Source organism: Rhodothermus profundi, assembly GCF_900142415.1.
In the GTDB taxonomy this organism is placed as follows: domain Bacteria; phylum Bacteroidota; class Rhodothermia; order Rhodothermales; family Rhodothermaceae; genus Rhodothermus; species Rhodothermus profundi.
The window spans coordinates 1-115343 of record NZ_FRAU01000003.1; the positions used below are offsets into that span (position 1 = coordinate 1).

At 59.0% G+C, this 115343-nt stretch carries 93 protein-coding genes and 2 tRNA genes (1 of these 95 running past the window's edge); 67 read left to right on the forward strand and 28 right to left on the reverse strand.

All coding sequences use genetic code 11. The features are described 5' to 3' along the window. Window positions 1-1055 (reverse strand): hypothetical protein (locus BUA15_RS13590; protein WP_143149570.1); only part of this gene is annotated, 1055 nt, incomplete at its 3' end. A 426-nt stretch (window positions 1056-1481) separates the two neighbouring features. Here BUA15_RS13590 and BUA15_RS05150 point away from each other — a divergent pair. The 9 genes from BUA15_RS05150 (at window position 1482) to BUA15_RS05190 (ending at window position 10663) form a co-directional block, all read left to right on the forward strand. After that, window positions 1482-2987, forward strand: coding sequence for an asparagine--tRNA ligase (locus tag BUA15_RS05150; protein ID WP_072714922.1), 1506 nt, complete (start codon window positions 1482-1484; stop codon window positions 2985-2987). A gap of 91 nt (window positions 2988-3078) precedes the next feature. Further along, window positions 3079-3816, forward strand: a complete 738-nt coding sequence (locus tag BUA15_RS05155; RefSeq protein ID WP_245771926.1) for an SIMPL domain-containing protein — start codon at window positions 3079-3081, stop codon at window positions 3814-3816. Window positions 3817-4102: 286 nt separating this feature from the next. Beyond that, complete coding sequence (locus BUA15_RS05160; protein WP_072714923.1) at window positions 4103-4651, forward strand: hypothetical protein; 549 nt, start codon at window positions 4103-4105, stop codon at window positions 4649-4651. Between the two features lie 104 nt (window positions 4652-4755). Then, complete coding sequence (gene secD, locus BUA15_RS05165; protein WP_072714924.1) at window positions 4756-6609, forward strand: protein translocase subunit SecD; 1854 nt, start codon at window positions 4756-4758, stop codon at window positions 6607-6609. Between the two features lie 25 nt (window positions 6610-6634). Continuing rightward, a complete protein-coding gene (secF, locus tag BUA15_RS05170; RefSeq protein WP_072714925.1) occupies window positions 6635-7558 on the forward strand; it encodes a protein translocase subunit SecF in 924 nt (307 codons plus the stop codon). Window positions 7559-7576: 18 nt separating this feature from the next. After that, complete coding sequence (locus BUA15_RS05175) at window positions 7577-7948, forward strand: STAS domain-containing protein (RefSeq protein ID WP_072714926.1); 372 nt, start codon at window positions 7577-7579, stop codon at window positions 7946-7948. 94 nt (window positions 7949-8042) lie between these two features. Then, window positions 8043-9344, forward strand: a complete 1302-nt coding sequence (locus BUA15_RS05180; protein ID WP_072714927.1) for an adenylosuccinate synthase — start codon at window positions 8043-8045, stop codon at window positions 9342-9344. 38 nt (window positions 9345-9382) lie between these two features. Continuing rightward, window positions 9383-10072 carry a class I SAM-dependent methyltransferase gene (locus tag BUA15_RS05185; RefSeq protein WP_072714928.1) on the forward strand — a complete coding sequence of 230 codons (690 nt, stop codon included), beginning with the start codon at window positions 9383-9385 and terminating at the stop codon, window positions 10070-10072. Window positions 10073-10075: 3 nt separating this feature from the next. Further along, the gene (locus tag BUA15_RS05190; protein WP_072714929.1) at window positions 10076-10663 is read left to right on the forward strand and encodes a hypothetical protein; all 588 of its coding nucleotides are present in this window, start codon (window positions 10076-10078) and stop codon (window positions 10661-10663) included. Here the strand turns inward: BUA15_RS05190 and BUA15_RS05195 are convergent. Further along, the gene (locus tag BUA15_RS05195; protein ID WP_072714930.1) at window positions 10640-11134 is read right to left on the reverse strand and encodes a hypothetical protein; all 495 of its coding nucleotides are present in this window, start codon (window positions 11132-11134) and stop codon (window positions 10640-10642) included. The two genes, BUA15_RS05190 and BUA15_RS05195, sit on opposite strands and share 24 nt — an antisense overlap. 159 nt (window positions 11135-11293) lie before the next feature. Further along, a complete protein-coding gene (ppdK, locus tag BUA15_RS05200; RefSeq protein ID WP_072714931.1) occupies window positions 11294-13978 on the reverse strand; it encodes a pyruvate, phosphate dikinase in 2685 nt (894 codons plus the stop codon). A 248-nt stretch (window positions 13979-14226) separates the two neighbouring features. Between ppdK and BUA15_RS05205 the strand changes: the two genes are divergently transcribed. After that, complete coding sequence (locus BUA15_RS05205) at window positions 14227-14778, forward strand: ferritin-like domain-containing protein (protein WP_072714932.1); 552 nt, start codon at window positions 14227-14229, stop codon at window positions 14776-14778. An 8-nt stretch (window positions 14779-14786) separates the two neighbouring features. After that, window positions 14787-16103, forward strand: a complete 1317-nt coding sequence (locus BUA15_RS05210) for a glycerate kinase type-2 family protein (RefSeq protein ID WP_072715165.1) — start codon at window positions 14787-14789, stop codon at window positions 16101-16103. A gap of 145 nt (window positions 16104-16248) precedes the next feature. On the opposite strand, the gene BUA15_RS13705 is transcribed toward BUA15_RS05210, so the two are convergent. From BUA15_RS13705 to uvrC, 4 genes are all read right to left on the reverse strand, one after another. Beyond that, window positions 16249-16419: a hypothetical protein gene (locus tag BUA15_RS13705; protein ID WP_178139384.1), complete on the reverse strand. Its 171-nt coding sequence runs from the start codon at window positions 16417-16419 to the stop codon at window positions 16249-16251. 126 nt (window positions 16420-16545) lie between these two features. Next, window positions 16546-17091 carry a spore maturation protein gene (locus BUA15_RS05215; protein ID WP_072714933.1) on the reverse strand — a complete coding sequence of 182 codons (546 nt, stop codon included), beginning with the start codon at window positions 17089-17091 and terminating at the stop codon, window positions 16546-16548. A 5-nt stretch (window positions 17092-17096) separates the two neighbouring features. Beyond that, window positions 17097-18101 carry a nucleoside recognition domain-containing protein gene (locus BUA15_RS05220; RefSeq protein ID WP_072714934.1) on the reverse strand — a complete coding sequence of 335 codons (1005 nt, stop codon included), beginning with the start codon at window positions 18099-18101 and terminating at the stop codon, window positions 17097-17099. A gap of 71 nt (window positions 18102-18172) precedes the next feature. Beyond that, window positions 18173-20011 carry an excinuclease ABC subunit UvrC gene (uvrC, locus tag BUA15_RS05225; RefSeq protein ID WP_072715166.1) on the reverse strand — a complete coding sequence of 613 codons (1839 nt, stop codon included), beginning with the start codon at window positions 20009-20011 and terminating at the stop codon, window positions 18173-18175. A gap of 436 nt (window positions 20012-20447) precedes the next feature. On the opposite strand from uvrC, the gene BUA15_RS05230 reads away from it, so the two are divergent. Then, window positions 20448-21398 (forward strand): cation diffusion facilitator family transporter, encoded by a 951-nt coding sequence (locus tag BUA15_RS05230; RefSeq protein WP_245771928.1) that lies wholly within the window; start codon window positions 20448-20450, stop codon window positions 21396-21398. A 68-nt stretch (window positions 21399-21466) separates the two neighbouring features. Next, the gene (locus BUA15_RS05235) at window positions 21467-24526 is read left to right on the forward strand and encodes an AAA family ATPase (protein WP_072714935.1); all 3060 of its coding nucleotides are present in this window, start codon (window positions 21467-21469) and stop codon (window positions 24524-24526) included. Between the two features lie 10 nt (window positions 24527-24536). On the opposite strand, the gene BUA15_RS05240 is transcribed toward BUA15_RS05235, so the two are convergent. Further along, window positions 24537-25457, reverse strand: coding sequence for a DMT family transporter (locus BUA15_RS05240; RefSeq protein ID WP_072714936.1), 921 nt, complete (start codon window positions 25455-25457; stop codon window positions 24537-24539). A gap of 110 nt (window positions 25458-25567) precedes the next feature. Here BUA15_RS05240 and BUA15_RS05245 point away from each other — a divergent pair, with 110 nt between their 5' ends. The 16 genes from BUA15_RS05245 to BUA15_RS05320 all read left to right on the forward strand — a co-directional run bounded on the left by BUA15_RS05245 (window position 25568) and on the right by BUA15_RS05320 (window position 49097). After that, window positions 25568-25933, forward strand: a complete 366-nt coding sequence (locus BUA15_RS05245; protein ID WP_072715168.1) for a MerR family transcriptional regulator — start codon at window positions 25568-25570, stop codon at window positions 25931-25933. A gap of 59 nt (window positions 25934-25992) precedes the next feature. Beyond that, a tRNA-Pro gene (locus tag BUA15_RS05250) sits at window positions 25993-26066 on the forward strand. Between the two features lie 682 nt (window positions 26067-26748). Beyond that, window positions 26749-31278 carry a glutamate synthase large subunit gene (gltB, locus tag BUA15_RS05255; protein ID WP_072714937.1) on the forward strand — a complete coding sequence of 1510 codons (4530 nt, stop codon included), beginning with the start codon at window positions 26749-26751 and terminating at the stop codon, window positions 31276-31278. 30 nt (window positions 31279-31308) lie between these two features. Next, entirely contained in the window at window positions 31309-32787 is a 1479-nt protein-coding gene (locus tag BUA15_RS05260) for a glutamate synthase subunit beta (protein WP_072714938.1), read from the forward strand. An 80-nt stretch (window positions 32788-32867) separates the two neighbouring features. Beyond that, entirely contained in the window at window positions 32868-33791 is a 924-nt protein-coding gene (locus BUA15_RS05265) for a homoserine kinase (protein ID WP_245771929.1), read from the forward strand. 4 nt (window positions 33792-33795) lie between these two features. Next, complete coding sequence (gene thrC / locus BUA15_RS05270) at window positions 33796-35106, forward strand: threonine synthase (RefSeq protein WP_072714940.1); 1311 nt, start codon at window positions 33796-33798, stop codon at window positions 35104-35106. Then, window positions 35087-35815: a hypothetical protein gene (locus BUA15_RS05275; protein ID WP_072714941.1), complete on the forward strand. Its 729-nt coding sequence runs from the start codon at window positions 35087-35089 to the stop codon at window positions 35813-35815. The genes thrC and BUA15_RS05275 overlap by 20 nt, the downstream gene beginning before the upstream one ends. Before the next feature lie 252 nt (window positions 35816-36067). Then, complete coding sequence (locus tag BUA15_RS05280) at window positions 36068-36856, forward strand: enoyl-CoA hydratase/isomerase family protein (protein ID WP_072714942.1); 789 nt, start codon at window positions 36068-36070, stop codon at window positions 36854-36856. 3 nt (window positions 36857-36859) lie between these two features. After that, complete coding sequence (locus tag BUA15_RS05285) at window positions 36860-37672, forward strand: phytoene/squalene synthase family protein (protein ID WP_072714943.1); 813 nt, start codon at window positions 36860-36862, stop codon at window positions 37670-37672. Window positions 37673-37775: 103 nt separating this feature from the next. Further along, window positions 37776-40907 (forward strand): VPS10 domain-containing protein, encoded by a 3132-nt coding sequence (locus BUA15_RS13955; protein ID WP_072714944.1) that lies wholly within the window; start codon window positions 37776-37778, stop codon window positions 40905-40907. A gap of 165 nt (window positions 40908-41072) precedes the next feature. Further along, window positions 41073-42074: a phosphoribosylformylglycinamidine cyclo-ligase gene (purM, locus tag BUA15_RS05295; RefSeq protein ID WP_072714945.1), complete on the forward strand. Its 1002-nt coding sequence runs from the start codon at window positions 41073-41075 to the stop codon at window positions 42072-42074. A 107-nt stretch (window positions 42075-42181) separates the two neighbouring features. Continuing rightward, window positions 42182-42877: a glycerol-3-phosphate 1-O-acyltransferase PlsY gene (plsY, locus tag BUA15_RS05300; protein WP_072714946.1), complete on the forward strand. Its 696-nt coding sequence runs from the start codon at window positions 42182-42184 to the stop codon at window positions 42875-42877. A gap of 28 nt (window positions 42878-42905) precedes the next feature. Beyond that, on the forward strand, window positions 42906-44012 hold the full coding sequence (locus tag BUA15_RS05305) for an NAD(P)H-dependent glycerol-3-phosphate dehydrogenase (protein ID WP_072714947.1): 1107 nt from the start codon (window positions 42906-42908) through the stop codon (window positions 44010-44012). A 17-nt stretch (window positions 44013-44029) separates the two neighbouring features. Next, window positions 44030-44686, forward strand: a complete 657-nt coding sequence (locus BUA15_RS05310) for an AlbA family DNA-binding domain-containing protein (RefSeq protein WP_072714948.1) — start codon at window positions 44030-44032, stop codon at window positions 44684-44686. A 112-nt stretch (window positions 44687-44798) separates the two neighbouring features. Further along, the gene (locus BUA15_RS05315; protein ID WP_072714949.1) at window positions 44799-47138 is read left to right on the forward strand and encodes a DNA gyrase/topoisomerase IV subunit A; all 2340 of its coding nucleotides are present in this window, start codon (window positions 44799-44801) and stop codon (window positions 47136-47138) included. Window positions 47139-47150: 12 nt separating this feature from the next. Beyond that, entirely contained in the window at window positions 47151-49097 is a 1947-nt protein-coding gene (locus tag BUA15_RS05320; RefSeq protein WP_072714950.1) for a DNA gyrase/topoisomerase IV subunit B, read from the forward strand. 2 nt (window positions 49098-49099) lie between these two features. On the opposite strand, the gene BUA15_RS05325 is transcribed toward BUA15_RS05320, so the two are convergent. Beyond that, window positions 49100-49978: a DMT family transporter gene (locus tag BUA15_RS05325; RefSeq protein WP_245771930.1), complete on the reverse strand. Its 879-nt coding sequence runs from the start codon at window positions 49976-49978 to the stop codon at window positions 49100-49102. An 857-nt stretch (window positions 49979-50835) separates the two neighbouring features. Between BUA15_RS05325 and BUA15_RS05330 the strand changes: the two genes are divergently transcribed. Next, a complete protein-coding gene (locus BUA15_RS05330; protein ID WP_143149571.1) occupies window positions 50836-52191 on the forward strand; it encodes a hypothetical protein in 1356 nt (451 codons plus the stop codon). A 30-nt stretch (window positions 52192-52221) separates the two neighbouring features. Here BUA15_RS05330 and BUA15_RS05335 read toward each other — a convergent pair whose 3' ends face one another. After that, window positions 52222-53238 carry a methyltransferase gene (locus BUA15_RS05335; protein WP_072714952.1) on the reverse strand — a complete coding sequence of 339 codons (1017 nt, stop codon included), beginning with the start codon at window positions 53236-53238 and terminating at the stop codon, window positions 52222-52224. Window positions 53239-53488: 250 nt separating this feature from the next. Here BUA15_RS05335 and BUA15_RS05340 point away from each other — a divergent pair, with 250 nt between their 5' ends. Together BUA15_RS05340 and BUA15_RS05345 are read left to right on the forward strand one after the other, a co-directional pair. After that, window positions 53489-55810 (forward strand): serine hydrolase, encoded by a 2322-nt coding sequence (locus BUA15_RS05340; RefSeq protein WP_072714953.1) that lies wholly within the window; start codon window positions 53489-53491, stop codon window positions 55808-55810. A gap of 111 nt (window positions 55811-55921) precedes the next feature. Further along, window positions 55922-55994: transfer RNA gene (locus BUA15_RS05345), tRNA-Lys, on the forward strand. Between the two features lie 144 nt (window positions 55995-56138). Here the strand turns inward: BUA15_RS05345 and BUA15_RS05350 are convergent. From BUA15_RS05350 to BUA15_RS05375, 6 genes are all read right to left on the reverse strand, one after another. Further along, window positions 56139-57257 carry a metal ABC transporter permease gene (locus tag BUA15_RS05350; RefSeq protein ID WP_072714954.1) on the reverse strand — a complete coding sequence of 373 codons (1119 nt, stop codon included), beginning with the start codon at window positions 57255-57257 and terminating at the stop codon, window positions 56139-56141. Next, window positions 57254-58321, reverse strand: a complete 1068-nt coding sequence (locus BUA15_RS05355; protein WP_072714955.1) for a metal ABC transporter permease — start codon at window positions 58319-58321, stop codon at window positions 57254-57256. The genes BUA15_RS05350 and BUA15_RS05355 overlap by 4 nt, the downstream gene beginning before the upstream one ends. 2 nt (window positions 58322-58323) lie before the next feature. Continuing rightward, on the reverse strand, window positions 58324-59067 hold the full coding sequence (locus BUA15_RS05360; RefSeq protein WP_072714956.1) for a metal ABC transporter ATP-binding protein: 744 nt from the start codon (window positions 59065-59067) through the stop codon (window positions 58324-58326). Beyond that, entirely contained in the window at window positions 59064-60008 is a 945-nt protein-coding gene (locus BUA15_RS05365; RefSeq protein ID WP_072714957.1) for a metal ABC transporter solute-binding protein, Zn/Mn family, read from the reverse strand. Before BUA15_RS05365 ends, BUA15_RS05360 begins: the two co-directional genes overlap by 4 nt. Next, window positions 59981-60637 (reverse strand): metal-dependent transcriptional regulator, encoded by a 657-nt coding sequence (locus tag BUA15_RS05370; RefSeq protein WP_072714958.1) that lies wholly within the window; start codon window positions 60635-60637, stop codon window positions 59981-59983. Before BUA15_RS05370 ends, BUA15_RS05365 begins: the two co-directional genes overlap by 28 nt. Before the next feature lie 201 nt (window positions 60638-60838). Continuing rightward, window positions 60839-62278: a CHRD domain-containing protein gene (locus BUA15_RS05375; RefSeq protein ID WP_072714959.1), complete on the reverse strand. Its 1440-nt coding sequence runs from the start codon at window positions 62276-62278 to the stop codon at window positions 60839-60841. A gap of 826 nt (window positions 62279-63104) precedes the next feature. Here BUA15_RS05375 and BUA15_RS05380 point away from each other — a divergent pair. Next, on the forward strand, window positions 63105-64823 hold the full coding sequence (locus tag BUA15_RS05380) for a M12 family metallo-peptidase (protein ID WP_072714960.1): 1719 nt from the start codon (window positions 63105-63107) through the stop codon (window positions 64821-64823). Window positions 64824-65035: 212 nt separating this feature from the next. Next, the gene (locus BUA15_RS05385) at window positions 65036-65671 is read left to right on the forward strand and encodes a thioredoxin family protein (protein ID WP_245771932.1); all 636 of its coding nucleotides are present in this window, start codon (window positions 65036-65038) and stop codon (window positions 65669-65671) included. Here BUA15_RS05385 and BUA15_RS05390 read toward each other — a convergent pair. From BUA15_RS05390 to BUA15_RS05415, 6 genes are all read right to left on the reverse strand, one after another. After that, entirely contained in the window at window positions 65653-66147 is a 495-nt protein-coding gene (locus BUA15_RS05390; protein ID WP_072714961.1) for an FxsA family protein, read from the reverse strand. The two genes, BUA15_RS05385 and BUA15_RS05390, sit on opposite strands and share 19 nt — an antisense overlap. Window positions 66148-66586: 439 nt before the next feature. Next, entirely contained in the window at window positions 66587-67483 is an 897-nt protein-coding gene (locus BUA15_RS05395) for a ferredoxin--NADP reductase (RefSeq protein WP_072715171.1), read from the reverse strand. A gap of 99 nt (window positions 67484-67582) precedes the next feature. Then, window positions 67583-68587 (reverse strand): AAA family ATPase, encoded by a 1005-nt coding sequence (locus BUA15_RS05400; protein ID WP_072715172.1) that lies wholly within the window; start codon window positions 68585-68587, stop codon window positions 67583-67585. Window positions 68588-68601: 14 nt separating this feature from the next. Continuing rightward, complete coding sequence (locus tag BUA15_RS05405; RefSeq protein ID WP_072714962.1) at window positions 68602-69981, reverse strand: peptidylprolyl isomerase; 1380 nt, start codon at window positions 69979-69981, stop codon at window positions 68602-68604. A 44-nt stretch (window positions 69982-70025) separates the two neighbouring features. Further along, window positions 70026-70892 carry a peptidylprolyl isomerase gene (locus tag BUA15_RS05410; RefSeq protein WP_072714963.1) on the reverse strand — a complete coding sequence of 289 codons (867 nt, stop codon included), beginning with the start codon at window positions 70890-70892 and terminating at the stop codon, window positions 70026-70028. After that, window positions 70889-72943: a peptidylprolyl isomerase gene (locus BUA15_RS05415; RefSeq protein ID WP_072714964.1), complete on the reverse strand. Its 2055-nt coding sequence runs from the start codon at window positions 72941-72943 to the stop codon at window positions 70889-70891. The genes BUA15_RS05410 and BUA15_RS05415 overlap by 4 nt, the downstream gene beginning before the upstream one ends. A gap of 206 nt (window positions 72944-73149) precedes the next feature. On the opposite strand from BUA15_RS05415, the gene gltX reads away from it, so the two are divergent. Beyond that, window positions 73150-74646, forward strand: coding sequence for a glutamate--tRNA ligase (gltX, locus tag BUA15_RS05420; RefSeq protein WP_072714965.1), 1497 nt, complete (start codon window positions 73150-73152; stop codon window positions 74644-74646). On the opposite strand, the gene BUA15_RS05425 is transcribed toward gltX, so the two are convergent. Beyond that, window positions 74588-75190 (reverse strand): RNA methyltransferase, encoded by a 603-nt coding sequence (locus BUA15_RS05425; protein ID WP_072714966.1) that lies wholly within the window; start codon window positions 75188-75190, stop codon window positions 74588-74590. The two genes, gltX and BUA15_RS05425, sit on opposite strands and share 59 nt — an antisense overlap. Before the next feature lie 53 nt (window positions 75191-75243). Between BUA15_RS05425 and cmk the strand changes: the two genes are divergently transcribed. The 4 genes from cmk (at window position 75244) to BUA15_RS05445 (ending at window position 80251) form a co-directional block, all read left to right on the forward strand. Beyond that, window positions 75244-75930 (forward strand): (d)CMP kinase, encoded by a 687-nt coding sequence (gene cmk, locus BUA15_RS05430; protein ID WP_072714967.1) that lies wholly within the window; start codon window positions 75244-75246, stop codon window positions 75928-75930. A gap of 206 nt (window positions 75931-76136) precedes the next feature. After that, on the forward strand, window positions 76137-78317 hold the full coding sequence (locus BUA15_RS05435; RefSeq protein ID WP_084660526.1) for a 30S ribosomal protein S1: 2181 nt from the start codon (window positions 76137-76139) through the stop codon (window positions 78315-78317). Window positions 78318-78412: 95 nt separating this feature from the next. Further along, window positions 78413-79336 (forward strand): phosphohydrolase, encoded by a 924-nt coding sequence (locus BUA15_RS05440; RefSeq protein ID WP_072714968.1) that lies wholly within the window; start codon window positions 78413-78415, stop codon window positions 79334-79336. A 138-nt stretch (window positions 79337-79474) separates the two neighbouring features. Then, complete coding sequence (locus tag BUA15_RS05445) at window positions 79475-80251, forward strand: ZIP family metal transporter (RefSeq protein ID WP_072714969.1); 777 nt, start codon at window positions 79475-79477, stop codon at window positions 80249-80251. A gap of 56 nt (window positions 80252-80307) precedes the next feature. Here BUA15_RS05445 and BUA15_RS05450 read toward each other — a convergent pair whose 3' ends face one another. Continuing rightward, the gene (locus BUA15_RS05450) at window positions 80308-80736 is read right to left on the reverse strand and encodes an Hsp20/alpha crystallin family protein (protein WP_072714970.1); all 429 of its coding nucleotides are present in this window, start codon (window positions 80734-80736) and stop codon (window positions 80308-80310) included. A 231-nt stretch (window positions 80737-80967) separates the two neighbouring features. On the opposite strand from BUA15_RS05450, the gene BUA15_RS05455 reads away from it, so the two are divergent. The 4 genes from BUA15_RS05455 to BUA15_RS05470 all read left to right on the forward strand — a co-directional run bounded on the left by BUA15_RS05455 (window position 80968) and on the right by BUA15_RS05470 (window position 83428). Next, the gene (locus BUA15_RS05455) at window positions 80968-81324 is read left to right on the forward strand and encodes a DUF5335 family protein (RefSeq protein WP_072714971.1); all 357 of its coding nucleotides are present in this window, start codon (window positions 80968-80970) and stop codon (window positions 81322-81324) included. A gap of 84 nt (window positions 81325-81408) precedes the next feature. Further along, window positions 81409-81861 (forward strand): DUF1931 family protein, encoded by a 453-nt coding sequence (locus tag BUA15_RS05460; RefSeq protein WP_072714972.1) that lies wholly within the window; start codon window positions 81409-81411, stop codon window positions 81859-81861. A gap of 17 nt (window positions 81862-81878) precedes the next feature. Further along, window positions 81879-82712, forward strand: a complete 834-nt coding sequence (locus BUA15_RS05465; protein WP_072714973.1) for an SDH family Clp fold serine proteinase — start codon at window positions 81879-81881, stop codon at window positions 82710-82712. Further along, window positions 82709-83428: a rhomboid family intramembrane serine protease gene (locus BUA15_RS05470; RefSeq protein ID WP_072714974.1), complete on the forward strand. Its 720-nt coding sequence runs from the start codon at window positions 82709-82711 to the stop codon at window positions 83426-83428. The genes BUA15_RS05465 and BUA15_RS05470 overlap by 4 nt, the downstream gene beginning before the upstream one ends. On the opposite strand, the gene BUA15_RS05475 is transcribed toward BUA15_RS05470, so the two are convergent. Then, window positions 83413-85491, reverse strand: a complete 2079-nt coding sequence (locus tag BUA15_RS05475; protein WP_072714975.1) for a monovalent cation:proton antiporter family protein — start codon at window positions 85489-85491, stop codon at window positions 83413-83415. The two genes, BUA15_RS05470 and BUA15_RS05475, sit on opposite strands and share 16 nt — an antisense overlap. 108 nt (window positions 85492-85599) lie before the next feature. Here BUA15_RS05475 and BUA15_RS05480 point away from each other — a divergent pair, with 108 nt between their 5' ends. Further along, complete coding sequence (locus tag BUA15_RS05480) at window positions 85600-86856, forward strand: zinc metalloprotease (protein ID WP_072714976.1); 1257 nt, start codon at window positions 85600-85602, stop codon at window positions 86854-86856. A 1-nt stretch (window position 86857) separates the two neighbouring features. Here the strand turns inward: BUA15_RS05480 and BUA15_RS05485 are convergent, their stop codons facing one another. Continuing rightward, entirely contained in the window at window positions 86858-88348 is a 1491-nt protein-coding gene (locus BUA15_RS05485; protein ID WP_072714977.1) for an aldehyde dehydrogenase family protein, read from the reverse strand. Between the two features lie 162 nt (window positions 88349-88510). On the opposite strand from BUA15_RS05485, the gene BUA15_RS05490 reads away from it, so the two are divergent. From BUA15_RS05490 to BUA15_RS05585, 20 genes are all read left to right on the forward strand, one after another. Then, window positions 88511-89734 (forward strand): aminotransferase class I/II-fold pyridoxal phosphate-dependent enzyme, encoded by a 1224-nt coding sequence (locus BUA15_RS05490; protein WP_072714978.1) that lies wholly within the window; start codon window positions 88511-88513, stop codon window positions 89732-89734. Window positions 89735-89806: 72 nt separating this feature from the next. After that, window positions 89807-90923, forward strand: a protein-coding gene (gene prfB, locus BUA15_RS05495) for a peptide chain release factor 2 (RefSeq protein WP_245771934.1) whose coding sequence is annotated in 2 segments (ribosomal slippage) — window positions 89807-89863 and window positions 89865-90923 — 1116 coding nt in all. Because the reading frame shifts where the segments join, the coding sequence is not laid out codon by codon here. Between the two features lies 1 nt (window position 90924). After that, the gene (gene nadB, locus BUA15_RS05500; protein ID WP_072714979.1) at window positions 90925-92526 is read left to right on the forward strand and encodes an L-aspartate oxidase; all 1602 of its coding nucleotides are present in this window, start codon (window positions 90925-90927) and stop codon (window positions 92524-92526) included. A 185-nt stretch (window positions 92527-92711) separates the two neighbouring features. Continuing rightward, a complete protein-coding gene (locus BUA15_RS05505; RefSeq protein ID WP_072714980.1) occupies window positions 92712-93194 on the forward strand; it encodes a ribosome maturation factor RimP in 483 nt (160 codons plus the stop codon). Between the two features lie 30 nt (window positions 93195-93224). Further along, on the forward strand, window positions 93225-94487 hold the full coding sequence (gene nusA, locus BUA15_RS05510; protein ID WP_072714981.1) for a transcription termination factor NusA: 1263 nt from the start codon (window positions 93225-93227) through the stop codon (window positions 94485-94487). A gap of 32 nt (window positions 94488-94519) precedes the next feature. Then, window positions 94520-97363, forward strand: a complete 2844-nt coding sequence (gene infB, locus BUA15_RS05515; protein ID WP_072714982.1) for a translation initiation factor IF-2 — start codon at window positions 94520-94522, stop codon at window positions 97361-97363. Further along, window positions 97363-97743, forward strand: a complete 381-nt coding sequence (gene rbfA, locus BUA15_RS05520; protein WP_072714983.1) for a 30S ribosome-binding factor RbfA — start codon at window positions 97363-97365, stop codon at window positions 97741-97743. The genes infB and rbfA overlap by 1 nt, the downstream gene beginning before the upstream one ends. Window positions 97744-97746: 3 nt before the next feature. Then, window positions 97747-98493, forward strand: a complete 747-nt coding sequence (truB, locus tag BUA15_RS05525; RefSeq protein ID WP_072714984.1) for a tRNA pseudouridine(55) synthase TruB — start codon at window positions 97747-97749, stop codon at window positions 98491-98493. Between the two features lie 3 nt (window positions 98494-98496). Further along, window positions 98497-99435, forward strand: coding sequence for a bifunctional riboflavin kinase/FAD synthetase (locus BUA15_RS05530; RefSeq protein WP_072714985.1), 939 nt, complete (start codon window positions 98497-98499; stop codon window positions 99433-99435). An 89-nt stretch (window positions 99436-99524) separates the two neighbouring features. Further along, window positions 99525-99788 carry a 30S ribosomal protein S15 gene (gene rpsO, locus BUA15_RS05535; RefSeq protein WP_272482042.1) on the forward strand — a complete coding sequence of 88 codons (264 nt, stop codon included), beginning with the start codon at window positions 99525-99527 and terminating at the stop codon, window positions 99786-99788. A 76-nt stretch (window positions 99789-99864) separates the two neighbouring features. Continuing rightward, entirely contained in the window at window positions 99865-102180 is a 2316-nt protein-coding gene (pnp, locus tag BUA15_RS05540; protein WP_072714987.1) for a polyribonucleotide nucleotidyltransferase, read from the forward strand. A 90-nt stretch (window positions 102181-102270) separates the two neighbouring features. Continuing rightward, on the forward strand, window positions 102271-103530 hold the full coding sequence (locus BUA15_RS05545) for a M16 family metallopeptidase (RefSeq protein WP_245771935.1): 1260 nt from the start codon (window positions 102271-102273) through the stop codon (window positions 103528-103530). Between the two features lie 78 nt (window positions 103531-103608). Continuing rightward, window positions 103609-104541, forward strand: a complete 933-nt coding sequence (locus tag BUA15_RS05550; protein ID WP_072714988.1) for an SDR family oxidoreductase — start codon at window positions 103609-103611, stop codon at window positions 104539-104541. Between the two features lie 6 nt (window positions 104542-104547). After that, complete coding sequence (locus BUA15_RS05555; RefSeq protein WP_072714989.1) at window positions 104548-105300, forward strand: segregation and condensation protein A; 753 nt, start codon at window positions 104548-104550, stop codon at window positions 105298-105300. Next, entirely contained in the window at window positions 105287-105916 is a 630-nt protein-coding gene (scpB, locus tag BUA15_RS05560) for an SMC-Scp complex subunit ScpB (RefSeq protein ID WP_072714990.1), read from the forward strand. Before BUA15_RS05555 ends, scpB begins: the two co-directional genes overlap by 14 nt. Before the next feature lie 106 nt (window positions 105917-106022). Next, window positions 106023-106823, forward strand: coding sequence for a pseudouridine synthase (locus BUA15_RS05565; protein ID WP_245771936.1), 801 nt, complete (start codon window positions 106023-106025; stop codon window positions 106821-106823). Next, window positions 106795-108309, forward strand: coding sequence for an IMP dehydrogenase (gene guaB / locus BUA15_RS05570; protein ID WP_072714992.1), 1515 nt, complete (start codon window positions 106795-106797; stop codon window positions 108307-108309). Before BUA15_RS05565 ends, guaB begins: the two co-directional genes overlap by 29 nt. Before the next feature lie 3 nt (window positions 108310-108312). Further along, on the forward strand, window positions 108313-109383 hold the full coding sequence (locus BUA15_RS05575) for a M24 family metallopeptidase (protein WP_072714993.1): 1071 nt from the start codon (window positions 108313-108315) through the stop codon (window positions 109381-109383). A gap of 2 nt (window positions 109384-109385) precedes the next feature. Beyond that, the gene (locus BUA15_RS05580) at window positions 109386-110681 is read left to right on the forward strand and encodes a glycosyltransferase family 4 protein (RefSeq protein ID WP_072714994.1); all 1296 of its coding nucleotides are present in this window, start codon (window positions 109386-109388) and stop codon (window positions 110679-110681) included. Then, entirely contained in the window at window positions 110666-111115 is a 450-nt protein-coding gene (locus BUA15_RS05585) for an ATP-binding protein (RefSeq protein WP_072714995.1), read from the forward strand. The genes BUA15_RS05580 and BUA15_RS05585 overlap by 16 nt, the downstream gene beginning before the upstream one ends. On the opposite strand, the gene miaA is transcribed toward BUA15_RS05585, so the two are convergent. Beyond that, on the reverse strand, window positions 111069-111983 hold the full coding sequence (gene miaA, locus BUA15_RS05590) for a tRNA (adenosine(37)-N6)-dimethylallyltransferase MiaA (RefSeq protein ID WP_245771937.1): 915 nt from the start codon (window positions 111981-111983) through the stop codon (window positions 111069-111071). The two genes, BUA15_RS05585 and miaA, sit on opposite strands and share 47 nt — an antisense overlap. Before the next feature lie 126 nt (window positions 111984-112109). Here miaA and BUA15_RS05595 point away from each other — a divergent pair, with 126 nt between their 5' ends. Further along, complete coding sequence (locus tag BUA15_RS05595; RefSeq protein WP_072714996.1) at window positions 112110-112355, forward strand: hypothetical protein; 246 nt, start codon at window positions 112110-112112, stop codon at window positions 112353-112355. A 20-nt stretch (window positions 112356-112375) separates the two neighbouring features. On the opposite strand, the gene BUA15_RS05600 is transcribed toward BUA15_RS05595, so the two are convergent. Beyond that, a complete protein-coding gene (locus BUA15_RS05600) occupies window positions 112376-113305 on the reverse strand; it encodes a tyrosine-type recombinase/integrase (protein ID WP_072714997.1) in 930 nt (309 codons plus the stop codon). Between the two features lie 327 nt (window positions 113306-113632). Here BUA15_RS05600 and BUA15_RS05605 point away from each other — a divergent pair, with 327 nt between their 5' ends. Then, the gene (locus tag BUA15_RS05605) at window positions 113633-114520 is read left to right on the forward strand and encodes a CRISPR-associated ring nuclease (RefSeq protein ID WP_084660529.1); all 888 of its coding nucleotides are present in this window, start codon (window positions 113633-113635) and stop codon (window positions 114518-114520) included. A gap of 104 nt (window positions 114521-114624) precedes the next feature. Beyond that, window positions 114625-115343, forward strand: partial view of a type III-A CRISPR-associated protein Cas10/Csm1 gene (gene cas10, locus BUA15_RS05610; RefSeq protein WP_072714999.1) — the beginning only. 1489 nt of this gene lie beyond the right edge of the window; 719 of the gene's 2208 nt are visible here — the first part of the coding sequence; its start codon is at window positions 114625-114627; the stop codon falls past the right edge of the window.

The following is a 115343-nucleotide window of genomic DNA, read 5'->3' on the forward strand; positions in this document are numbered from 1 at the left end:
TGCCAGGTTAGCACGACCGAGCCGTCGCCTGGAACGGCGGCAATCTCCTGCGGAATGGCGGCCGTCAACGGCCAGAAAAAGCACAACGCCCCCTCGGGAACAGCAAGACACACCTCCGGCGGCTGACCAAGCGCCAGCGCAAACTGCAAGCGGAAAGGCTGACGCTGCGGCGCAGGCCTCAGCGTGTCGGCCGCAATGGTTTTGCCCAGCAGGTCCAGGCGGCGCAAGACGTAACGGGCACTGTCGAGGCGCTGCAGATGAAAGCGAACGGCTTCGCCGCGCTGGTGCCCAGGAAACTTGCGGGCCGCCAGAAAGACGGCAAAGGAGAGGCCTTGCTGGAGTTGCTCAAGCGAGAGGGGGTCCAGACCCGGGGTCAGGGCAGCGGCCAGGACCACGTTGTCCGAGGAGGCAACCACAAGGCGGCTGCTGTCCAGGGGACTGCCCAGTTGGCGGAGTTCCTGGAGGGCTTCGAGCAGGGCGGTCTGGAGGATGCCTTCAAGGGGGTCAACTTCGGAGGCGGGTTGGGGGGAGGAAGCCCAGGGAATGTGGAAGCGGAGCTGTTGGTAGGGGGAGAGGCGGACCCAGAAGGTCAGGCCATTGGGGGAGGCGGCGATGCCGACCTGGAGGGCGGCGTCGTCGGGGCTGGGGGGAGGGACGGCTTCGAGGGTGGCGGGGAAGGAGGCCTGGTGGCCGGTGGTGTTTTCGAGGCGGACGGTGAAGGAGCTGTCGGGTTGGGGTTGCAGGAGGAGTCGGTACCAGCCGGGGGGAAGTTGGTCGTGGGGCCAGAGGAGGTTACCTTGCGCGTCATGTCGGGCCAGGTAGACCAGTCCCAGTCGGGTGTTTTGGGTGGGGTTGAGGGTGCGTTGTTGGAGGAGGGCGATCAGGGCGGTGTGGGTGGGGCTGAAGTGGAGGGCGAAGGAGTTGGTGTCAATGTCGGCCTGGAGTTGGGGGGGCGCTTTTTGGAAGAGCTGGGCGCTCTGGGCGTGGGTGGTTGTGGGCAAGAGGCTGCTGGCAAGGCTTATCAGGAGAAAAATCCCCAGGCGTAAACGCTGCATGGCTATCCTCCCGTAAAGGCCAGAGAAAACCGAAGGATGTTTCTGGTGGGGTACGTTTGCTAGAGGAGGTAAGAATGGCCAGAAGCAGACAAGGGCTATAGGCGCGCCGCTTACGGCATTTAGGAAAGAGAAAGCTATCCGGCGTCCTGTCCGCTGCCTCTGTGCTTACTCCCCCCGCATTGTTGTTGTGATGCGTTGCCGCAGGCAGCTCTTCAAGGGCGCGTCAACGCTCTATAGAAATTAAACCCCTTGTTGGAGGATAAGCTGTTAATATATGGAACGTTATGCCATGAGTTTTTGGCGCAGCATGGCGCATGGCTAGCGTTGAAGGAGTGCCTGGTAGGTTGAGAGGAGGAAAGTCAGCAGGGCTTACGCGTATAAGCGCGGACCCTGCCGGATGCTTTATGACACCAGTAGATGAAAGCAATGGAACTGCCGTTTCAGTATATCGCCGATCTCCCCCGGTACGTGGGAAAAACGGTTACGCTTAAAGGATGGCTTTACAACAAGCGTAGCTCAAAGGGATTACACTTTTTGATTCTGCGGGATGGTACCGGGTTGGTGCAGTGCGTGGTGGCCCAGGAGAAAGTAGATGCGGCCTCCTGGGAGGCGGCTGAAGAGGCGACCCAGGAATGCGCTTTAGAAGTAGTGGGTACGGTGGTGCGCGACGAGCGTCAGATCGGAGGGCATGAAATTCAGGTGGCGCGTGTGCAGCGCATCAGCCCGTCCGAAAACTACCCGATTACGCCCAAGCCGCACGGCATTGAGTTTTTGATGGATCATCGGCATCTGTGGTTGCGAAGCCGCCGGCCCTGGGCCATTATGCGGATTCGTAACCGGGTAATTCGGGCAATCCATGAATTCTTCCAGGAGCGAGGCTTCTTGCAGCTTGATGCGCCGATCCTGACGGGAAACGCCGTTGAGGGGACCACGACGCTGTTTGAAATCGACTATTTTGGGGACCGGGCCTACTTGAGCCAGAGTGGCCAGCTTTATGCCGAGGCGTTGGCAATGGCCTTCGGAAAAGTGTACACGTTTGGGCCCACGTTCCGCGCCGAAAAGTCCAAAACACGCCGGCATTTGACGGAATTCTGGATGATTGAGCCGGAGATGGCTTTTTATGATCTGGAGATGAGCATGGCGCTGGCTGAGGAGCTGGTCGTGCATATTGTGCAGGAAGTGCTGCGTCATTGCCGGATGGAGCTGGAGGTGCTGGGGCGGGACATCACGGCCCTGGAGCGCGTGCAGCCGCCTTTTCCACGCCTGACCTACTCGGAGGCCGTGGAGCTGCTCCGAAGCGACAAAACGGCGCAGATGATTGAGGCGCGTATAGAAGTGCTGAAAGCGGAGCAGCAAAGACTGGAAGCGGAGCGGACGGAAAACAGGCGTCGCTACGGGCAGGCTAAAAAAGCCGAAAAGCGGCGCATCGACGCTCGTGAGATTGAAATCAATCAGCGGTTGGATGAAATCGAAAAAGAGCTGGAAAACCTGCCTCAGTGGAAGGAATCAGCTCGCAACTTTCAGTGGGGCAATGACTTCGGTAACAGTGATGAGACGGTGCTGACCTGGCACTTTGACCGGCCCATCATTGTGCATCGCTTTCCGGCGGCTATCAAGGCGTTTTACATGAAGCGAGACCCAGAAAACGAGCAGCTGGCGCTCGGTATGGATGTGCTTGCTCCAGAAGGATATGGGGAAATTATCGGGGGAGGGCAACGGGCCGATGACCTGGCCTTTCTGGAAGCGCAGCTTGAAGCGCATCGTTTGCCGCGCGAGGCATTTGAGTGGTACTTGGATCTGCGCCGGTATGGCTCGGTGCCGCACAGTGGGTTTGGACTCGGACTCGAACGAACGCTGGCCTGGATCTGTGGCGTGCACCATGTGCGGGAAGTGATTCCCTTCCCGCGTTTGCTGGGACGCCTGACGCCCTGACCAGACAGAGACAAAATTGGTATTGGAAGACATGCGAAACGGGCAGGATGTCCCGTTATTCCAGAGACGTACCTATCAGAAGGAGTGTGGCATGATGCGCTGCTTTTATAGTATTGTTGCGCTGGTCATAGGAGCGTTGCCGTCGCTGGCTGCGCTGGGACAGGTTGTGCGGGTGGGGACCGAAACGCCCGCTGTGCCCACGATTACGGTTCAGGGAGAAGGTGTCGTGCGCGTACAACCGGATCGCGCTACCCTCCGTTTTGCTATTGTTACCCGAGATCTGGATCCGGAACGCGCGCGCCAGCGCAATGCGGAAGCGGCGCGCCGCGCGCTGAATGCGATACGCACCCTGGGTATTGAACCGCGCTATCTCCATCTGGAGACGCTTACGCTGCATCCTGTGCGGGAATACAATCCAAGCAGGCGACAGTGGGAAGAAAAGGGCTATGAGGTTCGACGTGTGTTGCGCGTGGAGTTGACCGATCTGGACCGGTTGCCGGCCGTAGTAGCCCTGGCGGTGCAGCGTGGTGCCAATCGGCTCCAGGGCATTCAGTACGATGTGTCGAACCGCGAAGAAATCCGAATAGCTGCCTTGCAGGCGGCCGTCCAGAACGCCCGGGAAAAGGCCCGCCAGATGTTAACGGTGCTAAACCGAGAGGTAGGCAATCCGATTCGAGTTACCGAGCAAGCGTTAGAGTTTCCTCGACCCGTCTGGCGTGCCGATCTGGCGGCGCTGCGCACGACCGAAGCGTCGCCTGAACCGGAAGCCTATGCGGTAGGCGACATAGAAGTGCGCGCGCGTGTGGAGATTACGTTTTCGATCCGCTGAAGCGCTTTTTGAGGAGATCCCGCCGCAATGGGGACCGTGGTATGTCGAGACGAGGCTTGATCACAGGTAGCCTGCAGGCGTTTGAGCACACCAGGCAGCAGCTCAGCAATATGATAGAGGCGGCCCTTCATACGATGCAACGCAGGTTGATTCCTGATGCTTTAAAGATGCGACCTGTAGGGTGACAACTATATGTCACCCCTTGTTTTTGCCAAACGCTCAAGGGTAGGCGTTGACCCCTGCCGTAGTGGACCGTAAATTAGCCGGCGGTTAAAGGAGGCCGAGCATGAGGCGATTGCGGCATATTGGCGTGTTGCGTGGCATCAGCCTGGGGCTTGTGCTGATTCTGCTGGCAGAATTGGCGCGTCCGCTCTGGCCGATGCCCGGTGCGTCGTATGCTACCTGGCTGCGGTCCCAATTGCAAGGCGTGCTGGCTGAGACCATCCTGGAGGCGGGTGTGCGGGAGGCGCTGGCGGCTCGGCCTTTTTCGCTGGACGCATTCGTTCGGGCTTTTCTGGAGGCTTGTGCGCGTCAGGATGGAGGAGCGGCGGTGCGGGCAGCTCTAGGGCTGCCTCCTGATATCGCAGACGATGCCGTACTGGCTCGACTGCTAGAACTGGTTCCTCAACTGGTCGCTGCCCCCATGCTGACGCCGCGCTGGCAGGCCAGCAGTGGAACGTTCTGGGCCAGCCCGCGCACAGTCGCGGTTGCGTTTTTCCGCAGTGCGGAACGCTGGGGATGCCTGCTGGCCGACCTCCTGCCCAAGACGTTTGCGGTAGTAGTCCTGTCGCCTCGCGCTCTTCTGTTCGGTGCCGTGCTTCCGATGGGCCCCTAGGAGTTGAAGAGGCCCCGATCAGTCGGGATTGGATAACTGTTGAGGGGCCTGCTTTTTTCGAGGTGTGCTGCTGTATGCCATCACCAGCCTGAACAAACAACGGTATGAAACGCAACGGTTTCAAAATAGGCATTACATTAGCGCTGCTGCTCCTCTGTGGATACTACCTGTATCCAACGGTTCGGTATGCCCTGCTGCAGCGCAAGCTCAATCGCATGTCCGAAGAGGAGCGCGCTGCCTTTATGGAAGCGAACTATGGAACCATCCAGAGCTTGCGTGAAAAAGCGCTGAAGCTGGGACTTGATCTACAGGGGGGGATGCATGTAACGCTGGAGGTGCGGGTCGATGCGTTGATTCGAGAGCTGGCCACGGATGTGGACGAGACGTTCGAGGAGGTACTGGCGGCGGCTCGGGAGCGGGCGCGTTTTGGGGGCGTGTCGTTGATCGATGCCTTTGTAGAGGAGTTTGAGCGGCGCGACCCGAATGCACGTTTATCGCGTTACTTCCGCAACCCGGATGCTGGTATTACGCGGCGTTCGTCCAACGAAGAAGTTGCCGCCTATCTGCGGCAGCAGGTTGAGGAGGCGGTTGACCGAGCTATAGAGATCATCCGGGATCGGGTGGACCGTTATGGCGTGACCGAGCCGTCTATCCAGAAGCAGGGGACGCGACGGATTGTGGTCGAGTTGCCGGGCGTGGATGACCCTGAGCGCGTGCGGCGTCTGCTGCGCGGCACAGCTCGCCTGGAGTTTCGCTTGATGGCGGAGCCCCAGCTACTCCAGGCCGCGCTCCAGGAAATCATCGCATACTATGAACCAGACACGACGGCTCAGGCAGATACGCTGGCCGCTGCGGACACCTCGCTGGCTGCGCTGCTGGGGGAGCAGTCGGTGCCGGAACGTCCGCACAATCCGCTGCTGGCGGTTATGCAGCCCGTGGGACAGGGCGTGATTTTTGGCATTGTAGCTGGCCCGGATACCGCAAAGGTAAATCGGCTGCTGCGAGACCCGGAGGTGCGATCGCTCCTTCCACCAGGTATTGAGCTGCTCTATACCGCCAACCCCATAGGCACCGACGAACAGGGACGGCCGCTGTATTACCTGCTGGGCGTGCGGAAGGAAGTTGAACTGACCGGTGAGGTGATCACAGACGCCCGCGTAGAGTTCGATGAACTGAATCGGCCCCAGGTCTCGATGACCATGAACTCGGAAGGAGCGCGCATCTGGGCGCGGCTGACCGGGGCAAATGTGGGCAAGCATATTGCGATTGTGCTGGACAATGTGGTGTATTCGTATCCTGTTGTTAATGAGCGCATTCCCAGCGGGCGCTCTTCGATTACCGGACTGGATTCGCGGGAGGAGGCCCAGGACATCGTAACCGTGCTGAAGTCCGGCGCGCTGCCCGCACCTGTAGAAATCATTGAAGAGCGCACCGTGGGCCCCAGCCTGGGAGAAGCTTCGATTCGGGCCGGGCTACGTTCTGTGCTGACCGGGCTGCTCCTCGTCGCGCTGTTTATGATCTTCTATTACCGCACGGGGGGCATGATCGCTGACCTGGCGCTGGTGCTCAACATCATTTTTATCCTGGGTATTCTGGCAGCGTTCAAGGCGACGCTGACGCTGCCTGGCATTGCCGGTATCGTGCTGACCATTGGTATGGCCGTCGATGCCAATGTGCTCATTTTTGAGCGCATTCGCGAAGAACAGGCTACCGGCAAGACGCTCCGGGCTGCCATTGATCTGGGCTACTCAAAAGCCTTCAGTGCGATTTTTGATGCCAATATCACCACATTCTTCACCGGAGCAATCCTGTACTCGTTTGGCGTGGGCCCCATTCAGGGGTTTGCGGTAACGCTCATGGCCGGTATTGCGGCATCGCTCTTTAGCGCCATTGTCATTACGCGCATCATCTTTGACTATCTGGTGCTGGAGCGGAAGCTGATGGTCAGTGTAGGCTAACGCAAGGCAAACCGAAAAAAAAACCATGCGGATATTTGAAAACGCCAATTACGCCTTCCTTCGGCATCGAAAGAAAGCATACGTTTTTTCGGGCCTGCTCATGCTGCTGAGTCTGGTGTCGCTGGTGACGCGCGGACTGGAACTGGGCATTGATTTTAAGGGGGGGATGGAATTCATCGTAAGTGGGGCAACAGCCCCCGGGGCGACCGCTATTCGAGAAGCGCTTACGCCCGTATTGGGATCCGAGCCCGAGGTCAAAACCTACGGGGCAGAGGATATCCTGATTCGCGTTGCTGCGGAAGGCGATATCAATGAGGTGCAGCAACAGATCGTTGAAACTATTCGCCAGCGCTTTCCAGAAACCCAGCCCGAAGTCGTGCAGACTAACATCGTAGGGCCGCGTTTCGCAGAAGACCTGAAACGAGGGGCCATCTACTCAATTCTGGGAGCGCTGCTCGTTATTTTCGTTTACATTCTCATTCGTTTCGAGTGGCGCTTCAGCTTAGGCGCAGTTGCTGCGCTGTTTCATGACGTGCTGATCACGCTCGGGCTGTTTTCCTTCCTGCACGGCTGGCTGCCGTTTTCCTTAGAAATTGATCAGACGATCATTGCGGCGTTTCTGACCATCGTAGGGTACTCGCTCAACGATACGGTGGTGGTCTTCGACCGCATTCGCGAGTACATGAACCTCTTCAAGACAAAGCCGTTTGAGGAGGTGGTGAATTTGTCCATCAATAGAACGCTGAGCCGAACGGTTATTACCTCGGGCACGACCTTGCTGGTTGTCGTGATCCTCTTTATATTCGGAGGGGAAGTGCTGCGGGGATTTTCATTTGCGTTGATTGTAGGTATAGTTATTGGTACGTATTCATCGATTTTTGTAGCCTCGCCTGTAGTGGTTGAATTGCGGGAACGGGCAGCAGCCCAACGTCTGGTAACGGCGCGCTAACCCAAACCGGTATGTATCATGAACTTCTCTGTTGAAGAACGTTATAATGCGGTGGTCATCTCGCTGAAGGGAAATGTAATGGGAGGACCCGACGGGGTCAGACTACATGAAAAAATTCATGAGCTGATTCGAGAGGGGAAAAAGAATGTTGTGGTGGATCTGTCGAAGGTGAAGTTTATGAACTCCAGCGGGTTGGGCTTGCTGATCAGCGCACTGACCTCGTTGCGTAACGCAGGAGGGGATTTGCGATTGGCCAATGTAGCAGACCGAATCCAGTCGCTGTTGGTGATCACAAAGCTGATCACGGTGTTCAAGCACTATGATTCGGTGGAGGAGGCTGTGAAAAGTTTTGAGACCGATCCACCTGTTCCGGTAGAGCAAGCAACCTGAACGCGTGGTGAACCTCCCTTGCGGTTCAAAGGCGACGGTCTGGGGCCGTCGCCTTTGCCATGTTCTTGCTCAGAATCAAACGTCCTGATCAACCATGCCGGTAACGGTTGTCATCGGAAGCCAGTGGGGCGACGAAGGAAAAGGCAAGATTGTCGACCTGCTCAGTCAGGAAGTGGATATTGTCGCCCGCTATCAGGGTGGGGCCAACGCCGGTCATACGATCTGCTGGGGAGATAAAACGTTTGTGTTGCACCTGGTGCCCAGTGGCATTTTTCATGAGGGCGTTACCTGCGTGATTGGCAATGGGGTCGTGCTCGACCCGGTGGCATTGCTCGAAGAGATTCGCATGATCCGCTCCCTGGGATATGAGGTGGAAGGACGCCTGCTCATCTCGCATAACGCCCACCTCATTATGCCCTATCACCGCAAATTAGAAGAAGCGCGCGAGCGCTTCCGCGATGCCGACGCCATCGGTACAACCAGACGAGGCATCGGTCCGGCCTACATGGACAAGTTCGCCCGCACCGGCATTCGGGTTGTGGACTTGCTCGACCGCGACGTGCTGCGTAAAAAGCTCAAGCAGGCCATCGAAGAAAAAAATGCGATCCTGCGGGAAGTCTATAAGGCCGAAGCACTGGATGTCGATGCGATCATTGAAGAATATGTCGAGTTCGATAAGCTCATCGATCCCTACGTCACTGATACAGCCGAGTATCTGAACCAGGCGCTGCGAGAGGGTAAACACATTCTGGCAGAAGGAGCCCAGGGATCGCTGCTTGATGTGGACTTTGGAACGTACCCGTACGTAACCTCCAGCCATCCGACCGTGGGAGGTTGCTGCACAGGGTTAGGTATTCCTCCAACCGCCATTACGCGCATCATCGGTATTGTGAAAGCATACTGCACCCGGGTAGGAAACGGGCCCTTTCCTACAGAACAGCCCAACGAAGTGGGAAACCGGCTCCGCGAAATAGGGCATGAGTACGGCGCTACAACTGGACGACCCCGACGCTGCGGCTGGCTCGATCTGGTGGCACTTCGCTATTCGTCTATGATTAACGGATTTACGGAGCTGGCTATCACCAAGCTGGACGTGCTAACAGGATTTGAAACGCTCCCGGTTTGCACCCGCTACCGGTACGACGGCAAAATCAGCCAGCGTTTCCCCAGTGAAGCGCACACGCTGGAAAAAGTTGAACCTCTCTATGAAGTGCTGCCCGGATGGCAGGAGGATATTCAAGGAGCCAGTCGCCTGGAAGACCTGCCCGAGGCCGCCCGACAATACCTGGAGTTTATCGCGCGCTTTACAGGCGTAGATATCAGCCTGATCTCCACGGGCCCCAAACGAGAACAGACCATCTGGAATGGGCGCGCCGTTATCTCTGCCTCGGTCTGAATCGACTGATAAGCCGAAAGGTAAATGCAATCATCCATATGTTGGCGAGATATATTCTAATTCTCAAGAAAGTTCTGGGAAGTAAGCTGCCCGCCCGGCAGGAATTGCTGCTACGGATGCCCCAGGGATCCGTTTGCGCTGAAATAGGGGTATATAAAGGAGATTTTTCAGAAATGATCTTAGAAATTACAAAACCTAAGAAGTTACACCTCATTGATCCGTGGAAGTATCAATCAGAAGCGACGTATAGGCAAGCACTATATGGTGGGATCAGTAGAGGACAAGCTGAGATGGATGCTATTTATGATTATGTTTGTAGGAGATTTAGTAAAGCATTGAACGATGGGACAATAGTGATTCATAGAATGCCTTCAGAAGCGGCGGTTGATTGCTTCCCTGATAGTTACTTTGACTGGATCTATATAGACGGAAATCATTTATACGAATACGTAAAGAAGGATCTTGAGTTATATTTTCCAAAAATCAAAGCCGGAGGTTTTATTACTGGTGATGACTATGGAGTAAAAGGATGGTGGAATAATGGAGTACAACAGGCTGTCGATGAGTTTGTTAAGTATCGGAGATTGAAGCTAGAAGTCTTGGGAAGCCAGTTTATCATATATAAGCCTGAAGCAACAGAGAGAGGAGGGTTAGGGGATTCTGAAAATATAAAGTCGCAACCGATAGCAGGCGTATCACTACATAGGAAAAGCGTCTGGCGACATTGATCCATGACTTTGCTGGAGATTCTATTGTTGCTCATCATTGCGTATGGACTGCTAGCCAACGCGCGGCGAAAACAGCCGGCTAAACCGCAACCAGAGCGTACAACGCCCTCAAAACGAAACCAGGCGCTCGACGAAGCGCTGCGAGAAATTGGGGAGGCAGAAAGACATATAACTGACCAGTTATATAGTGAGCTCGACGAAGCGTTGCGCGAAATTCGCGAAGCGCTGGGCATGCGCTGGCCTGAGCCGGAACAGCGGCAGGCGCCGCTACCAGAGAAGACCGAAACAGAGTTCCGCAGTCTGGAGCAACCCCCGGGGCCGGAGTTTTATTCCCTGGAAGACACACCGCCCGATACGCGTGCGCAGAAGCAGGCAACACTGCACGACCATACAACCGCACTGGATCGGCCGCTGGGCAACGAAGCCGAACAACAGGCCATGCCAACCAGGCAGGCGCAGCTATGGCTTCGGCGGCTTCGGCACCGCAAAGGCGTCCAGGAGGCAATGGTACTGGCTGAACTGCTGGGACCACCCCGGGCGCGCAGCCCCTGGCAGCCACGCCTCAGCTCAAATGAAATCCGACGCAGTTGAGTCGTCCTGGTAGGCCGACCCCTTCTTGAAAACAGCAGCACCGAGGACACCACCTATCAATCCAAGCACCGCATACACTGTTACAATGAGCAGATAGCCCAGGATCTGGAACAGGCTATGCTGCGCAACAGCGGGGATGTCACGATCCATGCGCACCGATGAAAGATCTGGGAGCAAGCCAGCCAGGCTTAAAAGATGAGATAGACCACTGCCCACGAGGGTTGCTACAGCTCCTGCCCAAAAGCCCATCATGGCTCCCTGACCCCCTGAGATCGTCGTCTGGTACGTGCTTGTGTAGTGCCAGACGGCCAGCAGGCCAGCGCCCGTGCTTACCAGACATCCCACGTAGCTGAGTGGCACGGCCATAAACGATCGCTGGAGTACAAAGTGCATGACAAGAGCTCCTAGAAGCGTATTGGCAACAGCTATAACCGCACCACCCAGGAGAATGGAGGGAAGCTGTTTAGGCATGAGGCAAGCCTGTTTTAACGCAACGCTGATAAGATAAAAGATCTACCCTTCAAGTCCCCATCATCCTGGCCTGCGCCTACGCCAAACGAGCTGTTTCTGGAACGGCAGGAAGGGCCGCCGACAGATGTCGGCGGCCCTTACCTGGAGTCGGGGAATCAACTAGGAGCTAGCTGCTTCTGCTGCAACGGCTTCCCTGGCTTTACGTGCTTCTGCCCGCAGATGCGCCTGGGCCGCTGCCAGTCGCGCAATCGGCACCCGGAAAGGCGAGCACGAGACGTAATCCAGCCCGACTTCGTAGCAGAAAGCTACCGAGGCCGGATCCCCGCCATGTTCACCGCAGATGCCCACCTTCAGCGAAGGCCGCGCAGCCCGGCCACGCTCAGTTCCCAGGCGGACCAGTTGCCCGACGCCTTCCTGGTCGAGCGTCTGGAACGGATCGTCCTTCAGAATCTTGTGCTCAATGTAATAAGGCAGGAATTTGCCCGCATCATCCCGGCTGTAGCCGAAAGTAAGCTGCGTCAGATCGTTCGTTCCAAACGAGAAGAATTCTGCCACCTCAGCAATCTGGTCGGCCACCAGCGCGGCCCGTGGTACTTCGATCATAGTACCTACCAGGTACTCGACCCGCTCCCCCTTTTCCTGGAAGACCTGTTCGGCGGTTTCTTCAATGACCCGACGCTGGTGCTCCAGTTCTTCACGGGTGCCTACCAGCGGCACCATGATCTCGGGATACACTTCGACCCCTTCCTGCTTGAGCTCAACAGCCGCTTCTAAGATGGCCCGCGTCTGCATTTCGGTAATTTCCGGATAGGTGATGCCCAGGCGGCAACCGCGATGGCCCAGCATCGGATTGAATTCCTTCAAAGCCTCGACCTTGGCCCGGACGGTTTCGACCGGAATGCCCAGCGCTTCGGCCAGCTCCTGCTGTTCTTTTTCGTCGTGGGGCAAGAATTCGTGCAACGGCGGGTCCAGCAGACGGATTGTCACGGGTTTGCCAGCCATCGCACGAAAGATGCCCCGGAAGTCTTCCTTCTGATAGGGCAGGAGCTTGGCCAGGGCCGCCTTGCGTTCTTCCAGCGTCGAAGCCAGAATCATCTCCCGCATCGCCAGGATGCGGTCGCCCTCGAAGAACATATGTTCGGTGCGGCACAGGCCGATGCCTTCGGCTCCGAACTCTACCGCCTTGCGGGCATCCTGCGGCGTGTCGGCGTTTGTGCGCACGCCCAGGGTGCGGAACGCATCGACCCACTCCATGAACCGTGCAAAATCACCCGAAAGCGAGGGGGCCTCCAATTCCTCTTTGCCCAGGATGACTTCGCCGGTTGATCCGTTAATTGAAATCCAGTCGCCCTCCTTGACGACCACGTCGCCTGCGCGAAACGTCTTTGTCTGATAGTCAATCACAATGTCACCGCAACCTGCTACGCAGGGCTTCCCCCAACCACGGGCTACCACGGCCGCGTGCGAGGTCATGCCGCCGCGCGAGGTCAGGATTCCTTCGGCGGCGTGCATGCCTCCGACGTCTTCTGGACTGGTCTCCACCCGCACCAGAATTACCTGCTTGCCCTGCTCCTTCCAGGCCTCAGCGTCTTCGGCTGTAAAAACAACCTGCCCGACAGCAGCACCGGGAGAAGCCGGCAATCCACGTCCAATCACACGGTCCTTATAGGCCTGCTCGTTCTTAAAGCGCGGATGCAGAAGCTGGTCCAGATGCTCGGGATCTACCAGGTCCCGCACGGCCGTCTTTTTGTCAACCAGCCCCTCATCGACCATATCAACCGCAATCTTAATGGCCGCCACGCCCGTCCGCTTGCCGTTACGCGTCTGTAGAATAAACAGCCGCCCCTCCTGCACCGTAAACTCGATATCCTGCATATTTTTGTAATGCCGCTCAAGCAGACGAGCCAGCCGCAACAGCTCATCATAAACTTCCGGCATCAATTGCTTCAGTTCGGCAATGCTTCTGGGCGTGCGGATGCCGGCCACCACATCCTCTCCCTGAGCATTGATCAGAAACTCACCGTAGAGTTCGTTTTCTCCAGTGGCCGGATTACGGGTAAAGCACACGCCCGTCCCACTCCGCTCGCCCATGTTTCCGAAGACCATCGCCTGCACATTGACGGCCGTGCCCAGCAGGCCCCGAATTTTGTGGATCTGGCGATATTTAACGGCCCGTTCGCTATTCCATGACGCAAAGACGGCATTGATAGCTTTGTAGAGCTGCTCGTATGGATCCTCAGGGAAGAGCGAACCGGTGTGCTGGCGATAGACCTCTTTGTAGCGCCGGACCAGCTCCTTCAGCGCGTCGGCGTCCAGCTCGGTATCTTCCTGAACCCCCTTTTCCTTTTTCAGGGCATCAAGGACCTCTTCAAAATAATCATGCTTGACGCCCATCACCACGTCTCCGAACATGTCAATGAAGCGGCGATAGGCGTCGTAAGCAAAACGCTCGTTGTTGGTGCGCCGGGCAAGCCCTTCAACGACCTGGTCGTTGATGCCCAGGTTCAATACCGTATCCATCATGCCCGGCATAGAAATGGCCGCGCCACTGCGCACCGAAACCAGCAAGGGATTCGCTGGATCCCCAAAGCGCGCGTTCATGAGCTGTTCAATGTGCCGGACGCCTTCGCGCACCTGTGCCTCTAAGCCCTCCGGCCACTTGCCTGCATGCGCGTGATAGTAAGCGCAGGCTTCGGTCGTGATCGTAAAACCCGGTGGGACCGGCAGGCCAATGGCGCTCATCTCCGCAAGGTTTGCGCCCTTGCCTCCCAGCAGATCGCGCATGTCTTTGTTACCTTCTGCCTGCCCACCGCCAAAGCGGTACACGTATTTTTTTGTGTCCATGGGACCCCCTCGTGAAAGCGTTGGGTGTTCCAGAATTTAAAAACGGTTTCGCCCAGGCAACTTTTCGCCATAAGATAGACTTCTAACGCCTGTTGTCAACGGGGGCCTGGGCCATCAACCAGAATGCCTCCTATAGAGAAAGGGCTTATAACATGTTGTTTTTGCAAGACAAAGTGAATTGGATGAGTCGGGAAGGCGCTGAAGTAACATGTTAAAACCATTAAATTCTCACAAACACAAGGGGGCTCATGCAAGGTGTTGAAAAATTGCCGCAGGTTTTTAAAGAGCCTGAGCGGCCACGTACGGCGGTGTATCCCAATGCCATAGGTCTGCCCCGGCCGGTCGTTGAGCAACTGCTACCGCATCTGGATGCGTTCCTGGCCTCGCTCTGGATACTCTATCATCAGTACCACAAGCACGCCTGGCTGACTACAGGAACGACCTATGCATCACTGGCGCCTTTCTTTCAGACCTGCTATGAACAGGTGCACGAAAGTCTGGACCGGGTTGCAGCGCGCGTGACATTGCTGGGCGGGGTGCCTACCTGTCATCCAGAAGAACTGGTGAAACGGTCGTTCCTGACCCATGAGCCTGAAGGCGCCTATGCTGTGGTGACAATGCTGCAACACGACCTGCGTGCTGAGCGGGAGCTGTGCATCCAGCTTCGCGGCAGCATTGCGCTTGCATGGGAATTGAACGAACACGGCACGCGCCGATTGCTGGAGGAGGTGTTGCTGGGCGCCGAAACGCGAGCAATGCAGCTAGCACGCTTTCTGAAAGACGAGGCACTAACCGAATGAATCGAACCATGCCCTATCAGGACGGCGTGGCCGATGCGCAGGCCATTTTTCGAGCGGCCGTGCGGGGCGCGCAGGCCGACGTGCTGCTGACGCAGACGCCGTGGACGACCTGGACGCCGCAGAGGCTGGACCGCTACCGACGCATCGTGGTGGTCGGGATGGGCAAAGCCGCAATGGCGATGGCCGGTATGGTCGAACAACAACTAACCGAACGCATCGGCGAAGGCCTCGTGGTGGTTCCACACGGCTATGCGCAGGCGCCGCTCCCGCATGGTCCCGCTCCACAGCGCATTCCGGTAATGGAAGCCGGGCACCCCGTACCCGACAAGCACAGCGTGCAGGCAGCCCGGCGCATTCTGGAACTGGCCGCAGGCTGCACCGAAGACGATCTCTTGCTGGTGCTTATCTCGGGCGGTGGCTCGGCACTCTGCACGGATTTTGAACCGCCCGTGACGCTTGCCGACGCGCAGCATACGTTCCGGCTGCTGCTTGAAAGCGGAGCGGATATCTACCAGATGAACACGGTGCGGAAGCACCTGTCCCGCATCGGAGGCGGACGGCTGGCGCAGGCTGCTGCACCGGCCGACGTGCTGGCCCTGGTGATTTCGGACGTGGTCGGCGATGATCTGTCGGTCATTGCCAGTGGACCGACCGTGCCGGATCCCACCACGTTTGCCGAAGCCATTGCCGTGCTGCGCCGTTTCGGGCTCTGGCATCGGGTGCCGGCATCGGTGCGCACGCGTCTGGAAGCTGGTGTTACGGATCCATCCCTGGAGACGCCCAAGCCGGCCGATCCACGCTTTGCCCGGGTCGTAACCCGTCTGATCGGTACCAACCGCCGGGCGCTGGAGGCAGCTGCCGACGAGGCGCGACAGCGCGGCTACTCGGTACGGATTGTCACCGACCGCCTGACCGGCGAAGCCCGTGAGGTGGCACCGCAGCTGGTAGCAGCGCTCCGGGACGTGCGCGAAAATCGACCTGTATGCTTGCTCTGGGGTGGGGAGACAACCGTCACTGTGCGGGGCCGGGGCAGGGGCGGACGCAATCAGGAGCTAGCACTGGCCGCTGCCCTGGCTATGGAAGGCTGGGAGGCGTCGGCCGTGCTGCTCAGCGGAGGCACCGACGGACGAGACGGCCCTACCGATGCAGCAGGCGCCTGGACAACACCAGACACAGCGTCCCGTGCCCGCTCGTGCGGCCTGGATCCCCAGGCCTACCTGGAGGACAATAATGCGTACGCCTTTTTCGAAGCGCTCGAGCAGCTCCTCTTCACAGGGCCTACGCATACAAACGTCATGGATGTGCAGGTCGGGCTGCGACGCTAACGAGACGTAAGAGAAGCGTAGCGTGTCTGGTGCACATACCAGCGCGCCGAACCGCCAGAGACAACCTAAGTGTGCCCGTTATCCCCACCCGACGCACCAGCGCCCGGTTGCGCCTCAGCAACGCATCGATCGACATCTTCCATTCCTACAGACACCGCGCCATTGTCTCTTGCTTCCCCACCGGCCGATCATCGCGCAGGCGTTCGAGATCCAGCCGCTGCGCTTCCCGCAACCGCCGATGTGTCATTTCGAACCAGCCCTGCTGCGCCGCCCAGAGGGCTATGCGGGCTGCCCCCGACGAATAAAAGGCGCCCAAAGGGTAGAACCAGCGGCGTGGTTCGCCCTACTGGAAAGGCGGCCAGAGCGTGTTGGACAGGGGCCGGTGGCCCTGCCAGGGGTTGGGGCAGGCTGGAGGCTACGAGCCGGTAGCAGCCAGCGGCATTTATCCGGCAAACAGCCATTGTACCAGATAAATGGCCATAAGCATGGCGGTAACGTCGGCAATGAGTCCAGCCGGGACGGCGTGGCGCGTCCGTGAAATCCCCACGGCGCCGAAGTACACGACCAGTACGTAAAACGTGGTCTCGGTCGAGCCAAACATCACGGCAGCAATCTTGACAATGATCGAATCTTCCCCGTACTGGCGAATCAGATCAAGCACTACCGCGGCCGAGCCAGAGCCGGTCAGCGGACGAAGGATGGCCATGGGCAGCACTTCGGGTGGAATGCGCAGGGGACTCAGCACGGGACGAAGTAGCTCGATCATGAAGTCCATGGCGCCCGAAGCCCGAAACATGCCAATGGCAAACAGGATCGCTACCAGGTAGGGAATGATGCGCACGGCCACATCAAACCCTTCGCGGGCGCCTTCGACAAAGGCCTCGTAAACCGGCACACGTCGGAGCAGGCCATAAAGTGGGAAGCCGACAATCAGCAACGGTAGCACCAGCAGCGACAGCGTCTCGATCAGGGTGCGGAAGGTCTCCATTGGATTCAGGCGTTGGTTTCCGGTTGGTCGTGCTGATTGTTCGCCTCGGTGTGCAGGGGATCGGTGCGGCGGTAGGCAGGCAGCCGGCCCAGCAGTTTGGCCGCTACGATCGCCACGATAAGCGAGGCCAGCGTAACCAGAATGATGGGGAGGATCAGTTCATTGATCGCAGCGCCCATAATGGCCATAAGCAGGACGGGAGGCACGAGCTGCACGCTGGCGGTATTCATCGCCAGGAGCATAACCATGGCGTTCGTGGCGGTGTCAGGGCGAGGATTGAGTTTTTGCAGCTCTTCCATGGCTTTAATGCCCAGAGGCGTGGCTGCATTGCCCAGTCCCAGCATGTTGGCTGTCAGATTGAGCGTGATCAGGGCGAAGGCGGGGTGATCGCGCGGTACGTCTGGGAAAAGCGGACGCAGGAGCGGGCGAGTCCATCGGGCCAGATGTCGGACCAGACCGGCTACTTCGGCAATGCGCAGCAGGCCGAGCCATAGGGCCAGCAGGCCAATGAGTCCCAGGGCCAGCGTAACAGCCGTCCGGGCAAACTCAAAGGCCGCGTCGGTGATGGCCTGCAGGCGCACAAACCGAACGGGCGCAAACAGCACCGCAGCCGTGGCCAGCGAGTCGGAGACGAACGTCAGCGTCTGCAGCGTGCCCCGCAGGTCGTTTTCCCGGGGAGAAGTAATGCGGCGAATGGTGGCCAGCGGTTCGGGCACGTCTACGTCCCGCGCAAAGCGCAGCTCGCGGCCAGTGCGAAACTGCACCAGTTCGCCGGTATAGGATGCATCCGGGGCCTTTTCGGTGCGATAGAAGGCCCGGTAGGTCGCCGGATCGATGCGAACCTGAACGGGTTGACGCCGAGCCTCTGACTGATAACCTTCTGGAAAGAAAAGGATAACGGGCAGCGGGTCGCCGTTACGATACGTGTCGCGCGTCAGGTCCCGCACGTCCGACACCACGGCAAACACCAGACTGAAGATGATCAGGCCAGCCCAGATATAGTTCAGCATGGCACCTGTAGGCTATGTGCAGGCAGATGTTTGCCGCAAACATAGGACGGGGCGAGCGAAATTGCCAGTGCTCAGGTGGTGGTATCGAAGTGATGACGGATGCGCTGGGCACGGACGCGTCCAATGACGGCCGCCAGCGCTTCCAGGTCGGCTTCGCGGACGCGTTGCGCCGAACCGAAATGCTTGAGCAGCTTTTCGACGGTACGTGGACCGATACCGGGAATGTCGAGCAACTCAGAGCGCAGCGCGCGCCGGCGCTGGCGGCGCTGCAGGGCGACCGCAAACCGGTGGGCTTCGTTGCGGATACGCTGCAACAATTGAAGCGCCGGACTGGTCTTGGGGAGCTGATAGGGATCCGGATCGCCTGGACGATAAATTTCTTCCAGCCGTTTGGCCAGGCCAATCACTGGAAACCGACCACGTAGCTCCAGGGCCTCAAGAGCTTCCAGCGCGCTGGAAAGCTGCCCTTTGCCGCCATCGATCACGACCAGATCAGGCCAGGGGCCGCCTTCGTCGCGGAGCCGCCGATAGCGCCGATGAACGGCCTCGCGCATGGCCTGGTAGTCGTCGGGCTTGCCGGGCGCGACGCTGCGGATTTTAAACGTCCGGTAGTCGCGCTTGCTGGGGCGACCGTCCTCGAAGACCACGCAGGAAGCTACGGTACCGGTGCCGCCCAGGTGCGAAACGTCGAAGCATTCGATGCGACGCGGCAGGCGTGGCAGATGCAGAACTTCCTGCAGGGCACGCACCGCCTCTGGAATGCGCGCTTCACCCCGTTTTTTCTGAGCCAGCCGCCATTCTTCAAGCAACAGCCGCGCATTGGCTTCTGCCAGGTGGACCAGCCCTGCCTTGTCGCCACGTCTGGGAACGCGAAGGGGAACTTTTTTGCCCCGTCGCTCGCGAAGTAGCGCTTCCAGGGCGTCCGGTTCGTCCAGTTCGTGCGAAAGGAGCACCTCGTCCGGAAAGAAGACCGCTTCGGCATAGTAGTTTTCAACGAAAGCCTGCAGGAGCGCACGGTCGCTCTGTCCTTCGATGCGGCGCAGGTAGCGATGGCGGCGGCCAATTACTTTGCCTTCGCGCACCTGAAACACAACACCACAGGCTACGCCTTCGGTGCGGTCGATGGCCAGCGCAAACACGTCGCGGTCGGCAAAGTCCTGGCTGACAATTTTCTGGCGTTCGGTATGCTGTTCGAGGAGCCGGATCTGGTCGCGCAGCTCGGCAGCCCGCTCAAAGTCCAGTGCGGCCGCCCGGGCTTTCATCTCTTCCCGAAGCTGAGCAATGAGCGCCTGCGTTTTGCCGTTCAGCAACTGCTCGATCTGGCGAATCGTCGCGTTGTAGTTTGCCTCAGATTGGAGGCCAATGCAGGGAGCAGCGCATTTCTGAATGTGATACTCCAGGCAGGGCTGATATTTGCCGGCTGCAATGGCTTCGGGGGAGAGGTTCAGGTTACAGGTGCGCAGCTTGAACAGTGAGCGGATCAGTCGCAGCAGCCGGTGCATCTGTCCGACGTCGGTGTACGGGCCAAAATATTTCGAGCCGTCCTTGCGGACGCGTCGCGTGGGAAAAACACGGGGAAACCGTTCGTTGGCAATGCAGATGTAGGGGTACGTCTTGTCATCGCGCAGGTTGATGTTGTAGCGGGGCTTCAGCTTTTTGATCAGGTTGTTCTCCAGGATGAGCGCTTCGGCTTCCGTATCGGTAACGATCACTTCGACATCGGCTATCTTGCGAACAAGCGCTTCAAGCCGACCATCTCGGGGACGACTTTCCTGAAAGTACGAGCGAACGCGCTGCCGAAGATTCTTCGCCTTTCCTACATAGAGTACCTGGCCCGCGGCGTCTCGGTGGATGTAGACGCCCGGACGGGTAGGCAGATGCGCCAGCTTTTCCTGAAGCGCGGCCTGCATGGCGTCCATACCTTCGCCTGAAACCAGTCAGGGTTCCCTGAGCGGTCTGGATAGGCCAACTTGCGCCGTTAACGGTGGTTCGCTGGTCCGTGGCGCATGCCAGACCAAAGGGCGTTTTTGCGGTCTAGCAACTGGAGCTACGGGGCTTCGCGAACATGCCAACTGGTACACCCCCGGGCTCCGCTGATAGAGAGGCTAGCACCCGGCCCGGTCCAATACGGAACTGCGAATCTTGAAAGGCAGTGCATTGAGCGGTACGTGCAGGAAGGTGCACCATTTCGAGGCATGCCTGGCGCAGCGCACAAAGCACTTGCAGCGTGCTCCCCTGCCAGACCGGGAAGTGAATCTGGAAACCTGTTTCGGGGATGCTGAGCGGGCACGAAGCAGCCGCGCAGGCGTTCTGTAGGCGCTTGCTTAGAGGACCTTCCAGATTCCCATGCCGTGGCCTGATTTGCACGATCCGCGCCACCGGGCGATGGCAACGAGCCTGGCGGTGTCGGTGCTGATGCTCATTGGAAAGTTTACGGCCTATCTCCTCACAGGGAGCGCTGCAATTTTTTCGGATGCGGCAGAGTCGCTGGTGCATATTCTGGCCACAGCCTTTGTCGCTTTTAGCCTGTGGTATGCCTTGCAACCGCCTGACGCCGATCATCCGTACGGCCATGGCAAGATTGCCTACTTTTCGGCGGGGTTTGAAGGCGCCATGATTTTGTTGGCTGCCGTCGGTATTCTCTACACAGCGGTGCAGGACCTGCTGCACGGGCCAGCGCTGCGTCGGTTGGGGCTGGGCGTGCTCCTGACTGCCCTGTTCAGTCTGATTAATCTGATTCTGGGGCTTTATCTGATCCGGGTGGGACGGCGCCATCACAGTCTCGTGTTGGAGGCCAACGGACGCCACGTGCTTACGGATATGTGGACCAGCCTGGGGGTGGTAGCAGGCGTGGCGCTGGTCGCCTGGACCGACATGGTCTGGCTGGATCCACTCATTGCGATGGTGGTGGCGCTTAACATTCTACGCACGGCTTTCCAGCTTCTGCGCCAGGCTATTGCCGGACTGATGGAGCGCGTAGATGAAGAAGACACGCGTCGTCTGCTGGCGGTGCTCGACCAGGCGGTGCAACAGGGCCTGATTTCCAACTATCACCAGCTTCGCCATCGCCGCATCGGAGACCAGCTCTGGGTAGAATACCACCTGATGATGCCCGGCACGTGCTCGCTCGACGAAGCGCATGCCCGGGCGCATCGCGTGGAAGCAGCCCTCCAGGCAAGTTTTCCCGGACGACGGGTCTATGTGACGGCTCACCTGGAGCCAGAACATCATGAAACGGCGCATCCGGCCGGTCATCAGGAACCAGTCGATCCATTCAAAGCCCCCATAAAACCGTAGCGGCACGGGCGTATCTGACAGAAGCGCGCGTTATTTTTTAGCCAGATTCATCGAAGGGAGGAGTTGCTATGGTACCGGTTGCGCTGCGGCTCAAGAACTTTATGAGCTACGGAGAAGAGGCGCCCGTGCTGGATTTTCAGCCGTTTCGGGTGGCCTGCCTGTCGGGCAACAATGGGCAGGGCAAATCGGCCTTGCTGGACGCGATTACCTGGGCGCTCTGGGGAGAAGCCCGCAAGACGAGCGATAGTCGCAAGCCCGACGAGCACCTGTTGCGCGTAGGGGCCAGGCAGATGGAAGTCGAGTTTACGTTCGATCTGGAGGGGCAACGATACCGGGTGCTGCGGCGCTATACCCGGTCAACCTCTGGAAAAACCAGCAAGTCGGAGTTAGAGCTTCAGGTATACGAGCCGGAGACCGGAACCTATCGGCCACTCACAGGAGCTTCGGTAACCGAAACGCAGCAACGGCTAAATCAACTGTTAGGGATTGACTATCAGACCTTCATCAATGCTTCGTTTCTCTTGCAGGGACGCGCGGATGAGTTTACTCGCAAAAAGCCTGGCGAGCGCAAAGAGATTCTGGCTCGTATTCTGAACCTGGAGCGTTACGAGCGGCTGGCCGAACTGGCACGAGAAGAAATGCGTGCAGCCCGGGCCCGCGCTGAACAGATCGAGCAGCAGCTGGATCAGATCCAGGCATCCCTGCAAGAAGAGCCCTCCCTGAAGGCAACCCACGAGCAACTGCTGGAGCAGCAACGTAAGCTGGAAGCGGACCGAGAGGCCCGACAGCAGCAGCTGCAGGCGCTGCACGCGCAACGGGTGCGCCTGGAAGAAAGCCGCCGGCGCCTGGAAGAACTCCAGGAACAGGAGCGGCAGCAGGCCGCTCGCCTGCAGGAGGAACGGGAGCGGCTGGCACGGCTGGAAGCAGAGCTTCAGGACCTGGAGCAACTCCTGGCGCGACGTGAAGAAATTGAACGGGCGCATCAGCGTTTTCAGGTGCTGCAAGCAGAACGCCGGCAACTTGAAGAGAAGCGCGATCAGTACTGGGGCATCCAGAAGCAATTGGATCAGGTAAAGCATGAGCTGGAACGCCATCGGGCAACGCTGGAGAAGAAGCTGGAGCTGGCGCGCAAGGAGCAGGAGCACGTGCAGCGACGGCTTCAGGAATTGAAGGCACGGTTGCAGGAACGCCCTGCGCTGGAAAAACGGCTGCAGGCGGCCGAGCAGGCTCAGCGCGAAATGGCACGTCTTGAACAGGTGCGGCAGCAACGCAAAGCCCTTGAGGAAGAAATCCGCAGCGTTTCGGAGGCGTTGCTGGCTGAGCAGAAGCAACTGGAAGGCCAACTGGCTTCTCTGGAGCGGCAGCAAGAGCAGGAAGCCGAGGTACCAGAAAGGCTGGCTGCGCTAGAGGCAACCTGCCAGGAGCTGGAACAGGCGGCTGCGCGCTATCGCGCGCTCCGTGACGAACTGGAACGCCTGAAAGAGGCGGGCACGCAGCAGCGCCAGGAAATTGAAGGGTTGCAGGCGCGTTTGCAGGAGCTGGAACGCCAACAGGCAGAGCTCAAAAGACGATACGAAACGTTTCTGCAGGCGGAAGCGAACGTATGTCCGGTGTGCGGCAGCACGCTGGATCCAGCGCATCAGGAAGAGGTGGCGCATCACTATCAGGAACAGCTTGAGGCCCTGGCCCATGCGCTGGCCGAAGGCCGCCGGCAACTGGCTGAACGACAACAGCAACTGGAAGCGCTCCGCCAGCAGTATAAGCAGCGACGCGAAGAGATTAAGCAGTGGGAAACCGCCCCTGAGCAACTGGCTCAGACAAAGGCCCGGTTGGAGGAGCTGCAGCGACGCAATGCCCGCCTGGAGGCGCTAACCCGCCAGATCACCACGCTTCGAGCACAACTTGAACAGCGGACTTTCGGGCAAGCGCATCGGCAGCGGCTGAGCGCCTTGCACCAGCAGCTCGAAGCTCTTCCATTCGACGAGCAGACCTTTGAAGCATTGCGCCAGCAGGTAGCCGAGGCCGTTTCTCTACGCAAGCAGTTGCAGGAGCTTGAGACGTTGCAGGGACAGCAGGAGAGCCTGGAAAACGAGCTGCGTCGTCTGGCCAAGCAGGAACAACAATATCGGCAGGAACTGGCGCAGGGACCGACAATCCTGGCGCTCTTGCAGCGCAGCCGAGCCCTTCAGGAAAAGCTTCAACAGGTAGGATTTGATCCAGAACGACTGCAGCGGGTCCAACAGGAGCTGGAGGCGCTGGGGGACGTCGGTGCGCAGTTGCACCGGTTGCTGCATGCACAGGAGCACCTGGAGAAAGGGCGGCAGGAACGGGAGGTGCTGCAGCGCCGCATCCATCAGGAAGTGGAGGCGATGGAGCGGTTGCAAACGCATCTGCAGCAACTCCGGCAGGAGCTGAAAGCCTGGTCCAGCATCCAGGCGGCCTGTGAGGAAGCGCAGCAGCGGCTTGAGACGGTAGAGGCAGCATTGCGTGCGGTGCAGCAACAGCTTGGAGAAAGCCAGGCTCGCCTGGAGCATCTGCAAACGCTACGCGCGCAGCACAAGCAGTTGCAGCAGGAGCTAGAAGCCACGCGGCATCGCGAGCGGCTGCACCGGCATCTGCAGCAGGCGTTTGGCAGGCATGGAATCCCCTCCCTGATCATTGAGCAGACGCTTCCGGAATTGGAAGCGCGCGCTAATGAATTGTTGGAGCGGTTGACCGACGGGCGCATGCGCGTCTATCTGCGCACGCAACGGACCAAAAAATCGGGGGGGACAAAAGAAACCCTGGACATTATCATTACGGATGAAAACGGAGCGGCTCGGCCTTACGAAACGTTCTCGGGGGGCGAAGCCTTTCGTGTTGATTTTGCGTTGCGGCTGGCACTGGCGCAGTTGCTGGCCGATCGAAGCGGGGTGCGCGTGCGTACGCTGGTTATCGACGAAGGCTTTGGGACGCAAGATCCTCAGGGATTGCAGCATCTGGTTGAGGCCATTCAGGCCGTGCAATCCGATTTTGATAAGATTCTCGTGATCACGCACCTGAACGAGCTGAAGCAGATGTTTCCGGTGCGCATTGAAGTGGAGAAAGATCCGGTTGAAGGATCACGTTTTGAAGTCATTGGCGTGTGAGCTACGTCCCTCAAGAAGGGAGCGGCAGTCGGCGGGCCCGACGCATCAGAAACAGGCCACCGATAATGCCAGCGCCTCCCAGCAGTTGCACCAGGGTGATGGGTTCCCCGAGCATCAAATAGCCGGTGATCAGGGCGACGACGGGAACCAGATTTCCGAAGGCAGCCGTATGGGAGGGGCCTACATGTCGGATGGCGTAGTTCCAGAAGGCAAGGGTCAGGCCCGTTGAAAGCGCACCTGAAAAGATTAAGGCGGCCCAGATGATAGCGTCTACTTCGGTCCACGTGACGGTGTCCAGGTAAGATAGTCCCAGGAGCGCCAGAATCGGGTAGGCCAGTAGCAGCCCGAAAAAGGTCAGGCTGGCTGGATCCATGCGATGCACAAAAGGCTGGCTGAGCGCTGTGTAGGCGCCCCAGGCCACGGCTGCCCCGGTCATCAGCAGGTTGCCCAGCAGGGTTTCGCCTGAAAAATTCAGGCTGCCGGGCCCATAGATCACGACGAGGGCAGTGCCTAGCAGCGAAAGCAGCAGACCGAACCATCCCAGCCGATTGAGGCGGTCGTAACCGCGGATCTGGCTGAGCATAGCCGTCCAGAGCGGTGCGCTGGCCATGATGAGGGCTGCGCTGCCCGAGGTGGTTAGATCAACCCCCACGATGAAGGCCAACTGGTAGACCACATAGCCCAGCAGGCCGAGCAGGAGAATGGCGCGGCCGTGGGTCCGAAGCGGTTCAAAGAAAGGGGTGCGGTTGCGCCAGTGCGTCCACGCATGCAGGGCACCCAGCACGAGCAATGAAAAGATGAACCGAAAAAGATTGACCACAAACGGGTGCATGGTAGCCAGGGCTACTTTGAGGATTGGAAAGTTGACGCCCCAGACCAGTACGTCAAACAGCAGGGCCAGCTCATACTTGAGGCGGGGATGGTGCGACATAGTCGCTTGGCGAATTCCGGCGTTCCTGGAAAGTCCCAAATATCCGGAAAGCGCCTTTTAGTTTTGATAGCTTCCCGTTAAATTTGCAAAAGCAGATGCGTGCAGGAACCATGCAGGATTCAGTGAAGGGATACAGCATTGGGGAGGTAGCCCGGCAGACGGGGTTGGCACCCCACGTGCTGCGATACTGGGAGACCGAGTTTGAAATGCTGCGGCCTCGAAAGGATGCCGCGGGTCGCCGGCGCTACTCGGAAGAGGATCTGGCGCTGGTCCGTGAGATTCAGTATCTGCTGCACGTGGAGCGTTATACGATTGAAGGTGCGCGGCGCGTGCTGGCGCGTCGGAGACGGCCGGAGCAGGCGGCAATGCGGGCCCAACTACTGGCACTGCGGGCGTTTTTAGTCGATTTGCTGCGTTATCTAGAAGGGCAGGATTCCTGTGAAGAGCCGGCAAAAGGGAACTCGGGGACCGATTGAGGCATTTGCAGCCCTTGCCTGACGGGAAAAGGTTGTGGTAGTTTGTAAGAGTTTCAGGTCGGGACGTAGCGCAGCCCGGTAGCGCACTAGCATGGGGTGCTAGGGGTCGTGGGTTCAAATCCCACCGTCCCGACGAGGCCCTACCCGGGAGCAGGGTAGGGCTTTTTCTGTTTGTGGGCGGCTTCTCTTTATACCGTTACGGCTTGTCCATCTGTGCGGCAATTTCCAGGAGTGGCTTCAAAGGTTCAAAGTGCTTGCGGGAGCAGGGAGTTTTGCTGTTTGGATGGTTAAAAGAGTAACAAAAAGTGTGAATAATGTATAAACAAAAAAGAAGAACTGTGTATAGTTGTCAATAAAATTAAAGAATAGTGATTGTTATCCCTAATAAATGAAAACAAAAAGGGCTTCCATTCCATTAAGTTTTAATGGAAGCGCTACCGACCTCCTTGTTTTTAATGGATTTGATGCTTGACGGGAGGGACTCTAAATGCGTTATTGCTCATCAACAGAACGCAATCAGCACGCTTCCAATTGACAGGAGGGCGTATGAATCACCTTGCTTCTCGTCGGTCTGACAGGTGGTGGGTTCCCGAAGACAACGGGAAGCAGGGTGGTGTGTGTCGGGCGTGCGCCAGGCGGTTTCGTGCTGTACGACCTTGGAGGGTGCCGGAGCTCCTTATCACGGCCCCTACGGGCCGCGTAGCAACGATTACTGCCTGAATCCTCCAACCTGGCGACCCCGGCTGCCTTTCCTCCTCTTTTGATACCATCCTACGATAGCAGCGCAGACCGGGGCGCCACAACCCCGGGTTGCGATGCGCCTGCAGAACCAGCGTTTCGAACAGCAGTCGCTGATCGACAGACAGACACATGACGCCTGTGGCGTCGGGTTTATCTGCACGTTGACAGAGGCTCCTTCCCACCGGATCGTACAGGAAGGCCTGCAGATCCTGGTGCGCTTAAGCCATCGCGGCGCCTGCGGCTGCGACGAGCGCACAGGAGACGGAGCGGGCATCCTGGTTCAGTTGCCTGATCGGTTTTTGCGGGAAGTGGCGCAGGCAGCCGGCATTCAGCTACCCGAGCCCGGTGCCTACGCCGTGGGTATGCTGTTTCTGCCCAGCGATCCAGAGCCACAGCAGGCCTGCCGGGATGCCTTTGAACGGTTGGTGCAGGCGGAAGGACAGCAGGTGCTGGGTTGGCGTCGCGTGCCTACCCATTCCGAGGTGCTGGGCGTGTCGGCGGCAGCCGCAGAGCCTGCCATCTGGCAGGTGTTTGTGCAAGCAGCTTCCGGGCTTGATGGAGAAGCTTTCGAAAGGAAACTGTTTGTTATCAAGCGCCGGGCCCGACACGTCATCTCCCATTCGGATTTTTACGTGGTCAGCCTGTCGGCTCGCACGCTGGTCTACAAGGGCATGCTGACGCCCGAGCAATTAAGCCAGTACTATCCGGATCTGACCGATCCACGCTTTGCGAGCCGGCTGGCTCTGGTGCATTCTCGTTTTAGCACGAATACATGGCCCCGCTGGCCGCTGGCGCAGCCCTTCCATCTGCTGGCGCATAACGGCGAAATCAACACGCTCCGCGGTAACATCAACGCGTTGCGCGCGCGAGAAGCCCTCCTGCGCTCAGAGCTGCTGGGAGATGATCTGGCCCGAGTGCTGCCGCTGCTGGATGAGACCGGCAGTGATTCGCAGATGCTGGACGCCATGATCGAATTGCTGTACCGGGCCGGGCGCTCGCTGCCGCACGCGCTGCTGATGACTATCCCCGAGGCCTGGGCGCACGACGACTACATGGACGATGCGCGGCGCGCTTTCTACGAATACCATGCATGTCTGATGGAGCCCTGGGACGGCCCCGCCGCCGTCTGCTTTACCGATGGACGCTACATAGGAGCTGTGCTCGACCGCAACGGCCTGCGGCCGGCGCGCTACACCATCACGCGCGACGGGCTCGTCGTGCTGGCTTCTGAAGTAGGCGTGCTCGACCTGGAGCCAGAACGGGTGGTCGAAAAAGGGCGGCTGCAACCCGGACGCATGTTTCTGGTGGACCTAGATGAAGGACGGGTTGTACGCGACGAAGAAATCAAGGCCTCGTTGAGCCGGCGCCGGCCGTACCGCCTCTGGCTGCAGACGCATCTCCGGACAGAAGCGCACCTGCCCGCAGCTCAGGTGCTGCCCCGCGCGTCTAATCCGGAGACGCTGCGCCAGCAGCAACGTCTGTTTGGCTACTCGCTGGAAGAGCTACGGCTCATCCTGGCGCCTATGGCCCAGAAAAAAGAGGATCCGGTAGGCTCCATGGGCGATGACACGCCCCTGGCCGTTCTCTCAGACTTCCCACGGCTGATTTATGACTACTTCAAGCAACTCTTTGCGCAGGTAACCAACCCGCCCATTGATGCAATTCGCGAAGTGCTAGTCACTTCGCTGCATACCTATCTGGGAGGGGAAGCTAACTTGCTGGACGAAACCCCCGAGCAGGCCCACCGGCTTCGTCTGGACCATCCCGTATTGACGCCAGAGCAACTGGCCCGCATCCGGGCCCTAGATGAGGAAAACTTGCGGGCTATTACGCTCCGCGCAACGTTCGACATTGCAGCAGGAGGGAAAGGACTGGTGGCTGCGCTGGAGGCCCTGTGCCAGCAAGCGGTTGAAGCCGTTCAGCAAGGAGGTACCATTCTGGTGCTTTCTGACCGGGAAGCAGGCTCAGGACAGGCGCCCATTCCTGCTGCGCTGGCGGTAGGGGCGGTGCACCACCACCTGATTCGCACCGGGCTGCGGGCGCGCTGTAGCCTGGTGGTCGATAGCGGTGAGCCCCGCCAGGTCCATCACCTGTGCGTCCTGGTCGGCTACGGAGCGGACGCTGTCTGCCCCTACCTGGCGCTGGAGACCGTGGCCGATCTGGTGCGCATGGGAGAAATTACCGGGTTGCACGTGCGCGAAGCCCAGCAGCACTACATCAAAGCGCTCTGCAAGGGGCTGCTCAAGGTGATGTCCAAAATGGGCATCTCGGTGTTTCAAAGCTATCGAGGCGCCCAGATTTTCGAGATTGTAGGGCTAAGCGCCGAGGTGGTCGACCGCTGCTTTGCAGGTACCGTGTCTCGTCTGGGAGGGGTGGGCTTCGACGTGCTGGCTGAAGAGGTGCGCCGCCGCTACGAGCAGGCCTATCCAGCCACTCCGGTGGTCCAGGTACCTGCAGATGAACTGGATCGGGGCGGCCTGTACCAGTGGCGGCGCGGCGGGGAGCACCACCGGTATCATCCGCTGACGGTAGCCAAGCTCCAGCACGCTGTTCAGAAGCGGGATCCAGAGGACTACGAAGCCTTTGCGCGGTTGGTCAATGACGAAAGTCGCCAGTTGTGTAAGCTGCGGGGGTTACTGGACTTCATCCCGGCAGCGCGGCCGATTCCACTGGAAGAGGTTGAGCCCTGGACGTCCATTGTGCGTCGCTTCAAGACCGGGGCGATGTCCTTTGGCTCGATCAGCAAAGAGGCCCACGAGGTGCTGGCAGAAGCAATGAACCGGATCGGGGGCAAGAGTAATACGGGCGAGGGCGGGGAAGACCCGGAGCGGTATGCTCCCGATCATCCGCGTCGCAGCGCGATCAAGCAGGTTGCCTCCGGGCGCTTTGGGGTTACCATTGGCTATCTGGCAAGCGCCGATGAGATTCAGATTAAGATGGCCCAGGGTGCCAAGCCAGGCGAAGGAGGCCAACTGCCAGGCGAAAAGGTTTATCCCTGGATCGCTCGCGTGCGCCACTCTACCCCATGGGTAGGGCTGATCTCACCCCCTCCCCATCACGACATTTATTCCATTGAAGATCTGGCGCAGCTCATTTACGACCTCAAGCAGGCCAATCCCACCGCTCGCATCAGTGTGAAGCTGGTGGCCGAAGCAGGGGTGGGCACGATAGCGGCCGGGGTCGCCAAAGGGGGAGCTGATGTAATCCTGATCAGCGGACACGACGGAGGCACCGGAGCCTCGCCAATCACCTCCATCCTGCACGCAGGACTGCCCTGGGAGCTGGGCCTGAGTGAGACGCACCAGGCACTGGTAGCCAACGGATTGCGCGAACGCGTCATCGTGGAGGTGGACGGACAACTCCAGACAGGGCGCGACGTGGCGATTGCGGCGTTGCTGGGGGCGCAGGAGTTTGGTTTTGCCACCGCGCCGCTGGTGGCTATGGGATGCATTCGCATGCGCAAGTGCCACCTGAATACCTGTCCAGTTGGTATTGCCACGCAGGATCCTGTGCTGCGCAAGAAATTTACCGGACAACCGGAGCACGTTATCAACTATTTCTACTTCGTAGCCGAGGAGCTGCGTCGGATTATGGCGCAGCTTGGCTTCCGGACCGTCGAGGAAATGGTCGGCCGGGTGGATCGGCTGCGCATTCGATCGACCAACCACTGGAAGGCTCGCTACCTGGACCTGCGGCCGCTTGTTCAAAAAGTCGAAACGCCCGAAATACTGCGGCCCTTCACGCAAAAGCTACCTGCGTCCCGCAACACATCCACGCTCGACGAGCGTCTCCTGCCGCGTCTTAAGCCAGCACTGGAACGCCAGGAGCCGGTTCGACTGCACGTGGCTATTCGCAACACGGACCGAACTGTCGGGGCACGCATCAGCTACGAAGTCGCTACGCGCTACGGGGAAAGCGGACTGCCCGAAGATACGATCTGGCTGGATTGTGAAGGATCGGCTGGCCAGAGCTTGGGGGCCTTTCTGGCACCCGGGGTGACGCTGCGCGTCATCGGGGAAGCCAACGATTACTTCGGAAAAGGGCTCTCCGGCGGCAAACTCATTATTCACCCGCCAGAAAATGCTGCCTATCCGGCCGAGACCAACATCATCATCGGCAACGTAGCCCTCTACGGCGCCACCTCCGGGGAAGCGTATATCCGGGGACGTGCTGGCGAACGCTTTGCCGTGCGCAACAGTGGAGCCCGTGCCGTTGTGGAAGGCGTGGGCGACCACGGCTGCGAATACATGACGGGCGGACGCGTGGTCGTGCTCGGACCTACCGGCCGCAACTTTGCCGCCGGCATGAGTGGGGGCATTGCCTATGTGCTGGACGTGGATGGTCTGTTTGCCGAACGCCACTGCAACCTGGAGATGGTTGAGCTCATGCCGGTAGTCGAAGAGGCAGATATCGCAGAGTTACGCGAAATGATAGAGCGCCATTACGCTTACACAGGCAGTCCAATAGCCCGCTGGGTGCTGGAGGATTGGCCGGATATTCTGGGCCGGTTTGTCAAAGTCTTTCCCATTGACTACCGGAAAGCACTCGAACGTCTGGCCCGAGAGCAGGAAGCCGCGGCTGTGCAACAACATCTGGCTGCCTGAACAATACCCTGTCGTTAAGCCAAACAGCATATGGGATCCCTGCGAGGTTTTATTGAAATTCCCCGCGAAAACCCTGAAAAACGACCGGTCGAAGAGCGGGTTCGGGACTTCCGCGAAGTTTACCGGCTACTGCCGGACGAGCGCGTGCAACGGCAGGCCGCCCGCTGCATGGATTGTGGCATTCCGTTCTGCCACGCCGGCTGTCCGCTGGGCAACGTAATCCCCGAGTTCAACGACCTGGTGTACCGCAATCGCTGGCGGGAGGCCTATGAGCGGCTGCGTGCTACAAATAACTTCCCAGAATTTACAGGACGCGTATGCCCGGCACCCTGCGAATCGGCCTGTGTGCTGGGGCTGATCGAACCACCGGTTACGATTGAGCAAATCGAATGGGCCATTATCGAACGGGCTTTTCGGGAAGGATGGGTGAAGCCCGAACCCCCAGCGCAGCGCACCGGCAAGCGAGTGGCCGTCATTGGATCAGGACCGGCCGGGTTGGCCTGCGCGGACCAGCTTAACCGGGCCGGCCACTGGGTTACCGTCTTTGAACGGGATGATCGCATCGGCGGCCTGCTACGCTACGGAGTGCCTGACTTCAAAATGGAAAAGTGGGTAATCGACCGGCGGGTCGCCATCCTGGAAGCGGAAGGCATTACTTTCCGCACCGGTGTACATGTAGGCCTGGACTATCCCGTCGATCAACTCCGACGCGATTTTGATGCGATTGTCATCTGCACAGGGGCTACGCAACCGCGTGATGTCAGGGTGCCCGGACGCGAGCTGGCCGGCATTCACTTCGCATGGGAATACCTGTGGCAGGCAACCAAACGGGTGGCCCACGATGACCTTGAAGCAGCCGGAATCCCCATCATTGACGCGGCCGGCAAAAATGTAATTGTCATTGGGGGAGGCGACACGGCCAGCGACTGTATCGGTGTAGCCAACCGCCAGGGAGCTCGTTCGATCACAAACTTTCACATCTGGCCAGCCCCTCCCAAGGAGCGAACGCCTGAAATGCCCTGGCCCTTTCATCCGCACCTGCTGCAGGTAACCTCCTCCCACGAAGAGGGATGCGAACGCGTATGGAGCGTGCAGACCGTTGCCTTTGAAGGGCGCCATGGCCACGTCGAGCGCGTCATTACCGTGGACGTCGAGCCTGGACCACCAGGCCCGGACGGACGGCGCACGCGCCGGGAAGTGCCCAATTCGCGCCGCGAATGGCCAGCTGACCTGGTGCTCATTGCTATCGGGTATGAAGGCCCTGAGCGGAGTCCCTTGCTGGAGGCCCTGGGGGTGGCACTGGACGAGCGAGGACGCGTCAAAGCGGACGCGCATTTTCAGACCAACGTCCCAGGCGTGTTCGTAGCGGGCGATGTCCATCGCGGCGCCTCCCTGGTGGTCTGGGCCATCTCAGAGGGACGAGAGGCCGCCCGGGGCGTTGATCAGTACCTGAGAGGGTATACTACCCTGCCTACAAAAGGCGAGGGAGATCTGCCCTTGCTCCGCTAAGCCAATCGCGCTATCTTGACTCCGGTATGGAAGCAGTAGCGTCGTCAATTTCTGTGGATTCTGATTGTCAGGGCAAGCGTGTGCGGGTCTGGGGCCCGGGTTCCCTGTCGAATCTTGGGCCTGGTTTCGACGCGCTGGGCCTTTGCATTCAGCATCTGGGCGACCGGGTCGAAGCCTGGCGCATCGAAACGCCGGGTGTGAGGCTGGTGGAAACCAATGGCCCGCCGGGATCCACCATCCCCTCCGATCCGGCTACGAATACAGCAGCGGTGGCCGCAGCCGCCGTGCTGCGCCAGGCAGGCGCCTCATACGGACTGGCCTTGCGCCTGCACAAAGGGTTGCCATCAGGTTCGGGACTCGGGGGATCAGCCGCCAGCGCCGTGGCCGGTGCCTGGGCTGCCAACTTACTGCTGGATCAGCCGTTGCCCAAGGAGGCGCTGGTCGAGGCCGTGCTTGAAGGAGAAGCGGTTGCCTCAGGCAGCCGCCATGGCGACAACGTGCTGCCTGCCCTGTTTGGCGGCCTCGTGCTTGTGTCGGCCAGTGATCCCACATGCTACCGGCGCATTCCGCTGCCCGCTCCACCTGCCATTGCCCTGATACTGCCCCGCGTGGAGATTCTGACGCGTTCAGCGCGTGACATGCTGCCCCGACGGGTGTCTCTGCGAGACGCCGTGCACAACGCGTCAGCCCTGGCCTTCCTGATCGATGCCTTTCGAGCAGGCGACTGGGAGACCGTGGGGCGCTGGATGATGGCGGACCGCCTGGTAGAGCCCGTGCGGGCTGCCCTGGTGCCCTGCTACGAAGCAGTCCGGCAGGCAGCCCTCGCTATCGGCGCGTTTGGGTGTGCGCTGACAGGATCAGGACCGGCCATGTTTGCGCTGGCCCGTGACGCAACGCATGCCCAACAGGTGCTGGCAGCCATGTGCGAAGCCTGCCAGGAGAGTGGAGTAGCAGTGAAGGGGTACGTTACCGCTGTTGATCTAGAGGGAGTGCGTCAGCTCTAAAGCCATGGCAACCGCAGAAGTTGTTCATTTTGTCAGCACCCGTGGAGAGGCCCCCGCGCTGACGTTCGACGCAGCATTGTTGCAAGGACTGGCGCCCGACGGCGGACTCTATATCCCCGAACGCATTCCCCAGTTGCCGCCTACCGTCTGGCAGCAGAAGCGGTCGTTTTCGGAGATGGCTGCCGACGTGCTCGCACGCTGGTTGCAAGGGGTCTTCTCTGAGGAGACAGTAGCACGGGTAACGGCCGAAGCCCTGTCCTTTCCCGTACCACTGGTGCCCCTGGGCGATGATCTGTACGTATTGGAGCTTTTCCATGGACCAACGCTTTCGTTTAAGGACGTGGGTGCCCGTACGATGGCGCGTCTGGCCCGCGAGCTACTGCGCCAGCGAGACGAACAACTGCTTGTGCTGGTGGCCACGTCGGGCGATACCGGGAGCGCGGTGGCCGATGGCTTTGCCGGCGTGGAGCGGGTGCGGGTAGGCCTGCTATATCCCTACGGCCAGGTGAGTCCGGTCCAGGAACGGCAACTGATTGTGCGGCGGCCCGGGGTGCAGGCCTTTGCAGTGCGCGGCACATTTGACGACTGCCAGCGGCTGGTCAAAGCCGCGTTTGCTGATCCCGACTTTGCGCGCGTGCGGCTTTCGTCGGCCAATTCTATTAACATTGGGCGGTTGTTGCCGCAGATGCTTTACTATATCTGGGCCGTGGCGACAGGAAACTTTGAGGAGGTGGTCTTTTGCGTGCCCAGTGGCAATCTGGGCAATCTGACGGGAGGCGTGCTGGCTGCGCTGAGCGGATTGCCGGTCCGACGCTTTATTGCCGCACACAACGCAAATGACTTCTTCCCTCGCTTTCTGGCAGGCGAGCAGGCGGCTTTTGGTCCCTCGCGCCGCACGCTCTCGAATGCGATGGACGTCGGCGCACCGAGCAATTTTGAGCGATTGCAGGCGCTGCTGGGAACGTCGATGCCGGCGCGCATCTGGGGCACCAGCGTCTCCGACGAGGCGACGCTGGCTACTATTCGACACATCTATGAAACGACCGGCTATCTGCCCGACCCCCACACGGCCGTAGGACTGGAAGCCGCCCGCCGCTACCGAGCGGCAACAGGGGATCGGACGCCGCTTGTGGTGCTGGCTACGGCGCATCCCGCCAAGTTCCCTGAGGTCATGCAGCAGGCGCTGGGGTTCAAGCCAGAGGCGCCGGAGACCCTGGCTCGGCTCTGGAAGCAGGACGTGTCGGTGGTGCATGTCAATGCCGAACTGGAAGCCCTGAAAGCATATCTTCTGTCTGATGTGGCTGCCGGGGCATGATCCAGCCAATGTGGCACCAGAAGCGCTGGTGCAGGCCGAACCTCTGGTGCTGACATTTGAAGGCTTCAGGCCGGAAGCGTTTGCAGCGCTTGCTCGATTGAAAGCGCATCCGCACATTGAACAGTACCGCCGGGAAAAGCCGCTGCTTCGGCGGTACGTGCAGGAGCCCTTTAAAAGGCTGCGTGACGATCTGGTGGCGAACTGGGTGCTGCCCAGTGCACTGGCGCTGGAAACAGAGCGCAACGTGTTCAGTCGCTTTCTGAAAAACGATTTCGGGGCAGGCGGTTGTTATGCCCACTACTGGATGGCATTTTACCGGAGAGGACGTCGGCGGCTGGCTGATGTGCAGCTCATTGTGAGCTTGCATGCCGATGGGATACGAGTAGGGGTTTATGCTGGAGAGCCAGCGCGCGCCGTGTGGCGGGCGGTGCGGGCGCGTTTGCCGGAGGCAGGCGAGGAGGTCTGGCGGTCGATTATTCCGTTATTGCAATTCAAGATCTATCCAAGAAAGGGAGAGGTGCGATGGGTGCGCGTGCAGGAGGACTTCCGCTGTTTATCGAAGCTATTAAAGGGAGCTGAAGGGATCTGGGCAGGGCGGGCGCTGTCACGGGCAGAAGTGTTGCACCAGGGACCCGAAATGGTCCACTGGATCTTGGAAACCTGGCGGATCGCCTGGCCCCTGTATCGTTTCTGCTGTGCCGTCAGTTGAGATGGCCATGGGATTCATGAGGTGGTGAGATGCTTGAAGCGGTATCAGGTTGTGAGCTTATCGACCTTTGGTGTCTGGACGTATAGCAAGTTGATCTCATCAGATCTGAGGGCGCAGGTAGCACTGGCGTTTCAGGTAGGCAGAGGAATTCGATGAGGGCAGAAGGGGACACTTCTAAAGGGGCCGTTATTGCATCATAAAAATCGGTGGAGTATCATAGAGCAATGGGTTCAGGCATATGGAGATTAACTCATGGAGTTGGTACACGTGCAGATTGAAGGGCCAGTGGCCACGCTGACGCTGAACCGTCCCGAGAAACGCAATGCGTTAAGCGGAGCCCTGGTTACAGCGTTGCGCCAGAAGCTGACGGCTGTGGCCGATCACGCGGAGGTGCGCGTAGTGGTATTGACGGGGGCGGGCAAAGTTTTCTCAGCCGGAGCGGATCTGGCGGAGCTGGCTCGACTGCAGACGGCAACGACCGAAGAGAATCTGGCCGACTCAGAGCGGCTGGCTGCGCTATTTCGGCAACTGGCGTACTATCCGAAGCCGGTGATTGCCCGATTGAACGGCCATGCTATTGCTGGTGGATGCGGACTGGCCGTCGCCTGCGACTTTGCCATAGCAGCAGCCGGTAGCAAACTTGGCTTTACCGAGGTGCGCATAGGCTTTGTGCCGGCTATTGTAGCGACGTTTGTGCTGCGCCGGGTAGGGGAGACGGTTGCTCGCGATCTGCTCCTGCGCGGACGACTCATAGAAGCCGAGGAAGCCGTTCGGCTGGGACTTATCCACCAGGTAGTGCCGGGCGAAGCGCTGGACGCTACCGTACAGGCCCTTGCCCGGGAGCTGGCCACGGAAACCAGTCCGTCGGCGGTGGCAATGACGCGCCGGTTGCTGGCAGACCTGCCTGGCTTAAGCCTGGATGCTGCGCTGGCTTATGCCACGCGGGTCAATGCACTGGCGCGCGGGACGGCCGACTGCAAGGCGGGCATTCGTGCGTTTCTGGAAAAACAGGATCCACCCTGGCGTAAACCGGGCGACTGAGCCATGGCGCTGATCCGTCCGTTCTACGATAAACCCTGGCCTGGTGCGTTGCGTCCGGCCGCCCAAGCCCTCTGGCACTGGCATCTGGCGCTTCGCAGACCGAACATGCCGGTCGGGACGGTCGAAGAGCTCCAGGCGTTTCTGGAGATTGAGGCGCGGCGAATGCAGGAAGGAAAAGCGGTTCGGATCGTTCCGGAAGAGATATGGCAGGCCGCCTGGAAGACAGCGGAGCAACACCAGCTTCCTGTTGCGCTGCTGGCTGCGCAGGTGCGCTGGGCGTGGGTATGGAGGGGACCAGCGCGTTTCTCGGAAGCTGCCGTACTGGAGACTTTTCTACACGACTTTGCTGGTGCACATGGACGATTGCTGGCGCGGCTGGCCGGGGTGGGCACGCGTTTCCATGATCCCCAGATTGATGCGCTGGCAGCCGGATTTTTTCTGACAGATCGGCTGACGCGGCTGCCGCGCGATCTGGCCGCCGATCGCCTGTTCATTCCGCTGGATGATCTAGAGCGGGCTGGCGTATCGGTGGAGCTGTTGCAGCGCGGAGCGGACAATCCAGCTGTTCGGCGGTTGCTCTGGAAACAGGTGGTGCGTGCGCGAGAAGCGCTGGCGCGCGGACGCGCCCTGGTACACGAGCTGCCGCGGCGTTACGCTCGGGCACTTCGGCATGAGTGGATGCTGGCTCTGGAAGTGCTGCGCACTATTGAGCGGCGCAACTACGACGTCTGGCGCGGCCCTGTTCATCTCTCCCGCTGGCAGCGCTTGCAGGTGGCCTACCAGGCACGCTTCTCTCGAGTAGCCTTTCGCACATGACCCCAGCCATCTTACAAGTAACGGAAGCCCTTCCTTTTTCGATGGATTTTGGTAAATTGGCAGCGCTTCCTGCCTTCCTTTAGCCAACCAACCCGCTGCAGCCATGCGCAAACTAACCGCCGTGCTTCTTGGATGGCTCATCGTTCCCCTTGCCTGGGCCCAGATTGACACCGCGCGGGTTCATGGCTTAACAGCCCGGCAGATTGGTCCGGCCGGGATGAGTGGCCGCGTGGTTGCGCTGGCCGTGGAGCCGGGCAATCCGGACGTGATCTACGTGGGCGCTGCCAGTGGTGGACTCTGGCGCAGCGAAGATGGGGGGGTGACATGGACGCCACTTTTTGACAAACAGCCCGTCCCTTCCATCGGCGCTATTGCTATCGACCCCAACAATCCGGATGTGATCTGGGTGGGCACCGGTGAAGGGACGCCGCGCAACAGTGCCTCGGTGGGTAACGGCGTCTACAAAAGCGTAGATCGAGGGCGAACCTGGATGCATCTTGGACTGGAAGAGAGCGAGCGCATTCAGACCATTGTCATTGATCCGCGCAACTCCGATGTCGTCTACGTAGCCGCCCTGGGACCGGCCTGGCGCGATGGAGGACAGCGCGGACTCTACAAAACTACGGACGGGGGCAAGACGTGGACAAAGATTCTGGGCGACAATGAGCGCACTGGCGCCGACAAGATTCTGATGGATCCCCGCAATCCAGACAAGTTGATCGTCAGTCTCTGGGAATACCGACGCTGGCCCTGGTTCTTCAAGTCAGGCGGGCCGGGTTCCGGGCTCTACATCACCTATGATGGCGGCCAGACCTGGAAGCGCATCACAGCAAAAGAAGGACTGCCTGAGGGAGAACTGGGCCGGATGGGGCTGGCGCTGGCCCCCTCAAATCCAGATGTGGTGTACGCCCTGATTGAAGCCAAGCGGAGCGGACTGTACCGCTCGGACGATGGCGGACACACCTGGCGCAAAGTGAACGATGAGCTCAACTTACACTATCGCCCCTTCTATTTCTCGTTGCTTCAGGTTGATCCGACCAATGAAAACCGGCTTTACTACGGCCAGTACGACCTCCGCGTGAGCGAAGACGGCGGCAAGACGTTTCGCCCCCTGGCTCCGGCCAGTCTCGTGCATCCTGACCATCACGCGCTCATCGTGCATCCGGATGATCCCCGGTACCTGATCGATGGCAACGACGGCGGTGTGTACATCTCTCGAGATCGCGGGCGCACCTGGCGTTTTGTTGAAAACCTGCCGCTTGGCCAGTATTACCATATTGATTTCGACATGGACATGCCGTACAACATTTACGGCGGCATGCAAGACAACGGCTCCTGGCGCGGCCCTGCCTACGTGTGGCAGCGCGGAGGCATTCGCAACCACCTCTTTCAGGAAGTAGGGTTTGGCGATGGGTTTCACACGACCTGGGACCGGAGCAACCCGCGTTACGGCTACAGCATGTCGCAACGGGGATTTCTGATGCGGTACGATCTGGTTACCGGCGAACGCAAAGACATCCGGCCTGCTCCGCCTGCTGATACCGTGGAGTTGCGCTTCAACTGGAATGCCGGCTTTGCCGTAGATCCGTTTGATCCAGAGACCATTTACCTGGGCAGCCAGTTCGTTCACAGAAGCACAGATCGCGGAGAAACCTGGGAAATTATCAGCCCGGACCTGACTACCAACAACCCCGAGTGGCAGCAGCAGCTCAAAAGCGGAGGATTGACCTACGACGTAACCGGTGCCGAAAACTTTACCACCATCACGGTCATTGCGCCCAGTCCGGTCGAACGCGGCGTGATCTGGGTGGGGACAGACGATGGGCAGGTCCATCTCACGCGAGACGGAGGAAAAACCTGGGTCAACCTTTCCCGACGCATTAAAGGGGTGCCCGAATTTACCTGGGTGCCCCATATCGAACCCTCGCCGTTCAATGCGGCAGAGGCATATGTGGTGTTCGATAACCACCGCCGCGGCGACTGGACGCCCTACATTTTCAAGACAACCGACTACGGACGCACCTGGACAGCGCTTTCTACCGAAGGTATTCAGGGGTATTGCCACGTCATTCGCCAGGATCCAGTGGAGCCCCGGCTGCTTTACCTGGGCACCGAATTCGGATTGTATATCAGCACCGATGGGGGGGACCATTGGACCAAGTGGCATGAAGGCATCCCAACCGTTCCGGTGCGTGACATTCGCGTGCATCCCCGAGAGCATGACCTGATTGTAGGAACGCACGGGCGCAGCGCCTACGTGATTGATGACATTCGGGCCCTGCGGCTATTGGCGCGGGAAGGTAACCAGGTACTGGAAGATTCGCTGCGCATCCTGACCGTTCGGGATGGCATCGCAGTTACCCTGAAATATGCAGACGGGTCGCGCTTCCCGGCTCATGGAATTTTCCGCGGGGAAAACCGTCCGCTGGGCGCGTTGATCACCTATCAGGTGCTTCCGAAAGGCGATCCAGACAGCGTGCGGGTTACGGTAGAAATTGTTGATGCCGAGGGCACGGTGATCCGGAAGCTTCAGGGACCGGCAAAGCCCGGCATCAACCGGGTCGTGTGGGATCTGCGTCGGAAAGGTCCGGAGTTCCCTTCCCTGGAGGCCCCCCGTCGTCGGCCAGACAGGGAGCGGCCCGGGGTTACGGTGCTGCCGGGCACTTATAAGGTGCGGCTGAAGCTGGAAGGTCGGGCTGACTCCGCAGAAGTGCAGGTGTTGCCAGATCCGCGACTGCCGGTCACGGAAGCAGAGCGCCGGGCAAAGTTTGCTGCGCTGATGCGCGTAGAGCGCAACATTGAGACAGCGGCCGAAGCCATGAAACGGCTACGCAAGACCCGGCAGGCGTTGCAACACCTACTGGAAAAGATTCGGGAACGGAAGGACACGCTGGCCCGGGAAGTCCGGCAAGAGGCGCGTCGACTTCAGCAGCGGCTGGACTCGTTGCGCTATCAGATCGTGCAAAAAGAGGTGCAGGGATTGTTGCGGGATCCCCGGGTGCTTGCGGCACAACTGGGATATGTGTACCGCTCGTTGCAGTCGTCCTGGGATGCCCCCACTCCGGCGCAGTTGAAATATCTGGAGATTGCCGAAAAGCGGATGCAGGAAATTCTGGATCAGATTAACCGCTTCTATGCAGAGGAGCTGCCGCCTTTCCGGGCGAAGGTTGAAGCGTTAGCGCTGGAATGGATTCCGGCATTTGAAAAGCCCCTGGCCATGCCGGCGCGTCAGTAAACAGGTAGGCCTTTAACCAAACAGGTAGTGCCAGCGGGCCGGTTCTCTTGCCGAACCGGCCCGCTTTTCTAATAGGGTCACTTTGAACGGTTTTTCACATCACCCCGCCTTATATTGTAAAGACGACTGCACAGCAAAAACGCATGGGCAACGCAGCACGAAACTATGACGACGTATCGGGAGGCCGGGGTAGATATTGAGGCGGGTGAGGAGTTGGTGCGCCGCATCAAACCGCTGGTGCGTGCGACGTTTACGCCCGGGGTGCTGACCGACATAGGTGCTTTTGGGGCTTTCTTTGAGCCAAATTTTTCAGCCTATCGACGGCCGGTGCTGGTTTCCTCAGTAGACGGTGTGGGAACGAAGCTGAAGGTAGCCTTTCTAATGAATCGGCATGATACGGTAGGGCAGGACCTGGTCAATCACTGCGTGAACGACATTGCAGTCTGTGGGGCGCGCCCTCTGTTTTTCCTGGACTATCTCGCCACAGGGCGACTGAAGCCAGAAGTGGCTGAGCAGATTATTCAAGGATTTGCCAGGGCCTGCCGAGCGAATGGCTGTGCGCTGATTGGGGGCGAAACGGCAGAGATGCCCGACTTTTACGCACCCGAGGAGTATGACTTGGCCGGAATGATTGTGGGCATTGTGGACCGTGAGGCGATTCTGGACGGCCGTCGGGTGCAGGCAGGCGATCTGCTGATTGGGCTACCTTCGACGGGCTTGCACACAAACGGCTACTCGCTGGCCCGCAAAGTATTACTGGAGCGGTTCTCGGTGCATGACCGGCCGTCTGAACTGGGGGGGCAGTCCGTAGGTGAGGCCCTGCTGGCTGTGCATCGGTCGTACCTGCGCCCTATTCGGGCGTTGATTGAAGCCGATTGTGTGCATGCGCTGGTGCATGTAACGGGTGGGGGCATTCCGGGTAATACCCGGCGGGTAGTGCCTGAAGGGCTGCGTTTTGAGGTTGACTACGAGGCGTGGGAGCGGCCTGCCATTTTTCGGCTGATTCAAGAGCTGGGTGAGGTGCCGGAGGACGACATGCGGCGCACGTTCAATTTAGGAATCGGCCTGATTGCTATTGTGCCAGCCGACCGTAAGGCAGAGGCAATCCAAGCGCTTGAGGCGCTCGGTGAGCAACCGGTAGAGATCGGGCGGATTGTACAGGCCTGAAGGACGAGGCCTCTTTTCCTGAGCGGAGAACCTGTTGCGAGAAAACCGGTTATCTCGGAAATTCCGTTTACCTCATAAAACCGTATCTGTCGTCAGAAAAAGTTGCCATGTTGTCGCTGGTCGTTATTCTGATCTTGAGCTATCTGGTAGGCTCCATCCCGGGAAGTGTATGGGTGGGGCAATTAATGTATGGTATTGACGTGCGTCGATATGGCAGTGGCAATGCCGGCGCTACGAATGTTTTTCGCGTGCTGGGTTGGAAAGCAGGGATTCTGGCCACTGTGGTGGATCTGGGGAAAGGCTTGCTGGCTGCCGGTGTGATTGCCACGCTGCGGATTGACGATCTACCTTCTGGTTTTGCATACTGGCATATCGAAACGGTGGTGCGGTTGATGGCCGGCATTGCGGCCGTGCTGGGCCACATGTTTCCTGTCTGGGCTGGCTTTCGAGGAGGAAAGGGGGTTAATACATCGGCGGGTGTGTTGCTGGCCCTGACGCCGGTTACAACGCTCATTACGGCGGCTGTATTTGTGGTAGTGCTTTTGATTTCACGGTATGTCTCGCTGGCGTCCATTGTGGCCGCGATAGCTTTTCCTTCGACGGTAGCGATTCGTAAGTACGTGTTTGGCATCGAATCACTGGATGCCAGCCTGTTGGTGTTTGGTGTTGTATTGGCCGTTATTGTGATCTGGGCGCACCGCTCTAATATCCGGCGGTTGCTCAGCGGGACGGAGAATCGCGTGCGCACATTCCGGCCGGCCCGCGGGATGCTAGGACGCGGTGAACTGAAGCCGAGATACTAAGCGACTTTGATAACAACGAGGCGGAGCCATGAAGGCGCACGCCAGCCAGGCCCACCAGCCGGCCGGGCGCAAAGTGACGGTTTTCGGAGCGGGGAGCTGGGGGACGGCACTGGCTCTGCTGCTGGCGTCAAATGGGCATGCGGTAACGCTCTGGGCCCGGCGTGCTCAGGTGGCCGAGCACATCCGTCGCACGCGGCACAATCCGACCTATCTGCCCGAAGTTGAACTGCCTGCTTCTATTCAGGTAACGGCTGAGCTCCGAGAAGCGGCGGTGGCGCGTGAAGTCTGGATTGTCGCCACACCTGCGCAGGCAGTGCGCGCGCTGGCTGAGCAGCTTCGGCCCTGGGCGCATCCGGCACTGATTATCGTATCGGTGGCTAAGGGATTGGAGATTGCCACGCTGAAAACGACAACGCAGGTGCTGGCTGAGGTACTGCCCATAGTGCCTCGGGAACGAATCGGGGTGCTCTACGGTCCCAGCCATGCAGAAGAAGTGGCGGCCGGTATGCCGACTACGGTGGTGGCATCGGCGCCCTCCTGTGCGGTAGCAGAAGAGATTCAGGAGCTGTTTATGGCGCCTACCTTTCGGGTGTATGTCAACCCGGACCTGATCGGGGTCGAGATCGCCGGATCGGTTAAAAACGTGCTGGCACTGGCCGCCGGGATGAGTGATGGGGTAGGATTTGGCGACAACGCGAAGGCCGCGCTGATTACCCGTGGATTGGCCGAGATCCAGCGGCTGGGCGTGCGTCTGGGAGCCGACCCGTCTACCTTTGCCGGTCTGGCCGGCATTGGCGATCTGGTGGTCACCTGCATGAGCCGTCACAGCCGTAACCGCTACGTGGGGGAGCAGATTGGCCGGGGACGCACGCTTGAGGAGGTGCAGCAAGAAATGCAGATGGTGGCAGAGGGCGTGCCAACGACTGCCGCGGTTTACCGGCTGGCGCGTGAGCTGGGCGTTGAGATGCCGATCACGGAAGCCGTTTATCAGATCCTGTTTGAGGGGAAAAAGCCGCGAGAAGCTGTTCGGGAACTGATGGCGCGCGAAGCCAAGTACGAAGACTGGCTGCCCCGCTCCACGGATACAGCCCCCCCCAATGGAGTGGCTGCCTCGGAAACGACTTCTTCTCGATAGCCCGATGCGGTCCCGCCATGACGCTTCAGGAATTGAACCAGCTAGTAGCCCTGGGCGAAGGGCTTACGCTGGAGTTCAAACGGCGCGTTCCGCGCCCCGAACGTATCGCTAAGGAAGTCATTGCCTTTGCTAATACGCGGGGCGGGCGCCTTTTGCTGGGCGTGGACGACAGCGGCACTATTGTGGGAGTGCGTGACCCTGATGAAGAAGTCTTTGCGTTGCGTCAGGCGTTGCGTCGGTGTGCCACACCGCCTATTCCTTTCACGATGGAACGCATTCCGGTGGAGCATCGACGAGAGGTGATTGTCGTGACGATTGAAGAGAGTGCACGTAAGCCGCATTTTTTGCGGAATGGTCGCTATCGGCAAGCTTATATCCGCGTAGAGGACCGGAGCATCGAAGCCAGTCCAGAAGTGCTGGCCCTGATGCGAGCAGAGCGACATCCGCGCAACGTTGTCTTCACTTTTGGCGAAAAAGAGCTGCTACTGATGCGATACCTGGAGCACTACGGCCGCATCACTGTGCAGCAGTTCGCCCAGTTGGCCAATCTGTCGCGTCGGCAGGCGTCGCGGACTCTGGTACTTCTGACAGAAGCCAACGTGCTGCGGCTGCACCCTGACGAGCCGCATGATTATTTCACGTTGGCCTACAGCCCTTCGTCTTCGACTGCTTGATGCTGGTGACACACTCCTGGCACACCAGCGGTGTAGACTGGATACAAAATCCGGTCAGAATCCGTATCTTTTACCAGGCGCTCACTGATAAATCTGTTATTGCAACATAGACATGCCAGTTGTAGATGTCATTCCCCTGCACGAGACAACGCGCGAACGTTATCTGAATTTTGCGTTGTCCGTTATTACAAGCCGTGCCCTGCCAGACATTCGGGACGGCCTCAAGCCCGTCCAGCGACGCATCCTCTACGCTATGTTCCAGCATCTGCGCCTATATCCGGACGCGCGATACCGCAAAAGCGCGACCATCGTCGGCGAAGTGATGGGGAAATATCACCCGCACGGCGATGCAGCCATCTATGAGGCGATGGTGCGCATGGCGCAGGACTTCTCGCTGCGGTATCCGCTGGTGGACGGGCACGGCAATTTTGGTTCGCTTGATGGCGATGCAGCGGCCGCCATGCGCTACACCGAAGCCCGACTGCGGCCGCTGGCCATGCAACTCCTGGAAGAACTCCGGCGCCAGACCGTCCCTCTGCGTCCTAACTTCGACGGGACGCTTTTCGAACCGGTGGTCCTGCCGGCCCGCTTTCCGAACCTGATCGTCAACGGCGCCAGCGGGATTGCCGTCGGCATGGCGACCAATATTCCACCCCATAATCTCGGGGAAGTGATTGACGCGCTCATCTATCTGATTGACGTGCCCAATGCGCCGCTGGAGACTATTCTGGAGCGGTTCATTCAGGGACCCGACTTCCCAACCGGGGGGCGGGTACTAAACACACGGGAGGAGCTGTTGGAAATTTACCGCACAGGCGAGGGACCTATTGAGCTGCGGGGGGAATACAAATTAGAGGGGAAGACGCGGCTCGTTATTACGTCCATTCCGTACGGCGTCGCTAAAGCCGATCTGGTTGAAAAAATCGCCGAGCATATTGCGGCAGGTAAAGTGCCGCAACTGGCCGATGTGCGGGATGAATCGACCGACGAAGTGCGCATTGTGCTGGAATTGCGCCGCGGTGCCGATCCGGAGGCTGCTATGGCCTATCTGTTCCGGCATACGCCGCTCCAGACGCGCTTCCATGTGAACCTGACCTGTCTGGTCCCCACCGCCCATCCAGAAGTAGCAGCGCCCCGTAAGGTTGATCTGATGACCCTGCTGCGTGCATTTCTCGAATTCCGCATGGAAGTGGTGGTGCGGCGATTGCGCTACGATCTGGAGCAGCTTGAACGCCGCATTCACATCCTGCGCGGGTTTGAAAAGATCTTCGGAGCGCTGGACGAGGCGCTGCGGATTATCCGCTCCTCACGCAATAAGGCCGATGCGGCCCAGCGTCTGATGCACCGCTTCCAGCTCGACGAGACGCAGGCCGATGCCATTCTGGAAACAAAGCTGTACAAACTTTCGCGGATGGAAATAGAGGCTATCCGTCGCGAGCTGGAGGAAAAAGAGCAGCAGGCCGCCGAGCTCCGAACGCTCCTGGCCGACGAAGCGGCCCGCTGGCGACTCATTCGCGAAGAGCTAAAAGCGATCAAAAAGCAATTTGCCGATGCGCGCCGCACCGTCATTGCCGGACCCGACGAAGGCTTTGCCTATAACCAGGAAGCCTACATCGTGGACGAGGATGTATACGTCATCGTTACGCGGGACGGCTGGGTCAAGCGCCAGCGCTCCTACACCGACGTGCAGAGCATCCGCGTCCGCGAAGGAGATGCGGTAGGCTGGGTACTGCCCGGGTCGACGCGGGCCACTGTCGGCTTTTTTACCAACTTTGGTCGCTGCTACACCACGCGGATCGACGCACTGCCCAGCACCACAGGCTACGGCAACCCTGTGCAGAAACTGTTTGACTTTTCCGACCGTGAACGGGTCGTCGGCGTGGTCGTGTTTGATGAGCGGGCGCTGCCCCGGCCGGTTCCGGAGCCTCCCGCCGAGCCGGCCCTGTTTGAGAATGGGGCCGAAGCGCCGCCCTGCGTGCATGTGGTGGCCGTGACGCGCAAGGGCCAGACGCTGCGCATCCCCATTGAAGGGTTCCGTGAACCCTCTACCCGAAACGGGCGGCTTTTTATGCGACTGGCCAGCGGGGATGAGGTGCTGGGCGTGGAGGTTGCCGCGGGCGACGAAAACGTCTGCCTGGCTTCCCGCAACGGGTATGTGCTCATTTTCCCGGTGCGGCAGATTCCGCCGGTCAAGTCCGCGGCCAAGGGGGTGATTGCCATGCGGCTGGGCAAAGGAGATGAGGTGCTGGGCTTTACGTTAGCTTCAGCCGCCCGCCAGGGACTGGAAGTGGAAACCAGCCGGGGCCGACGCGAGATCGTGCGCACTACCAAGTTTGAGGTGTCGCGCCGCGGCAATCGCGGCCGTCAGATCATCCGGCGGGGACATCTGGTGCGGGTCGTCCCGGCGCCCGTCGAAATTCGCTTCGAGCCCAGACGTAACGGACAGGGATAAGCACGCAGACCAATGGCAGAGGTGACCACAACCTATACCGGCAAGGATATTCAGGTCCTGGAGGGGTTGGAGCCCGTGCGTAAACGACCGGGCATGTATATCGGGGGCACGGGTAAGCCCGGGCTCCATCATCTGCTCTGGGAGATTGTGGATAATGCCGTGGATGAGGCGGTCAATGGCTTCGCCTCGCTGATTGAGGTGACATTGCATGCCGACGGATGCAGCGTCACCGTAACGGACAATGGCCGGGGAATTCCCGTCGATCCTCATCCGGTCAAAAAAATCCCCACGCTGGAGCTGATTCTGACCACGCTGCACGCCGGGGGAAAATTTGATCGCAAGAATTACATCACCTCGGGGGGATTGCACGGCGTGGGGGCCTCGGTGGTGAACGCGCTCTCGGAGGAACTGGTCGCCACCGTGCGGCGCGATGGCAGGACGTATCAGCAGCGCTTCGCGCGTGGCAGGCCGAAGACGAAGCTAAAAGTGATTGCCCGCAACACGCGAGGCACGGGCACCAGCATCTATTTTCGCCCCGATCCAGAAATTTTCGAGACCACAAAGTTTGATCCCGCCTGGATCCGGGAGCATCTGGAGATCAAGACCTACCTGAACCGGAACCTGAAGATTGTTTTCAAGGATGAGACCTGCGGGGAACGGTACGAATTTCAACACGAGGGCGGGATTGTCGAGTACCTGGCCCGTCTGGTGCAGGAACAGGGCGCCCGGGTGGTGCATCCAGAACCGTTTGTGCTGATTCAGGAAGCCCTGCGCGACGGAGCCCGGCTGGAGGTGGCCCTGCAGTGGACCGAAGCGCCGCGTGAGCTGATCAAGTCGTTTGTCAACGGCATTCCCACGACCGAAGGGGGCACGCATGAGCAGGGCTTTAAGGAAGCGGTGCGGAGCGCTGTGCGCGCCTATATGGAAACGCACGACCTGCTTCCGCGCAATCTGGAGGTCACAGCCGATGACATCCGCGAAGGGCTGGTGGCCGTGGTCAACCTGTTCATGGTAGAGCCTCAGTTTCAGGGGCAGACCAAAGAGAAACTGAACAATCCGGAAGCCCGCTCGCTGGTGATGGGAGCGGTGCGGCTGGATCTAGAGCAGTTTCTGAATGCCCATCCGACCATGGCCGAGGCCATTGTGGCCCGTATTATTCAGGCGGCTAAAGCCCGGCTGGCCAGTCGGGCCGCCGCCCGTTCGGTACGACGCCAGACTTCGGTCAGCCATCGGCTGAATCTGCCTGGCAAGCTGGCCGACTGCACCTCGACGAATCCGGAAGTGTGCGAGCTGTTTATTGTGGAGGGCGACTCGGCCGGCGGCAGCGCCAAGCAAGCCCGCGATCGGCGCTTCCAGGCAGTGCTGCCGCTGCGGGGGAAGGTGCTGAACGCCGAACAGGCCTCGCTGCGCAAAGTCGAGGCAAACAAAGAGCTGGCCAATATCGTGCAGGCGCTGGGGTGTGGCCTTGGCGACAAACTGGATCTGTCGCGCCTGCGCTATCACAAAGTCATCCTGCTGATGGATGCCGACTCGGACGGCCATCACATCACGACGCTGCTGCTGACGTTCTTCTACCGCTACATGCGCCCGCTCATCGAAAACGGGCACGTGTATATTGCTCAGCCTCCGCTATACCGCATCGACGCCGGCAAGGAGACCTACTGGGCCCTGGACGACGCCGACCGCGATCGCATCCTGCAAGCGTTGCGCAAGCAGCGCAAGAACCTTCAGGTAGAAATCCAGCGCTTCAAAGGACTGGGGGAAATGATGCCCGAAACGCTTCGGGAGACCACGCTGGATCCCCAGAAGCGCCGCCTGCTCCGCGTGGAAATTCCGGAAGAGGCCCGGCTGCTGACGGAGCAGACCATCACGGAGCTGATGGGACGGGACGTGTCGGCCCGGTTCCGGTTCATCATGGAAAATGCGGCGCAGGTCGACGCCGAAGCGCTCGACGTGTAGCCTCAGGTGCGGGCCCGTGCCACCAGCCAGGTGCCCAGAAAGATCAGGCCCATGCCCAGCAGGCTGAGCGGTGCAGGCATTTCGCGGAAGAAGAGCAGTCCCCAGAGGACGCCAAAGACCACCTGCAGATAGTTCATCGCAACGGCGCGGCCCGCCTGCTCTTCGGCCAGGCCACGGGTCATCCAGACTTGCGCAATCTGCGCGCTCAGGCCCACGCCGCCCACCACAACCAGCCAGTCGAGCGGGGAGGGCCAGACGGCGGAAGGGAGGGCGAAGGGGAGTGAGCCCAGCGTAGAAACCAGGGGAAAGTAGAATACGATGGTCAGGGGATGCTCGGTGCGTCGCAGCTCACGCACGAGCACGTAAGCGCCCGCGCTGAAAATGGCAGCGCCCAGGGCTGCTCCGACCCCCAGGGGATCCAGCCCGGCTGCATGCGACCCGAACAGAAAGCCAGGGCGGGCTACCAGCACGACGCCGCCAAGGCTCAGGAGAATGCCGGTCAGCTCTCGGCGACCGATCGGCTCCTGGAGTAGCAGGGCAGCCAGGAGGGTAGTAAAGACTGGACTGGTGTGTTGCAGGACCAGCGTATCGGCCAGGGGGAGACGGGTCAGCGCAAAATAGAGGCAGCTCAAGGATAGAAAGCCCACAACCCCTCGTAGCAGCAGCAAGCCAGTGCGCTGTCCGCGCCAGGAGACCCGTGTCCATCGAAGTAGCAGATAGCTGTAAAACAGCGTGACCACGCTGCGGATCAGCACAATTTCCTGGCTGGGCAGGTGGCGCCCGGCCACCTTCACGAACAGCCCCATCAGGCTGAACATGAAGGCCGAGCCGATCATGTAGCGTAGTCCCCGGGAGAGGCCGAGCGTAGCCGGTGCTGCCACGTGTTTGCGTCAGGGTCTGGAGCCGAGGAACGCCGCAAAAACGCCCGGCCTGGCGTTTTGTGGCTTGAATTTCTGCGGAAGGGGGCTTATTAGATATAACCTGGTTGAGCGGGTCCGCTCTGGACGCATGGCGGCATTGGGGTAATGGAAAAGCAGGAAGCCGGGCTTCGGGGACTTCCTCAGAGGATGCCTCAGATAGCTGGCTTTGCCAGTGGAGCCGGTCGCAGATATGCTGATGCGCTTCTGCAGCCAACGCCAGCAGATGCCTCTGTAGGAGCAGAGGCGGTCCGATCAGCGGCAGGAGCTATTCGCCTGTGCAGGTGAGAATCCGGTGCAAAAAGTGGCGGGTTGGAAACGAAAGGGAGGCGGTGTGTTAACATTACCTCTGAAAACCGACAGGTCCATAGCTCAACGGGTAGCGCAGCGGACTCTTAATCGAGGAGTTCTACAAGATGCCCGGTCCGGACGAGGGAGCTCAACGGGTAGCGCAGCGGACTCTTAATCCCCAGGGTGAGAGTTCAAGTCCCCCCGGACCTACAAAGTTGACGCTGTAGTATCACGCGTTAACTTTTTCCGGTCGGGGGACTGAAGTCGCCTCGGAAAACCATTACGCATCTAAAAATGGGAAGGAGGTGGAAGATGAGCGCGTCGCTTCAAAGCTAAGGGCTGTCTTTCGAATTGGATCGTATTGCACAAATACCTGATTTATTGTAAATTAATGCAGAATCCTTCCCACTGCGTGCGGACTTGATAAGGCCTGTCTGAGGCGTTGGGAGGGAGCGTTGTTCACGGGCATTATCGGAGTGATCCGCACCTCTCCTTCGCGTTTCCCTGAGGACCAGATAAAAGAAGGAATCATGTTGAAAGCCTTTGTCCTTTGCCTGTTTTGCGGAGTGGTGTTAGTGGAAAAGCTGCAGGGACAGTCCATTATCTGGTTGGGAGTATTACCGGGTGGTGCAGAAAGTCATGGCTACGACGTCTCGGATAACGGTGTGGTCGTGGGAAGCGTTACATTCCCACCCATGGGAGATACGCGGGCTTTCCGCTGGACCGCCCAACAGGGCATGCATGAATTCTTATCCGATACGCCCGTTAGTGAGGCTATGGCGATTTCCCGGGATGGGCTGATTATAGTCGGAGGGGGTAACTTGAAGCAGCTTCCGGAGCCCCACGCTTTTCGGTGGGTAGAGGGCCAGGGTGCAGAAGATCTTGGCACATTAGGAGGCACCATCAGCTATGCCTATGGAATTTCACCTCAGGGCATGGTCGTAGTGGGCAAGGCCGCCAATGTGCAGGGGCAGGGACGGGCAGTGCTCTGGGATTTGAATGCAGCGCCTCTGGCGCCTCGTGATCTAGGCACGCTGGGTGGTGGATGGAGTGAAGCGCAGGCCGTCGTTGTGTTAACCAATCCGGCAGATATGGTCGTGGTGGGATGGGCTGAAACGGCTTCGGGAGATTACCATGCTTTCCGATGGACCAGCTCTTCTGGAATGCAGGATTTAGGCACGCTGGGGGGAGACTGGAGTGAGGCGCGAAGCCTTTCGGATGATGGCCAGGTAGTCGTGGGGTTTGCCCGAAATGCCAGCAATCGAATTCGGGCATTTATCTGGACGCCCCAGGGAGGCATGCAGGACCTTGGCGTTTTACCTGGCTATGACGTAAGCAGCATGGCCCAGGATGTTACAGCCGATGGGAGCGTAGTTGTAGGCTCGTCGCGGGCCCTTCTGCAGAGTCGTGCCTTTCGGTGGACGGCCACAGGAGGAATGGAGGATCTAAACGTAACCTATGCTGCACTGTTGCAACAGAGCAACTCTGTGCTGGAGGTAGCCCAAGCGATTTCTCCAAATGGTCGCTATATTGTAGGATGGGGAATTAATGGAGCAACGCAGCGTAGAGAAGCTTTTTTGCTGGATACTGCCAAGCTGACGACAGTTTCCAGCGAAGTACCTGAAGCGTCTGTACAGCTCTGGGGATTTCCCAATCCCTTTCAAACGCGGATACATCTGCACTGGAGCGTGCCGACACCAGCTTCAGGAAGGGTGGTCGTGTACGATCTATTAGGCAGAACCGTTCAGGTAGTAGCTCGAAGTTTCTGGCCAGCAGGAACCTATCGGGTGATTGTGCACCCAGCCGGATGGGCGGCCGGCGTCTATGTAACCTGTCTGGAACTGCCACGCAGTCGTACATGCCGCCTGTTCCGTTACCGGCCCTGACGATCCTTTTGCATCGATCGGCAGAAGCGCCTACTTAAGAGCCACGGCGGCGCTGGTGGGGCCTGTCAGGGGTATGACGTACGTGTCCCGGAAGCCCACATGGCGGGCCCAGCGGTTGAAATCTGCGCCGGTATAGTCAAACCCTTCGCCGGTCTCAATGAGCATGTTCAGCGACATGAGCAGCCCGAAGGTGTTTTCCCGACGGGCATCGTCGATGATGTTTTCGATGGCAATGAACGCACCTCCTTCCGGAAGAGCCCGGTATGCCTTGTCCATCAACAACAGCTTTCGGTCCAGATTCCAGTCATGCAGAATATTGCCCATCACCATTACGTCCGCCTGCGGGAAATCGTCCTGAAAGAAATCACCACTCAAGACCGTAACCCGCCCGTCCATGCCATGGCGGGCAATGGTCTGGCGCGCGATGTCGGATACCTCCGGCAGGTCGAACGTTGTGCAGGCCAGATGGGGATGTCGGCGGGCTACTTCAAGAGCCAGCAGACCACTGGCACCTCCCATATCACAGAAAGTGCGATAGGGCGTGAAGTCGAACTGCTCCGCCAGGGCAATGAAATTGCCTCGCTGTATGCCTTCCATGGCCTCAACGAACTGGCGCAACCGATCCGGATGGTCGATAAGCAGCGTAAACAGGTTCCCGTTCGTTTCGTTCTGCGCCCGACCGGTCTGCAGCGCGGTTGCCAGATGTCCCCAGGCCTCATACAGCCGATCGTTGGCCATCTCCAACAGGCCGCCCATGTAGGCCGGACTGGCCCGGTCTAAAAAACGAGCGGTTTCTGCCGTGTTGCGGTAACGAGCGTCTGGACCAACCCCATCACGTTCCAGCAAATGCAGCGAAACCAGCGCATCTAAAAAGTCCCACAGGCCCTTCTCTTGCAAATGCAGTCGTTTCTGAAGCTCACGACCTGTTAAGGGCTGATCATGCAACGTAGAAAACAGCCCTAGCTTAACGGCTGTCAGCAATGTCTGGGAGGCCCAGAAGCCCATACCGATCTGCATAATATGAGCGGGCGTCAGGGGAGGTACCATAATTCCCTCGCAGGTTTATAGCCAGGCCCGATCAGCCTGCGCATCACAAGAAAGCCGTTCTAAAGCCTCCGAGGTGACCGGAACATCTAACCCACCGAGACAGCCGCTTCAGACAGGCCACTTCCCAATATAGGGGATAGAAAGCGTGGAAAATGAAGATTGAGAAAATATATGACGAATTGCAAAAAAGTATATTTTTAAATTCCTGGCAGATAGCTCCCACCAAAATTATGTCGAAATGCCACGCTGCATGTATATAGGGTTTGTGGTGCTGGGGCTTGTGCAAGGTTGTAAGCCCCCCCAGGAAAACCTGCCGCCGGCACCGGGTTACGAAACGATAGCCCGTCGGCTGGAAGTCGCCATTCGTTACGAGCTGGACGACAAAGGCATCCCGGGCTTTTCCATCGCGCTGGTCGACGGCGACCGCATCGTATGGGCCCAGGGGTTCGGGTATGCGCACCCAGACCGGAAGATACCGGCCACGGCCCGGACCGTCTACCGGGTCGCCTCGATTTCGAAACTGTTCACCGCGCTGGCTGTGATGCAACTGGTCGAGCAGGGCGTGCTGGATCTGGACACCGACGTGCGCACCTATCTGCCTGACTTTCACCCCGAGGATTCGTTTGAGGCACCCATCACGCTGCGACAGCTCCTGTCCCATCGATCCGGACAGGTGCGCGAACCTCCCGTGGGCCATTACTTTGATCCGACCGAACCCTCCCTGCAGGCGACCGTCTACAGCCTGAATGAAACGCGACGGGTCTATCCACCGGAAACGCGCACAAAATACTCCAATGCGGCCGTTTCGGTCGCAGGATTCGTGGTGGAGCAGGTGACCGGGCGGCCCTTTGCCGACTATGTGCAGCAGGCCCTGCTGGAGCCTATGGGCATGCGCTCCAGTGCGTTTACACCTCGTCCCGAACTGCAGCGCCGACTGGCCACGGGATACATGTGGACCTATGACGGGCGTCGTTTTGAAGCGCCTGTTTTTGAGTTAGGCATTCTGCCGGCTGCGAATTTGTATACCACCGTCACTGATCTAGGACGTTTCCTGATTACGCTCTTTCGGAAAGGGGAGACCGAGCAGGACACGCCGATCGTTACGCCGGCGTCGCTGGAAACCATGTGGACGATTCAGTACGCCGACTCGACCCAGACCCAGGGCTTTGGGCTGGGCTTTTACCTCTCGCGTTTCCGCGGACACCGCCGCTTTCAGCACAGCGGGGTCATGTACGGCTACGCCTCGCGGGTTTATGGACTACCGGATGTGCAACTGGGAGTAGCCGCCGTAGGTACGCTGGACGCCACCAACGTGGTCACCGACCGCCTGGCGGAATATGCGCTGGATCTCCTGCTAGCCTACCGAGAAGGACGCCCGCTACCGGACTATCCGCGGACAGAGCCGGTGACCGAAACACAGGCGCGGCGCCTGGCCGGACGCTATCGCCAGGGCACGCGCTATCTGGACCTGTTTGTGCAGGACAGTACCCTGTATGCCCGCCTGGGCGAAGTGGTAGACCGCGTGCGTCGGCAGGGCGATACGCTGATCGTCGATGGCCGCCTGACCTACGGCCTCCGCTGGCAGATAACCGACAGGGGACTGCAGGCCCCGGACGGTACCACCTGGGAACGAGCAGATGATCCGGTGCCGGCACCGATGCCAGAGCGCTGGCGCCCTTATATCGGGCGCTACGGCTGGCCGCACAACACGCTCTACATCCTGGAGCAGGATGGCCATCTCTACGCGCTGATCGAGTGGTTTTTCTATTATCCCTTGATCGAAGTTGGACCGGACGAATTCCGCATGCCGGATTACGGCCTCTACATGGGAGAGCGGGTCGCTTTTGTCCGTACAACGGATGGGAGGGTGGCCGGCGTGCGCATCGGCGGCGTTTTCTGGGAGCGCTGGCCCGAAACCGATACGCTGTTTCGCATACAACCGATCCGGCCGGTCGCTGAACTGATGCAGGAAGTGCAATCCCTGCAACCCCCCACCGAAACAGGCCCGTTTCAGGAAGTGGAACTGGTAGATCTGCAGCAGTTGGATCCTACAATCCGACTGGATCTCCGCTATGCGACGGCCGACAATTTTCTGGGGACGCCACTCTACCGCACAGCACGTGCCCTGCTGCAGCGGCCGGCAGCCGAAGCGCTCGTGCGCGTCCAACAACGACTGCGTCGCCTGGGACTGGGGCTCATCATCCATGACGCCTACCGCCCCTGGTATGTCACCTGGATGATGTGGGAGGCCACGCCCGATAGCCTGCGCCATTTTGTGGCTGATCCTGCCCATGGCTCTCGGCACAACCGGGGATGTGCGGTGGACGTTTCCCTGTACGATCTGAAGACGGGCCAGCCCGTCGAAATGCCCAGCGGCTACGACGAGTTTACCGAGCGCGCCTATGCCCATTATCCGGGAGGCACGCATCGGCAACGATGGTATCGGGAGCGCCTGCGCGAGGCCATGGAAGCCGAAGGCTTCCGCGTCTATCCCTGGGAGTGGTGGCACTACGACTGTCAGGACTGGCAGCAGTATCCCCTGCTGAATTTTCCGATTGAAGCAGCTCCATAGAGGAGAGTGCCGCGCGGCCAGCCGCGTGGAATTTGTGTAAAAGCGCAGGTCGGACAGCCTGAACAATGGGAACGAAGAAAAGCACGGCACTGTTTTAAAGACAAAGTCGGCAGGTCCGTAGCTCAACTGGTAGAGCAGCGGACTCTTAATCCGCGGGTTGGGGGTTCGAGTCCCCCCGGACCTACCCTCGCAGGCGCCGTGGCAATTGCTGCCACGGCGCCTGCTTTTTATGGCTATTTTCTGGGGTGTTGCGACAGACCCTCAGCTGCTCCGTAGATCCTGCCCGAAAAACTCAGGGCGTGCGTATTCGCACGCGACTCAGAGGAGCCTATGCGGGCCGTAGCATTGCTAACTGCTGTTGGGCATGGCGGCGACCGGCTTCGGTCAAGTGAATTTCGTCTCCTTCCTGGCGTAGCCAGCCCCGTCGTTGTCCCTCTTCCAGCAAGCGCGTCAGATGTTCGCGGGTCCAGTTTAGGTGGGTGGGTAGGGTCGCCCGGTGACGTTCAGCCGTAGCTGTCACCTGATGCTCGTGATGCAACAGGTGAATCAGCAGCAGATCGAGGGCAAACTGTAACTGTTGCTGACGATGGCGCCGCCATCGCACCCAGAGACCTGTTTCAGGCGCCAGAAGCCAGACAACCCCGAAGAGCACGCCCACCATGGTAGCCATGGATCCGGCGATGGAGACGTCAAAGACACGGGCCATACCATATCCTGGCAGTGCGCTGAACGCTGCCAGAGCCAGGCTGAGGAACAAATACGTGGGCATCCGCCGGGCCAGCAGTAGCGCTGCGGCTGGAGGCCCGATCATCAGGGCAATGACCAGAATAGCGCCTACTGCATGAAACGCAGCCACCACGGTCACTGCCACGAGGCCCATCAGCAGGTAGTGCAGCAGGATCGGCCGAAAGCCCAGAACGGCAGCAGCCGACGCATCAAACGTGGCGAGCGTAAGCTCTTTGTAAAGGAGCCAGAGTAATAGAGCATTTATTAACAGAAGACCGGCCATGGTCCAGAGCGCCCGCGGCCCCAGGTCCATACCCCGCCATAGCAGGCGGTCGAACGGCACAAAGGCCAGTTCACCCAGCAGTACGGCGTCGGTGTCGAGATGCACCTGGTCGGCCAGCTGTGCGATGAGCAGCACGCCCACGCTGAACAGCGCCGGGAAGACGAGGCCAATGGCTGTATCTTCTCGCAATCGGCCCGTTTTTTCCAGCAGTTCGATCAGGTAAACGGTCAGCAGACCGGAGGCACCAGCCAGCACCAGCAGCAGGGGATGTTGCAGGTTTTCCGTTAGCAGAAAGCCAATCACAATGCCTGGCAATACCGCATGGCTGATGGCGTCGCTGACCAGGCTCATGCGACGCAGCACCAGGAAAGCACCTGGCAGCGCGCAGGCAGCTGCCGTCAGCATGGCGACCAGCAAGATTTCAAGGGCAGGACTCATGACATATGGGACGTATCGTCACTGAGTTGCCACCCCTGACCCGGAATATATCGGACCTGACCTCGGCGCTCCAGGTCGCGCAGGATGGCCTCGACGGGCACGTCGGTGTCCAGAGCCGCCTGGATGGTAGCGGTGGAATGCGGGGGGGTGGGGGGTACATGGTGTTGCGCCAATTTGTGCAGAACGGTCAGGACAGCCTGGCGGGCTGTCTGGCGGGCGCGCCGCCGTCGGTAAAGCTGCCAGAACAGGCCATGAGCCGGAGCAAACAGGACCGAAAGCAGCGCGATGCCGGTCAGCAGCAGGACGATAATCGGTCCGGTGGGCAACCGGGGGGCCAGGCTGCTGAGCCAGGCACCCAGGACGCCGCTGAGCAGACCAAAGAGGCCAGCCAGTAGCAATACTCGGCTGAAGCGATTGCTCCATTGCCGGGCGGCTGCAGCCGGTGCCACAATAACCGCACTCATCAGCACGACGCCGACGGTCTGCAGCCCGATCACGATGGCCACCACCAGCAACACGATCAGCAGGGTTTGTAACCGACGCACCGGAAGCCCCAGCGCGGCGGCATAGGTTTCATCGAATAGGACCAACTGGATTTCTTTCCAGAACGCCAGGACCAGCGCGAAGGCAAGGATGCCGGCCACGCTCATGACCAGAAGGTCCTCTCGCAGCAGCGTGGCCGCCTGTCCGAAAAGAAAGCGATCCAGACCGGCCTGCGCCGCGCCGGCTGTGTGCTGGGCAGCCGAGAGCAGCACTACGCCAGCTCCGAAAAAAACGGCAAGCGCCATTCCTAGCGCCGCGTCGAAACGAACCCGCGTGGTACGCAACACTGCCTGTACCCAGAGCAACGAAAGCGTGCCGGTAATCGCCGCCCCGAACTGAAGGATCGCCGGCGCTTTGGATCCACTGACCAGGAAAGCCAGCACGATGCCTGGCAGGGCCGCGTGGGCGACCGCATCGCCGATTAGTCCCTGCCGCCGCAGCACCGCCAGCGTACCCAGCGATCCGGAGATTAGCCCGAGCAGGGCCGCTCCGGTCATGACAATGCGCAGGGTAAAGTCCATGGCTACGAGGCAGGCAGTGCCGGAACCGGAATCAGGGTGCGTCCACCATAGGTGCGCCGTAAATTGTCCGGCGTAAAAACTTCAGACACCGGGCCCCAGGCAATGCACTGGACATTCAACAGGACCACCCAGTCGAAATATTCGGCCACGGTGGAAAGGTCATGATGCACCACAACCATCGTTTTGCCCTGCTGTTTGAGCCAGCGCAGCACCTCTAGCAGGGTAGCTTCGGTGGGGGCGTCAACGCCCTGAAACGGCTCGTCCAGAAGATAGAGCTCAGCTTCCTGGGCCAGCGCGCGTGCCAGCAGCACCCGTTGCTGCTGGCCTCCAGAAAGCTGACCAATAGGGCGGTCTGCCAGCTCGGCCATCCCTACTCGTTCTAATGCGGTACGCGCAAGGGCTCGCTCGGCCGCCCCCGGCCGCCGGAACCATCCCACCTGACCATAGGTGCCCATCAGGGCTACGTCGAACACCGTGGCTGGAAAGTCCCAGTCCAGCTCCGCACGCTGCGGGACGTAGGCGACCCGGCGCTCCCGGGCCCGAAAAGGCCGCCCCAGCACCCGAATGCGCCCGGCCGCCGGACGCACAATGCCGAGCACGGCTTTGAGGAGGGTACTTTTTCCTGCTCCATTGGGGCCCACAATAGCCGTCAACTGGCCCGTGGGCACCCGGGCATCCACATCCCACAACACTGGTCGTTGCTGGTAGGCCACCGTCAGGTCTTCAATTTCAATGGCCCATTTCATGACGTTCCCTTTCGTTGCAGGGCTTGTACAATGGTGTCGATATTGGTGCGGATCATGCCCACATAGGTGTCGGCCGACGTTCCCGGATCTCCCAGTGCGTCGGAATACAGGGGACCGGCCAGGTGCACCGAAAACCCTCGAGCCCTTACTGCTTCCTGAAGCGCTCGCAGGTAGCGCTCTGGTACGGAGCTTTCTACAAAAATGGCCGGTATGCGACGGGCTACCACAAAATCAGCCAGCTGCTGCACATCAGCTGTGCCCGCCTCGGTGGCTGTTGAGACGCCCAGCAACCCATGCACCTCCCACCCATAGGCTTCCCCGAAATACCGGAAGGCGTCGTGCGAGGTGACCAGTACGCGCTGTTCTGGCTGCAACAGGGCGGATTGCTGCCGCACGTAGGCATCGGTCGCTGCCAGCTCCTCCAGATAACGAGCCAGACGCTTCTGGTAAAAAGAAGCGCGGGCTGTGTCCATGCGGGCCAGCGTTTCGGCTACGCAGATGGCAGCATACCGCCAGCGACGCACGTCCATCCACACGTGCGGATCGTAAACGCCTCCATATCCAGAAGCCCGGAGTAGCAAGCTGTCCGGAATGCATTCCGCCACGGCCAGCGTGGGGCGTCCCAGCTCTCGCATACGCGCAAAGACTTCGGTCATCTTGCCTTCCAGGTGCAATCCATTGTAAAGCACCAGATCGGCCCGTTGCATGCGAGCAACGTCCCCTTCGCTGGCGCGATAAAGGTGCGGATCAATTCCAGGCCCCATAAGGGCAGTTACTTCCACAGCATCCCCGCCAAGCTGGCGTGCCAGGTCCGCCACAATGGAAGTGGTGGCCACGATGCGCAGCCGACCCTCCGTTCGGGGTGGCGTGGCCTGACAGGACACCAGCAGCAAGACGCCAGCTACGCAACTGCTCAGGAGACAACCTCTTCGACGGCCCATATGGCCTCAGCCAGTTCCTGAGGAAGGAGAAAACGATCAGTGTCCACGGCGAGCCGAACGCCGGCTTCCGTATGTTCAAGCACATGCACGCGCCTGCCCGGACGCAGCGACAGACGGGCCAGCAGGTTCAGCGTGTCGGGATCCTGCACCCGCACGCGTACAATCTGGGCTACGGTACCTACCGGCAGCAAGGGGAGAGGACATCCGGGTTCAACCGCCGGGAAGGTAAGCTCCGGGGTAGGAATTGGATCGCCATGCGGATCCCGTTCTGGATGCCCCAGCCATTCCGCCATGCGGGCCTCCAACCGCTCACTGATTACATGCTCCAGGCGCTCAGCCTCTTCATGCACTTCGTGCCAGTCGTAACCCAGCGCCTCGGCCAGAAACGTCTCAATGAGCCGATGATGCCGCAATAGCTCGATGGCGATTTTGCGTCCGGCTTCGGTCAGCCGGGCCCCCTGGTAGGGCCGATAGTCGACCAGGCCTAGCGCAGCCAACTTCTGCAACATGCCCGTCACCGAGGCAGGCCGCACGCCCAGCCGCTCGGCCAGCGCTGTGGTAGAAACCGGAGCTCCTTCCCCCAGCAGAAAAATTTGCTTCAGGTAGTCTTCCTGCGCTTCCGAGAGCATTTTAGGCATGAGGTTGATTCAGGCTGATTATAATTTAGTTTATCCTAAAAACAAAAGCAAGCAGAAAAGCGCGCCTCTCATGTAGGAGGCGCTTGGTGCAGCACGATCCGGAGGCTGAGTCTATCTGTTCTCCGGACAGCTCCCCCTTACAAGGGGAGCAATCTTTTTGTGGATTTCCGCGCTGCAGCCTGTCCGGGGAGCTCAGCGCAGGTGCATGAGCATTCGACTCAGGTGTCCTCGCGGCGTTTCAAGCCGGTACTGGTAGAGTCCGGTCGGCAGGGCGAAAGCGTCGAAGACGACCTGAAAGCGTCCAGCCGGCAAAAATCCATCAACCAGGGTGGCCACCCGCTGCCCCAGCAGGTTATAGACGGCCAGTGTGGCCCGAGTAGCCCGGGGGAGAGCGAACGTGATGGTAGTGCGGTCCCGGAACGGATTCGGGTAGTTCGGGGCGAGCGTCAACGTTGCAGGCGGTTCGCCCGCCAGCGATTCCAGTGCGGTCAGCACAAGCTGACCCGGTCGGATCTGTCCGCGGATTTCGCCAGCCGGATACTGGGCGGTGTGGATGTTTAGATAGATGTTGCCTGCCAGTAGCTCACGGATCAGTGCGTCCGTGAGGGGTTCTGGATCGGTTGGACGCCAGACGCCGGAGGCTGTGTTACCGCTGAACGTAATGGTGCGGACAACCGGACCATCCTGACCAGCCGGCGCCTGATGAAAGTGGGCCGCCTGGACCGGGCCGGTCAGTCCAGTAACCGTGATTTGATAGACCAGGCCGGCCTCGGTTAGGGCCAGAAAAGCGGTGCCCCGTCCATTGCTGGTGACCGCGCCGGACTGCTGCATGGGGTCAAGGGAGACGACGGCGCTGGTTCCACTGGACAACTGTGTCTGCCCTCGAATTTCGCCTCCGGGATACTGGGCGGTATGGATATTGATGTAGAGGTTGCCAAGTAGCAAGGCAATGAGGAGCGAATCGGGCAGGTCGCGCCAGACACCTGTTGTGGTATTGCTCCCAAAGGAGATTGTATGCACCACGGGACCGTTGACACCGGCGGCCCCGTAATGAAAATGGGCCGCCTGAACCGGGCCGGTCAGGTCGTCTACCGTGATCTGATAGACCAGGCCAGCTTCGGTAAGCGTCATGTGTGCGGTGCCGCGTCCGCTACTGCTTACCCCGTTGGGTTCTTGCTCAGGAGTGAGCGCAGCGTGCAGCGCAGTGCCTCCGCTGAGGCGGACCTGTCCGCGGATTTCGCCGGCCGGATACTGGGCAGTGTGGATATTGATATAGATTTCGCCCAGTAGCAAAGCTGTAATCAGCTCTGCTGTCAATGGCTGGGCATCGGTAGCCGTCCAGGTGCCATTTGCTGTGTTTCCCTCAAACGTAATAGAGCGTACCACGGGACCATCAGAGCCGGGCGGAGCCTGATGAAAATGAGCGGCCTGAATAGGACCAGTCAGCCCATCGACCGTAATCACGAACTGGAGTCCTGCATCGGTCAGGGCCAGGGCAGCCGTTCCGTGGCCGTTGCTGGTAACCGTACCGGTTTCCTGTTCCGGAGTCAGCACAGCCGAGAAAAAAGTCTGAGCCTGTGCAGGAGCGACAAATAGGAGCAGCCAGGCTCCCAGGACGTAGCAGGTGCGCATCGTTTAATAGCGATTGGGTGAAGGGGGGATTTGTTGGGAAAAGTACCTGAGCAGCGTCGAATGCCTATTCGACGAGGAACGGTGTGGAAAAAAAGGTCTTGCCGGCCTATCTCATACGCATCACGCTTTACTGCACGCCTTCTTCGCAATGCCGCAATCCCTGAAATCCCCTTCTCCGAGAGGAAGCAACAAACTTTTTTCGACCTGCGAAGCCGCGCTGACAGGCTGCCGCTATGAAACAGGCCGCCTCAGGCTTTCTCGTTGTATTCCCTCTTTACTTCCGAGCTCACGCCCTCGGGCTCGCCGATCGCCTTGCCTGTTACGGTTTTCTCTGCGAGAAAAAGCACGTTCTTTCGTTGAGTGAGGGATCAGCAAGCTTGGCGCAAACAGGAATGCGCCCGCATTCCTGCACTAGAGCCGCTCCCTTCCAGAGGGGAGGAGGGCTAACCCGCCTCCACCAGATTTCCAGCAGTGTTTCCCCGCAGCCCGCTGAGAGCAAGTTCGTTTGATATTGGCTTTGTCCCCATGCTGGTTCGGTTACCCCTCCACAGGCGGATGTTGTCAGTCGAGGGGAGCCACAGCGTGTAGTCGTTGTCCAGGGCAAAATTGCTTCCCCCTGAGAAGGCCGGCAGAGGAGAGACCTGAGCATGCGGCTTTCCTCTTTGGCTGCTGGGTCTGCCTGACCCAGCTCCGGGTACTGAGTTTGGGCTTGACAGTCCATGCTTGTTGCCTTTCCTTCCTGTCCACGGCAATGCGAGGGCCACTCTCTGCACTACCGTTCTTCGTCTGGTCTGAACCGCTCCGCCACCTGAAACGAAAGGCTGCTATGCGACCAATACGCCTTATCCTTCGGGTGCTGCTGCAGGGATTCTGGCTGATTTTTCCAACGGCAGTGCTTCAGGCTCAACCTCTTCCCCTCTTTGAAGTCCAGGCTGTGGTCATAGATGCCTTGCCATCTCAGGTTCGACAGCGCTGGCAGGTGTTGCAACGCCTGCCTATGGTCAGCCGCCTCCAGGTGGTACGTCTGCCTGCGCAACTCTGGCATTATCGTTCCTTTACGTTGGCAGTGGATGCGGCCGGTCGTCTGGTGCCCGGCCGTACGGGGAGCGCAGAGCTGACGGTGCGGCGCGGAGCACTTTCGGTACTTTCAGAAGAGGCAGTGGCCTGGAATGGGCAGATCTATGCGGGGGCAGAGCGGGTCGGGGAGGTGTCGTTGGTGGTGTTGCGGACGGGGGCCGTCACCGGGCAGGTGGTGCTGGGTAGTCAGGAGTACTGGGTGCGGCCGCTGGGTGGGAGACTGCATGCGCTGGCAACAATCGACCCGAGCAAGTATCCGCGGCAGCGTCGCGGACGTCTCTTGTATGCTGGAGGGAAGCGTGCTCGTGCGGAAAAGCAGATCGACACAGCAGGGACTAGACTGGTACAGGAAACAACGCGGCTCCAGGCACGGTGCGGTCCAGGGATTGTACGGGTGCTGGTATTGTACACGCCGGAGGCAGCGCAGGGGCGGGACATTGATGGGATCATCTACGCGGCGATTAACGATGCGAATCAGGCGTATCGAAACAGCCAGATCCACAACCTTGAGCTCCGCCTGGCTCATAAACAATTATTCAGCTTTGAGGTGACAGGATACTACCCCGACGATGATGCTAAAGCTCTTTCTCAGGACCCACGGGCGCAGGCGTTGCGGGATCAGCATGAGGCGGATGTGGTGGTGCTGTTGATCGATTCAGCGCGCAACGAGTGGGGTCGGGGAGTGCTGGGGGCCGTTCCGAAAGAAGCGATTCTGCTTCATGGGAGTTCTGGAGAAGCGGTGGTTAACGCGGCCCAGGTGAATCCGTATGCCTATGCGATCGTGCAGGTGGACTATGCCGGTGCGGGGCGCTATGCGCTGGCTCATGAGATCGGGCACATTCAGGGAGCCCAGCACTATCCAAGCGATGGCCGAATTGATCTACAACGCATACCGTATGCTCAGGGACACCGGTTTGCCGTGTACGGTTGTGCACCGGGCTGCCGTACGCATTACTATGCCACGATCATGAGTGATACCTGGGAGCCGTCCTTTAACATTGCGTACACCCGCATCCGGTACTTTTCAAACCCGAGTGTAACCTATCGAGGGGTGATCACGGGACGCCCGGATCGGAATAACGCCCGCGTGTTGCAGGAAACGGCCAATGTGGTAGCCAACTTTCGGGGCTCAAACGAACTGGGGCTCTCAATTGTTGTTAGTAGCTCCTCCGCGCCGTTGGCCGGAAAATACACCTTTAGCGCGCAAACCTGTAATGCAGCGGGCGCCCTGGCCTACACCTGGCGCGTGAGCACCAATCCCTTTGATCAGGGGCCGATCGTGAGCACCCGCGCCTCATTTACGCGGTATTTGTCGCCCGGAGACTATTTTATCACGCTGGAGGTTCAGAGTAAGAATGGAGGGATGGCCCATGCCGTCTATGCATTAACAGTTTATGAGGCACAGGTGACGGTTGAAGCAAGTCGAGGGACGGTTTTACGGCCAGGAGACCGGTCAATTGAGCGATGAGGCTTCGTTCGGTTGCGATCGGTATGCTGCGAGCATGCGACACTCGCCTGTGTGGACAGAGCTTTATGTTCTGAGAACCTGTATTCATTGGTCAGCAGATCGGCACAGGATCGGAATGGCATGATAATCGAGGGTACAGCCAGCACGATATCAGATCGGTGAACGAAGGAAAGCGCAGAGCGTTTGTTACGGCCGCATGGTACCCAGCAGTGATGCTACGTCGCTTGATGCACCGGTTCTGGGTCGAGCAACGTCCCCATAACGGGTTAACCTACGAAGCCTTCGTAGCAGCCTGGAAGCAGGCATTACAGCAACCTCTTTCAGGACTGGACGCGCAGGCGCGGCGCTACTTGTATTATCGACGATACAACTTTGAACGGGCGCAGCGGGTAACGCAAGCCTATCGTATGTCAGAACGGTTGGCCCGGGCACTGGCGAGCGTTGAGCAGCCGCAGCTCTGGATGGTGCTTACGGAAGACTGGTGTGCCGATTCGGCCTATAGCCTGCCTATCATTGCCGAAGCATCTCGCCGCAATCCACTGATCCAGTTACGTATTCTTCGCCGCGATGAAAACCTGGACATCATGGACCTGTACCTGACGCGCGGCGCCCGGAGCATTCCCAAGCTGGTGGCTTTTGCAGAGGATGGCACGGAGCTGTTCACCTGGGGGCCACGTCCCGCCGAGGCGCAGGCGCTTCGAGATCGACTGCAGGCCGAAGGAATGGATGCCCGGCAGCTGGCACAGGCCCTGATTGACTGGTACGAAGCCGGCGGATGGCAGCACGTTGACGTTGAGCTGGCGGCCTGTCTGGAGCAAGTGCTACCGAGCTACAGCTCCTCGTCGTAGTCCAGATAATGAGGGCGCGGACGAGCTCGGCCAGCCCATCCTTCTGCTGCGGAAGAAGAGGGGGCTGAAGGCGTAGGGTCGCTAAAAGAAACGTAAAGGCGAACTGTCTGCTGCTGAATCATTCGCTGGAGCCGCCGAATCAGATAGCGACGAATCAACGCGCGGGTTGGCGACAATAGACCAAACAATCCCAGTAGATCGGTCAGCACCCCGGGGGTGATCAACAGGGCACCGGCCAGCAGAATGAGTACCCCATCAACAATTTCCTGGCCTGGAAGCTGCCCCTGGGCCAGTCGCTGCTGAAAGGCACGCCAGGTTGCCAGGCCCTCTCGACGCGCCAGATAGCTGCCGACCAGGGCAGTGGCGAAAATCAGACCTACCGTGGACCAGAAGCCGATCCAGCGACCGATCTGCAAGAGCACCGCCAGCTCGATAGCCGGCACGATCAGGAACAGGAAAAACAGGCGGGCACTCATCTATCTTTTAGAAGGCTGGCAGGTAGCACACAAACGGATTCATTCCGGAAAGGATTCCGACGCCTGGAAGGGGCCGGCCTTTCTAACTAAATGGTGTTATATGCCACAGCGGCCTTGTTATCGGAAAGCTCTTCCAGAAGCCTGAGTCGTCCAGCAGATTCATTTACGCGCAGCGGTCGGCGTGGGCGTTTGTGCTGAAGATAAAAGAGGCGATCGGAATGGATACGGCTCATTCCGCCAGCTACAACCTGATGGTGACCTACCTGCAACGACAAAGCAAGCCCGTGCCCGAACGGTTGGCTGTGCCAATACGCAGGGGGGCTAGAGGAGGGAAAAGTATCCGGCGCACCCGAATGGTTGATTCCTGAAACCGAATACCGGCAGGGAGGGCCCTTGGGGCAGGCGGCCGGTGCAGCTAGGAGTAACGCGCATCGGCAGTTTATTTCGAATCCGGGCGGGGTGGCAGTTTGCCGACGGTTGGGATGGGGCGAGCGCCCGGTGGCAGGCGGTCGGCCGGTACGGCTGTTGGCTTGGGGGCAGGGGAAGGTTGGGGCTGCGCTGCCTTGCGGGTTGTTTTCTCGGAGCTTTTCTGCACGAAGTACTGCTCTTCGCGAATGAATTCGTCGGCAAAACCTGCGCGCCGCAGAATGCCACGCACGTTTTCAATCATCTGGGGGTGGCCGCAGGCGTACGCCACCGTGGTCTCGGGCGTAAAGTCTTCGGCCGCGTCCAGATATTTGCGTACAATGTCGTCCACGCGGCCTGTCTCGCCCGGCCATTCCGGATCTTCCCAGGGGCGGCTGACCGTAGGAATGTAGGTAAGCCAATCGACTTCTTCGGAGAGTTGGCGCAGTTCGCGCAGGTACAGGCCCAGCTCCTGGGAGCGACTGGCGCCGTGAATGACCAGGAAGCGGTGGGAAGGAGATTCGCCGCGTTCTACCGCATGCCGTTGGGCGCGAATCATGCTCAGATAGGGAGCAATGCCGGTGACAGTAGCCAGCATGAGATGGCGGGTGCGCTGCGTCTCTAACGTGAAATGGCCTACGATTTTTCGCCGCATCCACATTTCGTCTCCTTCGCGCAGCTCCCAGATGCGCGGGGTCAGCTTGCCATGAGGAACCAGCTCGATAAAGAATTCCAGCAGGGGTTCATGAGGGGCAGAGACAATCGAATAGGCGCGAGGAACCAGCTTTCCTTCGACTTCAAGCGCCAGCGTGGCGTATTGACCAGGCGTGAAGGTTACCGGTTCCTCTGGCTCAAAGCGAAACAGTGCCAGGTCGTCGGTAAAGTCGATGCGTTCTACTAGGCGAACACGACAGAACTTGGCCGTTGGCATGGCAATTTTACGGTCGGTGGACAGAAACCGCTTGCAGGCACGGTAAAACCGTACTTCCTGCTCCACAATAAGACGCAGCCAGCTTTGTGTCAAGAGGGGTTACGCTTCGGGTAGCGTTTCAAGCAGGCGTTCAATCAATTCGACCGCTGAGACGCCGTCTGCGTCAGCCTGAAAGCTGGTGACGACGCGATGCCGCAAGACGGGTACGGCCAGGCGCCGCACGTCGGAGATGAGCGGGGTAGCGCGGCCTTCAAGGGCAGCCAGTGCCTTGGCGCCCAGAATCAGGTACTGCGAGGCGCGGGGGCCTGCACCATAGCTCAGATAGGTGTTGATAAAGTCCGGAGCTTCGGGATGGCCGGGTCTCGTGCGGGTTACTAGGCGCACCGCATATTCAATCACATGATCAGCCACCGGAAGCCGCCGAATCAGGTCCTGAAACGCCAGGAGCTCCTCGCGGCTGATGACCGGAGTAACGGTGGGGAGGGGACCTGACGTGGTATTGCGCACTACGGCTACTTCTTCCTCAAACGAAGGATAGTCGAGCCACAGATTGAGCATGAAGCGGTCAAGCTGGGCTTCTGGAAGCGGATACGTTCCCTCCTGCTCGATAGGGTTTTGCGTGGCCAGCACAAAAAATGGAGGTTCCAGCGGAAAGGTCTGGCCGGCTGCTGTTACGTGCTGTTCTTGCATTGCTTCCAGGAGAGCAGCCTGAGTTTTGGGCGGGGTACGGTTGATTTCGTCGGCCAGTACGATGTGGGCAAAAATGGGTCCTTTGACAAAGCGGAAGATGCGCTGGCCTGTAGTGCGGTCTTCTTCCAGAATTTCGGTCCCCGTGATGTCGCTGGGCATCAGATCAGGGGTAAACTGGATGCGACTGAACTTCAAATCGAGCGCCTGAGCCAGGGTGCGCACCAGCAGCGTTTTCGCCAGGCCGGGGACGCCAATAAGCAGGGCATGGCCCCGTGCCAGCAGGCACACGACAAGCTGCTCAATAATTGCTTCCTGACCCACGATGACTTTGCTAATCTCCCGGCGGAGGCGCACGTACGCTTCGTGGAGGGTTTCCAGGGGGTCGCCGGTGCGAAGAGCGCTTGGAGCAGGCATAGGTAATCCGGAGATCAACGGTGGGCCAGCGTCGAAGTAACAATCTTATGCGGGTAGCGTTCGGCCAGCTTGCGCGCTTTGCCCGCCAGGCGGATGACCACGGACTGGCGGAGTTCATTCAGCCACTGGCGCAGCACCCGCGCTCGCTTTTCCTGGAGTGCTAGCTGTTCAATGCGAGCGTAATCGGTCTCCAGGTTGACGCGGTGGCTGGGCGTAAAACGATCCAGTCGCACAATATGGTATGCGCGACGGCCGTCAAGGAGCACCGCTTCCGCAGGATGGCTGATTTCACCAACTTCCAGCGTGTCAATGGTGCGCTGCCAGGTGGGATCTAGGGCGCTGAGCACCAGATCGCGTTCGCCTGTGCGCGGATCCATTACGCGTCCGCCCTGGGTTGCGGTGGCTTCTTCTTCAGAGTGACGGCGTGCCATCAACTCGAACGGTAGGTTAAACCGCAAAATGGAATCGCGCACCGCTTCCAGGTACGCGATGGCTTCCGAGGGATCGGTCTGGCTTTCGTCGATGCGGATCAGAATGTGGTTAAAATCAATGATATCGCCCTGCCGGCGGTTTACCCGGAGGATATGGACGCCAAAGGGTGTCTCAAAGGGCTGCGAGATTTCTCCAATGGGAATGCGGGCGGCTACTGCTGCAAATTCCGGTACCAGATCAGCCAGACGCGTGTCCGGGATGTGGCCCCCGGCAGCTGCAGAGCCTGGGTCTTCAGAAAAGCGGCGAGCCATGTCTTCGAAGCGAGAGCGGCCGCTGACAATGGAATCCCGAATGGCTGTCGCAATCTCGAAAGCTTCCTGGCGGGCTTTTTCGGAGGGACGGGGGTATCGCACAATATGGCTCAGACGTACCAGGTCGGGCAGCGTGGGCAATGAATCCGTAGGGAACTGTTCGAACCAGGCGCGCACCTCTGAAGGCGTAATGCGAATCTGCTGCAGCTTTCGGTTACGGAACGTTTCGGCCAGCATCTGCTCTCGAAAGTCCTCGCGCAGCTCCGCTTTCAACTGGGTGAGCGTCTTGCCATAGATTTCTTCGAGGCGCGCCTGGCCGCCCACCTGTTGCATAAGTTGATTAAGACGCTCCTCGAGCGCCTGCTCCACGCGGTCGTCTGAGATCTGGATGGTGGTGTCGCGACGGGCATGCTCGGCCAGTACCTTTTGATCAATAAGCTGGTTAAGGGCTTCCAGCCAGAGTTCGTCCGAATACGCCTGACGCTGCTGTTGCAGGTAGCCTGCCAGAAACGCATCAACTTCTGAGCGCAGGATCAACTCGTTGCCTACAATGGCCACGATTTCATCAAGCACCCGATCTTCTGCAGCAGGCGACTGGGCCAGCCCCGGGCCAGGCAACAGCAGCAGAATAAACGGCAATAACCGACGCATGCGTCTTGTGGCTTGCTCAGGGACAGGCAGAGCGTGCAGGTGCGCTATTGCTGGTACAATTCCAGTTCACCCCGCACGCGCGCTTCATTGCGCAGGCGTTGAACCAGACGGGCATAGATCTGTTTCCGGGCCTGGATGCGAGCCTGGTGGGCTACTTCGTCGTAAATCCAGCGCAATTCTGGAATGGTACCGATGGGCAGGCGTTCTACAAGCTGGAGCACATGGTAGTGGCCTTCGATTTCGATAAGGGAAGCCAACTCGCCGTTACGCAGGCGTTGTAATGCTTCGCGCAGCGGAGTGAGCACGGCCGCGGTAAAGAGGCGAGATTCAGGGAAGTAGCGGCTGGCAAGCAGGCGGGCTTCTTCTGGGTTATCTGCGTAGCGTGCCACAAGCGCGTCCCAGAGGGAGTCTGAAACGGCTTCGGCCTCCTGCAGCGTCTGGTGGACGGTCCGGGCATCCTGCGCGCGCGTGGTGTGCAGGTAACGGACGCGTACGTAGGGCTCTCGCAGCCGGAGCTGCTCTTTGTAGCGTTCGTAATAGGCCTGCACCTCAGAAGGATCTGGTTGGCGGGCAGTGCTCGCTTCTTCTTCCTGGTAGATGCGGTCAAGCAGCGCACTGATCAAAACAGAGCGCTCGTTTTCTTCGAGCAGCCGTTGCACCTCAGGGTCGTCGCGAAGACCGCGCCGCAAAGCTTCCTGATAGAGCAACTGGTTCGTAATCCATTGCTCAATTACCTGCTGGCTGGCTTCTGTTGAATCCATCTGCACGGGCAGAAGCTGGAGCGCACGGGACAGTTCGTCGCGCGTCAGGTAGGCCTGTCCTACGCGCGCCACTACGTCGGGAGGAGGCGGTTTTTGCTGGCATCCGACCCCGCTCAGCAGGACCAGTCCAAAAAGCAGCATCCGTTTCATTGGTGCGTATTGGTTAGGATTCGGCGTTCGGCAGCGAAGGCCTGGCGAAGACGTTCCGGAAAGAGGCGAACGCCATAGCGTGCGCGTAATGCGCGGTCCAGGCGTGCTTCCAGCACCTTCTGGTAGGCGCTGAGCACATCCGCACGGGCTTCCTGGAACGTCTTAAGGCGCGGTGGCTCGCGACCATCATGGTAAAGAAGCAGGTAGCCGTTCCCGGAGCGAAACGGTTCGGTGTACCGGCCAGCTTCCAGGTGTAGCACACGGTCATAGATAGAACCTGTGGGGCGTGCAATGTGCACGGTATCGATGGTAACATTTGCACTGGTATCGGAGGTCAGTTCAGCAATTAATTGAGCTACCGGTACACCGCGCTGGAGTGGTTCATAAACCCGTTGCACCAGGGTGGAGTCATGCGGGCTTCGAAAGCTGAGCACGCGCGTGCGTTCCGGAAAAACAAATTCGGAAGCATGTGCTTCGTAATAAGCGCGCAGCCCGGCCGTGTCGCGTTCAGATGCTTTCCAGACAGCCTCTTCCAGCAGCTTGAAGGCTAGCAATCCATCGACAAAGTGGCGCATGGTGCGCTGAAATTCCGGATCTGCAGCGGCCCTGCGCAGGGCTTCATAGTTGAGCAACCGGTCATCCAGAAAACGATTGACGGCCCGTAGCAGCCGCTCCCGAGCAATCGTGTCCCGGCGTGCGGTGCGGCGCAGCAGATTATGCTGGTTGACATAGGCAACGAAGTCGGCCAGCGTGTACGTAGAATCTTCAATAGTGGCGAACGTCTGATAGAGATTAAGCGCTCCCAGCTTGCGCTGGCGCACGCGCAGGGCCAGCGTGTCGGGATGAGCAGCTACCTGCAACAGTTGGAAAAGACGGGCAGTGTCGAGATGCACGCTCAGGCGCTGGCGAAGCCGTTGCACAAATTGTTTGCGGGCGGCCTGAAGCCGACCCAGACGTTCCGCAACGGTTAGCAAGGTGTCATACGCCGCTTCGAAGGTGGGGGGAAGCGGGCGTCGATCGGTGAGCTGGAAGATATGTAGTCCAAAAGAAGTGGAGGTAACGTGCGACACGTCCCCGATTTTTTTCAGAGAAAAGAGGGTGTCGCGCACTGCTGTTGGCAGCGGTTGGGCAAAGCTCAGGTAGCCCAGGTCGCCTCCTCGGTTTTTTGTGCGCCAGTCTTCCGAATAGCGGCGGGCCAGTTCTGCAAAGTCAGCTTTGTCCTGGAGGACGAGCAAGCGCAGGCTGTCAAGCAGGCGGTGCGCGCGCGCCGAGTCTTCTGGAGTCGGCTCTGGAGTGATCATAATGTGGGCAGCGCGCACGTCAGGCGGAGCGGGCTGTCGGGCGTGCACCTTGAGTACATGATAGCCAAAACGCGTGCGAAAAATGGGCGACAGTTCACCTACGGGGGTGTTGAAGGCATAGGTCTCCATGGGCTCAATAGTCTGACCCATTTTGATCCAGCCAATGCGTCCCCAGCCTCCTCGCGTCGTAGGAGACGACCTGGCTGACGGATCGTCTGAATGGCGGAAGGCGATTTCATTGAAGTCGGCTCCCTGGCGGATCGAGTCGAGCAAGGCCTGCAAGCGCCGGTAAGCGGCCAGCGTGTCGGCCGGGGTAGCGTTCGGGGGCACGCGCACAAAGATGTGACTGATATCTACCATGTCGGGCATGCGCTGGTAGAGCGTGCGCAGCAAGGGCTCGACCACTTCCCGGCGTATGAGGTAACTGCGGGCCAGTTCGATTCGGTAGGCCTCTACTTCAGCTATGAGGGCAGCGTCGCGCTCGTAGCCTCGGGTGCGGGCTTCCTGAACGCGCAGGCGATAGTTCACGTAACGTTCGAGAAAGTCGCGATAGGCTTCCAGTGAGTCGTCGGCCGCTTCCAGTCTACTCCCGACGGAGCGGGCATACTGGGCCTCAAACGTGGCCAGATCGATCACTTCTGAACCGGCAATAGCCACCACGCTGGTATCCTCAACCGGATGAGGCGACACCGTGCGGCATCCGGTCGCAAGGATCAGCCAACTTCCGACCAGCAGGCAGATCGTACGCATACTCTGGCTTTCTGGTAAAACGGTACGTTTGACAGGGGCGCTGGCTTGCGTAGCATAACAGGCGTTCTAACTTAGGGCGCGCGCACGCCTCGCGCAATGCTTGGATGGCTGGCGTTCTCGTAATTTTCCCACGGGGAAATGGACCAAAGCGTTATCTTTACCAGGCAGCAGATTGGGTACAAAACGAACCACACGGCTGCTTTCGTATGGAAACGCATCAAATAGAAGGACCGGTGCGCGTGCGGTTTGCGCCCAGCCCTACGGGATTTCTGCACATAGGGGGATTGCGCACGGCGCTATACAATTTTCTGTTCGCGCGCAAGCATGGGGGGCAGTTTATTCTTCGCATTGAGGATACCGATCAAGAGCGGTACGTCGCCGGTGCTGAAAACGATATTATTGAATCGTTGCGGTGGGCAGGATTGACGTATGACGAAGGGCCGGACGTAGGGGGGCCGTGCGGACCGTATCGCCAGTCGGAGCGCAAAGCGCTGTACCAGCGGTATGCGCAGCAGCTTGTAGAGGCAGGGCATGCCTACTATGCGTTTGACACGCCGGAAGAACTTGAGGAGATGCGGCGGCGCCTTCAAAAGAGCGGCAACCCGTCCCCCAAATATGATGCGATCACGCGCATGAGCATGCGCAACTCGCTCACGTTACCGGCCGATGAAGTAGCGCGGTTGCTAGAGGAAGGCGTGCCCTATGTGATCCGGCTCAAGGTGCCGCGTCGCGAAACGATCCGCTTCTATGACCTGATTCGCGGCTGGGTCTCTTTTGAAAGTTCAGAGATTGACGACCAGGTACTGATCAAGTCTGATGGGATGCCCACTTATCATATGGCGAACGTGGTGGATGACCATTTGATGGGCATTACGCATGTGATCCGAGGTGAAGAATGGCTGTCCTCTACGCCCAAGCATGTGCTGCTCTATCGCTATCTGGGCTGGGAAATGCCCAAGATGGCACACCTGCCGCTGATTCTGAGCCCTAAAGGGGGTAAGCTGTCCAAACGTAGTGCCGATGCACTGGGCATTCCTGTGCTGGTGCATCAGTACCGAGAGCAGGGATACGAACCGGAAGCGCTCGTAAACTACCTGGCTTTTCTGGGATGGAATCCAGGTACGGAGCAGGAGGTGTTCACCTTAGCGGAGTTGATTGAGGCGTTCTCGCTCGATCGGGTGCGACCGGCTGCGGTACAGTTCAGCCTCGACAAGTTGAAGTGGTACAACCAGCAGTTCATTCGACGCATGTCGGTGGAGGAACTGGCCCGCAAGGCCATGCCTTATCTGAAAAAGCATGGGCTCCAGGCCGACGAGGCGTACGTTCGCCGGGTGGCAGCGCTGATGCAGGAACGGATCACCTTTGTGGAAGAACTGGCTACATTTTGCCGCTTTTTCTACGAAGATCCCGTAACGTATGAAGAGAAGGGCGTCCAAAAACGCTGGAAGGAAAACTCGGCTGCCCTGGTGCGCGCCTATGCCGATCGGCTGGAGCAACTGGAGCCGTTTACAGCTGAGACAGCCGAACGCGCGTTGCGGGAGTTGGCTGAGGAACAGGGCGTGAAGGCTGCGGAGATCATTCATCCGACACGGTTGGCTATCAGCGGGCTATCGTTTGGCCCCAGCCTGTTTGAAATGATGGAAGTTATCGGGAAGGAGGCATGTGTGCGGCGGCTCCGTCGGGCTGCTGAGGTGCTGGGCTAAAACGAGGATCTCCCTGAAGCCGGCGGTATTGACGCACGAGATCGAAGACGGCAATCCCATAAGCCACGGCTACGTTGAGCGACTGCTTGCTGCCGAACTGAGGAATTTCAAGGGCCAGATCGGCTCGCTCAATCAACGCAGGTTGTACGCCGTAGAGTTCATGGCCTACAATCAACGCCAATGGAAAGATCGTATCTGGTACCTGGTGGGTGTAGGTAGGCGTATCGGTTAGTTCAAGTACAGCAATGGTATAGCCAGCCTCCCGCAACGTATCGACCAGGGGAACGGGATCGCGCACGTATTCCCAGGGGACTGTTTCTTCGGCGCCTAGCGCTGTTTTGTGCAGTTGGCGATGCGCGGGCGTTCCCGTGATGCCGGTCAAATAGAGTTTTTCGATGCGGGCGGCGTCGGAGGTGCGAAAAATGGAACCTACATTGTAAATCGAACGAATGTTATCCAGCACCACCACGATGGGGTGGCGGGGCATTTGGCGCAGCGTTTCAGGATCCGGACGTGGAATTTCGTGGTGCGCCAGTTTGCGCATGGCTTGCCTGTTTGGTGCGGCTCAAAAAAATCAAGCCAGACGTTAGAAGTTCCGTGATCATTGCAATTGATGGTCCGGCCGGTGCAGGAAAGAGCACGACGGCACGCAGGGTAGCCGAGCGCCTGGGCTATCCTTACCTGGACACGGGCGCCATGTACCGGGCGCTGGCGCTGGCGCTGCTTCGGCAGGATCCGACGCTGGATCCGCAAAGGGCAAAGGAAGCGCTGGCGCGCACACAATTGCGTGTGGTGTGGGAGCGCGGCGCGCTGCGCGTCTTTTTGGATGACGAGGACGTAACGGAGGCCATCCGCACGCCTGAGGTCAGTCAGGCTGCCAGTCGCATCAGCACGTGGCCTGAGGTGCGCGCGCGGCTACTGGAAGAGCAGCGCCGCATTGGACGGGCCTGGGAGCAAGCATATGGCGGTGTCGTGCTGGATGGCCGGGATATTGGTACCGTGGTCTTTCCCGAAGCCGAAGTAAAGGTTTTTCTGGTGGCTGATCCAGAAGAGCGGGCCCGGCGACGTCAACGCGAGCTGGCGGCCCGAGGGCAGAAGGTGCCTCTGGAACAGGTGCTTTCCGAGATTCGCCAACGCGACGCGCAGGATCAGCAGCGAACCCTGGCGCCGCTGCGCAAAGCCGAGGATGCCGTCGAACTGGACACGACTTCGCTGAGTATTGACGAGCAGGTGCAGCGCGTGTACGAGCTGATCCGGGAACGCCAGCGTCGTTTGCACGTTTAGCGGCAACGCTTGCGATGCAGGCGGAAACCGGAGCGCGGGCCTCCGGTTTTGAACTTCTATGTCCGCGCATTTGTGTGCAAAGTAAACCTTCAAACCCGGCCCGTCCGGTGTGGCCGGAGAAGCCCGGGCGGGTACACTAAATGAGGAACAGAAGGCGAGGCTCGCTTCTCCGCACGTGCCCGGGTCTTGCCTTCGGAAAAAAGTCTATGGCAGACGAGCAGAAACAGTCGACCCAGGTCTCTGAGATGACAGAGACAACCGAGAAATCTCCGCAGCCGCAGGAGACGGCGCAGCAGGCCCACGCGGAAACGGCTTCGACGACCGAGACTCCGCAAGCCGAGACACCAGCCGAAACGGCACAGGAAGCAGCTTCGGACGCCACCGCTCCGGCTCAAGCAGAGGCCGAAGAGGCAGAGGCGGCTCCGGAAGCCACCTCGACTGAAACGCCCCCAGAAGCCACGAAGCCGGTCATGGGCTTTCGGGGCGAAATTACGGGCCCGGTTATCAAACTGGAAGAGCTGGAGAAGCAACAGGCGTCGCCGGAGATCGATCCGTTCCATGAACAGTTGCGCCAGCAAATTGAGCAGAGCTTTACAGCCGTTCAGGAAGGGGAGATCGTCACAGGGCGCATCCTGGCCGTTGGTGAAAAAGAAGTGCTGATTGACATCGGCTTTAAGAGCTCGGGCATCATTCCGCGCAGCGAGTTTGGCGACGCCGAAATCAAGGAAGGCGACGAGGTTGAAGTCTTTGTTGAAAAATTGGAGGACGCCCAGGGGCAGTTAGTGCTCTCAAAGACGCGGGCTGACCGCCTCCGTCGCTGGCAGCGGGTCGAAGATGCCTACTACAATGAAAAAGTCATCGAAGGAACGATTGTGCGCCGCGTTAAAGGCGGCATGATCGCCGAAATTTTCGATGGCCTGGAGGCGTTCCTGCCGGGCTCTCAGATCGACGTGCGGCCCGTGCGCGACTTCGACGCCTACATTGGCAAACGCATGGAGTTCAAGATCGTCAAAATTAACCCAGCCAATGAAAACGTCGTGGTCTCGCATCGGGCGCTGCTGGAGAAAGAACTGCAGAAGCAGCGCGAGGCGATTCTGTCGAAGATGGAGCCCGGCCAGGTGCTGGAGGGCACCGTCAAAAACATCACAGACTTCGGTGTTTTCATTGACCTCGGTGGCGTCGATGGGCTGCTGCACATTACGGATCTTTCGTGGGGTCGCGTTTCGCATCCCTCGGAGCTGGTGCAGCTCGGCCAGAAGCTAAACGTTGTGGTGCTTGACTACGACAAGGAGCGCCAGCGCATTTCGCTGGGCTTGAAGCAGCTCCAGCCTCATCCGTGGGAGAACATTGACGAGAAGTATAAGGAGGGCGACATCGTCGAAGGGAAGGTGGTGTCTATTACCGACTATGGCGCTTTTGTCGAACTGGAGAAGGGCATTGAGGGGCTGGTGCATATTTCCGAGATGAGCTGGACCGATCATATCAAGCACCCGAGTCAGAAGGTATCGCTGGGCCAGCTTGTTAAGGTGAAGATCCTGAACATCGATCGAGAGGGGCGGAAGATTTCACTGGGCATGAAGCAGTTAGAGCCCAATCCGTGGGAGGGGCTTGCCGAGCGCTATCCGCCGGGCACGGTGCTGCGTGGCAAGGTGCGCAAGATTACCAACTTCGGAGTCTTTGTAGAGATTGAGCCGGGCATTGATGGGCTGGTCCATATCAGTGACCTGTCGTGGACGCGGCGCATCCAGCATCCGAGCGAGGTGGTTAAGGAAGGAGAGGAACTGGATGTGGTCGTCCTTGAGGTCGATGAAGAAAATCGGCGCATTTCGCTGGGGCACAAGCAGGTGCAGACCAATCCGTGGAACGACTTTGCCACGGTCTATGCCGAAGGGACCGATCATAAGGCTAAAGTGGTCCGCTTTGAAGAAAACGGTCTGGTAGTCGAGTTGCCGCTGGGCGTGGAGGCGTTTGTGCCAGCCAATGAGCTCAAACACGGAAAGAACTTTCAGGAGTTCTATAACGAAGGGGATGAGCTGGAGCTGCGCGTGATTCGCTTTAGCGCAACCGACCGGGAAATTGTCCTCAGCGAGGTTGCTAAAGAACGGGCGGAAGCAGAGGCAAGGCGAGCCGAGGAAGAGCGACGCCGGCGTGAGGAGCGTAAACAGCAGGAAAAGGCGGTGCGAGAATATCAGCGGAAGGCGGTTACCGGCCCCACCACGCTAGGCGAGCTCAGCGGTCTGGAGGATCTGAAAGCGCAGCTTGAGGCAGCCGAAAAGGCCGCGCAGGAGGAAGGACAGCAAGCAGAGGAAGCAGCCCAGCCATCAGGGGAGGCGCAGGCACCTGAAGCTGCAGCGGAAGATGAGACGTCTGAGGAAAAGAGCGACTGACGCCTGAAACTAACCCGTAAATAAATCGACAGGGCGGCAACCTTAGCAGGGCCGCCCTGTTTTATTTTTGCCCAATCATGAACGCAGAGGGTGCGATGGAACTAGAAAAAAAGCCGGCAGCCCTTTCGGCGAAAGCTGAGGATGCTGCGGCAGAAAAGGTGCGGGCAGAAGCTACGGTTTATCGAGACGCCGCCCATCGTTTTCCAGATTGGAAAGGCGTTAGCGCCAAGCAAATAGAGCTGGACCGGGCGCTTCTGGACCGAACGGAAGGCCGGGTGCACACGCTGCTTTCTCATCTGCTGGTTGATCGCACGCTGCATCATTATCTGAGCTATGCCAATGTCGTATCGGTACGGCGGTTGGGGTACAACGATCATGGACCAGTGCATGCCCGCATAGTTACCTACAATGCTTTGAAAATTTTGCGATTGCTCTATGAGGGAGGGATCCGGCCGTCGCTTGAAATGGAAGAGGTGGGTACTTATGAGGATGCGCAGGTAGCCGTAGCGCTGGCCGCGTTTCTGCATGATGCCGGTATGGGCATTACCCGCGAAGGACATGAGCAGTGGGCGCTGACGTTGGTTGATCCATTTATCCAACACTATCTGAAGCTGGTTTATGCGGAGGGAGATCCGATGCGGGCTGTCCTGCGGGCGCTGGTACATGAATGCATTGTAGGACACATGGGCAACGTGCGCATTCACTCCATTGAGGCGGGCGTTGTGCTGGTTGCCGATGGGACCGATATGACGCACGGACGCTCACGCATTCCGCAAATGATCAACCGCGACCCTATGATTGGCGACATTCACCGCTATTCTGCCAGTGCGATCACGCGCGTGCACATTGGCCCTGGAGAACGCAAGCCCGTCCGCATAGCGGCTTACATGGAGCACGTGACCGGCCTCTTTCAGGTGGAGGAAGTGCTCATGCACAAGGTGAAAGCTGCTCCCATCATGCAACACCTGGAAATCTGCGCCTACGTAGGAGACGATCCTCCGCGCTTCTACCTCCGCTGAGCCGATTGCATTAGAGATCTCGGGGACGTTATTTTGCGGCGCGTTTTTTTACGCAACAATCTGCGTGGCGTCTTCGCCAAGCCGCTCGGGAAATGGTTTGTTGCATGAAATGACGGGAGACGGTAAGTCCAATCGATCATGGAAGCGCTGATCGAAACGCTGGATGGACATCCGGTCTTGCTGGGATTGCTGGGCGGACTGGTTATCGCGTTGTTAAATATGGGCGGTGCCTTTGTGTTACTACTCTGGCCGCGTCCATCCCAGCGTTTTCTGGATGCTGCCCTTGGATTTGCTGCCGGCGTTATGCTAACCGCCAGTTTTACCAGTCTCATTCTGCCCGGTATTGAATATGGCGGGTTGCTTCCTGTGCTGGGCGGACTGACGTTAGGGGCACTGGTGATGGACGCAGGCGACCGATGGCTGCCGCATGAGCACTTCGTTAAAGGGCATGAAGGGCCTAACGTGCAGCGTATCCGTCGGGTGTGGCTTTTTATCATTGCCATTACGCTGCACAATATGCCGGAAGGATTGGCCGTAGGGGTCAGCTTTGGCAGTGGCCACTATCGGGAAGCTATCCAACTTATGCTGGCCATCGGCATTCAGAACATTCCGGAAGGGCTTTCGGTAGCGGTTTCTTCGCTCAGTGCCGGTCTGGGGGCGCGTTTCTATGCCAGCATGGTGGGAGTACGTTCAGGCCTGGTAGAGATTCCAGCCGCTGTGCTGGGAGCCGCGCTGGTGCACTACATGAGCGTGCTGTTGCCCTGGGCGATGGGGTTTGCGGCAGGGGCCATGCTTTATGTGATCAGCCACGAAATCCTCCCGGAGACGCATCGCATGGGACATGAGCGGCTGGCCACGCTTGGAACCATGCTGGGCATCATGGTGATGCTTACGCTTGACGTGGCGCTCGGCTAATGAAAAAGCCGACGCTTCGCGCCGGCTTTTGGGCATTGCCATGCTGCGCGCTTCGCTTACTCCACTTTGATTTTACGCGGCTGATGGGCAGCCAGCTTTGGAATGCGAATCGTAAGCACGCCATCTCGCATTTCGGCCTTGATGCCAGCCGGATCGATCGTCTGCGGCAGCGTGAAGCTTCGGAAGAACCGACCATGCGGGCGCTCCACATGCCGTACGGTTTCCTCCGTGCCTTCGTATTCAGCGGGCCGCTCTCCAGAGACCGTCAGCACGCCTTCATTGAATTGAAGGTCCAGGTTCTCCTTGGCTACGCCGGGCAGATCAATGCGGATCAGGTAAGCTTCATCCGTTTCTGCCAGATCCGCCCGCGGCGTCCAGGTGGCCGGAGCTTCGCCGGTTTCTGCGCCCCGTAGAAATTCGTCGAACAGCCGGTTCATTTCGCGCTGCAACGTTGTGAAACTCGGGAAATAAATGCGGTCAGCCATGGCTTCATTGAGGTTGGTTGGTTAATCTCCCCTGCACCGACAAGCTGTCGGTACTTTGTTTATGCCAGCACATGAGGGAAAACCGTGCCGGGTGCCAGAATGGACAGCAAAAGTGCCCGTTTCTGTCGTTTCTGGCAGATCGGTCCATGGCTTGCTGCAAAAGCACAGCGGACGAGTCGCCTGCCACTTCGGCAGGCATTCACTGCTAACCTCTAAACTGGAGGAGGCAAGATGGCGGTAACCAAACAACTTCCGCGCGCGCAGTGGAAGGAATACTTCGATCGCTTCACGAAAGCGTTTCTGGAGGATCTGAACCCGGAGGACGCGGTCGTAGAAATTGTGGACCCCAAGCTGGGCGACCAGTTTGCCTCAGACTACGCCCGCGTGCTGGGCGTTAGCTATGATCCCAAAGATAACGTCTTTGAAGTAGCGCTGGAAGGCGTAGATCATCTGATCTATCGTCCAAAGGAAATCTGGGTTGTTGAGGAGGATAACGGCTTTGTAAGCACGATTGAGATCGTGCGTGACGACGATACGAAAGAAATCATTCGGCTGCAGAGCGTAGGATTGCAGCGAGCGCAGCAGTAAACCGGGCACGCATCCCTTCACGAGGAAAGGACCGGGTAGAAGGGGAGGAGGGATTTTTATGTCAAACCAACAGAAGGAAAGACAATGGCGGATTTAATGGCTGTGGCTAAGTTCGAGCGGCTGTTTCGCATGGCCGCTGGCTTAGACGTCGATAAAAGTGATCTGAAGCGTCTGACCGACTTTCTGCGGCAGAAGATTTATGATCTGCTGTTGGCCGCGCAGGCGACAGCCCGGGCTAACGGACGCGACGTCATTCAGGTGCATGACCTGCCCGTTACAAACGGCCTGCGCGAAAGCATCCGCGTCTTTGAAACCCTTGACACGGAGCTAGAGCTGGAACCGATTCTGGAGCATCTGGCAACGTTACCACCGCTTGATTTAGCGTACAGCTACGAAGTAGAGGCAGAGCTTCCTCGCCTGGTTGGCGCGCTCACGGTAGCGCTGGCGCGAGCGTTTAAGATTCTGGATCCCGACGTCAAAAATCCCCAGGCCTTGCACTGGGAACGGGCAATGGAGATATTTAACCTGCTGTTGTAACGCACCTGCCAGGAGTCATGAATGATCTGTTTTTCCTATTTCTCATTCTGATGAGCCTGACGCCTGCTCTGCGCCAGCAAATTTTAGAGGCGCGGCGGGCGCAGATCATGCGACGATTAGAGCAAAAGCGAGGATCTCGGGTAATCTCCCTGATTCATCGGCAGGAAACCGTTTCGTTGCTGGGCATCGGCATTCACCGATACATTTCTATCGACGATGCGGAGGAGGTGCTGCGGGCTATCCGCATGACGGATCCTGCCTGTCCAATTGATATGATCGTGCACACGCCGGGCGGTCTGGTGCTGGCTGCGGAGCAGATCGCCTGGGCACTGGCGCAGCATCCGGCCAAGGTGACGGTCTTTGTGCCGCACTATGCAATGAGTGGCGGGACGTTGCTGGCGCTGGCAGCCGACGAGATTGTCATGGATCCTTTTGCGGTGCTGGGACCTGTCGATCCGCAAATCGGTCAGCATGCAGCGGCCTCCATTGTAGCAGCCGTGCGCCGCAAGGGAGCCGGACAGGTCAGTGATGAAACCCTGATTCTGGCCGATGTAGCCGAAAAGGCACTTGGACAGGTGGCGCACAGCGTGCGGCAGTTGCTTGAACGTAAAATGCCGGCCGAGCGGGCAGCCCGGGTGGCGCACCTGCTAACCAGTGGGGTGTGGACGCACGACCATCCGCTTCGGGTGGATGATGTGCGGGCGCTCGGGTTGCCTGTCTCAACCGATATGCCTCCAGAAATTTACTCGCTCATGGCCTTGTATCCGCAGCCTACCCGCATGCGGCCGTCCGTAGAGTACGTGCCGCTTCCGTATCGCTCTGATAGACCAGCCGGACGACAGCCGTCATGATTCCCATTGGCGACGACATCCCTGAGCGGCATTACCCGTTTGTAACCTACACCCTGATCGGACTCAACGTATTCTTTTTCTTCGTAGAACTGTTGCAGGGGCCGCGCCTGGAAGCTTTCCTGTATCGCTGGGGGACGGTACCTGCCTGGATTATGAACTGGCAGGAGCAGCCTGAGGTGCTGCTAACGCTCTTTACGTCGATGTTCCTGCACGGTGGCTTTGCGCACCTGATCGGCAATATGCTCTATCTCAACGTCTATGGTAAGTCGCTGGAGGGAACGATCGGATCAGGGCGTTTTCTGGCATTTTACCTGCTCAGCGGATTGGCGGGCGGCATCGCCCATGTGCTGATGAATCCCACCAGCACAGTGCCGGCTATTGGCGCCAGTGGGGCTATTTCAGGAGTTCTGGGCGCTTACCTGGTGCTGTTTCCGCGGGCGACCGTGTTTCTGGCCGTGCCTCTGCTGTTCTTTTTTCCGATCATAGCCCTGCCTGCCGCTTTCGTACTGACGTGGTGGTTTGCGCTGCAGATTGTAGGCGGGTTGACCTCGGCCGCCTTTACGCAGGTAGGAGGAGGGGTAGCCTACTGGGCGCACATCGGTGGATTTGTAGCGGGACTGTTGCTGATCGGTCTGTTCTACTCTCGGAAACGGCGACAGCCCTTCCGTTACTACGGCGTGCCGGACCGGCGCTACTGGGCCTACTGGGAGGGGTAGGAAGGCTCCACCTTTTCCAGTTCGGCTGTTTCCTGAGCAGAAAAGCCCAGTTGGCGTGCATGTTGCGCGGCAAGAGGGGTGCGAAACAGCGAGCTGCAGGCGACGAAGGCCTGGGCTGGCCCCACAAGCACCAGTCGATCCCCAGGACGAATCTGAAAGTCGCCTCCCGGGTTGGGGATAAAACGATCGTTGCGGTAAGCGGCCAGGACGGTAATGCCATAGCGAGAGCGCAGCGCCAGTTCGGCCAGCGTGCGTCCCACAACGGGCGCGGTGGGATGCACAGTGACTTCGCGCGTGTGCAACTGGTCGCGGGTAAGCGCCGAAAGAACGTGCTGGACGTGCTCCGGATGGCGAAACGCCTGATAGTTGTCGGCGCGGAGCGCCTGAATTTCGGCAGCCACTTCTTCGGCAGAAAGGCCGTAGGCGTTGAGCACATGGGAGAATAGCCGCAACGGCGTCTCGAGCTCTTCCGGCACAACCAGATCGGCCCCGGCCTCGCGCAGCGCCTCCACGTCGCGAAGCAAACCGGCTCGTGCAATAATCCGTAAGGTGGGGTTCAGGTAGTGGGCCAGGCGCACCAGGCGTTCGGCTGCGGTGCGGTCGTCGATCAGCACTACGAGTGCCTTTGCCTGGCGGATGCCGGCGGCTTCCAGAATGGCGCGTCGGCTTGCGTCGCCCAGCAGCGTGGGCAAACCTGCTTCGCGCGCTTCGAGCACGCGGTGCGGGTCTAAATCGATGACGAGCATGGGGAGCTGAAGGGGCCGTAGCATCCAGGCCAGGTGCTGCCCGTCTCGTCCGTAGCCTACCAGAATCAGGTGGTTCTCTAAAGAAACTTCCTGGCCATCAGCCGTCAGCTCGGCCGGCAGACGAACCGGCCACCGCGCCTCCAGCCAGCGTCCCAGCCGGTGGCCGGCAGGTAGCAGAAGCGGCGTGACCAGCATGAGCAGCGTTGCCGAAGCAATGAAAAGGGCATCGCCGTCTGGCTGGCCTAGCGGTTGCAGGCCAACTTCCCGGCCCAGTCGTTCCAGCACAAAAGAGAACTCGCCGATTTGCGCCAGCCCAAGCCCGACGATAGCGGCCACGCGCGGCCCATAGCCCAGCGCGAGCACACTGGCGCCCGTAACCACTGCTTTCAGAACTCCAATGAGCAGCGCAATGCCAAACACGAGGCCGGGGTTGGTGAGCACGAAGCGTACGTCCAATAACATGCCCACCGACATAAAAAACATCGCATTGAAAACCGTGCGCAGCGGTAAGATTTCGCTGAGCGTGTGCTCGGCATAAGGGCTTTCGCTGACCACCAGGCCGGCCAGGAACGCTCCCAGGGCCAGGCTAATGCCGACCAGTCCGGTAACAAAAGCCGTCCCAAAGCAGAGCGTGACAACCGTTAGTAGAAATAGCTCGTGCCGATAGGTGCGCGCGACATAGTCGAGCAGGCGGGGAATCAATAAGCGCGCCAGTACTAGCACTACGCCAATGAGGAGCAGGGCCTTCAGCAGCGTAAAAACAACATCAGTCGCGGAGCCGCCTGCGCCTCCCATGATAGGCACCAGGAGGACCAGACCAACGGCCGCGAGATCCTGAAAAATCAAGATGGCCAGACTGGCCTGACCGGCAGCACTTCCGGTTTCGCCTCGCTCGGTCAACAGACTCATTACGAGGGCGGTGCTGCTCAGCGCTACCAGTGTTCCAGTAAAGATGGCGACGGGCCAGGACGTACCCATCAGCGCAAGCAGCAGCGCCACCAGCATCGTTGTGATACCCATTTGCAGTAGGCCCCCGCCTAACACCAGGCGACTGAGCCGGGCCAGTTTTTCCAGGCTGAATTCAACGCCAATCGAGAACAGCAGCAAAATGACGCCGATTTCGGCCATGCGGCCGATGAGCGTCTCATTCTGAACCAGGCCAATGCCTCCGGGGCCTACCAGCACGCCGGCCAGGAGAAAGCCCACCACCGGCTCTAAGCGCAGTCGATAGCAGAGGTAAGCAATGGCTGTCCCGGCGCCCAGGAGCGTAACCAGCTCGCCCAGGAAAGGCAGTTGCAGACCCGCCGCCAGCAGCATGGAAGTAACTGGATCGTTCCCTGTCTGTCAAAACACCCCAGAAACGAAGTGCCGTCATTCTGGTTCTTGGAAAGCGTGCCCGGGCCGTAACGGATTCGATATAACCCGATGGGCGACGAGTTTCGAACTACGTTAGAGCTGGCAGCGCCGGCGTCCCAGTCTGTCGACCGAGAGCTTACGGTCGAGGTGGGCTGGGTGTTAGCCGGCGCGTTTGATGAGGTAGACCGGCGAGCTCTGGCGCTGGCCCGAGCGCGTCTGGCCGAGCTGGTTACGGCATGGTTTCCGGGCTTTTGCTGGCGCTTTCCGGTTGTCTGGCGGCGAGAGTTGCGCGCAACCTCTCCTGTTGAGCCCGTTGAGTTATTGGAAGCGGCCACCGATGAACGCGATCATGGGCGCTGGGATTTTGTGCTGGTGGTCACTGCTGCGGCGCTGAAAAGTCACTACAAGCCTTTTGCACTGGGCGCCCCGTCATCGGCGCTTGACGCCGCCGTCCTCTCAACGCAGCGGCTGGATCCTATCGTGGAGGATGAACAGGTGGAGGAGTCGGAGCGGATTGAAATCATTGCGCGGCGGGTAACAGCGCTGGCAATGCATCTGCTGGGGCATCTGAACGGCCTTTCTCATCAGGATGATCCGGTCGATTTTATGTATGACCTGAAGACGGCGGCCGATCTGGACCGCATGCATCGGCTTCGCGACCGAGAACGCATGGAAAAAGCGCTGCGGGAGGTAGCGGCTGAGCGTCTGGAGGAAACGTTGGCGTATCGTCGGCCGGGATTGGCGCGCAAATGGGGGGCTCGGCTAGGATTTGGGTTACGAGTACTGGGACGTGAGTGGCGCAATATCTGGGAGGCGGTGCGGGAGGTCGAGCCGTGGCTTTTCCCCCTGCGTTTCAGTCGCCTGACGACGGCGGCTTTTTCTGCTGTGTTGTTTTTGCTCTTAACGGCAGAGGTCTGGGAGCTGGGCATGAGCCAGCCACCGCTGCGCGTTGCGCTGCTGGCCCTTCTCATACTCGCCATCACATCGCTTTACGTGCTCCAGCGCCAGCATCTACTTCGGCGGCATCGATGGGAAGTGCGTTTCAGTGAGCAGCGTACGGTGGCCGGTATGGCGGCCAGCATGGCGGTCGTGCTGGGCATGGCGACAACGTTTGTCGTCATTTTCTGTGCGGTGCTTCTGGTGAGCAGGCTGCTGTTCACGTTTCGGTTGATTGCCGGCTGGGCGGATCTGGCGCCCACCTGGCAGCACTATCTGACCTTTGCCGGCTTTGTCGCGACGCTTGCGCTGGTAGCCGGCGCGCTGGGCGCCTCTTTCGAACAAGAAGTTTACTTCCGGCATGTGCTCCTCATTGACGAGGAGACGTAAATCAGTCTTGCGCCGTGTCGATCTGGGCGCGTTGCAAGCGGCCGCTGTAGTCGATGTAGACGGTTTTGGTTTCGGTGTAGAAGTCAAATACTTCCCAGCCGCCCTCCCGGTGGCCGTTGCCGGTCTGTTTGACGCCGCCAAAGGGCAGATGAGCTTCTGCGCCAATGGTCGGGGCGTTTACGTACACGATGCCCGCTTCCAGCTCTTGAATTGCCTGAAAAGCCCGTCCAAGGTCGCGGGTATAAATAGAGGACGACAGACCGTAGCGCACGCTATTGGCTACCTCAAGGGCTTCTTCGAGCGAACTGACCTTCAGCACCGAGAGGACGGGCCCGAAGATTTCTTCCTGCGCAATGCGCATGTCGGGTTTGACGTCTACAAAGATGGTGGGCTCAAAGAAAAAGCCTTCGTCCAGGCCTGATCCGGTGGCGCGCCGGCCGCCCAGTACCAGGCGGGCTCCTTCTTGAAGCCCGAGCTCAACGTAGCGCTGCACTTTTTCAAGGGCAGCCTGGTTGATAAGCGGTCCCATGTCTGTACCTTTCTGATTGCCATCGCCGAGGCGGAGACGCCGAGCCGCGTTGCAGAGTCGTTCGACCACTTCGTCGTGCACTGCCTCATGCAGAATCAGGCGGCTGGTGGCCGTGCAGCGCTGGCCTGTGGTGCCAAAGGCGCCCCAGAGGACCCCATCAATGACGAGGTCGAGGTCGGCGTCTTCCATAACAATGAGCGGGTTTTTCCCGCCCATTTCCAGGGAGCATCGTTTATGGAGGCGGCCGCAGATTTCTCCAATGCGAGCACCCACTTCTGAAGAGCCCGTAAAGGAGATGGCCTGCACATCCGGATGCGCTACGAGAGCTGCTCCTGCTTCAGCGTCGCCGTGCACCAGGTTGATGACGCCTGGAGGCACGCCCGCTTCGATCAGGGTCTGGACGAAGAGCATGCCACTGTGGGGGGCATCTTCGCTGGGTTTGAAGACTACGGTGTTCCCGCAGGCAAGCGCCGGGAAGATCTTCCAGCTTGGCACGGCTACCGGGAAGTTCCAGGCCGTAATAACACCCACGACGCCCAGCGGCTGCCGGATGGTCATGTTGAACTTGCGGGGCAGTTCGCTGGGGACCGTGTGGCCGAAGAGGCGGCGCGTTTCGCTGGCTGCATAATAGGCCGTGTCGATGGCTTCCTGCACGTCGCCGCGCGTTTCAAAAAACGGCTTCCCCATTTCGCGCGTCATGGCGCGAGCTATCTCATTTTTGCGAGCGCGGAGCAGATCGCCGGCGCGTCGCAGGATCTCTCCCCGCTGGGGAGCGGGCAAGCGCCGCCAGGCCGGGAAGGCTGCCCGGGCAGCGGCCACGGCCTGGTCTACATCTTCTGCAGAAGAGCGAGGAAACAGACCGATCAGGTCAGACCAGCGTGCCGGATTGCGATCTTCAAACGTACGTCCTGATGCGGAGTCAACCCATGCGCCGTTGATGTAGTTGTGAAAAATCGTAGCCATAAGGAAACTTGTGGTCTGTTTGAAAGCGTTTCCGGGGTGTCCTTGAGATAAAATAGAACATTGGCGAGATCCTTGCCAGGCCATGGATACCTGCCTGTGCAAGGGGCGCCGAAAGCACGTATATTTCACCCTCACGCTTGTAAGCATGGATCGATGGAACCCATGACAGACCGTACGGCTCCGTTATCTTCACTGGAGGCGCGTCTGGCAGCCCGCGTGCGCAACGTGCCGCCCAGCGGCATTCGGCGCTTTTTTGAGATTGCCGCTACCATGGACGACGTTATCTCGCTGGGAATTGGCGAGCCCGATTTTGTTTCGCCGCCGGCTGCCATTGAGGCGGCTATTGCTTCGCTGCGGGCAGGTCAGACAGGCTATACGGCCAATGCTGGATTGATCGAGTTGCGGGAGGCGATTGCAGAGGAGTTGGCCCGGCGCTATGGCGTGCGCTACGATCCGGCGCGAGAAATTCTGGTAACGGTAGGGGTTGCGGAAGGCATTCAACTGGCCATGCTGGCGCTGGTGGAGCCCGGGGATGAGGTGTTGATTCCCGAGCCCTGTTTTGTTTCATATGGACCAACGGCTACCTTTGCGGGAGGGCGTGTGGTGTATGTGCCCACTTCAGTAGAGAATGATTTCCAGGTGACGGCAGCCGATCTGGAACCGTACATTACGCCGCGCACCAAGGTGCTCATGATCGGCTATCCGAACAATCCGACAGGGGCTGTGCTGCGTCGGAAGACGATGGAGGAGATCGGGGAGCTGGTGGTCCGGCATGATCTGTTTGTCATTTCTGATGAGATTTATGACCGATTGATTTATGGCCGTGCGTATGCAGAAGGACATGTATGCGTGCCGTCGATTCCGGGGCTTCGGGAGCGTACCGTGTTGCTGGGCGGTTTTTCAAAGGATTATGCCATGACGGGCTGGCGGATTGGGTATGCCTGTGCGCCGGAGCCCATCTTGAAGGCGATGTATAAGTTGCACCAGTATATGGTGATGAGTGCGCCTACGATGGGGCAGGTGGCAGCGCTGGCAGCACTTCGAGAGGCCCAGGAGGATGTGGAACGGATGCGTCGGGCGTACGACGAGCGTCGCCGCGTGATTGTCGATGGATTGCGGGCGGCTGGTCTGCCTACGTTTGAGCCGGAGGGGGCTTTTTATTGCTTCCCGGACATTCGTTCCACTGGATTGACGTCTGAGGAGTTTGCGCAGCGGCTGCTTCGGGAAGAGCGGGTTGCCGTAGTGCCGGGGGATGCATTTGGCCCGAGCGGAGCAGGCTACGTTCGCTGCGCCTACGCCACATCGCTGGAGCATATTCGGGAAGCGGTGCGCCGGATTCAGCGGTTTGTAGCGCGGGTGAAAGAGGAGCGTCGGGTGGAAACCTGAGCCGTGCGTTGTCGTTGTCAGCGCCGCAACAGGCATAGAACGTTTGCAGGGAGTACAAAAACCGTTATTGCAATGCAAGAAAAAATCCAAAGCCTGTTAGAGCGTGTGGACACGCTCGGGAGGTTTCTTTGACATCCCCGGGCGTAAACAGAAGATTGCCGCGCTGAATGAAGAGCGACTGGCGCCAGGCTTCTGGGACAATCCAGAGCGGGCGCGTGCTGTGGAAAAGCAGATTGCTGAAGAGGAATCCTGGGTGGCGGCGTGGGAGCGACTGCGTCGCCAGGCAGATGATGTGTTAACGCTCCTGGAGCTCCAGCAGGAAGATCCGGAAGCAGACCTCCAGGAGGAGATTGAGCGGGAAGTGGCCCGCCTGGAGCAACAGCTTGACGAGCTGGAGCTGCGCAGCTTACTGACCGATCCGGACGACCATCGTAACGCTATCCTGACCATTCATCCGGGCGCTGGGGGGACTGAAAGCCAGGACTGGGCCGAGATGCTCCTGCGCATGTACACGCGCTGGGGCGAGCGGCATGGCTATACGGTGGAGCTGCTTGAGTACCAGGCGGGGGACGTAGCGGGTATCAAGAGCGCTTCGCTGCGCATCGCCGGTCCGTATGCCTACGGCTACCTGAAAGGTGAGTCCGGCGTGCATCGGCTGGTGCGCATTTCGCCATTTGATGCAAGTGGCCGGCGGCATACGTCGTTTGCCAGCGTGTTTGTCTATCCAGAAATCGACGATACGATTGAGGTTAATATTCGCCCGGACGAAATTGAAATGCAGACGTTCCGTAGCAGTGGAAAGGGCGGGCAGAACGTCAACAAGGTGGAGACGGGCGTCCGGCTAATCTGGCGAGGAAAACTCTCAAACGGCGAAGAGGTCAAGGTGGTCGCCGAATGCACGGAGGAGCGCAGCCAGCTTCAGAATCGGCAGCGGGCCCTGACCATGCTCAAAAGTCGCATCTACCAGTTGGAACGTGAAATCCGTGAGGCGGAAAAGCGCAAACGCGAGTCTCAGAAGAAAAAGATTGAGTGGGGTAACCAGATTCGTTCGTACGTCTTTCAGCCCTACACGATGGTCAACGACCATCGCACGGAAACCAAGGTGACGGATGTGCAGGCTGTGATGGATGGAGAACTGGATCCTTTCATCCGTGCCTACCTGCTGTCGCAGGTGAACGAAGTCTCCTGACATGCCCGAGCGCTATCAGTTTGACTTTCTGGTCATCGGTAGCGGAATTGCCGGTCTGACCTTTGCTCTGCGCGTAGCCGACCACGGCTCGGTGGCCATTGTCACCAAGAAAGAAAGCGTCGAGTCGAACACGAACTACGCGCAGGGAGGCATTGCGGCCGTCATGGACGCGGCCGACTCGTTTGAGCAGCACGTGCAGGATACGTTAGAGGCAGGAGCCGGGCTGTGCGACCGCGTAGTGGTTGAGACGGTTGTGCGGGAGGGGCCCGAACGGGTACGCGAGCTCATCGCGCTCGGCGCGCAGTTTACTTATGAGCAGGGGCGGTTGCATCTCGGGCGGGAGGGCGGGCACTCCCGAAACCGTATCGTGCACGCTGCCGATGCAACAGGGCGGGAAGTGGAGCGGGTTCTGCTGGCGCGCGTGCGCGCTCACCCCAACATTCACATTTTTGAATATCACTACGCCGTTGATCTCATCACCGAACACCATCTCGGTCAATACGTCTCGCGCCTGCGGCCAGACATCCATTGTTTCGGAGCCTATGTGCTGGATGAACAGGCAGATGTCATACATACCTTTCTAGCAAAGGCTACGCTGCTTGCCACGGGAGGATCGGGACAAGTATATCTACACACCACAAACCCTCCCGTGGCGACCGGTGACGGCGTGGCCATGGCCTACCGTGCAAAGGCGCGGGTCGCCAACATGGAGTTCATTCAGTTCCATCCGACCACGCTCTTTCATCCAGAAGGGCCTCAGGAACGGTCGTTTTTGATCAGCGAGGCGGTGCGGGGAGAAGGCGCTCGGCTCTATAATCTGGCCGGAGAGCGTTTTATGCCGCACTATGACCCGCGGGCCGAATTGGCGCCCCGCGACATTGTCGCGCGGGCTATAGATGATCAGCTCAAGCGGCGGGGGGAGCCTCATGTCTGGTTGGACATTTCGCACCGGCCTGCCGAGGAGATCAGGCGTCGCTTTCCCAATATTTATCAGACCTTGCTGAGCTATGGCATTGATATGACGCAGCAGCCCATTCCGGTGGTGCCGGCAGCGCATTATCAATGCGGGGGCGTGCTGACGGACCTGCACGGCCGCACAACCATCCACGGACTTTACGCGGCCGGGGAGGTCGCTTGCACCGGGCTGCATGGTGCCAATCGCCTGGCAAGCAATTCGCTGCTGGAGGCGCTCGTTTTTGCGCGGCGTGCGGCTGAAGATGCCGTGCAGTATGTGCAGGCGCAAGCCTGGCGCACCGACGTTCCCGACTGGGATGACCGGGGCACCGAGCGGCCCCAGGAATGGGTGCTTATTTCGCACAATCGTGATGAGCTGCGGCGCATCATGTGGGACTACGTGGGCATTGTGCGCTCGCAACTTCGTCTGGAACGGGCACTGCGTCGCACGCGGCTCCTCTACGAAGAAACGGAAGACTTTTACCGGCGGGCTCGCCTTTCTCCAGGCTTGTGTGAGTTGCGAAACATGATCGCGGTAGCCTACCTCATCATTCGAAGTGCGCAAATGCGTCGAGAGAGTCGCGGGTTGCACTACATGCTTGATTATCCCGAGCCTGTCGAAAGCGAGCGGCGACCCACGTTGGTCTGAGGAACCCGCTTTCGCACCTGTCGTTTATCCCGTCGGGAGTGAGCGGGTCGAGAGGTCGCCTCCACGGAACGGAGTCGGTGTGCATGAAAAGGGGGGCTCAAGCCGCCCTTTTTTCATTCAACCCGCTCAGGTAGTGACGCCCGGCCGTCCGTGGTACGGGCGTTTTTTTGCAGCAGAGAAAAATCATGATGCAGACAGCTTCCGGAACGTCGGCGCTGGTCGAACAGATCCGCGCCCGGGTTGAAGAGGTTTTGCAGGGAACAGCGTTCTTTCTGATTGATGTGGTGGTGCGCGGTCGAAGAGGCGCGCACGTGGTCGAGATTTTTATTGATGGCGACCGAGGACCTTCACTCCAGGATCTGGAACAATTAAGTCGGGAAATAGGCTTTTTATTGGATAGTGACGACGTATTGCCTGGCTCGTACACGCTGAACGTGTCGTCGCCAGGTGTTGACCGGCCGCTGGTGCATCCCCGGCAATACCCCAAACACGTGGGGCGAATGCTGGAGGTGCTGCTGGTGGCCAGGGAGGGCATGCCGGCTGAGCGGCTGCGGGGGACGTTGCAGCAGGCCGATGCGGAAGCCATTGAACTGCAACTTCCCGACGGGTCGCTGCGTCGGCTGCGCTACGCAGAAATTCAATCGGCCCGCGTCTGCCTGCCCTGGTGAAGCGGGCCTTAAGACGGTGACAGGTGAGCCATGCAGAACAGCGAGCTGGTATCTTCCTTTGCAGAGATTGCCCACTCGAAGGGTATCGATCGGGATACGCTTCAATTGATTGTGGAGGACGTCTTCCGGGCAATGCTCCGGAAGCGTTATGGATCCGATGAAGCCTTTGAGATCATCTTTAACCCGGATCACGGCGATATCCAGATCCTCCATATTCGGGAAGTAGTGCCGGATTGGGAGCTGGAGGATCCTGTGACCCAGATTGAGCTGAGCGAGGCGCGCAAGATTGACCCCGACTTTGAGGTGGGCGACGAGGTAGCCAGCGAACTCGATATTTCCGAGTTCGGGCGACGGGCTATCATGACGGCGCGCCAGACCTTCAGCCAGCGCATCCGGGATCTGGAAAAAGAGAAAATCTATCAGGAATACTCCGAGTTAATCGGAGAAATTGTGGTCGGCGAGATTTATCAGATTCGCCGGCGGGAAGTGCTGGTCATGCATAACCGCACGGAGCTTATCCTGCCCCGCGAAGAGCAGATTCCGCGTGACCGCTATCGGAAGGGGGATACGCTTCGGGCGATTGTCAAGGAGGTGCGTCGAGAGTCTGGGGGAACGCCCCAGGTTATTATCAGCCGGGCCGACCCGGTCTTCCTGGAGCGTTTGCTTGAACTGGAGGTGCCTGAAATCGAAGAAGGCATTGTTGAGGTCAAAAGAATTGTTCGGGAACCGGGCGAGCGCGCTAAAGTGGCGGTCGTCAGCCATGACGAGCGCGTAGATCCGGTTGGCGCCTGCGTAGGGCTCCGGGGGAATCGGATCCACGCAATCGTACGTGAGCTCTCCAATGAGAGCATCGATGTTATTGAATGGTCCGATGATCCGCGGGAGCTCATCAAACGAGCACTGGCGCCCGCCAAGCCTCTCTCGGTTACCTTGAATGAAGAGGCCAACCCACCGCGTGCTAAAGTGGTGGTGCGCGCCGACGAGGTCAGCCAGGCTATTGGCCGTGGCGGCGTCAACATCCGACTGGCCTCGCGCCTGACAGGATACGAGCTAGACGTCTATCGCGAAATTCTTCCAGATGAGGAAGATATCGAAATCGAGGAGTTTGCAGACGAGCTTGATGAATCGATTATTGCGCGCCTGCGTGAAATTGGCTGTGACACAGCCCGGGCAGTGCTTGATCTGTCGCTCGAAGAACTGATGCGACGCTCCGGGCTGGACGAGGAAACGGCGCGGCGCGTAATGGAGGTAATCCGCGCAGAGTTCGAAGACGAAGAAGAACTGGAAGGCTAACCGCCGACAGGAGTAGGACGCAACAGGCGCTTATGGCACAGAGCAAGTTCAAAAAAATCAGGTTGTTTAAACTGGCCCGCGAGCTGAACGTCGGGATCGACACCATTGAGCAGCAACTGAAGGAGCTGGGCTATGCCCACGCGCTCTCGGGGCGCGGGGCTAATGCCGTTCTGGAAGATGAGGAGGCCTACGAAGCGCTGCTGGAAGCATTTGACTACGACCGAAAGGTCGCAGCCCGGTTGAAGGAGCTGCGGGAGGCGCGTGCTGAAGCTGCGCGGGCAGCTAAAGTGGAAGTTGAGGAGGAGGTTGAAGAAGGGGAAGAAGAAGTTGAGGCGGTTGAATCTGCTGAGGCATTGGTAGAGGACGAAGGAGAAGAATCGGAAGCAGCTACGGAAGCCGCCGTGGAGGAGCCTGCAGCTCGGGAAACCGTGGCGGCAAAAGAAGGAGCTCATGCTTCAGAACTTCCTGAAGAGGTGCCCGCCGAAATGCCTGTTGCAACGGATGAGCGCCCAGAAGTTGTGGAGGTCTCTGCGACGTCTGCTGTAGCAGAAGCAGCGCCGGTAGCCGAGAGCGAGAGGGCCGTGGAGGCTGAGGCTCCTGCAGAGGAAGCGGACGAGATGCCGGAGGCCTCGGTAACGGTCGAAGCGCCTGAGCCTGAAACAGAAGAGGTCGTGCCGGAGCAGCCTTCCGAGATGGAAGCGGGTGCCGCCGAAGAGCAAGAAGAAAAGGCGGAAGCGGATGAGGTTATCCGCGCGCAGCGCTATCAGCTTCAGGGGGCCAAGATAATTGGAAAGATTGATCTGTCCAAAATTGAGGGCGATGAGGCGCGGCCTGGGAAGCGCAAGCGCAAACGGAAGCGGAAGGCGAAGCCTGCGCCAGAAGAAGAGGTGGTCAAGGTGGCTGTGGAAGACGAGGAGGAAAAGCCCCGTCCCAAGCGCAAGCGTAAACGCAAACGCATTCGCCGGGTCGACGAGGAGGAGGTAGAGCAATCGCTCCAGGAAACGCTGCGGGAGCTGGAGCAGGGCGTCAGTCGCATTCGCCAGCGCCGGCGCCGCGAGCGGCGAGAACGCCATGCCCAGGAGCGGGCCCGTGAGGCGCAGCAAGAGGCGCAAGAGGCCCGCAAGCTCCGCGTTACAGAGTACATTTCCACAGGCGAGCTGGCCGAGCTAATGGGCGTCGATGTCAGCGAGGTCATTTCGACGCTCTTCAATGCCGGAATGATTGTCTCGATTAACCAGCGGCTTGACGCCGACACGATCCAGTTTGTGGCGGACGAATTTGGCTATGAGGTTGAGTTTATCACCGACTATAATGAACTGGAGATTGAAATTCCGGAGGATCGGCCAGAGGATTTGCAGCCGAGGGCGCCTATCGTCACCGTGATGGGGCATGTAGACCACGGCAAGACCTCGCTGCTTGATTATATTCGCAATACGAATGTCGTAGCAGGGGAGGCTGGAGGCATCACGCAACATATCGGTGCCTATCATGTGGAGCTACCGGACGGGCGGCATATCACCTTCCTGGATACGCCCGGGCACGAAGCGTTCACGGCCATGCGAGCCCGTGGCGCCAAGGTAACAGATATTGTGATTCTGGTGGTGGCGGCCGATGATGGAGTGATGCCTCAGACGATCGAGGCAATCAACCATGCGAAGGCGGCCGGTGTACCTATTGTGGTGGCGATCACCAAGATTGACAAGCCCGAGGCCAATCCGCAGCGCGTCATGCAGCAGCTTGCCGAAAACGGGGTGCTGGTTGAGCAGTATGGAGGGCAGGTGCAGTGCGCGCTGGTCTCGGCCAAAACCGGCGAGGGAATTGACGATTTGCTTGAGAAGGTCCTGTTGGAAGCCGAGCTGCATGAACTGAAGGCCAATCCTGATCGTCCGGCTGTAGGCACCATCATTGAAAGCCGTGTAGAGAAGGGACGGGGCAATGTTGCCACCGTGCTGGTGCAGAACGGAACGCTTCGCGTTGGCGATCCTTTTGTGGCAGGCGTAACAAGTGGCCGGGTGCGGGCGATGTTTGATGAGCGCGGAAATCGCGTTGAAGTTGCCGGACCTACCATTCCGGTGCTTGTGCTTGGCTTTGATGAACTTCCAGAGGTAGGAGATCAGTTTGTGGTGGTGCCGGACGAAAAGGAAGCGCGGGCTATCGCGCAGAAGCGGCAGCAGATTCGCCGCGAGCAGATGCTGCGCAAGCAGCGCCGCATTTCGCTTGACGAGATCAGTCGCCGGATGGCGCAGGGCGATCGGCTGAAGGAGCTTAACCTGATCATCAAAGGCGATGTGGCTGGTTCGGTTGAGGCGTTGAGCGATGCGCTGCTGAAGCTGTCGACCGATGAGGTAGCGGTGAGCATCATCCACAGCGGTGTAGGGGCTATTACCGAGAGCGACGTGATGCTGGCTTCGGCCTCCAATGCCATCATCGTTGGGTTTCAGGTGCGTCCTACCAGCAGTGCGCGTCAGTTGGCCGAGCGGGAGCACGTAGACATTCGGCTCTACTCGGTAATCTATCAGGCGATTGAGGATGTGCGGGATGCGCTCGAAGGGCTGCTGTCGCCTGAGAAGACGGAGCGGGTTGTTGGCGTGGCTGAGGTGCGCGAAACGTTTAAGATTCCAAAGGTAGGTACCGTGGCCGGCTGTCGTGTGATTGAGGGACGCATTCGTCGAGGGGATCGGGTGCGGATCATCCGCAATGGCGTGGTGATCTACGAAGGTACCATTTCATCACTTAAACGCTTCAAAGATGACGTGCGGGAGGTGCAGAGCGGCTACGAGTGTGGCGTAGGCATTGAAAACTTCAACGACATCAAAGTAGGGGATCAGATTGAGGCCTTTGAGATTGTTGAACAGCGGCGTAAACTGGAGGTCTGATGAGCAGCAGCATTCGGGTGCAGCGCGTAGGTAGCCTGCTCAAGCGTGAGTTAGCTGATATTCTGCAGCATGAGTTTGGGGACCAGTTGCCGCCGATGACTACGGTGACCGATGTGCAGCCGACCCGTGATCTGTCCATTGCCAAGGTGTACGTAAGCATTTATGCGTCTCCTGAGCAGAAGCAGGCAGCATTTCGACGGCTTCAGGAGCTGACGCCTCAGATTCGAGCGGCGCTTGCGCAGCGCATCCGCCATCAGATGCGTTTTATGCCTGAGCTGCGCTTCATTCTGGATGAAACCATAGAGCGGGCGCAGCGGATTGAAGAGCTACTGGCGCGCATCCGCGAAGAGCGGGCCCGCCGAGAAGGCCAGACCTCCTGATCAATGGCAACACCGCCTCCGGAAAACCTTGACGCCCTGGTCTATGGCTATCCGCGGCTGCCGGAGCAATGGAAGGCGGCCGTTTTGCTGATTGATAAGCCGAAGGGCCTTACGTCCTTTGATGTTATTCGACAGCTCCGCAAGCTGTTGCGCGTGCGCAAAATCGGTCATGCCGGCACGCTCGACCCGCTGGCTACTGGATTGCTGATCTGCCTGATCGGGCGTGCAACGCGCTGGATGGTGCATTTTATGACCCAGGATAAAGAATATGAGGGCGTTCTGCGGCTTGGAGAAGTTACGCCTTCCTATGATGCAGAAACGGAGGTCGTGGAACGTCGCCCCTGGGCACACCTGCGTGATGAGGATCTGGAGCGCGCGCGCCGGCAGTTTATCGGAGAAATTGTGCAGGAAGTGCCCGCCTATTCGGCAGTTAAGGTGAAAGGCACGCGCCTCTACAAGCAGGCGCGGGCTGGCAAAGTGGTTGAGCGACCCAGGCGCCGCGTGCAGATTTATGCGTTCGAATTGCTGGGGCGAGAAGGACCTGATGTAACTTTTCGCGTCCACTGTTCAAAGGGCACGTACATTCGCAGCCTCGTCCACGACTTTGGGCAGGCAGTGGGGTGTGGGGCGCATCTGGTGGCCCTGCGACGCACCCGGTCCGGGCCGTATCGCGTTGAACAGGCCTGGACGCTTGAGGCCCTGGCCAGGGCGTTGCAGACGCAGGCTTCCTCAACGCAGGCAGACACATAAGCGATGCGATTTGAACGAGGCCTGGAGCAGGTAGTCCATGACGCCCGCTCAGTAGTAACCGTTGGCACCTTCGACGGGGTGCATCGTGGACACCAGGCAGTTTTGCAGTTTCTGATGGCGCGGGCGCGCGAGCGCAACGGCATCAGTACGGTACTGAGCTTTGACCCCCATCCTCGGGAGGTGCTCCGCGGCGAACCCGTTCCTCTGCTGACTACGGTGGAGGAGCGGGCTGCGCTTATGGCGGAGCTGGGGATTGAGCGGCTTATTGTGTTGCCTTTCACCTCAGCGTTGGCTTCTATGCCGGCGCGGCAGTTTGTCGAAGAGATTCTGGTGCGCCACATTGGATTGCAGGCCATCTGTGTGGGGTACGACCACACCTTTGGCCGTAATCGGGAAGGCAATGTGGCGCTGCTCCAGGAGCTGGGCCCTCGTTATGGGTTTGAGGTGGATGTAATTCCCCCCCAGGTTGTGGAAGACCGGACGGTCTCGTCTACCCTGATACGGACAGTTCTTATGGAGCACGGGGATGTGCGGTTGGCCAGCGAGCTGCTAGGACGTCCCTATATGCTGCAGGCTACTGTCGTGCGTGGTGAAGGGAGGGGGCGAACGCTAGGATTTCCCACTGCTAACCTGCAGCTTACGCACCCGCGCAAGGTGGTACCGCGCAACGGAGTGTATGCTGTTCGGGTATGGTTGCCAGATGCGGAGCTGCCCCGAGGCGGGATGATGAACATCGGCGTGCGTCCCACGTTTGCAGGAGGCCAGCGCACGCTTGAGGTCCATGTATTGGACTTCGAAGGCGATCTGTATGGGCAGCTTCTTCGGGTGGATTTTATTGAGCGGCTTCGAGATGAGCAGCGTTTCCCATCGGTAGCGGCGCTGCGGGAGCAACTTTTTCGTGATCGCCAGCGTTGTATGGAGGTACTGGAGGCCTCAGCATGAGGCCTGATCTTTTGACACGCGGCTTTGTGGAAGTTGCGGGTCAGCTTCTTTAGCATGGTATTAATCTAAAGAGGGGACCACAGCACATGATTAGCAAAGAACTCAAGCGCGAACTTATTCGCAAGTACGGCGCTCACGAAAACGACACGGGCCGGCCTGAGGTCCAGATTGCCATCTTCACGCACCGCATTAATGCATTGACCGAGCATCTGCAACGCCATCCGAAAGATTTTTCTACGCGCCGTGGTCTGCTGAAACTGGTCGGTAAGCGGCGGCGCTTGCTCAATTATCTGATGCGTGAGGATATCGAGCGTTACCGTGCAATTATTGAGGAGCTAGGCATTCGTAAGTAAGCAGGCCGGCGGCATCCCTGAGCGGATGCCGCCGCGCTTATTGGGCCAACAGGCCCTAAACCAAGTAGAGAAGATTATGATGACGCAGGCAACTGTTCACGAGATTGAGTTTGCGCCAGGGAAAACGCTACGGATAGAGACGGGGCGTCTGGCCAAGCAGGCCAATGGGGCTGTTGTTGTCCGTCAGGGTGACACTATGGTGCTCTGCACGGCTGTGCTGGCCGACGAGCCCCGGGAAGGACAGAGCTTTTTCCCATTGACGGTAGAGTACCGGGAGAAATTCGCTGCAGGTGGCAAGATTCCGGGAGGGTTTATCAAACGAGAAGGGCGTCCCACAGACAAAGAGGTGCTTTCCTCCCGATTGATCGACCGCGCCATTCGCCCGCTTTTTCCTGAGGGATTCTTCCATGAGGTGCAGATCATTTGCTATGTGATTTCCGCAGATGATCGCTATGATGCCGACGTGCTGGCGGGCACCGGTGCGTCGGCAGCGTTGCTGCTGGCAGGTGCTCCGTTTGAAGGGCCTATTGCCGAAGTGCGCATTGGCCGCGTAAACGGTCAGTTCATTGTCAATCCTACGCTTCAGGAGCTGGAGGAAAGCGATCTGAACCTGGTAGTGGCCGGCAAAGAGGACGCCATCGTGATGGTCGAGGGCGAGATGAAGGAGGTGAGCGAAGAAGATATGCTGGAAGCCCTCGAAGTGGCGCATGAGGCCATTCGCAAGCTTTGCCGGGGCCAGCTTGAGTTTGTGGAAGCACACGGTCGGCCGGAGCCTTTTGCTTACCAGGCTACAACCCTGCCGGAAGCGTTGATTCAGCGGGTGCGTGCGCTGGCTGTTCCGAAATTGGAAGCGCACCTGCGGGCCCCCTATGAGAAGCAGACCTTCTATGAAGGACTGGAGCGGATTGGAGAAGAGACGGTTGCAGCTCTGCTGGGTACAACGGATGAGCAGGGCAACCTGGTGCTGGGCGAGGCAACCCCGGAGGGCTGGACAGCCGACCAGATCCGAAAGGCGGTCTCCCAGGTAACCCGTGAGGTGATGCGGCAGATGATTCTGCGGGAGGGGCGCCGGATTGATGGCCGGGGCCTGGAAGAGATTCGTCCGATCTGGATGGAAGTCGGATATCTTCCGCGGGTCCATGGGTCGGCCATCTTTACCCGGGGAGAAACGCAGGTAATGGCCTCGGTAACGCTGGGCACCGGCAAGGATGTGCAGTTGATTGACCAGATCTTTGTTACAGGAGACAAGCGCTTCTTCCTGCACTACGAATTTCCGCCCTTCTGCACAGGGGAGATTCGCTTTCTACGCGGACCCGGCCGGCGAGAGATCGGGCACGGCTATCTAGCTGAGCGTGCGCTGGCGGCCGTGTTGCCGGATGAATCGGCATTCCCCTACACGATCCGGGTCAATGCGGATGTGCTGGAATCGAACGGATCGTCGTCGATGGCCAGCGTGTGCGCTGGTTCGCTGGCGCTCATGGACGCCGGGGTGCCTGTGAAGAAGCACGTGGCCGGTGTGGCTATGGGACTGATTAAAGAAGGAGACCAGGTGGCTATTCTGACGGACATTCTTGGCACGGAAGACCACCTGGGCGACATGGACTTCAAGGTGGCCGGCACGCGTGACGGCATCACGGCCTGCCAGATGGATATTAAAATCAGCGGGCTGACGCGGGAGATTCTGCAACGGGCACTGGAGCAGGCGCGTCGGGCCCGGATGTACATCCTGGACCTGATGGAGCAAACGATTGAGGCGCCGCGTCCCGACCTGTCTCCCTATGCACCACGGCTGACGCAGATTACGATAGATCCGGAATTTATCGGGGCCGTCATCGGACCGGGTGGCCGCGTTGTGCAGGGGATCCAGCGCGAGACGAACACCACGATTGAGATTGAGGAGCGTGATGGCGTTGGCGTAGTCACGGTAGCTGCCACGAATCAGGAGAATGCGCAGCGCGCCATTGAAATGATCAAGCAGATCGTGGCCGTGCCTGAAGTGGGGGCCGAGTATGAGGGCATTGTGCGCAGCATCCAGAGCTTCGGGGCTATTGTGGAGATTATGCCCGGTAAGGAAGGATTGCTTCACATCTCGGAGCTGGATCACGGCTACGTCAAGGATATTCATGACTATCTGAAGGTGGGCGACAAGGTTCGGGTTAAGCTGATTGAGATCCGAGAGGACGGCAAGTTGCGGCTCAGCCGCAAAGCTTTTCTGCCGCCGCCCGAGCCGGAAGCGAGAAACGGCGAGCCCGAGCGTACGCAGATGGCAGAGCGAAGCGGTCCGTCGCATGGGCGGACGGCCGGGCGGCCGCATGGTCCCGGACATGGCCGCGGAGGCCGTGGAGGACGCCGCCGTGGACCGGAGCGGGGGCGCGGTGGACGTCGTCGTTAAGAATGGACGCACCTGGGGAGCGTAGTGGAAGAAGGCGGGGGCTGCGCGCTCTCGCCTTTTTTGTGTCGTCCTGAATCAATCCGGAAAGCAATGATGTCGGTGCAAGTTGCAACAGATGCCACGACGTACCAGAAGACCGTTTTGCCCTGTGGGTTGCGCGTGGTAACGGAGGCGATTGCCTCGGTTCGTTCGGTTGCCGTTGGACTCTGGGTAGACGTAGGGAGTCGCGATGAGGCCGAAGAGGAAGCCGGCATTACGCATTTTATTGAACACATGGTGTTTAAAGGCACCGAACGGCGTCGCACTCACCAGATCGCTCAGCGCATTGAGTATGTGGGCGGCTACTTGAATGCCTTTACGACCAAAGAACACACCTGCTACTACGTGCGCGTGCTGGACGAGTATCTGGATCGTGCGCTAGACACGTTGATTGACCTGGCTTTTCGACCGCGCTTTCCGGAGCGGGAGATTGAGAAGGAGAAGGAAGTGATCTTAGAAGAGATGAAGATGTATGAAGATACACCCGATGAATACATCTTCGATTTGTTTGAAGCGCTTGTCTATGCGGGACATGCGCTGGGGCGACCTATCGTAGGGCGCGCGGAGACGGTTCGGGCCTTCACGCGTGCGATGTTGCTGGATTTTATGGAGCGGCATTATACGCCGGATCGGATGGTGTTGGCGGCGGCTGGCCGGCTTTCGCATGAACGGGTGGTGGCGCTGGCGGAGCGACTTTTACGGGGGGTAGTGAGGCATTCTACAAATCGCCGAACGCGGCAGCCAGTACCGTCTTATCAGCCGGGTGAACGTCTGGAGCGCCGTAGCGTGCAACAGGCGCATCTGGTGCTGGGGGGGCGTGGGTACGATTTGCACCATCCGCAGCGGGCAGCCCTTACAGTGCTTAACACAATTCTGGGAGGAGGGATGTCGAGCCGGCTGAATCAGAACATTCGGGAACGGTATGGTTACTGCTACAACATTTACTCGTTTGTTAATCTGCATTCCGATGTTGGAGACTGGGGGGTATATATGGGAACAGATCCACGGCGAGTAGCGCGGGCCGAGCAACTGATTCGGCGCGAGCTGGACAAGCTGGTACAAAAGCCGGTAGGGCGGCGCGTGCTGACGCATGCTAAAAATCAGGTGAAGGGAACGTTGATGCTGGGACAGGAGAACATGAGCAATCGGATGATGCGACTGGGACGCCAGGAACTGTACTTTGGACGATACTACAGCCTGGATGAGGCGCTTCAGGAGGTGGATCAGGTGACCGCTGAGGAAGTGCAGGAGGTGGCGCGCGCGTTGTTTGCCGGCCAGTCCTATTCAAAAGTGGTGTTATTGCCGGAGTGAAGGTCTGGGGAAGGCTTCCGCTGGCGGTGATAATTTTGTAGTTTTGAACAAGGATTTGCCATTAAATCCGTTATTGCAATGCAAAAAGCACTCGTTACTGGAGGTGCAGGCTTTATCGGGTCACACGTAGCCGATGCGCTTCTTGACGCGGGATATGAAGTGCATATCCTAGATGATTTTTCGTCGGGGCGAGAGGAGAATGTGCCCCGGGGGGCAATTGTTCATCGCATGGATGTGCGTGATGCTGCGGTGACCGAACTCTTCGCGCGTGAGCGTTTTGCCATTCTGATTCATCATGCTGCTCAGATGGACGTGCGGCGCTCTGTGGCGGATCCTAAATTCGATGCTGATGTCAACGTGATGGGATTGCTCAACTTGATGGAGGCAGGGCGGCGATATGGTCTGCAAAAGGTAATCTTTGCTTCAACAGGTGGGGCGATCTACGGAGAGCCTGACTATGTGCCGCAGGACGAGACGCATCCTGTGCGTCCTCTCTCGCCCTATGGTATTACCAAGCTGGCCTCGGAGAAATACCTGTACTTTTACCAGCAGCAGTATGGCATCCCATACGTTGCGCTTCGCTATGCGAACGTATATGGCCCCCGGCAGAATCCACACGGTGAGGCTGGAGTGGTTGCCATTTTCACGCAGCGCATGCTTGAGGGGAAACAGCCCGTGATCTATGGGTCAGGAGAGCAAACGCGTGACTTTGTGTACGTAGGAGATGTGGTGGCCGCGAATCTCGCTGCCCTCCGTTATGAAGGCTCTGGCGTTTTTAACATTGGCACGGGCATTGAAACCAGCGTTAACCAGCTCTTCCGAATGCTTCGGGATCTGATTAATCCGGATGTACCCGAAGTGCATGGCGAGGCCAAGCCTGGAGAGCAGCAGCGCAGCGTGCTGGGCTATGAACGGGCCTGCCGTGAGCTAGGATGGAAGCCCAGTGTATCGCTGCAGGAAGGACTTCAGCGTACGGTGGCGTGGTTTCGGGCCCAGGTGCGCGTAACGTAAGCAGGTATGTACCGCGTTCGGCTCCCCGTCTTTGAAGGTCCGCTGGACCTTCTGCTATACTTCATCCGGCGGGATGAGCTGGATATTTATGACATTCCGGTAGCTCGCATCGCCGATGAGTTTCTGGCCTATGTGCGTTTGATGGAGGAGCTGGACCTGGATGGGGTAGGAGATTTTCTGTACCTGGCGGCTGTTTTACTCCATATCAAAGCACAGATGCTGCTTCCTCGCCCTTCGCAGGAAGTGGAAGAGGAGCCAGCAGCGGCGGATCCCAGGCAGGAGCTGGTTGAGCGACTGCTTAACTACCTGCGCTATAAGGAGGCTGCTGCTCGGCTGGAGGCGCATGCTGAACATCGGCGGCAATGCTACCGGCGTGGGGAGGCAGCACGGGGAGTGGACGAGCAGCAGGTGGTAGGGCCACCGCCTTTAGCGCCGATACCATTCCCGGAGTTGCTGGGTGCGTTGCAGCGCGTATTGCAGCGGTGGGCGGCGCCGCCAGCTCATACGGTGCGGCGGGAGACCTACAGCGTGGAAGCACAAATGCGCTATGTTCAGGAGCTGTTACGGGACAGGGCTGCCTGCTCATTTAGCGCGCTGGTAGCCGGTCGGCCCCGGGGATTTGTAATTGCGACGTTTCTGGCGGTGCTGGAGCTGGCGCGTCAGGGGCAGGTGTGGCTGCGGTTACTGGATGGGGATGAGGATTTTCTGGTAGCGGCCTGTGAAGAACCTTCTGTAGAGGAAGCCGATGTTGCCGCATAGTAAAAACGGCGTCTCATCACTGGCACAGGGGATTGAAGCGTTGCTGTTTGTAGCGGATGCGCCGCTTTCCGCAGAGGAACTGGCTGCCCTGTGGGAACGGGCTTATGGTACCAGACCAACGAGTAGGGAGGTCGAGGAAGCAGTTGCGTCACTCAACCGCACATATGAGGAGACAGGGCGCGTTTTTCGAATTTATCAGTGGGGAGGTGGCTATTGTCTGGCGACGGTTCCGGCTGTAAGTCCGTTATTGCAATGCTACAAACAACCCGAATCAAAACTAACTCAGACGCTGCTTGAAACGCTCGCTATCATCGCTTACCGCCAGCCCATTACAAAACCCGAAATCGACCACATCCGTGGCGTCAACTCTGACTACGCCATTCGTCGGCTTCAGGAACTGGAGCTTATTGAAATCAAAGGACGCAGTGATACAATCGGACGCCCGCTCCTGTACGGCACAACCCAGCGCTTCTTAGAATACTTTGGCCTGAACAGCCTGAAAGATCTTCCAGAGTTACCCCAACTTCAACAGTTGCTGGAAAATCCCGAAATTCAGCGAGAACACCTACGCCTGCTGTATCCCCTGGAGTCAGAGGAGAAGGACTCTGCCTCATAAATTCCAGTAATCATAAATCCAGCGGGCACCTCCTGCACCGGCATTTCGTTTACATCGACACTCCAGAAATTCCTCACCTGAAGCAAACGACCGGAGGGGCATGACGATGTCGGACAAGTCCCCGCTCATTCGCCTAAACCGCTACCTGGCCCGAGCAGGCGTCTGCCCATCCCGGCGAAAGGCTGACGAGCTAATCGCCAGCGGACAGGTACGCGTCAACGGCCAGGTAGCCCGGCTAGGCATGCGCGTTGGACCCAACGACATCGTTGAAGTAAACGGCGTTCGCGTTGTACCGCAAACCCAGGCGCTTTACATTCTGATGAACAAACCCCATGACACCATCACCACCTGCGAAGATGAGCGCGGACGCCGCACCGTCCTTGATCTGATCAACCTGCCTCCGGAACAAAAACGCGGCCTTTTCCCCGTAGGCCGCCTGGACCGAAATACAACGGGCGTACTGCTGCTGACCAACGACGGCGAACTAGCTAACCGCTTGATGCACCCACGCTATCGCGTGGAGAAAATCTACGTCGCTCGCACGGCCCGACCTGTCAGACCAGAAGAAGCCGAACAGTTACGCCGAGGCGTTCAATTAGAAGATGGACCAGCCCGGGCCGTGCGGGTCGCCGTCAACCCAGCCGACCCTCATGAAATCGCTCTGATGATCTACGAGGGCCGCAACCGGCAGGTGCGTCGCATGCTGGAAGCAATTGGCCACGACGTCATTCAGCTCAAGCGCACGCATTACGCCGGTCTGACTACCAAAGGAGTGCGGCCCGGAAAGTGGCGCCGCTTGACAGAGAGTGAAGTGCGCCGCCTGTACCGACTGGTCGGGCTAAAACCTCCCAGAACGTTCAAACCATTACCCATGGGCCATGGAAACGCAAACGCTCTCAAGCGCTGATATCCTCGAACGTCTTGCCTGGAAATTTGTAGGGGAGGGACTCACCTACGACGACGTGCTGCTGGTGCCAGCACGCTCGGGAGTCATGCCCCGTGAGGTCTCAACCCGAACCTGGCTGACCCGCAACATTCCCCTCAATATCCCGCTGGTGTCAGCCGCTATGGATACAGTTACCGAGGCAGAGATGGCGATTGCCATCGCTCGAGAAGGCGGCGTAGGGGTTCTGCACAAAAACATGACTATCGAACGCCAGGCGGCCGAAGTGCGCCGCGTCAAACGGTCCGAGAGCGGGATGATCCTTGACCCTATTACACTACACCCCGACGACACTGTCGCCGACGCCCGCCGCCTGATGGCACGCTACTCCATTGGAGGCATCCCCATCGTTGACCAGGAAGGCAAGCTTATCGGCATTGTTACCAATCGAGATCTGCGTTTCCAGGTAGACAGCCAGCGCCCACTGCGGGAGGTTATGACCGCACAGGGACTCATCACGGCACCGGTAGGCACTACTCTGGAGGAGGCCGAGCAAATCCTGGAGGCCAATAAAATAGAAAAACTACCCGTTGTCGATGAACAGGGCTACCTGAAGGGACTCATCACCTTCAAGGATATTGAGAAAAAGCGTAAATATCCGAACGCCTGTAAAGACCAGCATGGACGGCTTCGGGTCGGTGCGGCTGTCGGGGTAACAGCCGACGTGCTGGACCGAGTAGCTGCCCTGGTAGAAGCAGGGGTTGACTTCGTCACGGTTGATACGGCCCATGGCCACTCTGAAGGGGTGCTACGTACTGTCGAGCTGATCAAGACGCATTTTGAGCAGCTCGACGTTGTGGCAGGAAACGTGGCTACAGCCGAGGGCACCCGCGACCTGATCGCTGCCGGCGCCGACGCTGTCAAGGTAGGCATCGGGCCCGGCTCTATCTGCACGACCCGCGTTGTCGCAGGCGTCGGGGTGCCTCAGCTTACCGCTGTCATGATCTGCGCAGCGGAAGCGCGTCCGCGCGGCATCCCGATTATCGCAGACGGTGGCATCAAACACACCGGTGACATTCCCAAAGCCTTAGCGGCCGGCGCTTCCAGTGTAATGATCGGTAGCTTATTTGCCGCTGTTGAAGAGAGTCCCGGCGAGACAGTTATCTACGAGGGACGCAAGTACAAGAGCTATCGAGGCATGGGATCCGTTGGCGCAATGGCAGCCGGCAGTAAAGATCGTTACTTCCAGGATGCCGAGGACGACCTGGCTAAACTGGTTCCCGAGGGCATCGAAGGACGTGTGCCCTACAGCGGTCGCCTCAGTGAGGTAGTCTACCAGATGATCGGTGGCTTACGGGCAGCTATGGGCTACTGCGGGTGCGCTACCATCGACGAACTCTACGAAAAAGCACGCTTTGTGCGCATCACGCCTGCCGGCGTCCGCGAAAGCCATCCGCACGACGTGTACATCACCAAGGAAGCTCCTAACTACTGGCTGCGCTCCTTCTGATTTATGACGCCTGAGCGCATTGCACGCATTCAGGAACGACTGAGCCAGGCTAATGCCGATGCTGTCGTAATCGCAGCGCTCTCCGACATCCGGTGGGCCTGTGGTTTCACCGGGTCAAACGCTCTGTTGCTGGTGCGGCGCGACGCAGCTCATTTTCTGACAGACGGACGCTACACCACCCAGGCTGCCCAGGAAGTGCAGGGCATTCCTCGCCACACAGCCAGCCCTGACCTGATGCGATATGCCGTAGAGCAGGGCCTGTTGGACGGCGTCCAACGCCTGCTTTACCAGGCCGATCACCTCACCTGCGCTCAACTCAACGCTTACCAGGCGCTAATTCCAGACATCGAATGGATCGGCGTCGAAAACTGGCTGTGTGATCTTACGGCTATCAAAGACGAGACGGCTTTATCGGCTATCCGACGTGCCCAGACGATCACCGAGCGCGTCTTTGAAGACATCCTACCGCTTATTCGGCCAGGCATCACCGAACAGGAGCTGGCTGCAGAAATTGTCTATCGACACTTGCGGATGGGTGCCGAGCGCATGGCATTTGAGCCCATTGTAGCCTCTGGTCCGAACAGCGCGCTACCTCACGCCCGTCCCACGCACCGAGCTTTCGAACCGGGCGACGTCATTCTGCTGGACTTCGGCTGCCACGTAGACGGCTACGCCTCCGATATGACCCGAACTGTCGTGCTAGGGTCACCCGCACAAGTTGTCAAGGACGTCTACAACATCGTACGCACTGCTCAGGAGGCGGCTCTGGCAATTGCCCGGGCTGGTATTACAGCAGCCGAACTGGACCGCGCAGCACGCTCGGTAATTGAAGAAGCCGGCTGGGGCGAGTATTTCACGCACAGTCTGGGGCATGGCGTAGGTCTACAGGTGCACGAATGGCCCCGCATTGCCTCCAACAACGAGCAGACACTCCCCGCGGGCGTCGTGGTTACCATTGAACCCGGCATTTACCTGCCCGGACGCTTCGGCATTCGCCTGGAAGACCTGATTGTCCTGCAGGCAGGCGGCCACGAAAACCTGACGCAACTCTCCAGAACGCTGCTGGTCTTATAATCATGCGCCGCGTATTGATTATTGCGTACTACTTTCCGCCAATGGGACTCAGCGGCGTGCAGCGCGTGGCCAAATTTGCTCGCTATCTTCCTCATCATGGCTGGCATCCCCTCGTCCTCACCGTCAAGCCAGGCGGCTACTTCGCATATGATCAAACGCTGCTGGCCGAGGTAGAGGCTGCTGGAGTAAGCATTTACCGCACCGCCTCACTGGACCCAACCCGCCTGTTCCGAAAGCGCCGCCCCGTGCCTCTGCCGTCTGAGTCTGTCCGCAAACGCTGGCATCGCCTCAACAGTTGGCTGTTTGTTCCAGATAATAAGATCGGATGGCTTCCTCCGGCTGTCTGGACTGGACGCCACCTGCTCCAGCAGCATGCCGTTGATGTTATCTTTGCCTCAGCACCGCCTGCTACCTCGCTGCTTGTCGGCGCCCTGTTACATCGGTGGAGTGGCCGCCCGCTGGTACTTGACTTCCGAGATGACTGGCTGGACAATCCCCGGCAGCTCTATCCCACCCGCTGGCACCGAAGGCTCCACGCCCGTCTGGAACAATGGACATTTCGGCAGGCAGCATGCATTCTTACGATCAATTCCTACTTGCAGCGAGCACTCCAGCAGCGCATACCCGCTGGCGGGCCACCTGTCCATGTCATCCCACATGGGTTCGATCCGGCCGATTTCGAAAACGTCCCGGCCGAACCGCGATCCGACCAGAAGCTACGCTTACTCTACAGCGGCGTCTTTTATGATGCCCAGCAGCCTGATGCCTTCCTTCGGGCGCTGGCACAGTGGCTTGCACAGTACCCAGAAGCTCGCCCTTACATTGAGGCCGTGTTCGTTGGACTTGTCCCTCCCCACACGCCCGCACTTATTGATCAGCTAGGACTCCAAGACATTGTAACGCTACGCGGCTACTGCTCCCATCAGGAAACCATAGCAGCGCTCAAAGCAGCCGACGTGCTCTGGCTAACGGTAGGAGAGCAGCCAGGCGCCGCAGGCATTACCACCAGCAAACTGTTTGAGTATCTTGGAACGCGCAAACCCATTCTCGCGCTGATCCCCGACGGTGTAGGGCGAGAAATATTACTTGAGTACGGAGCCGCTTATCTGGCTCCACCGCACGAGGTGAGCGCTATTGTTCAGACCGTACATCGCCTTTACGAAGACTGGCGATCGGGCCGGCTCCCGGTGGGACGGGTATCGGTGGTCAGTCGCTATGATCGGCAACAACTTGCTGGTCACCTGGCCCGGTTACTGGAGGCTACCCTGCAATCAGCAGCAATATGCACCGGCACCTGACAATTTCCAGCCGCTTTGAAGAGATGGAACAGGCGCTGCTTCAACTCGAAGCGTTGGCGCAGACGCTCCACCTGGCCCCTGAACTCATTGACCGTCTGCTTGTCGTAGCCAGCGAAGCCATCACCAATGCCATTCGCCACGGGAACCGTCTGGATCCTACCAAGCAGGTACATATCACCGTAGTGGTTCAGAAGGATACGGTTGAACTTTGCGTAGAAGATGAAGGTGCGGGATTCGATCGCCATCGCATTCCCCGTTATAACCCGAACGATCCGGAGATGCTGCTTCGACCGCATGGGCGCGGTCTTTTTTTGATTGAGGAGCTGGCTGATGAGGTCGCCTATGAGGCCGGTGGTCGGCGCATCCGTATGCGTCTGCGCCAGCGCTCTAATCCAGGCGCCTCCACTCAAAGTCAAAACGACGAAACCAGGTAAGCTGTCGTTTTGCGTAGCGGCGCGTGTTGCGCTGAATCAACTGTCGCATGGTTTCCCAGTCGTAGGCTCCCTGTAGATAGGCAATGACTTCCTGGTAGCCAATCGTGCGCAGCACGTCCAGATCCGGTCGATACCCTGCTTCCAGGATTGCGCGGACCTCTTCGACCAGGCCAGCTTCCAGCATCTGATCCACGCGACGGTTGATGCGGTCATAAAGCACCGGTCGCTCTCGATACAGCACAATGGTGCGGAAAGCATACGGTGCTGGCCGGTGTTGGCGGTAGTAAAAGGTGATCGGACGGCCGGTGCCGTGGTAGACTTCCAGGGCGCGGATGACCCGCTGCGTTTTGGTCGGATCCAGACGCGCCGCAGCTTGCGGATCGACACGTTGCAGCTCAGCGTAGAGCGCCTCTGGGCCCTCGGTGCGAAGCCGTTCGTTCAACCATCGACGGATGGACAGATCTACATCAGGGATTTCGGCCAATCCAAATTGCAGAGCGTAGAGATAAAGCGTGGAACCTCCCACCACCAGCGGAATGTGTCTACGGGCCAGCACGTCCGCGATGCGCTCCCAGGCGGCAAAAGCAAAATGTCCGGCCGAGAACGGTTCATCCAGGTCCAGTTCGTCAATAAAGTGGTGCCGCACGCGTTGCAGAGCTTCTGGAGGCGGTTTTGCGGTACCAATGGTCATCGGCCGATAGATCTGGCGGCTATCGGCTGAGATAATTTCGGCTCCGAGCCGTTCGGCCAACTCCAGGCTCAGATCGGTCTTACCCACCGCTGTAGGGCCGGCCAGGATCAGAAACGGGCCGTGCTCAGAGCAGTGCTGCTGTTGCCAGGTTACCAGTTCGGCAACGATTTCCCGCATCGCTGTCATTTTTTCTAAACAAAACCAGGGAACTTTCTGAACCAGGGGCTTGCGTTCACCGGCACAATTTTTATAATTGTTAACACAGTAGGGGAGGAAGCGATTCTATGGGATTGTAGAACAATCATGGATTGGGTCTATCAAATCATCGGGGTGCTGCTGGCACTGGCACCTATGATAGTGGGGACGGTACTGTGGCACTTTATCTGGAAGAACAACGATTCGGATTCCTCTCAGGACCCACCGCCTCCGGGAGATCCCTGGCGGCGGCCGGTGCCGCCACCGCCTCGGTTTCAGGGGGATCGGGGGCCACGTGCAGCAGATCGGCCACGGGTGACTATGCCCCGCAGACCGGTTCGACTTCTACGCTGAGATTGATCTGGGGCTGCCCCTCAGAGGTGCACGTAGTCAGCGGCGTTGTCGTCGAGAAAGTCCTGCTGATGGACGTAGACCATGGTGGTCTGGATGTCTGCGTGGCGGGCCTGACTTCGCACCTTGTGCAGGGGCGCGCCTCCCTGAACTGCCAGCGTGATACCCGTGTGGCGTAGCGTGTGCGCTCCAATACGCCGATCCAATCCGATCTCACGCGCCAGCCGCGCCACAATATTGTAAATGCTTTGCGCCGAGAGTCTGCGTCCTCGCGAATTGTTTGAGAAGCTGCGCCATACCGGTCCCCGTGCGTCACCGTAAAATGCCGCCAGGCGTTGCAGCGCTGCCATGCAGTGGGCTGGTACCTTGACAATTTCTTCGGTTCCTTTTTTGGTATGGGGTAATCGCAATACGTAGTGTGTCCCTACCTTACGGATATGCTCAAAATCCATCGCGGCAGCCTCACTGCGGCGCAACCAGCAGTAGAGCAGCATGCGCACCAGGGCTTCGTCACGAATGCCGGTGCGCGGATGCGCCCGGGCTGCCTCCAGCATCCGACGCGCTTCTTCACGTGAGAGCGTTACAATATGACGTTCCCTGGAGGTGCGGGGCAGTTGCACCAGCAGGCGGATTACCGGCGAGCGTTCGACCAGCTCAACGGCCTCTGCCCAGCGAAAGAACGAACTGATAGCCGAGATTTTACGTCGCAGCGTGTTTTCCGCGCAGCCGGTGCGCTTGAGGTGTTCGATGTACAGATTGACGTGGGCGAACGTAACCCGCCGGACATTTTCTGCGGAGAGTCGTCCGTCTTCAAAGAAAAGGGCAAAGAAGTCCTCCAGGTCATTTCGATAGGCGCGGCGGGTGTTATCCGAGCGACAACGGGAAAGAAACAGCGGGAGCACGTCGTCGGCAAAGGCCGCCGTCGCAGGCAGCGGTAGTTTCTCCGGCAGCATACGCCTGATCTGGTCGGTTTGGGCGACAACTTAACAAAAAAGCACAGTCCATGCCAGGCTTTAGCTTGACTGAAGAGGACCCTCAGCCTCTCGGACAGCTTCCCTGAAAGAGGAGGGTAAGTTCTGGTCGGTCTGAACACAAGCAATCCTACCAGGCACTGACGCCAGAACCAATCCCGCCACAGATCACCTTTCCCTTCTCTCTTTGGGGAGAGAGAAAAGACATAGGCATCTTGACATAAAAATTAAGGCTTCTTTCCTTAACACAAAAACAGGCGTTCTCTTTGCTGACCAATGCCAGTTGTAAGTCGTAAGGGGCCTGTTTTAATGGCGACTGTGGGCGAGCAACCTCAGGTGGTTACGCTCACGTTAGATCTCCTGGCAGGGCGGCATGTGCAGTTTGAAGAATTGATTCTTTTTCATACGGCGCCGCACTATCCAGCCCTCTCTCGCTCACTGGAGCGGCTCGAAGCTGAACTGGCACAATGGCCCGAGTATCGAAGGCTGCAGGTGCACTGGATTCTCTTCCGGGACGAAACGGGAAGAGCACTGACTGACATTCGCACCGAGCAGGAGGCCCGACAGGTGTTTCGGACCCTTTTTCGAGAGGTACTGCAGATCAAACGTCAGCGCCGCGTCATTCATCTGCTGATAGCCGGAGGCCGAAAAGTAATGGCCGCCTATGGGACAGCCGTAGCGCAGCTTCTGTTTGAAGCAGAAGATCACCTGTGGCACCTGATCTCAGAAGAGCCGCTGCTGAGATCAGGTCGCATGCATCCCGAACCTGACGATCCAGTGCACCTTGTACCCGTTCCCTTTGTGCGCTGGAGTGCGCTACCGCCCGCCGCCACACGCCTGGCAGTAACCGGAGATCCCTTTGAGGCTATGAGGATCCATGAGGCCTGGCTGGACGAGGAAGTCCGACGACAACGCGCCTGGTTTCTGCTGCACGAGCTTACACCTGGCGAACGCATGTTGCTGATCGCGCTGGCCCGCACTGGCGCTTCCAACCGAGAACTGGCGCAAAAGCTGGGCCGCAGCCCCAAAACGGTAGCCAACCAGTTGGCCGTCATCACCGATAAGTACCGGGCCTTTGCTGGACTGGCCGACGGCGTGCCCATTTCACGCGCTGAACTGGTGGCCCATTTTGCACCAGTTCTGGAATGGATTGACCTGGACTCGCAGGGACAGCCATCCTACAAAATATCAGGGTGAAATCCCTTGTGTTTACAGCATACGCATCCACAACTTTCATGAAGGCAGTGAGGAAAGGCGGAGCGATTCAGTAGAAGCTCAAGCGAACAGATCTCTTTACCCGCATGGAACAGGCATATGTGCAGTATCTTGGGACCCTGCTCTACATAGCAGGCCTGCTGAAGGCCCTGGGTGAAGAAACGAACCCCCGTGGGATACCATTAGTGGATGGGGTGCTCACGGCCTGCCCGGCCTTTCAGCCCCTGGCCCCCCGCCTGCAAGCAGCTGCACATCAAGCCGCCCACCAGCTGCCCTTCCAACGCCCCACCACCTGGCTGGAATCGCCCCTTCAATTTCTGCGTCTGCCCGGACGCCCCTGTCCCAATGCAACCCACGTCTATCGCCCCTGTTCGATGGTCGACGGTGTGGTATACCCAGTGCCGAGTGAACAGGTGACCGACGGGCCCGCCGCCTGCCGTAAACTCTGGCAGGAGCTGCAGCACGAAGCGCAACAGGTTCTACAGTCACTGCAGGACGTCGAAGCCGCCGCAGAGACCCTCTATACCCTGCTGGAGAAATACACGGCCTATGTGCCGGCTCCGTTCGAAGGAGCTCGGGCCATTTCGCTGTTCGACTTTGCCCGCATCACGGCTGCGCTGCAGCTATGCCGGACGAAGGCCGGACAGGAACCCTCCGTACGGCTGATCAAGGGGGACGTTTCGGGTATCCAGTCCTTTATCTATCGGGAACTGCGCGGCGATGAAACCGAAAATCCAGCGCAACTGCTCCGGGGACGCTCCTTCTTTGTCACGCTATTAGGACGTACCATCGTTCGCTATCTGCA

Excerpts from the sequence above, each read along its gene's own strand:
- BUA15_RS05150 (WP_072714922.1), top strand. The coding sequence starts at position 1,482 with ATGGAACTGCCGTTTCAGTATATCGCCGATCTCCCCCGGTACGTGGGA.
- BUA15_RS05155 (WP_245771926.1), top strand. The coding sequence starts at position 3,079 with ATGATGCGCTGCTTTTATAGTATTGTTGCGCTGGTCATAGGAGCGTTG.
- BUA15_RS05160 (WP_072714923.1), top strand. The coding sequence starts at position 4,103 with ATGAGGCGATTGCGGCATATTGGCGTGTTGCGTGGCATCAGCCTGGGG.
- secD (WP_072714924.1), top strand. The coding sequence starts at position 4,756 with ATGAAACGCAACGGTTTCAAAATAGGCATTACATTAGCGCTGCTGCTC.
- secF (WP_072714925.1), top strand. The coding sequence starts at position 6,635 with ATGCGGATATTTGAAAACGCCAATTACGCCTTCCTTCGGCATCGAAAG.
- BUA15_RS05175 (WP_072714926.1), top strand. The coding sequence starts at position 7,577 with ATGAACTTCTCTGTTGAAGAACGTTATAATGCGGTGGTCATCTCGCTG.
- BUA15_RS05180 (WP_072714927.1), top strand. The coding sequence starts at position 8,043 with ATGCCGGTAACGGTTGTCATCGGAAGCCAGTGGGGCGACGAAGGAAAA.
- BUA15_RS05185 (WP_072714928.1), top strand. The coding sequence starts at position 9,383 with ATGTTGGCGAGATATATTCTAATTCTCAAGAAAGTTCTGGGAAGTAAG.
- BUA15_RS05190 (WP_072714929.1), top strand. The coding sequence starts at position 10,076 with ATGACTTTGCTGGAGATTCTATTGTTGCTCATCATTGCGTATGGACTG.
- BUA15_RS05195 (WP_072714930.1), bottom strand. The coding sequence starts at position 11,134 with ATGCCTAAACAGCTTCCCTCCATTCTCCTGGGTGGTGCGGTTATAGCT.
- ppdK (WP_072714931.1), bottom strand. The coding sequence starts at position 13,978 with ATGGACACAAAAAAATACGTGTACCGCTTTGGCGGTGGGCAGGCAGAA.
- BUA15_RS05205 (WP_072714932.1), top strand. The coding sequence starts at position 14,227 with ATGCAAGGTGTTGAAAAATTGCCGCAGGTTTTTAAAGAGCCTGAGCGG.
- BUA15_RS05210 (WP_072715165.1), top strand. The coding sequence starts at position 14,787 with ATGCCCTATCAGGACGGCGTGGCCGATGCGCAGGCCATTTTTCGAGCG.
- BUA15_RS05215 (WP_072714933.1), bottom strand. The coding sequence starts at position 17,091 with ATGGAGACCTTCCGCACCCTGATCGAGACGCTGTCGCTGCTGGTGCTA.
- BUA15_RS05220 (WP_072714934.1), bottom strand. The coding sequence starts at position 18,101 with ATGCTGAACTATATCTGGGCTGGCCTGATCATCTTCAGTCTGGTGTTT.
- uvrC (WP_072715166.1), bottom strand. The coding sequence starts at position 20,011 with ATGCAGGCCGCGCTTCAGGAAAAGCTGGCGCATCTGCCTACCCGTCCG.
- BUA15_RS05230 (WP_245771928.1), top strand. The coding sequence starts at position 20,448 with ATGCCGTGGCCTGATTTGCACGATCCGCGCCACCGGGCGATGGCAACG.
- BUA15_RS05235 (WP_072714935.1), top strand. The coding sequence starts at position 21,467 with ATGGTACCGGTTGCGCTGCGGCTCAAGAACTTTATGAGCTACGGAGAA.
- BUA15_RS05240 (WP_072714936.1), bottom strand. The coding sequence starts at position 25,457 with ATGTCGCACCATCCCCGCCTCAAGTATGAGCTGGCCCTGCTGTTTGAC.
- BUA15_RS05245 (WP_072715168.1), top strand. The coding sequence starts at position 25,568 with ATGCAGGATTCAGTGAAGGGATACAGCATTGGGGAGGTAGCCCGGCAG.
- gltB (WP_072714937.1), top strand. The coding sequence starts at position 26,749 with ATGCGCCTGCAGAACCAGCGTTTCGAACAGCAGTCGCTGATCGACAGA.
- BUA15_RS05260 (WP_072714938.1), top strand. The coding sequence starts at position 31,309 with ATGGGATCCCTGCGAGGTTTTATTGAAATTCCCCGCGAAAACCCTGAA.
- thrC (WP_072714940.1), top strand. The coding sequence starts at position 33,796 with ATGGCAACCGCAGAAGTTGTTCATTTTGTCAGCACCCGTGGAGAGGCC.
- BUA15_RS05275 (WP_072714941.1), top strand. The coding sequence starts at position 35,087 with ATGTGGCTGCCGGGGCATGATCCAGCCAATGTGGCACCAGAAGCGCTG.
- BUA15_RS05280 (WP_072714942.1), top strand. The coding sequence starts at position 36,068 with ATGGAGTTGGTACACGTGCAGATTGAAGGGCCAGTGGCCACGCTGACG.
- BUA15_RS05285 (WP_072714943.1), top strand. The coding sequence starts at position 36,860 with ATGGCGCTGATCCGTCCGTTCTACGATAAACCCTGGCCTGGTGCGTTG.
- BUA15_RS13955 (WP_072714944.1), top strand. The coding sequence starts at position 37,776 with ATGCGCAAACTAACCGCCGTGCTTCTTGGATGGCTCATCGTTCCCCTT.
- purM (WP_072714945.1), top strand. The coding sequence starts at position 41,073 with ATGACGACGTATCGGGAGGCCGGGGTAGATATTGAGGCGGGTGAGGAG.
- plsY (WP_072714946.1), top strand. The coding sequence starts at position 42,182 with ATGTTGTCGCTGGTCGTTATTCTGATCTTGAGCTATCTGGTAGGCTCC.
- BUA15_RS05305 (WP_072714947.1), top strand. The coding sequence starts at position 42,906 with ATGAAGGCGCACGCCAGCCAGGCCCACCAGCCGGCCGGGCGCAAAGTG.
- BUA15_RS05310 (WP_072714948.1), top strand. The coding sequence starts at position 44,030 with ATGACGCTTCAGGAATTGAACCAGCTAGTAGCCCTGGGCGAAGGGCTT.
- BUA15_RS05315 (WP_072714949.1), top strand. The coding sequence starts at position 44,799 with ATGCCAGTTGTAGATGTCATTCCCCTGCACGAGACAACGCGCGAACGT.
- BUA15_RS05320 (WP_072714950.1), top strand. The coding sequence starts at position 47,151 with ATGGCAGAGGTGACCACAACCTATACCGGCAAGGATATTCAGGTCCTG.
- BUA15_RS05330 (WP_143149571.1), top strand. The coding sequence starts at position 50,836 with ATGTTGAAAGCCTTTGTCCTTTGCCTGTTTTGCGGAGTGGTGTTAGTG.
- BUA15_RS05335 (WP_072714952.1), bottom strand. The coding sequence starts at position 53,238 with ATGGTACCTCCCCTGACGCCCGCTCATATTATGCAGATCGGTATGGGC.
- BUA15_RS05340 (WP_072714953.1), top strand. The coding sequence starts at position 53,489 with ATGTATATAGGGTTTGTGGTGCTGGGGCTTGTGCAAGGTTGTAAGCCC.
- BUA15_RS05350 (WP_072714954.1), bottom strand. The coding sequence starts at position 57,257 with ATGAGTCCTGCCCTTGAAATCTTGCTGGTCGCCATGCTGACGGCAGCT.
- BUA15_RS05355 (WP_072714955.1), bottom strand. The coding sequence starts at position 58,321 with ATGGACTTTACCCTGCGCATTGTCATGACCGGAGCGGCCCTGCTCGGG.
- BUA15_RS05360 (WP_072714956.1), bottom strand. The coding sequence starts at position 59,067 with ATGAAATGGGCCATTGAAATTGAAGACCTGACGGTGGCCTACCAGCAA.
- BUA15_RS05365 (WP_072714957.1), bottom strand. The coding sequence starts at position 60,008 with ATGGGCCGTCGAAGAGGTTGTCTCCTGAGCAGTTGCGTAGCTGGCGTC.
- BUA15_RS05370 (WP_072714958.1), bottom strand. The coding sequence starts at position 60,637 with ATGCTCTCGGAAGCGCAGGAAGACTACCTGAAGCAAATTTTTCTGCTG.
- BUA15_RS05375 (WP_072714959.1), bottom strand. The coding sequence starts at position 62,278 with ATGCGCACCTGCTACGTCCTGGGAGCCTGGCTGCTCCTATTTGTCGCT.
- BUA15_RS05380 (WP_072714960.1), top strand. The coding sequence starts at position 63,105 with ATGCGACCAATACGCCTTATCCTTCGGGTGCTGCTGCAGGGATTCTGG.
- BUA15_RS05385 (WP_245771932.1), top strand. The coding sequence starts at position 65,036 with ATGCTACGTCGCTTGATGCACCGGTTCTGGGTCGAGCAACGTCCCCAT.
- BUA15_RS05390 (WP_072714961.1), bottom strand. The coding sequence starts at position 66,147 with ATGAGTGCCCGCCTGTTTTTCCTGTTCCTGATCGTGCCGGCTATCGAG.
- BUA15_RS05395 (WP_072715171.1), bottom strand. The coding sequence starts at position 67,483 with ATGCCAACGGCCAAGTTCTGTCGTGTTCGCCTAGTAGAACGCATCGAC.
- BUA15_RS05400 (WP_072715172.1), bottom strand. The coding sequence starts at position 68,587 with ATGCCTGCTCCAAGCGCTCTTCGCACCGGCGACCCCCTGGAAACCCTC.
- BUA15_RS05405 (WP_072714962.1), bottom strand. The coding sequence starts at position 69,981 with ATGCGTCGGTTATTGCCGTTTATTCTGCTGCTGTTGCCTGGCCCGGGG.
- BUA15_RS05410 (WP_072714963.1), bottom strand. The coding sequence starts at position 70,892 with ATGAAACGGATGCTGCTTTTTGGACTGGTCCTGCTGAGCGGGGTCGGA.
- BUA15_RS05415 (WP_072714964.1), bottom strand. The coding sequence starts at position 72,943 with ATGCGTACGATCTGCCTGCTGGTCGGAAGTTGGCTGATCCTTGCGACC.
- gltX (WP_072714965.1), top strand. The coding sequence starts at position 73,150 with ATGGAAACGCATCAAATAGAAGGACCGGTGCGCGTGCGGTTTGCGCCC.
- BUA15_RS05425 (WP_072714966.1), bottom strand. The coding sequence starts at position 75,190 with ATGCGCAAACTGGCGCACCACGAAATTCCACGTCCGGATCCTGAAACG.
- BUA15_RS05435 (WP_084660526.1), top strand. The coding sequence starts at position 76,137 with ATGGCAGACGAGCAGAAACAGTCGACCCAGGTCTCTGAGATGACAGAG.
- BUA15_RS05440 (WP_072714968.1), top strand. The coding sequence starts at position 78,413 with ATGGAACTAGAAAAAAAGCCGGCAGCCCTTTCGGCGAAAGCTGAGGAT.
- BUA15_RS05445 (WP_072714969.1), top strand. The coding sequence starts at position 79,475 with ATGGAAGCGCTGATCGAAACGCTGGATGGACATCCGGTCTTGCTGGGA.
- BUA15_RS05450 (WP_072714970.1), bottom strand. The coding sequence starts at position 80,736 with ATGGCTGACCGCATTTATTTCCCGAGTTTCACAACGTTGCAGCGCGAA.
- BUA15_RS05455 (WP_072714971.1), top strand. The coding sequence starts at position 80,968 with ATGGCGGTAACCAAACAACTTCCGCGCGCGCAGTGGAAGGAATACTTC.
- BUA15_RS05460 (WP_072714972.1), top strand. The coding sequence starts at position 81,409 with ATGGCGGATTTAATGGCTGTGGCTAAGTTCGAGCGGCTGTTTCGCATG.
- BUA15_RS05465 (WP_072714973.1), top strand. The coding sequence starts at position 81,879 with ATGAATGATCTGTTTTTCCTATTTCTCATTCTGATGAGCCTGACGCCT.
- BUA15_RS05470 (WP_072714974.1), top strand. The coding sequence starts at position 82,709 with ATGATTCCCATTGGCGACGACATCCCTGAGCGGCATTACCCGTTTGTA.
- BUA15_RS05475 (WP_072714975.1), bottom strand. The coding sequence starts at position 85,491 with ATGCTGCTGGCGGCGGGTCTGCAACTGCCTTTCCTGGGCGAGCTGGTT.
- BUA15_RS05480 (WP_072714976.1), top strand. The coding sequence starts at position 85,600 with ATGGGCGACGAGTTTCGAACTACGTTAGAGCTGGCAGCGCCGGCGTCC.
- BUA15_RS05485 (WP_072714977.1), bottom strand. The coding sequence starts at position 88,348 with ATGGCTACGATTTTTCACAACTACATCAACGGCGCATGGGTTGACTCC.
- BUA15_RS05490 (WP_072714978.1), top strand. The coding sequence starts at position 88,511 with ATGACAGACCGTACGGCTCCGTTATCTTCACTGGAGGCGCGTCTGGCA.
- nadB (WP_072714979.1), top strand. The coding sequence starts at position 90,925 with ATGCCCGAGCGCTATCAGTTTGACTTTCTGGTCATCGGTAGCGGAATT.
- BUA15_RS05505 (WP_072714980.1), top strand. The coding sequence starts at position 92,712 with ATGATGCAGACAGCTTCCGGAACGTCGGCGCTGGTCGAACAGATCCGC.
- nusA (WP_072714981.1), top strand. The coding sequence starts at position 93,225 with ATGCAGAACAGCGAGCTGGTATCTTCCTTTGCAGAGATTGCCCACTCG.
- infB (WP_072714982.1), top strand. The coding sequence starts at position 94,520 with ATGGCACAGAGCAAGTTCAAAAAAATCAGGTTGTTTAAACTGGCCCGC.
- rbfA (WP_072714983.1), top strand. The coding sequence starts at position 97,363 with ATGAGCAGCAGCATTCGGGTGCAGCGCGTAGGTAGCCTGCTCAAGCGT.
- truB (WP_072714984.1), top strand. The coding sequence starts at position 97,747 with ATGGCAACACCGCCTCCGGAAAACCTTGACGCCCTGGTCTATGGCTAT.
- BUA15_RS05530 (WP_072714985.1), top strand. The coding sequence starts at position 98,497 with ATGCGATTTGAACGAGGCCTGGAGCAGGTAGTCCATGACGCCCGCTCA.
- pnp (WP_072714987.1), top strand. The coding sequence starts at position 99,865 with ATGATGACGCAGGCAACTGTTCACGAGATTGAGTTTGCGCCAGGGAAA.
- BUA15_RS05545 (WP_245771935.1), top strand. The coding sequence starts at position 102,271 with ATGATGTCGGTGCAAGTTGCAACAGATGCCACGACGTACCAGAAGACC.
- BUA15_RS05550 (WP_072714988.1), top strand. The coding sequence starts at position 103,609 with ATGCAAAAAGCACTCGTTACTGGAGGTGCAGGCTTTATCGGGTCACAC.
- BUA15_RS05555 (WP_072714989.1), top strand. The coding sequence starts at position 104,548 with ATGTACCGCGTTCGGCTCCCCGTCTTTGAAGGTCCGCTGGACCTTCTG.
- scpB (WP_072714990.1), top strand. The coding sequence starts at position 105,287 with ATGTTGCCGCATAGTAAAAACGGCGTCTCATCACTGGCACAGGGGATT.
- BUA15_RS05565 (WP_245771936.1), top strand. The coding sequence starts at position 106,023 with ATGTCGGACAAGTCCCCGCTCATTCGCCTAAACCGCTACCTGGCCCGA.
- guaB (WP_072714992.1), top strand. The coding sequence starts at position 106,795 with ATGGAAACGCAAACGCTCTCAAGCGCTGATATCCTCGAACGTCTTGCC.
- BUA15_RS05575 (WP_072714993.1), top strand. The coding sequence starts at position 108,313 with ATGACGCCTGAGCGCATTGCACGCATTCAGGAACGACTGAGCCAGGCT.
- BUA15_RS05580 (WP_072714994.1), top strand. The coding sequence starts at position 109,386 with ATGCGCCGCGTATTGATTATTGCGTACTACTTTCCGCCAATGGGACTC.
- BUA15_RS05585 (WP_072714995.1), top strand. The coding sequence starts at position 110,666 with ATGCACCGGCACCTGACAATTTCCAGCCGCTTTGAAGAGATGGAACAG.
- miaA (WP_245771937.1), bottom strand. The coding sequence starts at position 111,983 with ATGCGGGAAATCGTTGCCGAACTGGTAACCTGGCAACAGCAGCACTGC.
- BUA15_RS05595 (WP_072714996.1), top strand. The coding sequence starts at position 112,110 with ATGGATTGGGTCTATCAAATCATCGGGGTGCTGCTGGCACTGGCACCT.
- BUA15_RS05600 (WP_072714997.1), bottom strand. The coding sequence starts at position 113,305 with ATGCTGCCGGAGAAACTACCGCTGCCTGCGACGGCGGCCTTTGCCGAC.
- BUA15_RS05605 (WP_084660529.1), top strand. The coding sequence starts at position 113,633 with ATGGCGACTGTGGGCGAGCAACCTCAGGTGGTTACGCTCACGTTAGAT.